Source organism: Psychroflexus gondwanensis ACAM 44, assembly GCF_000355905.1.
Lineage (GTDB): Bacteria > Bacteroidota > Bacteroidia > Flavobacteriales > Flavobacteriaceae > Psychroflexus > Psychroflexus gondwanensis.
Map to the genome: position 1 here is coordinate 1 of NZ_APLF01000018.1, position 115,343 is coordinate 115,343.

Annotated in this window: 95 protein-coding genes, 1 tRNA gene and 1 pseudogene (1 of these 97 running past the window's edge); 59 read left to right on the top strand and 38 right to left on the bottom strand. The window is 36.1% G+C overall.

Annotated features, from left to right (window positions below):
- Positions 1-174: 174 nt before the first annotated feature.
- Positions 175-247, bottom strand: a tRNA-Phe gene (locus tag PGOND44_RS12945).
- A 95-nt stretch (positions 248-342) separates the two neighbouring features.
- Between PGOND44_RS12945 and PGOND44_RS12950 the strand changes: the two genes are divergently transcribed.
- From PGOND44_RS12950 to PGOND44_RS12980, 7 genes are all read left to right on the top strand, one after another.
- On the top strand, positions 343-1,074 hold the full coding sequence (locus PGOND44_RS12950; RefSeq protein ID WP_003443469.1) for a type III pantothenate kinase: 732 nt from the start codon (positions 343-345) through the stop codon (positions 1,072-1,074).
- The gene (locus PGOND44_RS12955; protein WP_003443489.1) at positions 1,074-2,324 is read left to right on the top strand and encodes a hypothetical protein; all 1,251 of its coding nucleotides are present in this window, start codon (positions 1,074-1,076) and stop codon (positions 2,322-2,324) included. Before PGOND44_RS12950 ends, PGOND44_RS12955 begins: the two co-directional genes overlap by 1 nt.
- Positions 2,325-2,337: 13 nt before the next feature.
- The gene (locus tag PGOND44_RS12960; RefSeq protein WP_003443490.1) at positions 2,338-3,708 is read left to right on the top strand and encodes a tetratricopeptide repeat protein; all 1,371 of its coding nucleotides are present in this window, start codon (positions 2,338-2,340) and stop codon (positions 3,706-3,708) included.
- Position 3,709: 1 nt separating this feature from the next.
- Positions 3,710-4,270 carry an LPS export ABC transporter periplasmic protein LptC gene (lptC, locus tag PGOND44_RS12965; RefSeq protein WP_003443492.1) on the top strand — a complete coding sequence of 187 codons (561 nt, stop codon included), beginning with the start codon at positions 3,710-3,712 and terminating at the stop codon, positions 4,268-4,270.
- The gene (locus PGOND44_RS16095) at positions 4,267-4,458 is read left to right on the top strand and encodes a hypothetical protein (protein WP_003443494.1); all 192 of its coding nucleotides are present in this window, start codon (positions 4,267-4,269) and stop codon (positions 4,456-4,458) included. Before lptC ends, PGOND44_RS16095 begins: the two co-directional genes overlap by 4 nt.
- Positions 4,458-5,747 (top strand): hemolysin family protein, encoded by a 1,290-nt coding sequence (locus PGOND44_RS12975; protein WP_003443496.1) that lies wholly within the window; start codon positions 4,458-4,460, stop codon positions 5,745-5,747. Before PGOND44_RS16095 ends, PGOND44_RS12975 begins: the two co-directional genes overlap by 1 nt.
- 150 nt (positions 5,748-5,897) lie before the next feature.
- Positions 5,898-8,012 carry a peptidylprolyl isomerase gene (locus PGOND44_RS12980; protein WP_003443498.1) on the top strand — a complete coding sequence of 705 codons (2,115 nt, stop codon included), beginning with the start codon at positions 5,898-5,900 and terminating at the stop codon, positions 8,010-8,012.
- 62 nt (positions 8,013-8,074) lie between these two features.
- Here the strand turns inward: PGOND44_RS12980 and PGOND44_RS12985 are convergent, their stop codons facing one another.
- Both PGOND44_RS12985 and PGOND44_RS12990 read right to left on the bottom strand, forming a co-directional pair.
- A complete protein-coding gene (locus PGOND44_RS12985; protein ID WP_003443500.1) occupies positions 8,075-8,986 on the bottom strand; it encodes a GYDIA family GHMP kinase in 912 nt (303 codons plus the stop codon).
- Complete coding sequence (locus PGOND44_RS12990; protein ID WP_003443502.1) at positions 8,986-10,296, bottom strand: hydroxymethylglutaryl-CoA reductase, degradative; 1,311 nt, start codon at positions 10,294-10,296, stop codon at positions 8,986-8,988. The genes PGOND44_RS12985 and PGOND44_RS12990 overlap by 1 nt, the downstream gene beginning before the upstream one ends.
- 204 nt (positions 10,297-10,500) lie before the next feature.
- Between PGOND44_RS12990 and PGOND44_RS12995 the strand changes: the two genes are divergently transcribed.
- The 3 genes from PGOND44_RS12995 to PGOND44_RS13005 are packed head-to-tail and all read left to right on the top strand — an operon-like array spanning position 10,501 to position 15,149.
- Positions 10,501-12,690, top strand: a complete 2,190-nt coding sequence (locus PGOND44_RS12995) for a S9 family peptidase (protein ID WP_003443504.1) — start codon at positions 10,501-10,503, stop codon at positions 12,688-12,690.
- A 5-nt stretch (positions 12,691-12,695) separates the two neighbouring features.
- On the top strand, positions 12,696-14,603 hold the full coding sequence (locus tag PGOND44_RS13000; protein WP_003443506.1) for a peptide MFS transporter: 1,908 nt from the start codon (positions 12,696-12,698) through the stop codon (positions 14,601-14,603).
- Between the two features lie 6 nt (positions 14,604-14,609).
- Entirely contained in the window at positions 14,610-15,149 is a 540-nt protein-coding gene (locus tag PGOND44_RS13005; RefSeq protein ID WP_003443508.1) for a thioredoxin family protein, read from the top strand.
- Here PGOND44_RS13005 and PGOND44_RS13010 read toward each other — a convergent pair.
- Genes PGOND44_RS13010 through PGOND44_RS13025 form a run of 4 tightly spaced genes read right to left on the bottom strand, consistent with a single transcriptional unit; the run spans position 15,113 to position 20,892 of the window.
- The gene (locus PGOND44_RS13010; RefSeq protein WP_003443510.1) at positions 15,113-17,206 is read right to left on the bottom strand and encodes a ComEC/Rec2 family competence protein; all 2,094 of its coding nucleotides are present in this window, start codon (positions 17,204-17,206) and stop codon (positions 15,113-15,115) included. The two genes, PGOND44_RS13005 and PGOND44_RS13010, sit on opposite strands and share 37 nt — an antisense overlap.
- Before the next feature lie 17 nt (positions 17,207-17,223).
- Positions 17,224-17,802, bottom strand: a complete 579-nt coding sequence (locus tag PGOND44_RS13015; protein ID WP_223810259.1) for a C40 family peptidase — start codon at positions 17,800-17,802, stop codon at positions 17,224-17,226.
- Complete coding sequence (locus tag PGOND44_RS13020; RefSeq protein ID WP_003443519.1) at positions 17,729-20,119, bottom strand: GumC family protein; 2,391 nt, start codon at positions 20,117-20,119, stop codon at positions 17,729-17,731. Before PGOND44_RS13020 ends, PGOND44_RS13015 begins: the two co-directional genes overlap by 74 nt.
- 8 nt (positions 20,120-20,127) lie before the next feature.
- Positions 20,128-20,892 carry a polysaccharide biosynthesis/export family protein gene (locus tag PGOND44_RS13025; protein ID WP_003443521.1) on the bottom strand — a complete coding sequence of 255 codons (765 nt, stop codon included), beginning with the start codon at positions 20,890-20,892 and terminating at the stop codon, positions 20,128-20,130.
- A 180-nt stretch (positions 20,893-21,072) separates the two neighbouring features.
- Between PGOND44_RS13025 and PGOND44_RS13030 the strand changes: the two genes are divergently transcribed.
- On the top strand, positions 21,073-22,989 hold the full coding sequence (locus tag PGOND44_RS13030) for a polysaccharide biosynthesis protein (RefSeq protein WP_003443525.1): 1,917 nt from the start codon (positions 21,073-21,075) through the stop codon (positions 22,987-22,989).
- Here the strand turns inward: PGOND44_RS13030 and PGOND44_RS13035 are convergent, their stop codons facing one another.
- Positions 22,990-23,451 (bottom strand): GAF domain-containing protein, encoded by a 462-nt coding sequence (locus tag PGOND44_RS13035; protein ID WP_003443527.1) that lies wholly within the window; start codon positions 23,449-23,451, stop codon positions 22,990-22,992.
- A gap of 134 nt (positions 23,452-23,585) precedes the next feature.
- On the opposite strand from PGOND44_RS13035, the gene xrtF reads away from it, so the two are divergent.
- The 8 genes from xrtF (at position 23,586) to PGOND44_RS13075 (ending at position 33,887) form a co-directional block, all read left to right on the top strand.
- Positions 23,586-24,137, top strand: a complete 552-nt coding sequence (xrtF, locus tag PGOND44_RS13040) for an exosortase family protein XrtF (protein ID WP_003443530.1) — start codon at positions 23,586-23,588, stop codon at positions 24,135-24,137.
- Positions 24,130-24,570 (top strand): exosortase F system-associated membrane protein, encoded by a 441-nt coding sequence (locus tag PGOND44_RS13045; protein WP_003443533.1) that lies wholly within the window; start codon positions 24,130-24,132, stop codon positions 24,568-24,570. Before xrtF ends, PGOND44_RS13045 begins: the two co-directional genes overlap by 8 nt.
- A gap of 26 nt (positions 24,571-24,596) precedes the next feature.
- Entirely contained in the window at positions 24,597-24,995 is a 399-nt protein-coding gene (locus PGOND44_RS13050) for an HYC_CC_PP family protein (RefSeq protein WP_003443539.1), read from the top strand.
- An 87-nt stretch (positions 24,996-25,082) separates the two neighbouring features.
- Entirely contained in the window at positions 25,083-28,970 is a 3,888-nt protein-coding gene (locus PGOND44_RS13055; protein WP_003443542.1) for an efflux RND transporter permease subunit, read from the top strand.
- 4 nt (positions 28,971-28,974) lie between these two features.
- The gene (locus tag PGOND44_RS13060; RefSeq protein WP_236612000.1) at positions 28,975-30,255 is read left to right on the top strand and encodes a TolC family protein; all 1,281 of its coding nucleotides are present in this window, start codon (positions 28,975-28,977) and stop codon (positions 30,253-30,255) included.
- Positions 30,252-31,484: a permease gene (locus tag PGOND44_RS13065; RefSeq protein ID WP_003443548.1), complete on the top strand. Its 1,233-nt coding sequence runs from the start codon at positions 30,252-30,254 to the stop codon at positions 31,482-31,484. The genes PGOND44_RS13060 and PGOND44_RS13065 overlap by 4 nt, the downstream gene beginning before the upstream one ends.
- 16 nt (positions 31,485-31,500) lie before the next feature.
- Positions 31,501-33,141: an efflux RND transporter periplasmic adaptor subunit gene (locus PGOND44_RS13070; RefSeq protein WP_003443550.1), complete on the top strand. Its 1,641-nt coding sequence runs from the start codon at positions 31,501-31,503 to the stop codon at positions 33,139-33,141.
- A 32-nt stretch (positions 33,142-33,173) separates the two neighbouring features.
- Positions 33,174-33,887, top strand: coding sequence for a heavy metal translocating P-type ATPase (locus tag PGOND44_RS13075; protein ID WP_003443552.1), 714 nt, complete (start codon positions 33,174-33,176; stop codon positions 33,885-33,887).
- On the opposite strand, the gene dinB is transcribed toward PGOND44_RS13075, so the two are convergent.
- The 5 genes and pseudogenes from dinB to PGOND44_RS16100 form a co-directional block, all read right to left on the bottom strand.
- Entirely contained in the window at positions 33,884-34,981 is a 1,098-nt protein-coding gene (gene dinB / locus PGOND44_RS13080) for a DNA polymerase IV (protein ID WP_040556167.1), read from the bottom strand. The genes PGOND44_RS13075 and dinB overlap by 4 nt on opposite strands.
- 1,745 nt (positions 34,982-36,726) lie before the next feature.
- Complete coding sequence (locus PGOND44_RS13085; protein ID WP_003443556.1) at positions 36,727-38,385, bottom strand: ABC transporter ATP-binding protein; 1,659 nt, start codon at positions 38,383-38,385, stop codon at positions 36,727-36,729.
- Positions 38,385-39,098: a 3'-5' exonuclease gene (locus PGOND44_RS13090; protein WP_003443558.1), complete on the bottom strand. Its 714-nt coding sequence runs from the start codon at positions 39,096-39,098 to the stop codon at positions 38,385-38,387. The genes PGOND44_RS13085 and PGOND44_RS13090 overlap by 1 nt, the downstream gene beginning before the upstream one ends.
- Positions 39,099-39,409: 311 nt before the next feature.
- A complete protein-coding gene (locus tag PGOND44_RS13095) occupies positions 39,410-41,956 on the bottom strand; it encodes an adenosylcobalamin-dependent ribonucleoside-diphosphate reductase (protein WP_003443559.1) in 2,547 nt (848 codons plus the stop codon).
- A gap of 406 nt (positions 41,957-42,362) precedes the next feature.
- Positions 42,363-42,449 (bottom strand): annotated as a pseudogene (locus tag PGOND44_RS16100) (3'-5' exonuclease); the annotation flags it as partial.
- Between the two features lie 200 nt (positions 42,450-42,649).
- Here PGOND44_RS16100 and PGOND44_RS13100 point away from each other — a divergent pair.
- Entirely contained in the window at positions 42,650-43,225 is a 576-nt protein-coding gene (locus tag PGOND44_RS13100) for a 30S ribosomal protein S16 (RefSeq protein WP_003443568.1), read from the top strand.
- 11 nt (positions 43,226-43,236) lie between these two features.
- Complete coding sequence (rimM, locus tag PGOND44_RS13105; RefSeq protein ID WP_003443571.1) at positions 43,237-43,767, top strand: ribosome maturation factor RimM; 531 nt, start codon at positions 43,237-43,239, stop codon at positions 43,765-43,767.
- A 3-nt stretch (positions 43,768-43,770) separates the two neighbouring features.
- Here rimM and rodA read toward each other — a convergent pair whose 3' ends face one another.
- From rodA to cysQ, 10 genes are all read right to left on the bottom strand, one after another.
- Positions 43,771-45,021 (bottom strand): rod shape-determining protein RodA, encoded by a 1,251-nt coding sequence (gene rodA, locus PGOND44_RS13110; protein ID WP_003443574.1) that lies wholly within the window; start codon positions 45,019-45,021, stop codon positions 43,771-43,773.
- Between the two features lie 2 nt (positions 45,022-45,023).
- Positions 45,024-46,892, bottom strand: coding sequence for a penicillin-binding protein 2 (mrdA, locus tag PGOND44_RS13115; RefSeq protein WP_003443577.1), 1,869 nt, complete (start codon positions 46,890-46,892; stop codon positions 45,024-45,026).
- Positions 46,889-47,392 (bottom strand): rod shape-determining protein MreD, encoded by a 504-nt coding sequence (gene mreD / locus PGOND44_RS13120; RefSeq protein WP_003443585.1) that lies wholly within the window; start codon positions 47,390-47,392, stop codon positions 46,889-46,891. The genes mrdA and mreD overlap by 4 nt, the downstream gene beginning before the upstream one ends.
- Positions 47,393-48,217, bottom strand: coding sequence for a rod shape-determining protein MreC (gene mreC / locus PGOND44_RS13125; RefSeq protein WP_003443587.1), 825 nt, complete (start codon positions 48,215-48,217; stop codon positions 47,393-47,395).
- 9 nt (positions 48,218-48,226) lie between these two features.
- On the bottom strand, positions 48,227-49,255 hold the full coding sequence (locus PGOND44_RS13130) for a rod shape-determining protein (protein WP_003443588.1): 1,029 nt from the start codon (positions 49,253-49,255) through the stop codon (positions 48,227-48,229).
- Positions 49,256-49,292: 37 nt separating this feature from the next.
- Complete coding sequence (gene purH / locus PGOND44_RS13135) at positions 49,293-50,825, bottom strand: bifunctional phosphoribosylaminoimidazolecarboxamide formyltransferase/IMP cyclohydrolase (protein WP_003443591.1); 1,533 nt, start codon at positions 50,823-50,825, stop codon at positions 49,293-49,295.
- A 136-nt stretch (positions 50,826-50,961) separates the two neighbouring features.
- Positions 50,962-52,218, bottom strand: a complete 1,257-nt coding sequence (locus PGOND44_RS13140) for a sulfate adenylyltransferase subunit 1 (protein WP_003443592.1) — start codon at positions 52,216-52,218, stop codon at positions 50,962-50,964.
- A 54-nt stretch (positions 52,219-52,272) separates the two neighbouring features.
- Positions 52,273-53,178 carry a sulfate adenylyltransferase subunit CysD gene (cysD, locus tag PGOND44_RS13145; RefSeq protein ID WP_003443594.1) on the bottom strand — a complete coding sequence of 302 codons (906 nt, stop codon included), beginning with the start codon at positions 53,176-53,178 and terminating at the stop codon, positions 52,273-52,275.
- A gap of 4 nt (positions 53,179-53,182) precedes the next feature.
- A complete protein-coding gene (cysC, locus tag PGOND44_RS13150; RefSeq protein WP_003443597.1) occupies positions 53,183-53,776 on the bottom strand; it encodes an adenylyl-sulfate kinase in 594 nt (197 codons plus the stop codon).
- Complete coding sequence (gene cysQ, locus PGOND44_RS13155; RefSeq protein ID WP_003443599.1) at positions 53,773-54,573, bottom strand: 3'(2'),5'-bisphosphate nucleotidase CysQ; 801 nt, start codon at positions 54,571-54,573, stop codon at positions 53,773-53,775. The genes cysC and cysQ overlap by 4 nt, the downstream gene beginning before the upstream one ends.
- A 262-nt stretch (positions 54,574-54,835) precedes the next feature.
- Between cysQ and PGOND44_RS13160 the strand changes: the two genes are divergently transcribed.
- From PGOND44_RS13160 to PGOND44_RS13185, 6 genes are all read left to right on the top strand, one after another.
- The gene (locus PGOND44_RS13160) at positions 54,836-55,567 is read left to right on the top strand and encodes a DUF547 domain-containing protein (RefSeq protein ID WP_003443602.1); all 732 of its coding nucleotides are present in this window, start codon (positions 54,836-54,838) and stop codon (positions 55,565-55,567) included.
- A 5-nt stretch (positions 55,568-55,572) separates the two neighbouring features.
- A complete protein-coding gene (locus PGOND44_RS13165; RefSeq protein ID WP_003443606.1) occupies positions 55,573-56,265 on the top strand; it encodes a TIGR04283 family arsenosugar biosynthesis glycosyltransferase in 693 nt (230 codons plus the stop codon).
- Positions 56,266-56,341: 76 nt separating this feature from the next.
- Positions 56,342-57,652 carry an NAD(P)/FAD-dependent oxidoreductase gene (locus tag PGOND44_RS13170; RefSeq protein WP_003443609.1) on the top strand — a complete coding sequence of 437 codons (1,311 nt, stop codon included), beginning with the start codon at positions 56,342-56,344 and terminating at the stop codon, positions 57,650-57,652.
- Positions 57,649-59,235, top strand: a complete 1,587-nt coding sequence (locus tag PGOND44_RS13175; protein ID WP_003443611.1) for a 4Fe-4S binding protein — start codon at positions 57,649-57,651, stop codon at positions 59,233-59,235. Before PGOND44_RS13170 ends, PGOND44_RS13175 begins: the two co-directional genes overlap by 4 nt.
- 273 nt (positions 59,236-59,508) lie before the next feature.
- Positions 59,509-60,039 (top strand): hypothetical protein, encoded by a 531-nt coding sequence (locus PGOND44_RS13180; protein ID WP_003443613.1) that lies wholly within the window; start codon positions 59,509-59,511, stop codon positions 60,037-60,039.
- Positions 60,036-61,397: a DUF5723 family protein gene (locus PGOND44_RS13185; RefSeq protein WP_040556170.1), complete on the top strand. Its 1,362-nt coding sequence runs from the start codon at positions 60,036-60,038 to the stop codon at positions 61,395-61,397. The genes PGOND44_RS13180 and PGOND44_RS13185 overlap by 4 nt, the downstream gene beginning before the upstream one ends.
- Here the strand turns inward: PGOND44_RS13185 and PGOND44_RS13190 are convergent.
- From PGOND44_RS13190 to uvrC, 6 genes are all read right to left on the bottom strand, one after another.
- Positions 61,386-61,886 (bottom strand): UpxY family transcription antiterminator, encoded by a 501-nt coding sequence (locus PGOND44_RS13190; RefSeq protein WP_003443621.1) that lies wholly within the window; start codon positions 61,884-61,886, stop codon positions 61,386-61,388. The two genes, PGOND44_RS13185 and PGOND44_RS13190, sit on opposite strands and share 12 nt — an antisense overlap.
- Positions 61,887-61,926: 40 nt before the next feature.
- Complete coding sequence (locus PGOND44_RS13195; protein WP_003443624.1) at positions 61,927-62,694, bottom strand: DUF3108 domain-containing protein; 768 nt, start codon at positions 62,692-62,694, stop codon at positions 61,927-61,929.
- Between the two features lie 124 nt (positions 62,695-62,818).
- Complete coding sequence (gene hppD, locus PGOND44_RS13200; protein WP_003443627.1) at positions 62,819-63,958, bottom strand: 4-hydroxyphenylpyruvate dioxygenase; 1,140 nt, start codon at positions 63,956-63,958, stop codon at positions 62,819-62,821.
- 211 nt (positions 63,959-64,169) lie between these two features.
- Positions 64,170-65,336 (bottom strand): homogentisate 1,2-dioxygenase, encoded by a 1,167-nt coding sequence (locus PGOND44_RS13205; RefSeq protein WP_003443630.1) that lies wholly within the window; start codon positions 65,334-65,336, stop codon positions 64,170-64,172.
- Between the two features lie 130 nt (positions 65,337-65,466).
- Positions 65,467-67,713, bottom strand: a complete 2,247-nt coding sequence (locus PGOND44_RS13210) for a patatin-like phospholipase family protein (protein ID WP_003443634.1) — start codon at positions 67,711-67,713, stop codon at positions 65,467-65,469.
- Positions 67,703-69,505: an excinuclease ABC subunit UvrC gene (gene uvrC, locus PGOND44_RS13215; RefSeq protein WP_003443636.1), complete on the bottom strand. Its 1,803-nt coding sequence runs from the start codon at positions 69,503-69,505 to the stop codon at positions 67,703-67,705. The genes PGOND44_RS13210 and uvrC overlap by 11 nt, the downstream gene beginning before the upstream one ends.
- Positions 69,506-69,669: 164 nt before the next feature.
- Between uvrC and PGOND44_RS13220 the strand changes: the two genes are divergently transcribed.
- The 3 genes from PGOND44_RS13220 to PGOND44_RS13230 are packed head-to-tail and all read left to right on the top strand — an operon-like array spanning position 69,670 to position 71,105.
- Positions 69,670-70,542 (top strand): hypothetical protein, encoded by an 873-nt coding sequence (locus PGOND44_RS13220; protein WP_040556172.1) that lies wholly within the window; start codon positions 69,670-69,672, stop codon positions 70,540-70,542.
- A gap of 60 nt (positions 70,543-70,602) precedes the next feature.
- The gene (locus tag PGOND44_RS13225) at positions 70,603-70,851 is read left to right on the top strand and encodes a type II toxin-antitoxin system Phd/YefM family antitoxin (protein WP_040556174.1); all 249 of its coding nucleotides are present in this window, start codon (positions 70,603-70,605) and stop codon (positions 70,849-70,851) included.
- Positions 70,851-71,105, top strand: a complete 255-nt coding sequence (locus tag PGOND44_RS13230; RefSeq protein WP_003443644.1) for a Txe/YoeB family addiction module toxin — start codon at positions 70,851-70,853, stop codon at positions 71,103-71,105. Before PGOND44_RS13225 ends, PGOND44_RS13230 begins: the two co-directional genes overlap by 1 nt.
- Positions 71,106-71,113: 8 nt before the next feature.
- On the opposite strand, the gene alr is transcribed toward PGOND44_RS13230, so the two are convergent.
- Positions 71,114-72,217, bottom strand: a complete 1,104-nt coding sequence (alr, locus tag PGOND44_RS13235) for an alanine racemase (protein ID WP_003443646.1) — start codon at positions 72,215-72,217, stop codon at positions 71,114-71,116.
- Positions 72,217-72,855 (bottom strand): thymidine kinase, encoded by a 639-nt coding sequence (locus PGOND44_RS13240; protein WP_003443649.1) that lies wholly within the window; start codon positions 72,853-72,855, stop codon positions 72,217-72,219. Before PGOND44_RS13240 ends, alr begins: the two co-directional genes overlap by 1 nt.
- Before the next feature lie 101 nt (positions 72,856-72,956).
- Between PGOND44_RS13240 and PGOND44_RS13245 the strand changes: the two genes are divergently transcribed.
- Positions 72,957-73,904: a hypothetical protein gene (locus tag PGOND44_RS13245; protein WP_003443650.1), complete on the top strand. Its 948-nt coding sequence runs from the start codon at positions 72,957-72,959 to the stop codon at positions 73,902-73,904.
- A gap of 2 nt (positions 73,905-73,906) precedes the next feature.
- A complete protein-coding gene (gene rsmI / locus PGOND44_RS13250; RefSeq protein WP_003443651.1) occupies positions 73,907-74,587 on the top strand; it encodes a 16S rRNA (cytidine(1402)-2'-O)-methyltransferase in 681 nt (226 codons plus the stop codon).
- A gap of 855 nt (positions 74,588-75,442) precedes the next feature.
- Here rsmI and pyk read toward each other — a convergent pair.
- The 5 genes from pyk to PGOND44_RS13275 form a co-directional block, all read right to left on the bottom strand.
- On the bottom strand, positions 75,443-76,873 hold the full coding sequence (gene pyk / locus PGOND44_RS13255) for a pyruvate kinase (RefSeq protein WP_003443652.1): 1,431 nt from the start codon (positions 76,871-76,873) through the stop codon (positions 75,443-75,445).
- Positions 76,873-77,355: an IPExxxVDY family protein gene (locus PGOND44_RS13260; protein ID WP_003443653.1), complete on the bottom strand. Its 483-nt coding sequence runs from the start codon at positions 77,353-77,355 to the stop codon at positions 76,873-76,875. Before PGOND44_RS13260 ends, pyk begins: the two co-directional genes overlap by 1 nt.
- 147 nt (positions 77,356-77,502) lie before the next feature.
- Positions 77,503-78,240 carry a ribonuclease III gene (gene rnc, locus PGOND44_RS13265; protein WP_003443660.1) on the bottom strand — a complete coding sequence of 246 codons (738 nt, stop codon included), beginning with the start codon at positions 78,238-78,240 and terminating at the stop codon, positions 77,503-77,505.
- 14 nt (positions 78,241-78,254) lie between these two features.
- Positions 78,255-79,508, bottom strand: a complete 1,254-nt coding sequence (gene fabF, locus PGOND44_RS13270; RefSeq protein ID WP_003443661.1) for a beta-ketoacyl-ACP synthase II — start codon at positions 79,506-79,508, stop codon at positions 78,255-78,257.
- Positions 79,509-79,524: 16 nt separating this feature from the next.
- Positions 79,525-79,761 (bottom strand): acyl carrier protein, encoded by a 237-nt coding sequence (locus PGOND44_RS13275; protein ID WP_003443663.1) that lies wholly within the window; start codon positions 79,759-79,761, stop codon positions 79,525-79,527.
- A gap of 153 nt (positions 79,762-79,914) precedes the next feature.
- Here PGOND44_RS13275 and purN point away from each other — a divergent pair, with 153 nt between their 5' ends.
- From purN to PGOND44_RS13370, 19 genes are all read left to right on the top strand, one after another.
- The gene (gene purN / locus PGOND44_RS13280) at positions 79,915-80,502 is read left to right on the top strand and encodes a phosphoribosylglycinamide formyltransferase (RefSeq protein WP_003443666.1); all 588 of its coding nucleotides are present in this window, start codon (positions 79,915-79,917) and stop codon (positions 80,500-80,502) included.
- Between the two features lie 2 nt (positions 80,503-80,504).
- Positions 80,505-81,125 (top strand): ribonuclease H1 domain-containing protein, encoded by a 621-nt coding sequence (locus PGOND44_RS13285; RefSeq protein ID WP_003443668.1) that lies wholly within the window; start codon positions 80,505-80,507, stop codon positions 81,123-81,125.
- Positions 81,126-81,221: 96 nt separating this feature from the next.
- Positions 81,222-82,145: a PfkB family carbohydrate kinase gene (locus PGOND44_RS13290; protein ID WP_003443671.1), complete on the top strand. Its 924-nt coding sequence runs from the start codon at positions 81,222-81,224 to the stop codon at positions 82,143-82,145.
- Between the two features lie 45 nt (positions 82,146-82,190).
- Positions 82,191-84,092: an amidophosphoribosyltransferase gene (locus PGOND44_RS13295; RefSeq protein ID WP_003443675.1), complete on the top strand. Its 1,902-nt coding sequence runs from the start codon at positions 82,191-82,193 to the stop codon at positions 84,090-84,092.
- A 98-nt stretch (positions 84,093-84,190) separates the two neighbouring features.
- Positions 84,191-85,159 carry a hypothetical protein gene (locus PGOND44_RS13300; protein ID WP_003443676.1) on the top strand — a complete coding sequence of 323 codons (969 nt, stop codon included), beginning with the start codon at positions 84,191-84,193 and terminating at the stop codon, positions 85,157-85,159.
- A gap of 70 nt (positions 85,160-85,229) precedes the next feature.
- Positions 85,230-86,360: a non-hydrolyzing UDP-N-acetylglucosamine 2-epimerase gene (gene wecB, locus PGOND44_RS13305; protein ID WP_003443677.1), complete on the top strand. Its 1,131-nt coding sequence runs from the start codon at positions 85,230-85,232 to the stop codon at positions 86,358-86,360.
- Positions 86,361-86,368: 8 nt separating this feature from the next.
- Positions 86,369-87,574, top strand: a complete 1,206-nt coding sequence (gene wecC / locus PGOND44_RS13310; protein WP_040556181.1) for a UDP-N-acetyl-D-mannosamine dehydrogenase — start codon at positions 86,369-86,371, stop codon at positions 87,572-87,574.
- Positions 87,575-87,590: 16 nt separating this feature from the next.
- Positions 87,591-88,907 carry a flippase gene (locus PGOND44_RS13315; protein WP_003443679.1) on the top strand — a complete coding sequence of 439 codons (1,317 nt, stop codon included), beginning with the start codon at positions 87,591-87,593 and terminating at the stop codon, positions 88,905-88,907.
- Between the two features lie 72 nt (positions 88,908-88,979).
- On the top strand, positions 88,980-89,969 hold the full coding sequence (locus PGOND44_RS13320) for a heparin lyase I family protein (protein WP_003443680.1): 990 nt from the start codon (positions 88,980-88,982) through the stop codon (positions 89,967-89,969).
- A 155-nt stretch (positions 89,970-90,124) separates the two neighbouring features.
- Positions 90,125-91,063, top strand: coding sequence for a sulfotransferase family protein (locus PGOND44_RS13325; protein WP_003443681.1), 939 nt, complete (start codon positions 90,125-90,127; stop codon positions 91,061-91,063).
- 17 nt (positions 91,064-91,080) lie between these two features.
- Complete coding sequence (locus PGOND44_RS13330) at positions 91,081-91,569, top strand: hypothetical protein (protein WP_003443686.1); 489 nt, start codon at positions 91,081-91,083, stop codon at positions 91,567-91,569.
- On the top strand, positions 91,562-92,425 hold the full coding sequence (locus tag PGOND44_RS13335; protein ID WP_003443697.1) for a glycosyltransferase: 864 nt from the start codon (positions 91,562-91,564) through the stop codon (positions 92,423-92,425). Before PGOND44_RS13330 ends, PGOND44_RS13335 begins: the two co-directional genes overlap by 8 nt.
- Positions 92,425-93,570: an O-antigen ligase family protein gene (locus PGOND44_RS13340; RefSeq protein WP_003443700.1), complete on the top strand. Its 1,146-nt coding sequence runs from the start codon at positions 92,425-92,427 to the stop codon at positions 93,568-93,570. The genes PGOND44_RS13335 and PGOND44_RS13340 overlap by 1 nt, the downstream gene beginning before the upstream one ends.
- On the top strand, positions 93,536-94,735 hold the full coding sequence (locus PGOND44_RS13345; protein WP_003443701.1) for an O-antigen ligase family protein: 1,200 nt from the start codon (positions 93,536-93,538) through the stop codon (positions 94,733-94,735). Before PGOND44_RS13340 ends, PGOND44_RS13345 begins: the two co-directional genes overlap by 35 nt.
- Positions 94,736-94,808: 73 nt before the next feature.
- Positions 94,809-95,552, top strand: coding sequence for a WecB/TagA/CpsF family glycosyltransferase (locus PGOND44_RS13350; protein ID WP_003443704.1), 744 nt, complete (start codon positions 94,809-94,811; stop codon positions 95,550-95,552).
- Between the two features lie 44 nt (positions 95,553-95,596).
- On the top strand, positions 95,597-96,904 hold the full coding sequence (locus PGOND44_RS13355; RefSeq protein WP_003443707.1) for a UDP-glucose dehydrogenase family protein: 1,308 nt from the start codon (positions 95,597-95,599) through the stop codon (positions 96,902-96,904).
- Positions 96,905-97,037: 133 nt separating this feature from the next.
- Positions 97,038-98,195, top strand: a complete 1,158-nt coding sequence (locus tag PGOND44_RS13360) for an ATP-binding protein (protein WP_003443709.1) — start codon at positions 97,038-97,040, stop codon at positions 98,193-98,195.
- A 1-nt stretch (position 98,196) separates the two neighbouring features.
- Complete coding sequence (locus tag PGOND44_RS13365; protein ID WP_003443712.1) at positions 98,197-99,183, top strand: UDP-glucuronic acid decarboxylase family protein; 987 nt, start codon at positions 98,197-98,199, stop codon at positions 99,181-99,183.
- Entirely contained in the window at positions 99,184-100,536 is a 1,353-nt protein-coding gene (locus tag PGOND44_RS13370; protein ID WP_003443715.1) for an undecaprenyl-phosphate glucose phosphotransferase, read from the top strand.
- Here PGOND44_RS13370 and PGOND44_RS13375 read toward each other — a convergent pair.
- Positions 100,530-101,705: a glycosyltransferase family 4 protein gene (locus tag PGOND44_RS13375; RefSeq protein WP_003443718.1), complete on the bottom strand. Its 1,176-nt coding sequence runs from the start codon at positions 101,703-101,705 to the stop codon at positions 100,530-100,532. The genes PGOND44_RS13370 and PGOND44_RS13375 overlap by 7 nt on opposite strands.
- A gap of 175 nt (positions 101,706-101,880) precedes the next feature.
- Between PGOND44_RS13375 and PGOND44_RS13380 the strand changes: the two genes are divergently transcribed.
- The 3 genes from PGOND44_RS13380 (at position 101,881) to pncA (ending at position 106,357) form a co-directional block, all read left to right on the top strand.
- Positions 101,881-104,274, top strand: a complete 2,394-nt coding sequence (locus PGOND44_RS13380) for a tetratricopeptide repeat protein (protein WP_003443725.1) — start codon at positions 101,881-101,883, stop codon at positions 104,272-104,274.
- Positions 104,275-104,357: 83 nt separating this feature from the next.
- Positions 104,358-105,770, top strand: coding sequence for a nicotinate phosphoribosyltransferase (locus PGOND44_RS13385; RefSeq protein WP_003443729.1), 1,413 nt, complete (start codon positions 104,358-104,360; stop codon positions 105,768-105,770).
- Complete coding sequence (gene pncA / locus PGOND44_RS13390) at positions 105,767-106,357, top strand: bifunctional nicotinamidase/pyrazinamidase (protein ID WP_003443732.1); 591 nt, start codon at positions 105,767-105,769, stop codon at positions 106,355-106,357. Before PGOND44_RS13385 ends, pncA begins: the two co-directional genes overlap by 4 nt.
- Positions 106,358-107,360: 1,003 nt before the next feature.
- Here the strand turns inward: pncA and PGOND44_RS13395 are convergent.
- Complete coding sequence (locus PGOND44_RS13395) at positions 107,361-109,814, bottom strand: ligase-associated DNA damage response DEXH box helicase (RefSeq protein ID WP_003443738.1); 2,454 nt, start codon at positions 109,812-109,814, stop codon at positions 107,361-107,363.
- Positions 109,815-110,129: 315 nt separating this feature from the next.
- Here PGOND44_RS13395 and PGOND44_RS13400 point away from each other — a divergent pair, with 315 nt between their 5' ends.
- From PGOND44_RS13400 to PGOND44_RS13420, 5 genes are all read left to right on the top strand, one after another.
- Entirely contained in the window at positions 110,130-110,609 is a 480-nt protein-coding gene (locus PGOND44_RS13400) for a peroxiredoxin family protein (protein WP_003443744.1), read from the top strand.
- Positions 110,610-111,020: 411 nt separating this feature from the next.
- Positions 111,021-112,058, top strand: coding sequence for a ferrochelatase (gene hemH / locus PGOND44_RS13405; RefSeq protein WP_003443746.1), 1,038 nt, complete (start codon positions 111,021-111,023; stop codon positions 112,056-112,058).
- Positions 112,059-113,435 (top strand): MATE family efflux transporter, encoded by a 1,377-nt coding sequence (locus tag PGOND44_RS13410; protein WP_003443749.1) that lies wholly within the window; start codon positions 112,059-112,061, stop codon positions 113,433-113,435.
- A gap of 71 nt (positions 113,436-113,506) precedes the next feature.
- Positions 113,507-114,052 carry a CopD family protein gene (locus PGOND44_RS13415; protein WP_040556182.1) on the top strand — a complete coding sequence of 182 codons (546 nt, stop codon included), beginning with the start codon at positions 113,507-113,509 and terminating at the stop codon, positions 114,050-114,052.
- Positions 114,052-115,343, top strand: the 5' portion of a protein-coding gene (locus tag PGOND44_RS13420) for a sensor histidine kinase (protein WP_003443755.1). The gene runs 175 nt beyond the window's last position; only the first 1,292 of its 1,467 coding nucleotides appear in the window; it begins with the start codon at positions 114,052-114,054; the stop codon falls past the right edge of the window. The genes PGOND44_RS13415 and PGOND44_RS13420 overlap by 1 nt, the downstream gene beginning before the upstream one ends.

A 115,343-nucleotide genomic window follows, 5' to 3' on the forward strand; every position in this document is an offset into this window, starting at 1 on the left:
AACTAATTAAAGTTGAGGTTTAAAAGGTGGTGCTCCAGCCCCGAAGCCTCGGGGGGAACCAGGGTCTATTTCTTATTTAGAATTTCGTTGGATTGTTTGCTATAAATTATATAGAGGAAGTGTGTGGGTTAAATATAAAAAAACCCCAACTAATTAAAGTTGAGGTTTAAAAGGTGGTGCCTCCAGGAATCGAACCAGGGACACAAGGATTTTCAGTCCTTTGCTCTACCAACTGAGCTAAGGCACCAGTTTTAATGCGGGGGCAAATATAAAACCATTATTTAATTCTACAAAACAAAACTTGAAATATTCTTATCACTATCTTTGACCCTAAATTTTGACATGAATTTAGTTATTGATGTAGGGAATACATTGGTTAAACTCGCAATATTTGATCAAGATCAACTGCTGGAGAGCACGTCATCTTCTTCAGCAAATGCATTAAAACATGTAAAGACTCTTTTTGAAACCTATCCTAAGCTTACTAACGGCATCATATCTTCAACAGCTCAAGTTCCAGAAGACTTAAAAAAGGAATTGACTTTAGAGCTAAACCTTGTTGAATTCACTCATCAAAGTAAAGTCAATTTTAAAAATAATTATACAACCCCTGAAACCCTGGGTTTAGATAGAATAGCCCTTGTAGCAGCAGCTTCCGAGGTTTACCCTAATGCCAATGTTCTGGTTATAGATGCAGGGAGCTGTATCACTTACGATTTTTTGGACAAAACAAATACTTACCAAGGAGGTGCTATCTCTCCAGGTTTGCAGATGCGTTTTAAAGCCATGCATACGTTTACAGAAAAATTACCGTTGATAACAAAGCCTTGGCAAAACACATTTTTCATCGGTAAATCTACTCACGAAGCAATGCAAATTGGTGTTTTCAAGTCAGTTTGCTATGAAATCGACGGTTATGTTGAAGATTATCTTGCTGATTATGAAGATTTAACAGTTGTTTTAACAGGAGGTGATTACAATTTGTTGTCAGCATCTATAAAAAATAGCATATTTGCCACTTCGAATTTTTTATTAAAAGGCTTAAATAAAATTTTACAACTCAATTCAAATTAATGCTCACTAGATTTATTCTTTTTACATCGGTACTACTTTTAACGACTTCTTCAGCTTTAGCACAAGAAAACTCGTCCTCACCTTATTCTTTTCTAGGAATTGGGACTAAAGCCTTTAGAGGAACTGTAGAGAACAGATCTATGGGTGGATTAGGGATGTTGGGAGATAGTATTCATTTGAATTTAAAAAATCCAGCGGCCTACTCAGATTTGAAGTTAACAACGTTTACCGCTGGAGCTACAACCAATTCAGTCGAATTGGAGTCTGCTTCTGCTTCTGATAACTTAGATTATTTGACTTTAGATTATATTGCTATTGGACTTCCTTTCAATAAACTTGGTGTAGGTTTTGGAATAAAACCTAGAACTGCAGTGGGTTATGAATTAGTAGAAAGAACAAGCACTACCTTATCACAGTTAAATGGTCGAGGAGGCTTAAATACAGTTCACTTATCTGCTGGTTTTGAACCCTTTAAAAATTTTAGACTAGGGGGTACAGTCAATTACAATTTTGGAGACATTGAGAATAAGAATCTTATTTTTAGAGAACAGATTCAGTTTGCTTCTAGAGAACTAAATTTTATTGATATTAGTGGATTGTCTTACAATGTTGGTGCGCTCTATAAGTTTAATTTAAATGAAAAATTGACTATTAATACGTCTTTAAGGTATGAAACAGGTTCAAGTTTAAATGTAAGCAATAGAAGAGAACTTGCTACGATTCAAATAGGCCAAAACGACACTGAAATTGTTGTAGATGAGTTTGATGTGGAGCCTAGAGATTCTGAAATAAAATTACCAGAAATGTTAGCCTTTGGAGCTGGGATAGGTGAAGATAAAAAATGGTTTGTAGGCTTGGAGTACGAACACTACCAAGCGGGAGATTTTTCTTCACTTTCCTACAATTTTGGTCCCGAGGTAGCTCAAATAGATGCAAATGTTTTTCGTCTTGGAGGATATTATATTCCTAGGTACAATGACCCTGTAAGTTACTTTAAGCGAGTGGTTTATAGAGCAGGCCTTAGGATGGAGCAAACAGGTTTAGAATATCGAGGTGAAGATATTGATGAGTTTGGCATATCATTTGGTCTAGGTTTACCTGCAGGTCGGGTATTTACCAATGCCAACTTGGGAGTAGAGTATTTTGAAAGAGGAACAACTAGTAATAATTTAATTCAAGAAAACTTTATTAGTGTATTTTTGAGTTTTTCTTTCAACGATAAATGGTTCATTAAATCTAAATATAATTAAACACTTTAAAATTATGAAGTTTAAAATCGCTTTTACACTTTTTGGAGTTCTTTTCGCTTTAAGTACAGCAAATGCTCAAGATTGTAATGTCACGCTTAGTTTATTTAATGAGAGCGCAAAAGTTAAAAACTTTGACGATGCCTATCCTAAATATAAGGATCTCTTAGAAAATTGTGCTGATTTAAATATTCTTATCTATCAACGTGGAGGGAAAATGCTTGAAGACATGATAGATCTAGCAGAAACTGATGACAAGAAAATGCAGTTGGTCCAAGAATTTATTGCTAATCAAAGAATGCGATTAGAGAAATTCCCTAACGATACCAAAGAGGGAGATATGCTTGCTGATATAGCAATGATCCAGTATAAAAATGAAATAGGAACTCTAGAGGAAAGACTAGAAGCTTTTGAAGAGGTTGTTGAAACCGATAAGGACAACTTTTCTTCACCTGTAGCTATCTATGCCTACTTTAGAATCGCTAATGACCTAAATGATACTGGAGAAAGAGATATCCAATTTTTATTCGATAAGTATGATGAGGTAATTCTCTTGATCGAAACTCAAGAAAATGATAAAGCAGCTGAAGCAAAACCATTAATAGAAAAGCAAGAAGCTCAAGAAGAATTGACGTCTAGAGAATCCAGAATTCTAAAAAATTCTGAAATCTATTTAAGAAATTACACTAAAATTAAAGGAAGTGTAAATTCTTTACTTGGATCTAAAGCAGATTGCGATAACTTATTACCGCTTTACAAGAAAGATTTTGAAGAAAAGAAAAACGATTTAAATTGGTTAAGAAATGCTAATGAGAGGCTCTCTGCAAAAGATTGTACGGAAGATCCTTTATTTTTCAAAGTTTCAGAAGCGCTTCATCGACAAGAGCCATCAGCAAATTCTGCTTATTCATTAGGACAACTTGCAGAAGCTGAAGGTAACAGAGGAAAAGCTTTAGAATATTTCAACGAAGCTGCGGAGCTGGCACAAGACAAAGTTAGAAAAGCTAGAATTTATTATAGAATCGCTAACAATTATAAAGAAAGAGGAAGCCTTTCTCAAGCTAGGAGCTATTACAGAAAAGCTTTAGACAATAAGCCTTCTATGGGAATCGCTTACTTGAAGATTGCAGAAATGTATGCTAAAAGTGCCAATAACTGCGGTGAATCTGTTTTTGACAAAAGATCAGTTTACTGGTTGGCTGCAGATTACGCTACAAGAGCTGGCCGTGTAGATCCATCTTTAAGTTCTACAGCTACTGCCACTGCAGCAAGTTATAAAGGTAGAGCTCCGCAAAAATCGGACATCTTTCAAGAAGATGCAGCAGGTAAGAAAATTTCGTTTTCTAACTGTTGGATAGGTGAAAGTGTGGTTGTACCAAACCTCTAAAATGGCAAAAAAAAAATCACTCATTTACAAAAGCATTGCTGTATGTATTTTTACAGCAATGCTTTTTGCTTGTGAGGGAAATCTAAGGGATGTTAAGCAGATGGAAAAAGATTTTCTAGAACCTCAATCCAAGGTGTACGATCTTAATCTCTTTTATACAGATAGTGGCTTTGTAAAAGCAAACCTGAGAAGTCCCGAAATGCTAGATTTTTCCAACAGGAAATTCCCTTTCAGAGAATTTCCTCAAGGTATTGAACTTGATTTTTTTGAAAAAGACTCTAGTAAAAATACAGTGACTTCAGACTATGCTATTCAATATTTGGAAACTGGACTTATCGATTTAAGACAAAACGTAAGTATTGTGACTTCCGATAGTACAATTTTGAGAAGCCCTCAACTTTATTGGGATCAAAAACAGGAATGGCTTTTCACAGATTACAATTACGAATTACAACTTTCCAATGGCGCTAAAAACCAGGGAGAAGGTTTTGATTCCGATCAGAAATTTAATACCTTCAATTCAAGAACGAACACTGGTATCCAATATATCCAAGACAAATGAAATTTTTCAAATACTTTGAATTCGCCTATATCGCTTTTGCAATCTTCTTTATTATAGAGGCCATAAGGATTTGGGCAGAGAGTGAAGGTAGAGCTTATCTATACCTATTTTTTTCAGCCCTTGCGGTATCTATGTTTTTTTTCAAAAGACGTTTTAGAAAAAAAATTGAAAAAAAAAATAAACAATAATGAGCACAGAAGTCCTCATTATCGTTTTATGCTTATTACTTTCAGCATTTTTTTCTGGTATGGAAATCGCCTTCGTATCTGCAAATAAGGTGCATATTGAACTTCAAAAGAACCAAAGCAACCTTATTGCCAGCGTGCTTAAGACCTTGACGAAAAAACCTTCCAAGTTTATCGCTACAATGTTGGTAGGTAATAATATCGCTTTAGTAGTATATGGGTTTTTTATGGGGGATCTTATTATGAATTGGTTTGAGAGTCTGCGGCCTTTGCAAAGTGAATTTTTAAGTTACCTTATTGTTGAAGCTAGCTTGTTTACGCAAACCCTCATTTCTACAATCGTTATCCTCTTTACAGCTGAATTTTTGCCCAAGGTTTTTTTTCAGATTTATGCAAACGTATTGCTTAAAGTATTCAGCGTTCCAGCTTTTATTTTTTATTACTTATTTAGCTTTATTTCTAGTTTTGTGATCTGGGTATCTGATTTTATTCTAAAGAAAATTTTCAAAATTGAAGGGGATAAAGTACAGCTTAACTTTAGTAAAGTGGAGCTTGGTGATTACATCAACCAACAGATGGAAACCGTTGAGTACAATCAGGATGTAGACTCTGAAATACAAATCTTTCAGAATGCTCTGCAATTTTCTGAGGTTAAAGCTCGAGAAGTTATGATTCCCCGTAATGAGATTGTAGCTGTCGATATTTCGGATGGCACTCAAGACTTGGTTGACATTTTTACAAAAACTGGCTTATCTAAATTATTGGTTTATAAAGAAAGCAACGACGACATTGTAGGTTATATCCATTCTTTTGAAATGTTTAGGAATCCACAGGATATCAAAAGTATTTTGATGCCAGTTGTTTTTGTGCCTGAAACGATGTTGGTAAAAGAAATCCTCAATATCCTTATCAAAAAACGAAAGAGTATTGCTGTGGTTGTAGATGAATATGGTGGGACAAGCGGGATGATGACAGTAGAAGATATTGTAGAAGAATTGTTTGGTGAGATTGAAGACGAGCATGATTCCGTGGTTCTGGTAGAAGAGAGGATAAGAGATAATTTTTATAAATTCTCAGCACGATTGGATGTTGACTACATCAATGAAAAATATAAAGTAAATCTTCCAGAAAGTGAAAATTATGAAACTTTGGGTGGAATGATCGTAAATACGACTGAAGAAATCCCAGACGTTGGTGAAGAAGTAGAGATCGACCAATTTAAAATAAAAATTCTGGAAGCTTCTAGCAAAAAAATAGAATTGGTTTCTATTAAGCTAGACACATCAGAATAGGGCTATAACTGGGTTACACTCTGTAGTTTCATTTAAATGGTAATTCAAATTTTTCATTTAAAAGAGTTTCAAATATTTTAAACGACAAAATTTTATATATGGGCTAATTATCTTATTTTCGCCCCACTAGATTTCTTAAAATATCCTAAAATGGCAATACTCAGTAAAATTAGAGAACGAACAGTTTTTCTTATTGTAATTATAGCTTTAGCTTTATTTGCTTTTGTACTTACAGACTTATTCAGAAATGGAGGGTTTTCTTCAGACAAAGCAACTAGTAGTGTTGGTGTAATTGGTGATGAAGAAATAGGTAGAGAAGAATTTGCCGCAGAAGTAGAAAATATTGTACAACAAAGCCAAGGCCGCGTAAGTACACTACAAGCAGCCAACCAAGCCTGGGAAAATAACTTACGTAGAACGTTGTTAAAACAAGAGTTTGAAAGCTTAGGTCTAGAAGTAGGCGCAGACCAGATTACAGATGCTATGGCTCAACAATTAGCTGGTGATCCAAGGTTTTCAAACGAAGCTGGTTTTTTCGACGAGGCAAAATTGAAGCAGTTTATAGCTGAGTTGAAAGTAACGTCTCCACAACAATACCAACAATGGGTGAACTTTGAGCAGTCTATGGAAGTGAATGCTAAGTCTCAACTTTATTTTAATATGGTGAAGGCAGGAGTACAAGCTACACTATTGGAAGGTCGACAAATTTATCATCAAGAAAACGATAACCTTACTTTTGAATTTGTAAAAGTTCCTTTTGATAAGGTGGAAGAAGTTGAAGTTTCAAAATCTGATATTCAAAATTACATCAACGCTCACAAAGAAAGGTTTCAGCAAGAGGCTAAGCGTAATTTGGAGTACGTGTATTTTGAAGAAGCTCCTTCAGAAGAAGATAACGCTTCTGTTTTAGAAGAGATCAAAAAACTTACGACTGACGAGAAGGTAGAACAAGCGGAAGGCTTATCTAACTTCAATACTACAGATAATCTTCAGGAGTTTGTTGCTGTTCATTCAGAAACACCATACAATGATAATTATACCTTCGAGTATAACATGAAAGGTGAATTTGCCCAAGCTATCTTAGACTTGGATGTGAATGAAGTTTATGGTCCTTATTACGAAAATGAAAGCTATAAAATCTCAAAACTTGTAGAGCGAACGCAAAAAGCAGACTCTGTAAAAACGAGCCATATTTTAGTTACTTATGATGGTACTCGTGTGGATGCTTCAGTCACTAGAACAAAAGAGGAAGCCAAAGCTTTAGCAGATAGTTTAACGACTGTGGTGGGAAGAAACTCTGGCAAGTTTGCAGAGTTAGCGGATGAATTTTCTTCAGATCGCCAAAGTGCAGAAAATGGAGGTCAACTCAACTGGATTACTTATGGAGCTCTAGTTCCAGAATTCAATGATTATGTATTCGATGAAGCTAAAGTCAATAGTTATGGACTCGTAGAAACAGATTTTGGATTTCACGTTATTTATCTTGAAGATAGAACATCTCTTAAAGACGCCGTAAAAGTAGCTACAGTCACCAAAAGAGTCGAGCCTTCAGAAAAAACATTAAACGAACTATACCGATCGTCCAGTAAATTTGAATTAGCAACAAAAGATAATGACTTTAGAAAAGAGGCTGATAGTATTGAGCTTACTGTAAAACCTGTTAATGGAATTAATAAATTGGACGAAAGCATTCCTGGCGCAGGTCGTCAACGTTCTATCGTTAAGTGGGCTTTTGAAGGTGAAACTAAAACAGGAGACATCAAGAGTTTTGATACAGGAAGCGGATACATTGTGGCAAGAGTGACTAAAATCTCTAAGAAAGGCCTACAGTCAGCAGAAGAAGCCTCTGCAATTGTTACTCCAATTTTAAGAAAACAAAAACAAGCTGAACAAATTAAATCTCAAATAGAAGGGGAAGACTTGAATGCTGTTGCTTCATCATTTGGGGTAATTAAGCAAAAAGCATCTTCGGTTAACATCAGCAATCCATTTATTCCTGGAGGCGGAAGAGAGCCAAAAATAGTAGGTGCTGCTTTTGCTATGAGCGTTAATGATATTTCTAAACCTTTACAGGGAAATACTGGAGTGTATGTGATACAACTTCTGGAGAAGAACGAGGCACCTGCTTTACCCACTTATAGAGCTGTTGCTAAAGAAGAAACAGAAAAAAGAACACGCTCTTTATTAAATCCTAGAACAAGCCCAATTATCGAAGCTTTAAAGAACAGTAAAGAGATAGAAGACAATCGCCATTTGATGTATTAATCACTAGGTATTTATTACTTATAAACAAAACCCCTTTTAGTCTTTACTAAAAGGGGTTTTGTTTATAAAGCCATATCCGAATATTCCAAAACAGTAAAATAGCCTTTAGATTCAAAATAGGATTTTGGATTGCTTTTACTTACAGCCATAACGAAATCTCCTCCCCAAGCCCCAAGGCTCTTTATGTTACCCTCAAAATCAGGGAATAAGCGTTTTTGAACAGGCTCTATTTGAAGAATTTCAGAGAGTAGTGATTCGTGACTTTCTATTAAGCTTTGAAAATGCTCTAAAGATTCAACTGCTAGCATTTCTGAGGTGATCTCGTTAGTTTTTGAAATGTAATCGGCGAGTTGTAATGGTTTGTTTTTCCTATAATTAAGGATAGCACTTCGGCTATTTTGTTTCTGACCTAAATACACAAAATACACATGAGGTTTTATCACTTCTGGTATTTCTACAAGGTCTACTTTTGGTAGTTGGTTTTGGAGCTGGTATATTAAAGCTGAACCAGACTCTGCACAAGCAACATCATAACCGCTACCTCCAAAGGTTTTAGCTAATAATTCATAAGGATTTACATTTGCCCACTTAGCGATATTAGCTATTAAAGTAGACGATGTTCCCAAGCCCCAATCTCTGGGAAACTCAAGATGAGTTTCGAACCGATAGTTTTGAGTAAAAATTTCAGGATTTAATTGAAAAGCTTCATATAAAATCTGAAAAAGCCGAGTTTCAAGATCAGATTTAGATTCAGTTTTTTGTTTTGTTATGGATAAAAGATCAAATTCAATATCTAGCCAAACTTCCTTTTGATGAGTGTAGCTTATCCATCGTGAAGATTGGTTTGAAGAAGGAGTGACTTTTAAATGTTGCCCAAATCTGCAAGGCATTGCCAAGGCTTTAGCTCCGTCGAGTACTAAATATTCTCCTGTAATGAGAAGCTTGCCGTGGCTGTAAAACGTTTGTGTGTCCATTAGGCACGTAGTCTTTCTAGTAAGGAAATCACTTCAGAATGTGTTACTGTATGTGTTTTGAAATACTCCACAGCTTCCTCCCGTTCGCCCTTGTTGGCTTCAAATTGATTTAAAATATTCATCAAGTGCATTTTCATATGCCCTTTTTGAATACCAGTAGTCACCAATGAATTGACGGCAGCAAAGTTTTGAGCAAGACCTGCAACTGCTGTTATTCGCATCAGTTTTTCTGCAGTAGGATTTCCCAGCATGGCTAAGGATAGCTTAACCAATGGGTGTAAACTTGTAAGACCTCCAATGGTGCCTAAAGCAAGAGGAATTTCTATCCAAAATTTAAAAACACCATCCTTAGCTTCTACATGGGTTAAACTCGAATAACTCCCTTCTCTAGCTGCATATGCATGAACGCCTGCCTCCACCGCTCTAAAGTCGTTTCCCGTAGCTAAAACTAGGGCATCCACACCATTCATTATTCCTTTGTTGTGTGTGACTGCACGGTAAGGTTCTATTTTGGCGATTTTAATGGCCTGTGAGAATTTTTTCACAAATCGATTGGCCTCTTCTTGAGTTTTACCAAGGTTTGAAATCGGACAAGAGACTTCAGCCCTTACTAAACATTCTGGAACATAATTGGATAGAATGCACATAATCACTTCTGGAAACGTGTTTTCAGTTTTAAAAGCTTGGTGAGTTAAGGCTTCAGCTTCAAGCGTTTGTCCAAATTGCTCTAAACAAGAATTGATGAAGTTGGCCCCCATAGCATCCTTTGTCTCGAAAGTGCAATACAGCTGAAAGTAATTATCTAGCTCTTGAGTTTTGTCTATAAGTTGAATGTCTTTAATACCACCCCCACGTCTCACCATGTTTTTGGTAATGCTAGCCGTTGACGAGAAAAATAAAGGTTTTATTTGTGTGAAAAAATGCTTAAGCTCTTCTGTGTTTCCCTTGAAATCAAAATGAACATGGCCCACTTTAGTCGTGCCAAGAACTTCAGTTTTGAATCCCCCTTTGTCTTGCCAAAACTTTGCGGCCTTACTGGCAGCCGCAATTACAGAACTTTCTTCTATAGCCATTGGTAGAGCGTAAAGCTCGCCATCAATATCAAAATTAGGGGCAATGCCAAGTGGCAAATAGTAATTGGAGATGGTATTTTCAGTAAATTCGTCATGTAATCTCTGTAACATTTCATCAGAATTCCAATACTGTTGAATCACTTTTTTAGCCTTTGGGTAATTTGATAAGTAATGGTCTGTAACCCAATTTACTTTTTCTTCTTTAGTCAACTTGGAAAAGCCAGATATCTTAGACATTTTTATACTTTAGAATTGAATGACAAAGATACACTTCATAAAATATAAGCTGCTTTAAGCTAGCAAAATTGATTTCAAAAAGAGCTAAAGTCAACATTAGTTTAGTGGGGACTTTATAATAACCCATAGTATTTAGAGTTTTAATAGAAAAAGTAATCGATTTTTAATGTTTTTTTAGTAAAATTGACCTCCAAAATATAGCCCATGAAAAGTTCAAGTACTTTTATTTATTTTCTTTTTCTCTTTTTCACTTATTCTTCCACTCTTTTATACGCTCAAAATAAAGAAATAACCTTAGAGGAAATCTGGGGGGGCGAGTTTAGCCAAGAAAGAATGCAGTCTCTACAGTCTCTTAAGGATGGTAAATCGTATATAGTTCAAGATTACGATAGAGATAATCAAGATATGAAAGTCGACATATATAGTTATAAGACTGGTGAAAAAAAGGGAACTCTCGTGAGTAGTAAATCTATTCCAGGGTTGGATATGTTTCAGACCTTCCAACTAAGTGCCGATGAAAGTAAGCTTATCTTAGGAACTGAGGTAGAATCTATTTTCAGAAGATCCTCAAAAGGTATTTATTATGTTTACGATTTATCTTCTAAATCACTATCCAAAATTGATGAAGACAAAATACAATCTCCTACTTTTTCTCCAAAAGGAGCTAAAGTGGCTTATGTGAAAAATAATGATATTTTTTCTTACCTCATTTCTACTGGAGAAACCACTCAAATCACCTTCGATGGAAAGAAAAATGAAGTGATCAACGGGGTTACAGATTGGGTTTACGAAGAAGAATTCGCCTTTGTACGCGCTTTTGAGTGGAGTCCAAACGAAAATAAAATAGCTTTCCTAAGATTCGATGAGAGTGAAGTTCCAGAATTTTCCATGGATCTCTATGGAACTTATGGACAGAGTTTATATCCATCTCAAGACGTATTTAAATATCCTAAAGCAGGGGAAGACAACGCAAAAGTAAGTTTACACCTCTTTAATTTTGGAGATAACTCTACTTCTAAAATTGATTTAGGAGAGTATGAATACTTACCAAGATTGAAATGGACAGCCGACGAAAATCTTTTTAGTGTACAAAGTCTCAACAGATACCAAAATGAGTTGAAAGTTTACCTAGTTGACACCAAAACAAATGAAGCCAAGTTAACCCTCACCGAAAAAGATCCTGCTTATGTGGATGTTACCGATGATTTAACTTTTTTGAATAACAACAGCTTTATCTGGACGAGTGAAAAAGATGGATGGAAGCATATTTACCATTACGCACAGAATGGAAGTTTAATTAATCAAGTGACCAGCGGAGCTTGGGAAGTGACAAATTTTTATGGTTTCGATGATAGATCCGGTAGACTTTATTTTCAAAGTACCGAAAACGGTAGTGTAAATCGGGATGTCTACTCCGTACTGGCCAACGGTAAAAACAAATTGAGATTAACGACTAAAACAGGAACTAATAGAGCAGACTTTAGCGCTGACTTTACTTACTTCGTCAATACGTTTACAAACACTGCAACTCCCGCAGTTTATACTCTACATAAAGCTAGTAATGGAGAATTGGTAAGAGAGATAAAAGACAACCAAGCTTTATTGAATACACTTCAGCCTTATAATTTATCCGACAAAGAATTATCTACAATTGAAGTTAATGGAAATGAACTTAATATGTGGATGATTAAGCCCCCTAATTTCAATCCAGAAAATGAATATCCAATACTCATGTTTCAGTATTCTGGACCTGGCTCTCAATCTGTATCCAACAGCTTCTTTGGCACCAACGATTATTGGTATCAAATGCTTGCTCAGCAAGGCTACATAGTCGCTTGTGTTGATGGAAGAGGAACTGGTTATAAAGGGAGGGATTTCAAAAAAGTAACCCAAAAAGAACTCGGTAAATACGAGCTCGAAGACCAAATTTCTGCTGCAAAATTACTTGGTGAAAAACCATTTATAAATAAAGAAAGGATTGGTATTTGGGGCTGGAGTTATGGAGGGTTTATGTCTTCTAATGCCATCTTCCAAGCCAACGACGTTTTTAAAGCCGCTATTGCCGTGGCACCTGTAACTAGCTGGAGGTTTTATGACACGGTCTATACAGAACGCTATATGACAACTCCTCAGGAAAATGCTTCTGGATATGATGAGAATTCGCCAATTACTCATGTAGACGAATTCAATTCTGGAAATTATCTATTAATTCATGGTAGTGGGGATGACAATGTACATGTACAAAATACGATGCAACTTATTGAGGCCTTAGTACAAGCAAATAAACAGTTTGATTGGAGAATATACCCAGACAAGAATCATGGAATTTACGGAGGTAACACACGCCTTCACCTCTACACCTTAATGACAAACTTTATTAAAGAAAAGCTTTAACTTATATGGAAGCCACAATCAAACCAGCTTATCAAAAAGAATTATTTGGACATCCAGCAGGTCTATATATTTTATTTTTCACAGAACTGTGGGAGCGCTTTTCCTATTACGGGATGCGTGCCATACTTACTCTTTATATGCTAGCGAAAGTCAGTTCAGACAATCCGGGCTTAGGTTGGGAAGAAGGCAAAGCTCTAGCTACTTATGGGTGGTACACGATGCTCGTTTATGTAGTGTCTATTCCTGGGGGAATTATTGCCGATAAAATTTTAGGTCAAAAAATGTCGGTAATGATAGGTGGTTGGTTTCTGGTCGCAGGACACGGAGTCTTATCTATTGAACAGGATTGGGCGTTTTTTAGTGGTTTACTTCTTATCGTTCTTGGTGTGGGCTTGCTAAAACCCAATATTTCTACTATGGTGGGTGGTCTTTATAAAGAAGGAGATGCTAGAAGAGATAAAGGCTTTTCTATTTTCTATATCGGTATAAACGTTGGTGCTGCAATTGCAGCTATTTTGGTAGGTTATATCGCTGCAGAATATGGTTGGCACTATGGCTTCGGCTTAGCCGCTATAGGAATGGTGTTAGGACAGTTGGTTTACATTTATGGTCAAAAATACCTGACCCATGTTGGAAATAAACCAGATCCAGATTCTACCGAAGAAGCCTCTGTCTCTATTAAAGAGATTTTCCAAAGAATGCTGTCTACCAAAAAATCTTTAGCTGTTTTAGTTTTGCTACTGGCTATTTCTTTTGTGATCCCTGTCCAATTTATGGAAAGCGAAGTAACGGCTTACATTGTTTTCTTCATCTTTTTATCGGTTGTTGTCGGTTTTATGATGACCGTTTATGAAGATCTTAATGGTAAGGTAGAAAAAGATAGGTTTATTGTCTTACTTCTATCTTTCTTGATCGTCATTGTTTTCTGGGGAGCTTTTGAACAGGCAGGGGGCTTATTAAACATTTATGCTCAACAAAAAACAGATAGATTTTTACCTGTTTTTGACTACACTGTTCCAGCTGCGTTTTTTCAATCTTTAAATCCTACTTATATCATTTTATTTGGTATTCCAGTCGCTGGATTCTGGGCTTGGATGAAGCGGCGTGGAAAAGAAGCCTCTTCTATATTTAAGATGGCTATTGGTGTTATTATTATGGGACTTGGCTTTTTCTTTATGGTATTTGCTACTTTAGATTATGAAGCTAACGGTGAAGCGGCAATCTATTGGCTTATTTTTGCGTATTTACTTCACACTATTGGAGAGCTTTCTGCATCTCCAGTTGCGCTGTCCTTTATCACCAAGCTGGCTCCATTGCGCTATGGTGCACTTATGATGGGGTTATACTTTGCTGCAACTGGTTTGGGAAACAAAGTTGCTGGAATTATAGGTGAATCCTCTCAAGCTGAAAGCATAACTGTTGTCCTTAAAGCAGATCAAGATCAGCTGATGCGTTTTGTTCCGAATCATGAAACAGATAGCATTTTTCAAAAAAATAAAGCTTTTACACTAGAAACTCAACTTTATAAAAATGCCTCTGGTGAAGTTATTTTTGAAGAAGTAAATACAGATGAAAAAATCAATTCGTTATTTGCTTTTAAAGAAGAGGGTTCAAAATTGGAGTTAATGGATAGGATAGAGCCTTATGAAGTTTCTGTTGATGATAAGTTATTGACCTACTTAAAATTTGACTATAAAGACGGTCGTTATGTAGGCAGAGTAGATGTGGATCAATTTCAAACAGATCTTGAGTTTAAAACCTTTATGGGAATTATAATCTTTACAGTAGCCTTTGGGGTTTTAGTTATTTTACTATTAAAACCATTAAAGCGTTTAACCCATGGTGCTGAAGAAAAAGAAGTGGAAGGCCTAGAGGCGGAAGGCTTTGAAATAGCAGATGACGAAATTAAATAAAAAGTTATGAAGTACTGGTCTACAGCTATAATGCTCTTATTTATTACCTCGCTCTCCGCGCAAGTGGAGTGGATGAGTATGAATGAGGCTTTACGAGCCCAAAAGGATGAGCCTAAGAAAATATTTGCAGACTTTTATACCGACTGGTGTGGGCCTTGTAAAGCCATGGATAAAAACACCTTTGCTCATCCAGATGTAGCAGAGTATATCAATACGCATTATTATCCTGTAAAATTTAATGCTGAAGGCACCGAGAAAGTCTTTTATAAAGATTTCGAATACACCAATCCTAACTTTAAACCTAATCGCAAAGGAAAGCGAAACGCCCAGCATTTTTTTGCTAATGCGCTAAAGGTGTCTGCTTATCCAACGGTTGTCTTTTTTGACGAGGAGGCCAATGTCATCTCACCAGTTGTTGGCTACAAAACCCCTCAGCAATTAGAGCTTTATCTGAAAATGATAGCAACTGGCGCTTACAAAGAGTTAACGACTCAGGGAGCTTGGGAAGACTACCAATCTAAATTTGAAAGTACCTTTAAAGAATAATTTTCAGGAAATACATAAGCTCCATCTTCCCAAGTGGAATGAAAGTGAATATCCAATAGTTGCGCAGAATTTCTCCAACGCTCAATATCAGTTTTATAATTACTTCCATCTGCGATCACTTGTTTAGGCTTCAAATCGTGCAGTAATCTATCAAAATTGAGATTTGGAGAATTTTTCAAAAGGATATAGGTGGGACGAAAGTTTTCCTTGGGATAGACAGGAATACTGTCTAAAACGACTAAAATTTCAGAAGGATTTATTTCATAACTAGATTTTAATTCCAAAAAATCAATGCGTTCGATACCCTTTAAGGTTTTGTAATTTTTGAGATGATAAGTCAATTCGGGGGACTCTATGTTTTGAGACTGATCGGTAAACAAAGTCAAATGTGATCCTTTTAAAACCCCTAGTTGAGACTCTCTATAGGTTTGAAAAATAACGATTTCTTCCTGCTGAATTTGATCTCGGTTTTCGATATAAATATAGAGAAGTAAAGCCACCAGCGATAAATTCAGAATAAAATAGCTTCTAAACTTTTGCTTTGAATCCCATAGAATTAGGCTAAAAAATAGCACTAAGCTAGATATTAAGATAGTCTTTGTAAAGTAGATGTCATTAATAATTAAGCTTTCTTGGGAGGCGATCCAGTCGACCACCCAAAGGAGTGCATCTAGTGAACTAGCGTATATTGATACCAAAGTTTCCGGTAGTAAGTCGAGAAGGCTTAAAGCGATAATAATGATACCTCCGCCTAAGAGTAGGCCTAAACCTGGAAGGATAATAAGATTACTCACCAAAAATAACCCAGGAAACTGATGGAAATAATATAAACTGAGGGGAAGTACGCCGAGTTGAGCAGTTATAGTCACACAGGAGATATCCCAAACTTTTTTGTCCAGATAATAACGAGGGCTGTAAAGTTTAGATAGTCTTGGCTGAAGAATAACAATGCTGATAACAGCCATGTAACTTAATTGAAAACCAACCTGAAAGATGAGATAAGGATTAATCATAATCAAAAAAACAGCCGACAAAGCCAAGGTATTTATGGCGCTTGTTTTCCGTCTATAGTTGAGGGCTATGCTCAAAAAAGAAAACATGACTGCTGCCCTCAACACTGATGGTGTATAACCAGCAAGTGTAGCAAAACCCCAAATACCAATAAGAACGAGAATATTTCTTAATACTCTACCGTAGCGAAAACTTAAAAGACCTTTGGTGACAAATTGTAAAATGAGAAGGATAATACCCACATGTAATCCCGAAACCGCTAAAATATGAACCACCCCAGCTTTAGAAAATTGATTATAGGTTTCTGGATCTATATCTTGTTTTTGGCCAAGCAAAAGGGCCTGGATGATATCTAACTGTGCCTTGCTAAAATCATGTTTTTGAAGCGAATTTTGAATGGTGGATCTTATTTTTTCACCAAAAGCTAAAAAGCTAAAGCCTGCTTCTTTTTCGATGAGTAAATGATTGTATTCGGTATTTATAAAGTGACTCATCTGCTGAGTAGCCATGTAGTCTTTATAATTAAATTGTTGAGGATTTTGCGGATCTTTAAAGGCTTGCATTTGTCCAAACCCTAAAACCATGGAGTTCGCGGATACATCTGAATCAAGACGTTTTGAAATTTGTAATAAGACCTTCCCCTCGTAAGGCTTAGAATTTATGGACTGTATCTGGAACTCAAACTTGTCCTTAAAAGCACTGGATTTTAAAGCTTTAATTATATGACCTTGGAATACAACAGCATTTTGTAAAGTAGAGTCAATCCTTATGAGCTTGCTGTAGTGAGAGTCCTGATGCTTTGGAAGGTGGATTTTGGTATTCAGAAACCCTATTGACATTAAAAATAAAAGAGAAACAGCAGTGAACAACAGTTTTGTTGCAGGGAATCGTCTTGCCACAAAAAAGCTCATCAAAAAGAGAAGAAATATGACTAAGGAGAGAGTTATATAAAGAGAAAAATCCAGTCCAATTTCAAAAAATCCAATCCAACTTCCCAACAAGAAAACCGTGCATATTTGCAACACCGGAAGATTGGAGTACTTCATCTTTTAAAATTTTGAACTTAATTCACCACTCGCCTGCTTTTTACATAATTTTTTTTCCAGAACGGATTGTTAATAGAGGAAATCATAACTCCTCTGGAGCTAGAGGAATGAATAAAATCAATCGTTTCTGGTGTTTTTTTGACTACCAATCCTACATGGTTAATTCTCCTCCTGTTTTTGGAAATTTTAAAAAAGACAAGGTCACCAACGTCTACCTGTTTTAGTTTCAATTTCTTTCCCGTCTTGGACATGTCCCTAGAGGTTCTTGGTAACTCTACTCCATATTGCATAAATGAGAGTTGTATTAACCCAGAGCAATCCATTCCGGCAGAAGTGGTTCCTCCATATTTATAAGGAGTGCCTATGTATCTTTTAGAATAATCGACAACATTTTGGATCGTATTGGACCTTTTAAGTTCAACTTGTTGAGCTCGTTTTGAGCTACCACAAGAGATAAGGCTTAAAATTCCAATACAAAAGATAAGTTTTAAACTGATAGAATGAAAAGCTCCTTGTTTCATATTACCAAAATTTCCAAGATTTTTTCTTCTGCTGATTTTCTCCGTATCCATATCCATACCCATAATTATAAGCATTTATTCCATTTTCGTCCAATCCGTTGATGACAATTCCCACATTGATCAATTTTTTTTGCTTGTAGATATCGCGAATATGTGGTAAAAGTCTTGTGTCTGTATATTCAGATCGGGTGAGGTACAACGTAATGTCGGCATATTTGGAAATTAAAATAGTGTCGGTGACTAAAATGGTTGGTGCCGTATCAATAATCACGTAATCGTAAAGAGCTTTAGCTTCATCTAATAGAGTAGAAAACTTTGAACTCATCAACATCTCCGCCGGATTAGGAGGTATATCTCCAGATAATATCACATCTAGATCCAAACCTTCTACGGACTCCTTGATGATTAATTGTTTAAACGAGACAGAATCGTCATATAAATAATTAGAAACTCCTACATGATCTTTCTTTAGACCCAAATAATTGTGTATTTGTGGGTTTCTTAAATCACAACCTAAAAGTAGAACTTTCTTTTTGGCAGCAACTAATGAAGAGGCTAGATTGACAGCAACAAAGGTTTTTCCTTCACCTTTGGTTGAGGAAGTGACAAAGACAACTTCTGAGGGATGTGTTGTGGTTTCCTTCTTCAGATTCATGAAATTGAGATTGGTTCTCATAATTCTAAAGGATTCTGCGAGGGAAGACCTATCGTTTGGAAGAATCACTTGATTTCCCTTATTCTGGTGTTGAGGAACTTCTGCCACAATGGGGATGTTTGGTAAAAAGGCTTTTATCTGATCTTTAGTCTTAATCTTTGTATCAAACAAAAACATAAGGTAAAGCACTCCAAAAGGAATAACCAATCCCACAATTAAACTCCCTAATAGAACGATTCTAGATTTAGGGCTTATAGGAGTAGGTTGGGTATATGCATAGTCTACAACTTTAAGAATAGGAGCTGTAATGGCATAAGACAAAGCCGCTTCTTCTCTTTTTTGAAGTAAAAACAGATAGAGCTTTTCCTTTACGGCTTGTTGCCTTTTTATATTACGGATTTCTTTTTCTTGACCAGGTAATTGGGCAATTGTAAAATCGAACTGTTGCTCTCTTTTCTTTAATTCCTTTAAGGATATCGTTAAGCTTTTGATGTAGCCATCTATAGTGTTAAGAATATTTTTTCTTAGCTGGGAGATGAGCTTACTCATTTCTTTTACAGCAGGATTCTCTGGCGTAGAGGAGATCAGTAGACGTTCTCTTTCTAAAACCCTATCATTATAGGCTTCGGTAAAGCTATTGATGTTATCGTTGCTGATTCCAATTCTAGCTGGGAGTAATTCATAATCGTCTTGGTTTAGAAGCTCTTCTTTAAAGCTTTCTGTCAAGGATAATTGATTGCTTATTTCAAATTTTCGAAGTTCAGCTTGAGAACTTCTTCCAAATAATGTTTCCGCATTATTTTCAATTTCAACTAGGTCATTTTCACTTTTAAATTCTGCCAATCCACTTTCTACAGTATCCAATTCGCTCACTAGATACTCCAAACGCTCTATCACAAATTCTTCGGTACGTTTTGAGACTAAACGGTTATCGTCTATACCGTCATTGTTAAATTGATCGATTAGCGCATTGAGAATGTCTTCATTTTTGCTGCTATTCTGACCTTTTATAGCCAAATCCAGAATTTCACTTCTCTCCCCTAATGGCTCAACGCTCACCTGAGTTGTAAGATAGCTAATGGCTTGTGAAATAGAACGAAACTTGAAGTTGAAGGTTATTCCATTAAGTTCAGTAATATCACCATTGTAGTCTGGGTTAAAGTTGAGTACCAAAGGAAAGCCTTCCACGATCATGTTTTCACCAACTGTAAATTGTTCTGAAAAATTTGTTTCAGGATTTATGACTTTAAACTGGTTGAGTGAGCTGAATTCAACAGTGTAAAAAGGAGTAGAAGCATCTTGTAAAGTGTCGTTTTCTACCCAAGATATCGTAAAAGGGCGCTCGTCTTTCCAAATCTCAGAAGACTTTATACTTCCAGACTTATAGTAGCTAGATTCTAAACTTAAATTCTCTACCACTTTCTTTGCAATTCGTCTCGATTTCAAGATCTCTCTTTCGTTTTCGAGGTTAACCTTACTCATATCTATAAGCGGAGAACCTCCTTGTAAACCAGAAAGGTCTAAACCTCCTTCATCTTTTAGAATTTTTACTTGGGCATTGGTTTGGTATATATTTGTAGAATACCTGAGGTAAATAAACGCTAAAGAAACAGAGATAGCGACACAAATAATAAACCATGGCCAATATCTAAGATATTGAAGCACTGTTTTTTTTAGATCTTCACTGCTATCCTCTGGCGTTGAGACAGTATCGAGTGGTGTATTAGAATTTTCCATAGATGAGTTTATCTAGCAATAATAACAACTGCTGATAGTATAATAGATAAAACGGAAAGCAAGGTTCCAACATTACTTACAAATCCTGCAGATTTCACTTTAGGATTATTAGGTTCAACATAAATGAAGTCATTGGGCTTCACGAAAAAATACTCCGTATTCATCCAATCGGTCTGTGTGAGGTCAATACGTTTTACTTCACGGCTTCCCCCTTCCTGTCTGTAAATTAATACATTATCTCTTCTTCCATTTATAGTAAGGTCTCCAGCAAGACCAAGAGCTTGGGGGAGAGTCATATTTTCTTCAATAATTTCAAAGGTTCCAGGTTGTCTAACCTCACCTTGAACGGTAAATTTATAATTTATAATCCTTACGATGACAGTCGGGCTTTTAATAAATTTAGACAATTTTTCTTCCAAAATATCTTGGATATCTTGAGTTGTCTCTCCTTCTACTTTAATTTTTCCAAGTTGAGGAAAATTAATTTCACCCTCACTGTTAACGAGGTAGCCAGATAATTTCAACAGCTCTACTTGGTTGGTTTGAACGGAGGAACCCTCTCCAGTATTAAAATTATATGGGATTACGCTTTCAGGGTTTAACGCTGAGGTAGAGATTTTTAATATATCGTTGATCTGAATTTTTGGATGTGTATTTATGGACTCAATAGAAACAAATTCTCTGCTATCAATATCTTGGTAATACACAACCTCTTTTCTAGTAGAACAACTTAATAAAACAAATGAGAAAAGGAGAAGGATGGATTTTTTCATTTAAAATTTTGTTAATCAAATTTAATACAAATAAGGGTATTTTTTCTCCAAAACAAAAGTCTTTTTGATCTAAAAGCAACTAGTTTTTGCAAAAACTATAGACTAGAGCAACAATAATAAAGATAAGTGCAAAATTTATTCTTAAATTTGTTAACTTTTCTAGTATTTAACCAATAGAAAATGAACATCATCCAATCTGCAAAGCGTATAAGCTTCAAAATTATTAAGCGCATGGTTCGTAACTATGTGCCTAGAAGTCTCATTTTCTTTATAGACGTGAGCATATCTATACTTTCAGCTCAATTCACATTTTTTTTAATCTCATCGGTAGGCTCTGGGCAACTTAAATTTATTCACCTTAATTGGGAGTTTTTATCCCTTGTAAGCATACAAATTTTATTTTTTCTCATTTTCAAATCTTACTCAGGAATAGTCAGGTATACCGGCTTTAAAGATTCAATTAAGCAATTGCAGACCACAATTTCTACAGTGGCTGCTCTTATTCTCATCAACGAGTTGATATATAGCATTTATCAAGTTAAAATCTTAGTCAATGGCGGGGCTATAATCTATGGATTCATAGCTTTTTCTATGTTATTTCTTTTTCGAGTTATTGTAAAGAGAGTTTATCAACTTATTCACTCAGACTCTTCTTCTACTAAAGCATACCTTCTTGGGACAAGCCTTACCGATGTAGCAATAGCAGAAAGCATCATGTCCGATGCAAGAACCAACTTCGATATCGTAGGTTTTATAAGTGAAGTCACAAAACTTAAAAGAACCCGAATACTAACCCTTCCTATTTTAACACTGGAGCAATTGGAGCATCAAAAAATACGTGGGGGGTCCTCGGTTATTGTCTCCAGCCAAAAGTTAAGAGAACTAGCCATAGCAGATTCTAATATTTTAAATCAGTTACTGGAACTTAACCTTAAAATATTTAAACTCCCAGAGCTGCAAGACTGGAACGGAGAATCTATTTCTTCTGAAATTAGAAAAGTTAATTTAGAAGACCTGCTTCAAAGAACCCCTATAAAGCTTCAACGCGAAAAACTAAGGGCTATTTACAAAGACAAGGTGATTCTAGTTACCGGAGCTGCTGGTTCAATTGGCAGTGATATCGTGCGCCAACTAATTCGATTTGAGCCTAAAAAAATACTGATGTTAGATCAGGCCGAGACACCTCTTCATGAAATGAGTCTTGAGTTGGAATCAAAATATCCCAACCTTCATTTTGAAAAAATCATAGCCAATGTTCGCAATCTAAAGCGACTTGAAAGTATTTTCGAAGATCATCAACCAGAAATTGTCTTTCATGGGGCCGCCTATAAACATGTTCCGATGATGGAAGCTAACTCTATTGAGGCTTTGGATGTTAATTTTATAGGGACCAAAAATTTAACCGATTTAGCTATTAAACATAAAATTTCAAGATTTCTGTTTGTATCTACAGATAAGGCCGTAAACCCAACCAATATTATGGGAGCCTCCAAGCGGAGTGCTGAAATTTACTTACAATCTGTCGCTAGGGATAAATCTATCACTACTCGGTTTATCACCACACGCTTTGGAAATGTTTTAGGGTCCAATGGCTCAGTGATTCCCCATTTCAAAAGGCAAATTGAAAACTTTGGCCCAGTAACAGTTACTCATCCAGATATTACCAGATATTTTATGACTATAGATGAAGCTTGTCAACTTGTTTTGGAAGCGGGTGCTATGGGAAATGGAGGAGAAATTTACGTGTTTGATATGGGCAAGCCCGTCAAAATCTTTGATCTTGCTAAACAAATGATACGGCTTTCAGGATTTATTCCAGGAAAAGACATAGAAATCGTGTTTACAGGATTAAGGCCTGGGGAGAAGCTTTATGAAGAATTGCTGGCCGATAAGGAAAATACGCTACCTACTCATCATCAAAAAATTCTTATTGCCAAAGCAAGCTATGATTTTGATGCTGAAAAACTAATTTTAATTGAAAACCTTCACTATCAAATTGCCAATAATAACGAAGTCAAGTCTATTGAAGTTCTCAAAAAATTGGTTCCAGAATTTATACCCTTAACGGAGGAAGAGCGTCAAAAAAATGCTATCTAATTAAGCTTCTAAAATACGGCTCACCTCAGCATTTACCCAAGTTAAAAAATCTTCATCTTCTTTTGAAAATGCATTTTTGGTATGAGAATCGATATCGATTTGACCAATATTTTGTCCGTCAACAAAAAGAGGGATCACCACTTCAGACTTTACATATATACTACAAGCAATGTAATTATCTTGAGCAGCAACATCGTCTACCACAAAGTTCTGGTTGGATTCTGCGACTTGGCCACAAATTCCTTTTCCGAAAGGAATTATTGTATGGTCCGTAGGTTCACCAGCATAAGCTTTTAAAATAAGCTCTCTTTTATCCCCATTTTTGAAATAAAATCCAACCCAATCGTAAGTTGTAACATCTTTTTGGAGAATACTGCAAACCTCCGCCAATCGCTGATCGATGCCCAGGTTGTCTTGTTTTAAAATATCTATTATACGGGGTTTTAAGCTTTCTAGGGTCATGATCTATATTTTAAGCAAAAGTATTTAATATTAGAGCAACACAGAAGAACGCTTTTCTATAAATTTGTTAAATATTAGCGAAGGATTTCTTCTCAATTAAGTTTCAATTAGGAGGTTGCTATAAAGACAATAATTTGGAAATTTTTAAAAAAAATAAAGCGGTTATTAAGTTCCTTGGCGTTTTCTTTGGCACTTATATTCTGCTAACCATAGCCTATCAGTTGTATCTAGATTACGCTCCAGAGCAACCTTATTTTCCGGAGATTATTACTCATATGGTCGCTTTACAGACAGAAAGTTTAATTAGCTTTTTTGGATATGAAACCAATAGTATTCCCAGTCATTACGATCCTTCTATGCGAATTGGTATAAACGGGGATTACTTGGTTAGAGTTATAGAAGGCTGTAATGCTGTAAGTGTCATCATCCTCTTTTTATCTTTCATTTTAGCATTTAAAAAGGACTTCAGGTCTACAGTTCTATTCATTTTTGCGGGGAGCGTTATCATTTATTCGCTGAATGTCCTTCGTATAGCCTTGCTTACAATTGGAATTTATGAGATACCAGACTACCAAGAATTTATGCACGGGACTTTATTTCCAGCCTTTATCTATGGATTGGTATTTTTGCTTTGGATTGTATGGATCAAAAATTATAAACCTAAAGTAAAATCTGTTGATGAATAAAGTCTTAAAAATTGGCTTAATCGGGATTTTGCTTTTAGGGCTTGTGTTAATTCGGTTCTATGAGCATGAACTCTTTTCCGACCCCTTATTGGAATTTTACAGCTCAGAGTTTAGTTATGCTCAAGCGCCAGATTTTGATGTTATGCAAGTACTTGGCTCAACAAGTTGGAGATTCTTACTCAATTCCATAATCTCTATAGCAATTATTGGGATTGTTTTTCCTTATAGAAAAACCGTACTGTTTGCAGCGGTATTTTATGCTTTGGCCTATTTGATTTTGACGCTCTTGTTTTGGTTCTTTATAAATGATATGGAAAGAGAAAACTTTCTAACTATTTTTTATATCAGGCGTTTTTTAATCCAACCTATATTTGTATTGGTATTATTACCAGCCTTTTACTATCAAAAGTATAGTGTTAAAGAAAAAGATTAATTCATAAAAATAACTACTTTTGTAATGTGAAATCATTAATTTCTAAAATAGGATCAATTGTTATAGCCCTTCTGGTGCTAGTCTCCACGATGTCATTTACCATCGATGCTCACTACTGTGGTAATATTTTAGTAGATAAAGCTATTTTATCTAAAGCACAAACTTGTGAAATGCATCAACATATGCCTTCGGAAGAAGAGTCTAGTTGTTGTGATAATGAGGTTGAAACCATAGAGGGGCAAGATATCCTTCAATTTTCTAAAGCTGAATTTGATTTGGATATTCCTTTAGAATTTACTGTTTTCAGTTTAATTTACTTCTGCGATTTAGATGTTTTTGAAAAGCAAATTGATGAATTTCAATTTTACAATCCCCCCCAATATTCGTTAGACCTTCAGCTGCTTAACCAGGTTTTCCTTATTTGATTATTAAAACTTACCACATTTACTTTAACTGAATCAACTTCAGAATAAAAGTAAAACATGTTGTAACTGTTTTAATATCATATTCTTATGCTGAATACCATTATAAAGTTTTTTTTGAATCAACGGCTATTGTCGTTTATTCTACTTTCCACGATTGTCCTAGGAGGATTAATAGTTTCTCCCTTTCAATGGAATCTTTCTTTTTTACCGAAAAATCCTATTCCTGTAGATGCGATTCCCAACACGGGAGCAAATCAACAGATTGTCTTTACAGAATGGCCAGGGCGATCTCCACAAGATATTGAAGATCAAATTGGCTATCCGCTTACCACATACCTACTTGGTTTGCCAGGCGTAGAGACGGTGAGAAGCTCTTCTATGTTTGGATTTTCTAGTATCTATATCATCTTCGAAGAGGATACTGAATTCTATTGGTCTAGATCTAGAATTGTAGAAAAACTGAGTGCCGTTCCAAAAGATTTATTGCCTCCAGATGTAAAACCCACCTTAGGTCCAGACGCCACTGCTTTGGGCCAAGTGTATTGGTATACTATTGAGGGGCGAGATAAAAATAACGATCCAACAGGAGGGTGGAGTTTACAAGAGCTAAGAAGTATTCAAGATTATTTTGTCAAGTACAGCTTGAGTAGTGCCAAAGGAATTTCTGAAGTTGCTTCCATCGGCGGGTATGTGAAAGAGTACCAAATAAATGTGAATCCGGAGGCTTTACGATCTTACGGTATTTCACTCATGCAGGTTGCTAATGCTGTAAAGTCTAGCAATCAAGATGTGGGAGCCAAAACTTTAGAGATCAATCAGGTTGAATATATTATCCGAAGCTTGGGAGATCTCGAAAGCTTAAAGGATATTGAAAATACGATGGTGGATGAGGTAAATAATGTTCCTGTCTACATCAAAGATATTGCGAAAGTTAACCTTGGGCCAGCCCAGCGAAGAGGAATTCTGGACAAAGCAGGAGCAGAGGTTGTTGGAGGCGTGGTGGTTGCTCGAGATGGGTACAACCCCATGGAAGCCATTCAAAACATCAAAGATAAAATAGAAGAAGTCTCCCCTGGTTTGCCAACTAAAATCTTGGAAGACGGTACAGAAAGTAAACTCAAAATCATTCCCTTTTACGACCGTTCAGAATTAATCAACGAAACCATTGGCACTTTAGAAGAAGCCATCACTTTACAGTTGATTATCGCCATATTGGTGGTTATTATTATCATCTTCAATCTGAGGACGTCTTTAGTGATCTCATCCGTCTTACCCATATCGGTTTTGCTGGTTTTTATAGCGATGAAGATTTTCAATATACAAGCCAATATCGTTGCCCTTTCGGGAATTGCTATTGCCATAGGAACCATGATCGATCTTGCGGTGATCCTAACAGAAAACGTGGTCAAAAAATTTGAAGACCATCCGAATCGCGATCTACTTAAAAACATCTTCGATGGTTCTTCAGAAGTGAGTTCTGCCATTTTAACTGCTGTGCTAACTACCATTGTAAGTTTTGTTCCTGTGTTTAGTTTAGAAGCTGCAGAAGGAAAACTCTTTATCCCTTTAGCTTACACTAAAACTTTTGCTCTTGCTTCAGCTTTTTTGGTGACTGTATTGATTTTACCGAGTTTGATGTATTTTATTTTTAAAATAAAATTGAACAGATCAAAATTGTCTTGGTCTTTAAACGCCCTTCTTGTTTTATTGGGAGTATGGGCTGTTTTTTATTCATTTTGGTTAGGGATTTTTATTATTGTCTATGCCCTGAGTTTTTGGGTATCCAAAAATGCCCATCGCGATTTGAAAGCCCTCAAATACCTGCATTATTTTGTCATTATCCTAGGGTTTTTGATAGGCTTAGCTAAGCTTTGGTCTCCACTAGGTCCAGCAAATTCTATAATTAGTAATTTTCTTTTTGTAGGGGTTTTACTAGGTGTCATTTTAGGCTTTTATCTCATTTTACAAAAATACTACCTAGATATTTTGAATTTCTTTATGGCCAGAATGAAAGGCTTTCTAGCCTTAGTAGCTCTATTCCTGCTGGTAGCTGTTTTAATGTGGCAAGGATTTTCAAGTGTATTTGGATGGTCTCAACCCCTTTCCAATTCCATAGGGTTTTCTGTTGAAAAAACCCAAGTTTGGAAAGGCTTAGAGAGAACTTTTCCTGGCATTGGAAAAGAGTTTATGCCCAGTCTCGACGAAGGAAGTTTTATCCTGATGCCCACCAGCATGGCACACTCTGGAATTTCTTTTAACAAAGAAAAACTTCAACAAATGGATGTGTTGGTAAGTCAGATTCCAGAAGTGAAAACCGTTGTTGGTAAATTAGGACGAGTCGAGTCTGCTATAGATCCTGCGCCAATTTCTATGTTCGAAAATCTCATCACCTATAAGTCAGAGTTTGCCTTGGATGAGAATGGTAAACGCGTTGCTTATCGTGTGAATGAAAATGGGAACTACAAAATTTCTGAAACACTTTATACATCCAAGTTTTCAGACTTAACCTCATTGTATTTTGATAACGAAACCTTCAGGTTTGTAGATGCAGATGGCGAAGTTTTCCCAGACAAGGTCAACGATGAGCTATTCTACGAGATCGATAATCATTTTCAACGTTACTTAATTCAAGATGAAGAGGGACGTTATTTCAGAAACTGGAGAAAGCACATTCAATCTAAAGATGATATTTGGGATGAAATTTCGAAAGTGACTAAAATCCCCGGAGTAACTTCTGCACCTCAACTTCAGCCTATAGAAACGAGGCAAATTATGTTACAAACGGGGATGCGGGCTCCAATGGGAATAAAGGTGTCTGGACCAGATTTGAAAACGATTGAAGCTTTCGGACTTCGACTAGAAGAGATCTTAAAACAGGTTGAAACCGTCAAAACCGAAGCCGTTTTTGCCGATAGAATTGTTGGTAAACCTTATTTGAACATCGTCTTAAAGCGTCAAAACCTGGCAAAATATGGGCTGAGTGTAGATGAGGTCCAAAACTTTATTTCCGTAGCTGTTGGAGGGATGCCACTTACAGAGTTGATTGATGGCAGAGAACGCTATGGGGTGAGGGTAAGATATCCACGGGAATTGAGAAATTCACCAGAGACTCTCAAAACAATGTTGATTTCTACATCCAATGGGACTCAAATCCCGATTGGGGAGATTGTAGATATCGAGTATGCTAGAGGTCCACAAAACATCAAAAGTGAAAATACATTTTTAACGGGCTATGTGCTTTTTGATAAAGCTGAGGGAATTGCTGAAGTCACTGCAGTTGAGGACTCTAAAGCTCTTATCACTTCTGAAATAGAAAATGGAAACTTAATTGTTCCTTCTGGAATCAGTTATCGCTTTGCAGGAAATTTTGAAAATCAAGTGCGATCAGAAAAACGCTTATCCATTATTCTACCACTAGTGTTGCTGGTCATTTTCTTAATCCTTTATTTCCAGTTCAAATCTGTGAGTATAAGTGCTATGATATTTTCTTCCATAGCGCTAGCCTTCAGTGGAGGTTTTATTTTAATCTGGTGCTATGGGCAAGGCTGGTTTTTAAATTTCAGTGTTTTTGGAGAAAACTTAAGGGATGTTTTTCAGTTGAAGACTATCAACTCTAGCGTTGCTGTATGGGTGGGATTCATTGCTCTCTTCGGTATTGCCACAGACGATGCCGTATTGATGGCCACGTATTTAAAACAGTCACTAAAAGATAATCCAACGAAAACAATTTCAGAATTGAAAACCGCTGTTATGGAAGGTGGGCAAAAGCGAATTCGTCCAGCTGTGATGACTTCCATAACAACTATAATCGCTCTGCTTCCTGTGTTGTCTTCCACTGGAAAAGGATCGGATATCATGATACCTATGGCGATTCCTGCTTTTGGTGGAATGTTGATGGCAAGTTTAACCTACTTTTTGTTGCCTATTTTATTCTATCTTTTTTATAAGAAAACGATGAACACCACTCAATCTTAAACTCATGAAATCTATTTTACACCCCTTAAATCACAATTTCAAGAGCACTCATAGGATGACTTTAGTCTGTTGTTTTATAAGTATTTTGATGTTCAGCTGGTCCTCTTTTAGCCAAAGTCTCGAAGACTTACAACACCTAGCTGCTGAAAACAATTTGGAATTGAAAGCACAATTCAAACGTTTTGAAGCACAACTTGAAGATATCACGCAAGCCAAATCTTGGCAAGATCCCAACTTGAGTTTTGGATATTTTATAAGTCCAATAGAAACCAGAGTTGGTCCTCAGATTGCAAGATTTTCGTTGACTCAAAAGTTGCCATGGTTCGGAACCTATAAAGCTAAAGGTGACATTGCTGCGTTTAGAGCTGAAGCTGAATTTGAAAAATTTCAAGATCAAAAATTGAAGTTATTTCTAAATGTTGCTCAGAAGTATTACGACCTTTTGGCTTTAAGGTATATCACAGAACTTGAAACGAAACAACTTGATATTTTAGAAAATCTGAAAGTTATAGTAGAATCTAACTACAAAAATAATAAAGCCAGGTTGGTTGATATTTTGAGAGTAGATCTGGAAATGGATAAACAGTTGAGTACAATTCAAGTTTTAAAAGACCAAGGCCAAGTTTTTGTCACTCAACTCAATCAATTGATGGACAGGCAGTTGAACACTCCTGTCCAAATTTTAAATCCAAAGCAGATTCTAGAACAAAATGAATCGATTGAAATAGATTCTATGGTTAGAAATCACCCTCGACTTGAAGCGATTCGCAAATTGAAAGCCTCCAATGAGGCAGAAAGCGTGTTAGCTAAAAAAGAAGCGATGCCACAGTTTGGTTTAGGATTGGATTATGCTATTATCCAAGACCGAAATGTTCAAAATGCAGAGGCTGGTCAAGATGCGATTATGCCTATGTTATCGGTGAGCTTACCTATTTTTGGGAAGAAGAATAAATCTAGAAAAAAGGCGGCTTCACTTAAAGGCGAATCTATTGAATTCCAATTGGAAAACGAAGAGTCGCGTTTGGAAACCGAAATTCAAGTTGCTCTTTATAAACAAGATGAACTTTTTAGTCTACTTAGCTTATACGATAAGCAGCTATTGAGTTTAAAAGATATCCTTCAACTTTCTGAAACCGCATTAGCCAATGCTAGCATGGGAATAGAAGAAGTGTTGCGCTTGCAAGAAGAGCGTTTACTCTATGAGAAACAACGGGCCAAAACGTTGGCCGATCTTCAAAAAACCGATGAAACTTTAATCTACTTAACTTCAAACTCAGACTTATGAGCAGCGATATCTTTTTAGAAAATTGGGGGAATGCAGCCAACACTGCTTTGGGATTTTTCTGGATGGCACTTTGGGCGTTTATTCTTGGGTATGCGCTTAGCAGTCTCATTCAAGTATTGGTTACCAAGCAAAACATGCAAAAAACCATGGGTAAAGCTGATGCTAAATCTGTACTTTTTGGTACTTTTTTTGGCTTCATCAGCAGTTCTTGTAGTTTTTCCGCTCTGGCAACCACAAAATCACTTTTCAAAAAGGGAGCTAGTTTTGTATCCTCAATGGCGTTTTTACTGGCCTCTACAAACTTGGTCATAGAACTCGGAATTGTCATTTCTATATTTTTAGGCTGGCAATTTGTTGTGGGTGAATATGTTGGCGGAATTTTGCTTATACTTATCGTTTGGGCACTAATTGGCCTATTCAATCCCAGTTCCATCATCTCTAAAGCTAGAAAAAAACTCGGTGATTCTGAAAAAACTAAGACTGACTCGAAGCCTATTTCAGAAAAAATTCAGAATAAAACCAATTGGGTGAAAATCGGGAAGCAATACGGCATGGAGTGGAAAATGGTATGGAAAGATGTGACGATAGGTTTCACTATTGCAGGGATTATTTCAGCATTTGTTCCCGATTCATTTTTTCAAACCTTGTTTATCAACACGGGGGACGGTCAAACTTCTTTTGGGTTTTTCACACTTCTGGAACATGTGGTGGTAGGTCCTTTTGCTGCGTTTATCACGTTTATAGGATCTATGGGAAACATTCCGCTGGCAGCCTTATTATTTGGTAAAGGGGTGAGCTTTGCTGGTGTTATGGCTTTTATTTTTAGTGATTTAGTAGTGTTTCCAGTCTTAAGAATCAATGCTAAATATTACGGCTGGAAAATGTCACTTCTTATACTTTCTATGTTGTTTACGGCTTTAATCCTGACCTCACTTCTTCTGCATTATAGTTTCGATTTGTTGGATATGATACCTGATTTTTCATCCAGTACGATTTCACAACAAGATCATTTTCAAATTGATTATACATTTTTTCTGAACATTGGATTCTTGATTATTTCGGGAATTCTGGTTTATCTCGGCTTTTTCTCCAAACAAAAAGATTTGTCTTACATGAAAGAAATGGCGCCTAAAAGTCCGCTCTTAGAAAAAGTTTTAAAATACGTCGCCTTTATAAGCTATATATGGCTGTTGGGTGGAATTCTAGTCAAATACATATTTAATTATTAACGAACATATTTCAATAATGAACACTAAATTTAAAACGTACTTAATCGCCGGACTGGTTTTAGTTCTTGGTATTTTCATTGGAGCTAGCCTATTTTCTTCTGAAGAGAATGCGGAGGATCATAATCATTCCGCAGAAACAGAATCTTCGGTTTGGACTTGCTCTATGCACCCACAAATCCGTAACAGCAAACCAGGCGATTGTCCTATCTGTGGGATGGACTTGATTCCTGCCAACACCCTAGAGGAAACGGTAGATCCAGATGCTATCCGAATGACTAAGTCTGCAAGGGCTCTGGCTAAAATAGAAACAACGCTGGTTGGCGATGGGAAAAGGACCACTTCAAACTTAGAACTTTCTGGTCAACTAGACATTAATGAAAAAAGTAAAACGAGTTTAACCACAAATTTTGATGGTAGAATTGAGCAGCTAAACATAAATTTTGAAGGGGAAACCGTTCAAAACAATCAAGTAGTTGCTGAATTGTATTCTTCCACTATTCAAGTTTTGAAAGATGAATACGCTTTAGCGAAACGCACGGATAACGAAAGCATAATGCAAAGTGTGGTTCAAAAAATTGAGAATCTAGAACTGAGTTTACAAGACATTCAAAACAAGTCTAAGTCTTCAACAATATCATTGAGAGCTCAGCAAACAGGGAATGTTACACAACTAATGGTAGCTCAGGGCGACCAAGTGAAAGCTGGACAAGCACTTATGGAAATTACAGATTTGTCCACGCTTTGGGCGATGTTTGATGTTTATGAGCAAGACCTAAACCTCATCAAAGTTGGTGATGAAATGAGCATGAATATAGGAGGAGCAGCGGTGACAGGTAAAGTGGATTTTATTTCACCTATTTTCAATACAGAAGAGCGATCTGCCAAAGTAAGGGTTGTGGTCCAAAATCCTAATTTGAGATGGAAGCCTGGCGTTTTTGTCACAGGAGTAGTTAGTACTAACGTTACAAACACAAAAAACGAAACTCCTTTATATGTCCCCAAATCTTCAGTGCTTTGGACAGGTAAACGCTCTATAGTTTACAAGCAATTGGAAAACGAAAACGGTGTTTATTTCAAACTAACGACAGTTGAAATAGGACAAACCTCAGGAGACAATATTGAAATTTTATCAGGATTGCAAGTAGGAGATGAGGTGGTTACTCAAGGGGCTTTTAGTATTGATTCTGAAGCACAACTTGCCGACAAGACTAGCATGATGGACCCGAAAACAGAAAAGTCACAACCAAAGTCGTTTGTTGAAGAAGAGATAAACCTAAATCCGAAAGCGATTGCGCCGCTTCTATCCGATTATAGGCAGCTTAAAACTGCTTTATCTTCAGATAATTTCGAAGATGCCAAAATCAATTATAAAAAATTGACGACTTCTTTTTCTAAGCTGAAGCTGAGAAAGCTTCAGAATGCAGATAAAATTAAATCCATAGACGAACTAAGAGAAGAGTTTCTAGTCCTTTCAGAAGATATCATTGCGATAGCAAAATCTTCAAACCCAACTGATCAGTTACTTTATGTACAGCGTTGCCCTATGGCTAATAATAGTGAAGGAGCGTCTTGGCTAAGCTTTACCAAAAAGATTGAAAATCCCTATTATGGAGCCTCTATGTTGACCTGTGGAAGCACCATAGACTCGATTCAATGATTAACTTTATATCATAATTTAAAGATAGCATAATGACACACACCTATAAAGTGACTGGCATGACCTGCCAATATTGTAAAGCAAGCGTAAAAGAAGGGCTAGAACATCTAGAACACGTTAAGTCCGCTTCTGTTAATCTAGAAGCTGAGGAAGCTGAAATTGACATGGAACAGCATATAGAAGTATCTACCCTCCAAGAAGCTATTTCAAAGAAATATCAGATCTCTAAAAAATCTGATTTTAAAGATACTTCGAGTGCAAATCTTCAAGAACAGTCTAAGTTTCAACAACTTTTCCCCTTGTTTCTAATCTTTGGATATATCACAGCGGCTTCAGTGCTATTGAATTCCACTTCTTGGGAATTGGATTCGTTTATGTTTGATTTTATGGGCCTGTTTTATATTGTTTTTAGTTTCTTCAAATTTTTGGATTATACAGGCTTTCCTGCTTCTTTTCAGATGTACGATCCTTTGGCCAAAGTTCTTCCAGCCTATGGTTGGATATATCCGTTTTTAGAAACTGCCTTAGGCTTGATGTTCTTGTTAAGATTCGAGATTGATATAGCTTTAGTAACAACAATTATCATTTTAGGAATAACAACCATAGGGGTAACCAAATCTCTGTTTTCTAAGAAAACTATTAAATGTGCGTGTTTGGGAACAGCACTCAACTTGCCAATGACAGAAGCCACCTTTATAGAAAACACTATAATGCTCGTAATGGCAGTATGGATGTTGGCGATTTAAAACGGTAGTTTCAATTGTTCTTCTTTCAATTTTGGGGTGACCTTTGGTGTTTTATCAGTGTTGAGGTTAGAAAGAGAAATACCCAGTAAGCGTATGGAGTCTTTAATAGGCTCTTGAAAAAGTAAAGCCTTGGTTTCTTCCATGATCAAGGCTTTGGAGGAAATGAAGAATTTTAAGGTTTTACTTCGTGTTTGAATATTGAAATCGCTAGTTTTTAGTTTTAGGGTAATGGTTTTCCCAGCAACTCTACTTCCCTTTAATCGTCTTTCAACTTCTTCTGCTATATCTTCGAGCTTTTCTAGCATATAAATTTCAGAAGAAATATTTTCTGAAAATGTTCTTTCGGCCCCTAGAGATTTTCGGATTCGACTAGGTTTTACTTCACTTAAATGAATCCCGCGGACTACATTAAAATAATGTAGACCACTTTTTCCAAAGTGGTCTTGTAAGTACTCCAAGGTTTTGAGCTTCAAATCGACTCCAGTAAAAATGCCTAAGCCATACATTTTTTCTTGAGTCACTTTGCCCACACCGTGAAACTTCCGAATGTCTAGCGTCTCTAGGAAACTGATAACATCTTCTGGCGGAATAGTTTTTTGGCCATTTGGTTTGTTGATGTCACTGGCGATTTTTGCGATAAATTTATTGATAGAAATACCCGCCGAAGCGTTAAGCCCAGTCCTATCTTTTATCTTCTTTCGTATTTCCCTTGCTAAAATAGTGGCGCTGGGATAGTCAAATTTATTGACGGTTACATCCAAATAAGCTTCATCGAGAGACAGGGGTTCCACCAAATCGGTATATTCAAAAAAGACTTTGCGGATGATTTGTGAAATTTCTTTGTAGCGCTCAAACCGTGGTTTTACAAAAATAAGATGGGGACATAATCTAGCCGCTAGCCGGCCACTCATCGCGCTTTTTACACCAAACTTTCTAGCTTCATAACTAGCCGCGGCTACAACACCGCGTTTGGAACTTCCCCCAACGGCCAGAGCTTTCCCAGATAAAGAGGGATCATCTAGCTGCTCTACAGAGGCATAGAAAGCATCCATGTCTACGTGTATAATCTTGCGAAGATGTTCCATAAAATCCATGATCAAAAATACATAAAGCGAGGGAAAAGGGTTCTTAATAGGTCATTATAAAATTTTATTGATCTTTGAGTTTTCTTGGTAACTAAACTCTATAGATGTCAGGGCTCTGCCCCTCAAACCTTATAATTATTTATGCTATTGAGATTACAGGGCTAACGCCCCTTTTTAATTTTGATCGTTTTCAAGGGATAGTAAAATAGGTGAGCAACATCCCTCAACACCATATAATCATTTATATTAAAGGAATTGCTGGCTCGCTAAACTCTATAGATATCAGGGCTCTGCCCCTCAAATTTTATAATCATTTATGCTATTGAGATTACAGGGCTAACGCCCCGTTTTTTAATCTTAAACATTTATTATAGATTGTAAAATAGGGGAGCAACATCCCTCAACACCATATAATCATTTATATTAAAGGAATTGCTGGCTCGCTAAACTTTATAGATATCAGGGCTCTGCCCCTCAAACCTTATAATTATTTATGCTATTGAGATTACAGGGCTAACGCCCCTTTTTTAATCTTAAACATTTATTATAGATTTTAAAATAGGGGAGCAACATCCCTCAACACTTTGCAATTATTATATTAAGGGGACCGTAGGCTAAACGTCTTTTTTAATTTTAATTATTTCTCTATTGTTTATAATATTAGGGGGCAGCGCCCACACATCTCAATAACATATAACAGAAAGACCTTATAGAGGGGCTTTAGCTCTGAAATCTGTCCTCGTAAATATTATTGAATTTTCAGAACTAACGCCCCTTTTTAATTTTGATCGTTTTCAAGGGATAGTAAAATAGGGGAGCAACATCCCTCAACACCATATAATCATTTATTAAAGGAATTGCTGGCTCGCTAAACTCTATAGATATCAGGGCGCTGCCCCTCAAATTTTATAATTATCTATGCTATTGAGATTACAGGGCTAACGCCCCTTTTCTAATTTCTTAATTATTTTCTAGAGATTGTAAAATAGGGGAGCAACATCCCTCAACACCATATAATCATTTATATTAAAGGAATTGCTGGCTCGCTAAACTTTATAGATATCAGGGCTTTTATAGAGGGGCTTTAGCTCTGAAATCTGCCAATTTAAATATTAAGGAGATCACAGTCCTGACGCCCTTTTTTTAATTCTAATCATTTTTCAGAGGTTGTAAAATAGGGGAGCAACATCCCTCAACATTTTACAATTATTATATTAAGGAGACCGTAGGCTAAACGCTCTTTTTAATTCTGATTATTTTTTCTATCGTTAATAATGTTATGGGGCATCGCCCACACGTCTTAATAACATATAACAGAAAGACTTTATAGAGGGGTGTTAGCCCTGAAATCTGTCCCCGTAAATATTATTGAATTATCAGAACTAACGCCGCCTTTTCAATTCTAATTTTTTCTGTTGTTTATAACAATAGGGGGCATCGCTCACACATCTCACTAACCCATAACAGAAAGAGCTTATAGAGGGGCTTTAGCTCTGAAATCTGTCCTCGTAAATATTATTGAATTATCAGAACTAACGCCCCTTTTCAATTCTAATTTTTTCTATTGTTTATAATATCGGGGGCATCGCCCACACATCTCAATAACATATAACAGAAAGAGTCTGTAGAGGGGTGTTAGCCCTGAAATCTACCAATGTAAATTGAAGCAGTCATAATAAAGACTAACTATAGTTTTGCCGACAAAATGAATAGATTTTAAATAAACCTGCATAGTAGCTAATTGTCAAGCTGAATTAAATTCCTTTAGGAATGGCATCAATGAGATGTTTGGTGTAGTCTTTTTTAGGGTTTGCATAGACGATATCAGCGTCGCCTTGCTCCACAATTTTGCCTTGGTGCATGACCAAAAGTTGATCTGCCATGTACTTGACCACCGCCAAATCATGGGAAATGAAAATATAGGTAAATCCAAAATCGGTTTTCAATTCATTGAGGAGGTTCAATACCTGCGCTTGGACAGAAATGTCTAAAGCCGAGACCGACTCATCGCAAATGATGAGTTTAGGTTGCACAGCAATGGTTCTTGCAATCCCAATACGTTGTCGCTGCCCGCCGCTAAATTCATGCGGATACCTGTTAAAGTGAGCTTCAGACAAGCCTACGCGTTCCAGAAGTTCAATTGTTTTTTGTTTTCTAGATGTAGCATTGCCATATAATCCGTGGACTTTCATAGGTTCCATGATGGCTTTGCCAACCGAAAGTCTTGGGTTTAAACTAGAAAATGGATCTTGAAAAATAAGTTGGATATCTTTTCTCAGTTGCCTTAAGGCCTCTCCTTTAAGGTGAGTAATAGGGTGACCTTGGTATAAGATTTCACCTTCTGTAGGATCATTGAGCCTAAGAATGGCATTGCCTAAAGTGGATTTTCCACAGCCAGATTCACCAACAAGTCCAAGGGTTTCCCCCTGATAAATTTTAAAACTTACTCTGTCGACAGCCTGTATTTTTTCGGTTTTTGAAAACCAACCCGAGTTGGAAAAAAAGGTTTTACTTACATTCTTAATTTCTAGTAATGGTGGTTTCGAATAGATCCTTTCATGCCTTTTTTGTCTCTCTTCTGAAGTTTCTATTTTAGAATTTGGAATATCCTGCATAAAGTCCTTAACTGTTGGTAAAGACTTAAGTCGTTCACTGGTAGAGGGTTTTGAGGCTAAAAGCGCCTTGGTATATAGATGCTGTGGAGTTTTGAAAATAGAAACCACATCGTTCTGCTCTACGATTTCTCCTTGATACATGACTGCAACCCGATCTGCTAGTTCTGAAACTAAAGCTAGATCGTGAGAAATAAAGAGAATACCCATTTGAGTTTCCTGCTGGAGAGATTTCAACAAGGTTAAAATCTCCTTTTGGACAGTAACGTCTAGAGCAGTTGTAGGCTCGTCTGCTATTAAGAGTTTTGGTTTGCAGGCAATGGCCATAGCAATCATTACTCTTTGCTTTTGACCTCCACTTATTTGGTGAGGATAGCTTTCAAAAATGTCATGGATTCGGGGTAGCTTTACCTTTTCAAAAAGGCTTAAGACCTCTTGTTTTGCTTTGGATTTAGACAGCTTTTTATGCCGAATTAAAACTTCCGCAACTTGTTTCCCACACGTCATAGAAGGATTTAAAGAACTCATAGGTTCTTGGAAAATCATTGAAATATCGTTCCCTCGAATGCTCTGGAATTGCTGCTCGGTACATTTTGTGAGGTCTCGATCTTGAAATAGAATCTCTCCCTCAACCTGAGCTTTGGGTCCTAATAAACCTAAAATAGACAAGGTAGAAACTGATTTCCCGGAGCCAGACTCGCCTACAATACCTAAAATCTCGTTGGGTTGTAACTGAAAGTCGATGTTTTTGATCACTCTTTCGTCACCAAAACTGACTTGAAGGTTTTTTACATTTAGCATTACACAGAAATCAGTTCATGATCTTCCAAGAGCTCTTCCTGGCGAAGCTTCAAAATTAATTGTGCTACGGCAATAACGTCTTTTTCGCAATAGGTTACAATCCTATCCAAGTCTTTTTCTTTATAAAACACATCTCTAACTTGGCTGCCATCAATATCATCTTTTGGAGAAGGGATATTGAAAAGCTCGGTGAGTAATTTTAAGGAGGTGTAGTGTTTATAATCTCCAAATTTCCATAATTCTAAAGTATCTAAATGAGGAATTTCCCAAGGTTTTTTACCAAAAAGCTGAAGTTGACTTGGTAGAGCAATGCCGCAGATAAGCATTCTTCTAGCGATATACGGAAAATCAAATTCCTTAGCATTATGCCCACACATCAGGTGATGAGGAAGGCTGAAATAGTCTTCAACAAGTAGTTTGAAACGCTTTAATAAATCGGCCTCTTCACCATAAAAACTCGTGGTTCTAAATTTACGCTCATTACCTTTAAAATTAAAATAGCCTACAGAAATACAGACGATCTTACCAAACTCAGCCCAGATGCCAGCTCGCTCGTAATACTCTTTGGGAGAATGGTCCTCCTTTCTTTGATACTCTGTTTTGTCTGCAAAAAGCTTTTGCTTAGTCGGAGATAAGTCTTCGAAATCTGCGTGTTCTGGAACCGTTTCAATATCTAAAAACAAAATATGTTCTAAGTTGAGTTTGTCTAACATAATAAGGATTTGTTTTCTCTGTTAATTGAACTAATTTACTGAAAATTTAAAAGAAAAGAAAGGATGGAGGGTTTCTCGAAAATATCAATTAATCCAAACTCAACTCTGCACGACTTGTATAACGCGTGTAATCCATTGTCTAGTTACAAAATAGATATCATCATTTATCCACTAAGCGTATTGATTATAAGCATTGAAGGCTTAATCAAAAATTACAAAAGAACCTTTTTCTAAGTTTAAATCGTTTAAAGAGGGATGCTCGTGCGTTTCTACTTCAAAAAAGTAACGTTAAATGAAGGCGCAGGAATTTATCACCCACACTTAGAATCGCCGCAACTTTTACATTTTAAGCAGCCTTCTTCAAAAATTAAGCCGTCTGGATCGTTACAGTTCGGACATTTTTTATCCAAAGCTTCTGTTCCTTCTGGTACAAAACGTTTTAATGCTCTGGCAACTCCATTTTTCCAGGTGTTGATGTGATCGTCGTATAAGTTCAAATTCTGAACTAAATCTACAACATAAGGGATTGGCATTCCGTGGCGCAATACTCCAGAAATTAATTTAGCATAGTTCCAAAATTCCTTATCAAAGGATCTCGATAAGCCTTCAATGGTTATTTTGTAGCCTTCACTATCTATATATTGAAAATCGTACCTCGACGAACCGTCATCATTTCTATTTTTTGTAACCCAACCTTTTTCTACCCATTGTGGCAAATTGAAAGCATCTTTCATTTGACCTGTAAAAATTTCATAAGGCCGTCCATCCACCAAACCAATAACGGCTAACCATTTTTCAGAGTCATTATGAAAACGCACAATCTCTGCTTCAATTCTATCTGGTCGTTTGGCGGTTAGCGTTTCAGTTGAAGTAATCGTCTGTTCTTTAGTTTTTTGGTCTGTTGACACTAAAATTCCACTTCTTGACCCATCTCTATAAACGGTTATTCCTTTTAAACCTTTTTGCCATGAATCCACATAAATATCGCCGACCGAATCTACTGTTACATCAGAAGCCAAATTAATGGTTGAGCTAATAGAATGGGTTGTGTATTTTTGAACCAAAGCTTGCATTTCTACCCGTTTTTTCCAATCAATTTCTGGTGCAGTTGCTCCAGCATAAGGACTTTCGGCTACATCTGATTTACCAGTGGTATTCATCCACGTTTCATATTTTTTATGATACACGGTAAATTCTTCAAATCCATCACCTAATTCATCTACAAAATCGACTTTAGAATTTTCGTCATTGGTATTTACTTTTCTTCGTCTTACGTAAGATAATAGAAATACAGGCTCAATACCCGAAGAGACTTGTGCCAACATACTTAATGAACCTGTTGGTGCAACGGTACTTATAGAGATATTTCTTCGGCCATGCTCAATCATTCTTTCGTACATCTCAGGAAATTCTTTTGCCATCATTTGTACAAATTCTGAGGTGTCTTCAATATTTCTATTGAACACTTCAAACTGACCTCTTGTGATGGCCATATCGATACTACTATCAAATTCGGCAGTCATTTTTGTTTTCATAATGTCATTAACAACTGCTAAAGCATCGTCGGTATCAAACTTAATTCCTAAGGCTGCAATAGCATCAGCTAAAGCTGTAAACCCTAAACCTGTACGTCTTCCTTTTTTACCTGTTTCAGCCAATAAATTCCAGAGATCTTTCTCTGTTCTTTTGATGGCCTCTGGTTCTGGATCTGCATTGATTTTAGCTAAAATACGCTCAACGGCTTCCAATTCTAAATCCACCAAATCGTCCATAAGCCGCTGTGTTTCGTAAACCACTTCGTAAAACTTCTTAAAGTTGAATTTTGCGTTTTTAGTGAATGGGGCTTCAACAAAACCGAATAAATTAACCGCAATCAGTCGGCAACTATCACCACCTTGCATCGCAATTTCTGAACATGGATTGGTAGAACTATTTTTAAATTCTGGATATACAGAAGAGGTTGAATAATGATGCTGTCTGTCCCAGAAAATTAATCCTGGTTCTGCAGTATTGTGAGCACAAGTGATGATTTTATCCCAAAGATCTTTTGCGTCAATCTCCTTAGTATATTCTGGGTCCTTACTTTCAATTGGCCATTGTAAGGTGAACTTAGTATCGTTAACAACAGCTTGCATAAATTCATCTGACAAGCGAATAGAAATATTAGCTCCGGTTATTTTGGTTAAATCTTGTTTTATCGTAATAAAATCCTCAATGTCTGGATGTTTAACGTCCATAGTAAGCATTAAAGCACCACGTCTTCCGTTTTGAGCGACTTCTCTTGTCGTGTTTGAAAACCGATTCATAAATGAAACTGCTCCTGTTGTAGAACCAGCAGCATTAGACACCAAAGCATCTTTTGGACGCAATTCTGACAAGTCCACTCCCACTCCACAACGTCTCTTAAATAGTTGCGCTAATTGCTCATCTGTATGGCAAACACCTCCATAAGAATCTAAAACCGAAGGCACCACAATACAATTTGATAATGACGCAATGACTTGATCGTTACCTAAACCGAACATCACACTTCCCTGTGGAATAACGTATTTAAAATCTTTAAAAAGTTGATATATTTTAGTCTCGTCTAACGGTTTTCTGTTTTTACCGTAATCTGATAAATGTTCTGAAACGGTTTCGGTAGATGCATATTTATTTTCAACACGACCAAATTCTTTGGCCATTCGCAAATGCATTTCGTCGGGAGATTTTTCCAAATAATTACCATGTTTATCTTTTAGACAATACTTGTTAATCCAAGTGGTTGCGGCAAGTTCATCGTTATTGAAATACTCTAAAGATTGCTCTAAGACATCTTTATAAGTGTATGATATTGAGGGGGATACGGTTTGACTCATATTGAAATTTATTTTTGAAATATTAGTACGATAGCCACAAATTTACCGAACAATAAATGGATAAACATGATAAATATCATGCTTGTTGATAAGTCGGGGGGGGGCTGTTAATTAATTAAAAATTATCTAAAATTTCTGTCTCAATTAGTGCGATTCCGATGATGGCCTTTAAGGGTATTAATTTGTCATACAACTTATGCTAAGAAGATTCTAAGACTGGAACCTTAGTAAAAGTCACCAGAACTATTTGCTTTAGCTAAAAGTAATTCAACCATTTTATTGTTGTGGTTTAATTATTCGATTAAGAATTTATAGAGGACAGTAATCAGTTACATATAGCTTGATTGTGATGAACTTTTTCTTTATAAAACACATCTCTAACTTGGCTGCCATCAATATCATCTCTTGGAGATAAGTCTTCTAAGTCGGCGTGTTCTGGAACCGTTTCAATATCCAAAAACAAAATATGTTCTAAGTTGAGTTTGTGTAACATAATAAGGATTTGTTTTCTTTTATAATCGAACTAATTTACTGAAATTAAATTGATCCATTTTCAGGATAAAATTAAGTGGAAAAGATTTCCAAAGACATTGTAATTATCTTAAAGTCAAAGTTATGTAATTCAAAAAATAAACTTACTTTTGCACCTCATTATTAATAACGGGAGTCGAGAACTCCAAAATTTAATTTTTTATGCCAGTTAAAATAAGATTACAAAGACACGGTAAAAAAGGGAAACCTTTTTTCTGGATCGTCGCTGCAGATGCTCGTGCTAAAAGAGATGGTAAATACCTTGAGAAATTAGGGATTTACAATCCTGTTACTCAGCCCGCTACTATTGAGCTTAATGTAGATTCAACTGTAAAATGGTTACGAAATGGTGCACAACCAACCGATACTGCAAAACGTATTTTATCTTACAAAGGCGCTTTGATGAAAAAACACCTGTTAGCAGGTGTTGATAAAGGAGCGTTAACAGAGGAAGAAGCAGAGAAGAAATTCGAAGCTTGGATGTCTGAGAAAGGAGATAAAATTTCTACTGCTGAAGAAAAAGCAGCAAAAGTTAAAGAAGCAGATAGAGAAAAAGCATTGGAAGCAGAAAGAGAAGTAAATGCTAAGCGTGAAGCTGAAGCAAAAGCTGCTCAAGACGAGGAAGAAGCTAAAGTAAAAGAAGAAGCTGATGCTAAGGCTGCAGCAGAATCTGAAAAAGAATCTAAAGAAGAAGCTCCTGCTGAAGAAGAGTCATCTGAAGATACTAAAAAAGCTTAACATTTTCTACGATGACCAAAGATGATTGTTTTTATTTAGGTCAAATCGTAAGTAAATTTAGTTTTAAAGGGGAGTTGCAAATCAAGTTAGATACCGACGAACCTGAACTCTATGAACATTTGGAATCAATTTTTGTGGATTACCGCAATAAATTGATTCCTTTTTTTGTGGAAAAATCTAACCTCCAAAAAAGTAATTTATTACGCGTAAAACTAGAGGAAGTCAACGAAGAAGGAGATGCGGACGACTTGCTAAAAAGAGACGTTTACCTGCCGTTATCTAAGTTACCCAAACTTGACGGTAATAAATTTTACTATCACGATGTTATAGGTTATAAAGCGGTAGATGTCACTCATGGTGAGATTGGGACCATCCAGTTTGTCAATGACCAAACTATGCAAGCCCTTTTCTTTATTGATTTTAACGGTAAAGAAATAATTATACCTGTGAATGACAGATTTATACAAAAGGTGGATAAGGATGAACATATCATTTACTTCCAAACCCCAGAGGGTTTAATAGATATGTATTTGGAAGACTAGTTTTTAATCCAAACTCTTTCGTTTAGCATCCAATTTTAAGAATACCAGTACCAAGATCAAAAAACCCCATAATCCAGACCCTCCATAACTAAAAAATGGAAGCGGGATGCCAACTGTTGGAAATAAACCTATTACCATCGCAATGTTCACAAAGAAGTGAACAAAAATAACGGATAGTACAGAATAGCCGTACACTCTGCTGAATTGGCTTTTTTGACGTTCCGCTAAGTGAAATAGCCTAAGAATGAGTATAGCAAATAATAAAACCACAGCACTTGTTCCCAAAAATCCCCACTCTTCACCTACCGTGCTGAAAATGTAATCTGTATGTTGCTCTGGTACAAAGCGTCCTTGAGTTTGTGATCCTTTTAGCCAGCCTTTCCCTAGCCAGCCTCCACTGCCTATGGCAACTTCGCTTTGGTAAAGATTAAAAGCTGAGCCTCGAATATCATTAGTCTCTCCTAAGATCACATCGAACCTCTCTTTTTGATGGGGAAGCAATACAGAATTCAATATAAAATTGACAGAATATGAAAATCCCAAACTAAATAGAAGTGTCAAGGCATAAATCCAAAACCTTGGTTTCCGTTTTCTATTGAATAGATAAATAATAATAAGTACTGCTACAAAAAAGGGAGCAAAAATTCCAAACCCAAACTTGAGAGTGATCACAAAAATGGCTACAGATAGAAATCCCACGCTCAAGTAAGCTTGTGGAAGTCCTTCTCTATACAAAGGGATGACAAATGCCAAATAAATGAGGGCACTACCAGCATCTGGTTGAAGCATGATAAGCGCTAGTGGGATTCCAATAATGGCGAAAGCTTTGAGTTGTGAAACAAACGTAGAAAGGTCGTTATTGATTTCACTTATGTATTTTGCCAAGGCAAGTGCCACAGCCGTTTTCATAAACTCGGCAGGTTGTATACTAAATGAACCAAAGGAATACCAAGCCGTTTGGCCAGCAATAGTCTTACCGAAAATGAAGAGTCCTATGAGAGACAATATGGCTGCAATGTAAATAATGCTTGCAAACCTTTCGAAAAACTTGCTTTCTAGGGCTAGGACAATTATAGCTATCACCACGCCCAAAATAATCCATAGCAGCTGCTTTCCATAAATTTTAGAAAGATCAAAAATACTTTCATCTGGATTTACAAAGGTAGTTGAGTATATATTTACCCACCCAAAGCCCATTAGTATAATTACAATTAAAATGGTGAGCCAATCAATCTGCAATAGAGTTTTAGGCATACTTACTGGTTAATTTTAAAAGGTTCACCAGAATAAGGTTTAGCGTACTCGTCTTCCAAAGTATGGCTGAGAATCCAGTTCTCAAGGTCTTTTCGTTCAATATTATCTTTCAGATATTTCTCTATCATCAAAGTAGAAATTCTACCAGCATACCTAGATCCCCAGTACCCATTTTCTACGAAAACAGCCAAGGCTATCTTAGGGTTATCTTTTGGAGCAAAGGCAATAAAAATAGAATGGTCTGTCAGTTGCATCCTTTCTCCGTCGATTTTTACGTAATTCTCTGATGTCCCTGTTTTGCCACAAACTTCTATGCCAGGGACTCTAAGAAATGTAGCTGTCCCGTAATTATAGACATCATGCATCCCTTGAATAATCGGCTCAAAATGCTCTTTATCAATCGTGGTGACTTGTTTTGTCGTGTACTTTTCATTGTCAACTGGCTTGTCGTCTATTGATTTTATAATATGGGGTCTATAGAACCAACCTTTATTAGCGATAGCTGCAGTTGCATTAGCAAGTTGAATAGGAGTAGTAAGCACTTCCCCCTGACCAATGGCGTTGGACAAAGTAGCGCTTGCATACCAATTGTAAGTTGGATAGCTATAAGCTTTGTTATAATAATCAGAGTTTGGTAGTAATCCTGCTCTCCCTACAGGTAAATCATAACCTAAATAATCGCCAAGACCAAAACTAGCCATATGCCCTCGCCAGACGTCGATCCCTTTTTGAGGAGTATCATATTTTTCAATAGTCCTTCTGTAGATTTGAGCGAAGTAGGAATTACAAGAATGTGCAATTCCAGTAACCATTTGTACTGGACTCGGGTGGTTGTGACAACCCATTCTTACACCTCTTGCATAGGTGTACCCGCCATTGCACCTAAAACTTTCTTCTAGTCCAACGACTTCTTCCTGTAGGGCTACGAGTCCTGTTAACGCTTTAAATGGTGAGCCTGGCGCATAAATAGCCTGTAAAGCCCTGTTATACAAAGGTTTATGTATGGTATCGTAATAAAGTTCCGTGAAATTTTTTGACCGCTTTCTTCCTACTAAAATATCGGGATCATAAGAAGGTGCTGTAATTAAACTTAAAATTTCTCCACTACTTGGCTCTATGGCTACAATACCTCCTCGTTTGCCTTTCATCAATTTTTCTCCATAGGCTTGCAGTTCTGCATCTATAGTAAGGTGGAGATCGCTTCCCTTTTTGGGTAAGGTGTCAAACTTACCTTCCTTAAAGGGTTTGATGTTTTTATTGTGAATATCTCTTAGATAATGTTTAACGCCACGCTCACCTCTTAAGGCCTCCTCATACTGTTCTTCAACTCCCTGTTTTCCCTTTAGATCCCCCGATTGATAATAGGAATTTTGTGAAATCTCTCTATCTCCAACCTCTGCGATATATCCTAAAATATTAGCACTATGGTTAATTGTATAATCTCTTAGCGACCTTTTCTGAATGTAAAACCCTTGGTATTTATGCATGCGTTCTTGAAGAACAGCATATTCTTTTTTGGTAAGCTGAGGAGTAATCACAGAAGACAATCTTGGGGAGTATCGCCACGCTTTTTCCAGCTGAATTTTGAGTCGCTCTGGAGTTAATTTTAATAAACTGGCAAGCTCTAAAGTGTCAAAGTCCTTAACTTCCTGAGGAACAGCCATGACATCGTAAGCAGGTTGGTTACCTACCATCAGTTTTCCATTTCGGTCATAAATATATCCTCGTTGAGGATAATCGTAGACTTTACGTACAGAAATATTGGTCGAAACCTCGTCAAAACTCTCGTCTAAAACTTGCAAGTAAAATAAACGAATTAAAAAAAGGAATGCGGCAAAACTAACTAGAATAATAGGGAGTAACTTTCTCATTTACTGTTCTTTCGAATTAAATTTAAGGTGATTATAATTAATAGTATACTAAAAATAGAAGAATAAATTGTTTTCTCTATAAAATACAATAAATGATCGACACTAAAGATTTCTAAGCTAAAAAGTACAGTATGATGGACCAAAACCATAAGACTTACATAAATGAACCTTTCTCTAAAGGGGGCATTATAAAATTTAAGGGTTTGGTAATCGTAACTCAATCCGAAAGCATTCCTTAAAAATAACGGTCTTAAGTAAGCAATTGTGAGTGTTGCAGCTGCATGAATTCCGCCGCTATCTTCAAAAATATCTAAACTAATCCCTAAAATAAATGCAAGAATAAGCTTCTGTACAGAATTGATATCGAAGGGAAGTAAGATGATAAGTAAGGGATAGATAATGGGATTGATGTAACCAAAGACATTAAACTGATTCAAGATTAAAACTTGAATTAATATAAGAAGGACAAACCTGATACTATTTATAAAATAGGTTTTCATCTATCGTAAATCTGGATTTAGTAATTCTAAGGCTTCTGCTTTTCGACTGTTTTCTATAATGTAGATATGCTTTAAATTAGTCATATCATTAAAAAGTTTGACATCAATAGAAAAATATCCTATGTTTTCGTCCAATTGAAAATCGCTTATGATACCGATGGGAACATTTTCAGGAAATACCAAAGAACGCCCACCAGTGGTAATAGTATCTCCAAGCTTTACAGGGGCAGACCTTGGCACATCAATAAGGCTTAAAATATTTGGATCTTTTCCATCCCAAGTAAGTGTCCCGAAATGATAGGTTTTTTTAAGCTTGGCATTAATTGAGGTATTGGTATTCAGAATAGAAATAACCCTTGAGTATTTTGGACTTACGTCTTGAATAATACCGACGATGCCTTGACTGGAAATAACACCTAAGTCTTTAGATATACTATCCTTGGTACCACCTTCAATCAACAAAAAGTTATCGATTTTATCGTAATGGTTGGAGATCACCCTAGATCTGGTTATCTTATATAAACTATCCTCTATAAATTCAAGTTCAACCGGTAAGCTATCTTTTGCTGAGGGGATGTTCAATAATTTTCGTCTCAAGTTTTCATTCTCCTTTTGAAGAATTTCGTTTTGAGTTTTCAAATCAAAATATTGATGAACATTTTCTGAAGAGCCCAAGACTGTTCCCGATATAAAATTAGCCGATGAAACAAGCTTGCTGTTATGGTAGGTATGGGATTTAAACGTTAGCCCTAGAGCTATCGTCATAAGAATGATAAACACCAAACCCGTCTTATTTTTAATAAGAAAAATAATGATTTGCTGCATAACACGTTTCTATTTTAGAAGTACAGCTTTATAGCGTTCTAAATCTTTTAAAGTAATGCCTGTTCCTCTCACAATAGCTCTTAGGGGGTCTTCTGCTATATAAACCGGTAAGTCTGTTTTCTGAGATAAACGTTTATCCAAGCCTCTCAACATAGACCCTCCACCAGCAAGGTATATACCAGTGTTATAAATATCTGCAGCTAATTCTGGAGGAGTTTGAGATAAGGTTTCCATTACAGCATCTTCTATCCTAAGTATAGATTTATCTAAGGCTTTTGCAATCTCTCTAAAAGAAATTTCCACTTGTTTTGGTTTACCAGTTAGTAGGTCCCGGCCTTGGACGCTCATATCTTCAGGGGCGGTTTCGAGATCTTCGGTAGCAGAACCAATTTGGATTTTGATTTTTTCAGCAGTACGTTCTCCAATAAACAAGTTATGCTGTGTTCTCATGAAGTAAATGATATCATTTGTAAATACATCACCAGCAATCTTTACAGATTTATCACAAACAATACCACCAAGCGCAATAACTGCGATCTCGGTAGTACCTCCACCTATATCAACAATCATATTTCCTTTGGGCTGCATAATGTCTACACCTATACCAATAGCTGCTGCCATAGGCTCGTGGATAAGATAAACCTCTTTGCCGTTTACTCGTTCTGCAGAATCTTTAACCGCTCTCATTTCTACTTCTGTAATTCCACTAGGAATACAAATCACCATACGAAGAGAGGGAGTGAATAAGCGTTTTTTGAGAGCAGGAATTTCTTTTATGAACATACTGATCATTTGCTCACTTGCATCAAAATCTGCAATAACCCCATCTTTAAGAGGACGAATGGTTTTGATGTTTTCGTGAGTTTTTCCCTGCATCATGGCGGCCTCTTTTCCAACCGCTATAATCTTTCCAGTAATTCGATTTCGAGCAACGATAGAAGGGCTGTCGACAACGACCTTATCATTGTGAATTATTAATGTATTAGCAGTACCTAAGTCGATAGCGATATCTTCAGTTAGAAAGTCAAAAAATCCCATGGTATAATAAAGTTAGAAAGAGGATAAAGTTAGTGAATTAATGCTTAAAATGACGTATTCCTGTCATTACCATAGAAATATTATTTTCGTCACAATAAGTGATGCTCAGCTTGTCTTTGATAGATCCGCCAGGTTGGATTACAGACGTAATACCAGCCTTACCTGCAATCTCTACACAATCTGGAAATGGAAAGAAAGCATCACTAGCCATAACAGAATTTTTTAAGTCAAATTTAAAATTTAAAGCCTTTTCAATAGCGTGGTTGAGGGCATCTACGCGAGAGGTTTGGCCAGTCCCACTTGCTAGCAATTGCTTGTCTTTTGCCAAAACAATAGTGTTGGACTTGGTATGCTTACAAATTTTTGAAGCAAACAACAGATCGTCAACTTGAGAGTCTGTTGGGGATGTTTTTGTAACCGTTTTTATTTCTTCTTTGTTATCTGTTTTGAGATCCCTGTCTTGAACCAGAACACCATTAAGACAAGTTCTCACAATCTTATCTTCAAATAGAAATACTTTTTGGACGAGTATGATTCTGTTTTTCTTCTTGGTAAGTATTTCCAAAGCTTCATCACTATAACTTGGAGCAATGACCACTTCACAAAATAGGTTGTGAATTTCTTCTGAAGTTGCTTTGTCAATTTCTGTATTTGAAATTAAAACTCCTCCAAAAGCAGACACAGGATCTCCAGCTAATGCGTCTACATAAGCTTTATGAACACTATCGCGTTGAGCAAGGCCACAAGCATTATTGTGTTTTAAAATGGCGAAGGTTGGCGCATCATCAGTAAACTCTGCCATCAAATTTACGGCGGCGTCTACATCCAATAAGTTGTTGTAAGATAATTCCTTGCCGTGGAGCTTATTAAATACCTTATCAAAATCGCCAAAGAAAAATCCTTGTTGGTGAGGGTTTTCTCCATATCGTAATTCTACTCCTTTCTCGAAACTTTGTTTATGAGAAGGAAGTTGTTCTGTCGTGTTGAAGTAATTAAAAATGGCGGTATCATAATGAGAAGAAACTTGGAAGGCTTTTGCAGCAAAATTCTTTCGCTCTTTAAGGCTTACTTTTCCTTGCGAGTTTTTAAGAACTCCCAGAAGGCTTTCGTAATCCGATCTTGAAGAGACACAAAGCACATCTTTAAAATTTTTGGCAGCAGCTCGTATTAAAGAGATGCCTCCTATATCAATTTTTTCAATACTATCTTGTTCGTTAGCCCCAGAAGCTACGGTGTCTTCAAAAGGATATAAATCAACAATAACCAAGTCAATTTGTGGAATATCATAAGATTTCAATTCCTCTTGGTCTTGCGCATTATCACTTCGATTTAAGATCCCCCCAAAAACTTTTGGGTGTAGGGTTTTAACACGACCTCCCAAGATAGAAGGGTAGGACGTGATCTCTTCTACGGGAGTAACTTCTATGCCCAAGTCTTTGATGAATTTTTCTGTCCCTCCAGTGGAGTAAATTTGAACTCCTAGATCATTTAAGGTTTGCACAATTGGCTCTAAACCTTCTTTATGATACACTGAGATTAAAGCGGATTTTATTTCTTTTTCTTGGGCCATCGGAGATACATTTTGTTAATGCTGCAAAAGTAGAACATTGCCAATGAATATTTAAACGATAAACACCAAATAATCAGGAAATATAAAGCCCAGCTTTTGCCGGGCTTTATATTCTAATGTTTTGGACACTAATATTTTAAATGATCATCCCCGCGGCGACAGTTTCCTTTGTAGACTCATCTACTAATATGATACTTCCTGTGCTTCGGTTATCTCTATAACTATCCAGCATCAACCGATGAGAGGTTTTAAGTCTTACTCTGGCAATATCGTTCATTGTTAAATCCTTATCTTCTTCATTTCGTTTGAATGTATCAACATCCATTTTGTAAACCACCTCTTTAATGACAGCTTTTTGCTCATTGGAGGTATGCATGATGGTATATTTGGTTCTAGATTTTACAGGAGCATTATTAAGCCAGCATAACATCACATCAAATTCTTGTGAAAGTTCTGGTTGATTGTTCTTTTTTACAATCATATCTCCTCTACTTATATCGATATCATCCTCCAAGGTCATTGCTATAGACATAGGAGCAAAAGCTTCCTCAACTTCAGTTTCTCCTACGTTTATGGTTTTAATTTTAGAGGTAAAACCAGAAGGCAATACAGCTACTTCGTCGTTCACTCTATAAATTCCACTAGCGATTCTTCCTGCATACCCTCTGTAATCTTCGAAGCCTTCGCGCTGAGGTCTGAGAACGGTTTGTACTGGGAATCTAGCATCAATTTTGTTGATATCACTACTAATGTGAAGGGTTTCTAGCTCGTGCAACATCGGCGAACCTTGAAACCATGTCATATTTTCTGAACGATTGACCACATTATCTCCGTTTAAAGCACTTATGGGGATGTAACGCACGTCTTTGATAAGTAGTTTTGAAGAAAACTCTTCAAATTGCTCTACAATGGAGTTGAAGGTCTCTTCAGAATAAGATACCAAGTCCATTTTATTCACACACACTATAATGTGAGGAATATTCAATAAAGAGGCTATAAAGGTGTGCCTTTTGGTTTGTTCTATTACACCATGCCTAGCATCAATAAGAACAACAGCAGCATTGGCTGTAGATGCACCAGTCACCATATTTCTTGTATACTGAATGTGACCGGGAGTATCTGCGATAATAAATTTACGCTTTGGTGTTGTAAAATATCTATAAGCAACATCAATAGTAATACCCTGTTCCCGTTCGTCTTTAAGGCCGTCCGTGAACATAGCTAGGTCTACGCCTTCTATTCCTTTTTGCTTACTGGAATTTTTTACAGCAGCGAGTTGGTCTTCAAAAATGGATTTGGAATCGTAAAGCAATCTTCCAATAAGTGTGCTTTTACCATCATCTACACTTCCAGCAGTTGTAAATCTTAGTAATTGGTTTTTATCTATTTTCATGATATGCGTCAGTTTAAGTCATCAGAATTTTGAGTGTGTTAGAGAAATTATAGTCTAGAAATAGCCGTCTTTTTTTCGATCTTCCATGGCGGTTTCAGATCGTTTATCATCACTTCTATTTCCTCTTTCGGTTTCTCTCATCGTAGAAACTTCTTCGACGATTTTTTCCATAGTGTCTGCTTCAGACTCAATTCCTCCTGTAATGGTGATGTCTCCCAAGGTTCTAAATCTTATTCTTTTAGAGACGATTTCTTCGTTAGGCTCTAGTTTTAAAAATTCAGAATTAGGAATCCAAGACCCATTTCTTTTCACTACATCCCTTTGGTGAGCTAAATACAAAGAAGGAATTTCTATTTTTTCTTTGGTGAGATAGTTCCAAACATCCATTTCGGTCCAGTTACTAATAGGAAAGGCTCTGAAATGTTCTCCTTCAAAGTATTTCCCATTGAGTAAATTCCACAGTTCAGGACGTTGATTTTTAGGATCCCATTGCCCAAACTCATCTCTATGTGAGAAAAAACGCTCCTTAGCCCTTGCTTTCTCCTCATCTCTTCGGCCACCACCAATAGCACAATCTACTTTATGCTCCTCTAGACTATCCAACAGAGTTGTGATTTGCAAAGCATTTCTAGTCGCATTTTTACCTTTTTCTTCGGCAACACGTCCTTTATTTATGGATTCTTGGACAGAACCTACAATAAGATTGACCCCTAGTTTTTTGGCAAGATCATCTCTAAATTGAATAGCTTCTGGGAAATTATGCCCTGTGTCTACATGCATTAGAGCAAAAGGAATCTTTGCTGGATGAAAGGCTTTTTTGGCCAAATGCGTAACAAGAATGGAGTCCTTTCCTCCAGAAAATAAAATAACTGGATTTTGAAATTGAGCCCAAACCTCTCTCAAAATAAAGATGGCTTCTGATTCCAATTCTTCCAAATAATTCAAATAATAGGTGCTCATGGTATTATATTCTATGTGTTTCTTCTAAATAATCTATAATTTGCTTCACCGCCATTTCTACACTAATCTCTTCTGTAGAAATCTTAAGATCTGGGTTTTCAGGAGCTTCGTAAGGGGCGTCTATCCCGGTGAAGTTTTTTATTTCTCCAGCTCTTGCTTTTTTGTACAAGCCTTTCACGTCTCTGTTCTCACATTCTTCTAAAGAGGTGTCTACAAATATTTCTATAAGATCTTCCTTACCTACAATTTCTTTAACCTGTTCCCTGTCTGAAATTAATGGAGACACAAATGCAGCGATAGTCACCACTCCAGAGTCAACGAAGAGTTTTGCAACTTCAGCGATTCGCCTTAAATTTTCGTAGCGATCCTCTTTAGTAAACCCAAGCCCTTTATTAATTCCACTTCTTATGTTATCCCCATCCAAAGCATAGGTGTGGATCCCTTTATAAAATAATTCTTCTTCAACTTTATTCGCGATAGTCGATTTTCCAGAACCCGACAGCCCCGTGAACCAAAGCACGAAAGAGTCGTGGCCATTGACTTTATTTCTATGTGATCTAGTTATATCATAGTCATGTATGACGATGTTTTTACTCATAATGTTGTTTTGACATGAAAATAACCATTCAAAAGATTTTCTCTATTGTAAAGCATTTCTTCATTTGTATCTAGGCTTATAACCTGGAGGCCAACAGCTTTACAAATAGCTTGTCCTGCAGCGGTATCCCATTCCATCGTAGGGGCATATCGAGGATATACATCTGCCTCTCCTTCTGCGACTAAGCAAAATTTAAGAGAGCTTCCTTTGGAAACAATCTCTACTGGTTTGTGATGTGTGTCTTTCAGTTTCTCTACATAGTCCAATGTGTCTTGATTCATGTGAGATCGGCTTCCAACCACCCTAATGGGGTTAGAGCCCTTGCTCGGCTTCAAGGGAGTTGCTTTTTTTAGTAAAGCATCCACATTAAAATCTCCTTGCGGAACTTCTACTTTATAGGAGGTTTGAGTTTCAACATCTCCTACATATAAAATGCGCTGCGCAGGAACATAAATAACTCCGAATATTGATTTTTGGTCATCAATTAAAGCAATATTGACAGTAAATTCACCATTCTTTTTTACAAATTCCTTAGTACCGTCCAGGGGGTCCACAATCCAACAGGTTTTCCAGGACTTCCGTTCACTATAGTCTATAGCTTTGTTTTCTTCGCTAATAATGGGGATAGGAGTAGTCTCCAAATAAGACATGATCACTTTATTGGCCTCTTTATCGGCTAAAGTTAGTGGAGAATTATCCTCTTTATATTCCACTTCAAAATCTTGCTTGTAGATGTTCATAATGGCTTCTCCGGCTTTTATAGAAGCTTCAATTGCCTTTAATTTATTTTGATGCATAAAAATGATTATTCTAATTTAGGGCTTGATATTCAGTTGATTATGTTCGTTGCCAAAACACAAATTTCAAACTTTTATTTTTAGTTTTTATAATAATTGACAAAAGTATATAATTTCTACCAATCTAGTAGACTATTCAAATTTGAATACAGAATTCTCTTCTGTTAAATTTTATTCTGAAGTAAAATTGTAATTATTAATCCTTTCGACAGTTAAACTTGAAACTCTGATTCTTACATTTACGTAAATAAATTAAAAAGTTATGAAAACCCTTAACACCTTTTTTTTTGGTCTTTTTTTCTCTGTTTTAGGAATGGGAACTGCCTTGAGCCAAAACATTCATCAGCATCAGCAATGGCAGGATTTACTTCAAACTTATGTGAATACTAATGGAGATGTTGATTATAAGAATTTGAAAAAAAATGAAAGGAAGCTCGACACTTACTTAGATCTTATTTCTAAAAACCCTCCTCAAGACTCCTGGACCAAAAATCAAAAGAAAGCTTACCTCATCAATGCGTATAACGCCTTTACCGTAAAGTTGATCTTAGATCACTATCCCGTAGAGAGTATTAAAGATATTGGAGGGTTTTTTAGCAGTCCTTTTACTACAGAATTTGCGAAAATTGACGGTAAATTATATTCCCTAGATGATATTGAGAAAGGAATGCTCTTGAAAATGGGAGATCCCCGCGTTCATTTTGCGGTGAACTGCGCTTCAGAGTCTTGTCCCAAATTGCTGAACGAAGCCTATGTAGCTTCAAAACTCGACAAGCAACTTGACGCTTCCTCGAAAACCTTCGTAAATTCCAATAAAAACAAATTATCCAAAACTAAAGTAGAGCTCTCCAAAATTTTCAAATGGTATGCTTCAGATTTTGAATCCGAATATGGTACAGTCATAAGATTCATAAATATGTATGCAAATGAAACCATAAATGAAGAAGCATATATAGATTATTTGTCCTATTCTTGGGAACTGAATGAAATGTAGCTGGCATGATTAGTATCATTATTCCAGTTTATAATGAAGCTGAAGAGGTTGAAAGCAACCTTAAACAAATTCAGAATAGAATAAGTTCTTTTGGGTATGTTACGGAAATTCTTGTTGTGGACGGCGGAAGTAACGATGGAACTTTAGCTTTAATTAATCAGGTTGACGGTATCAAATGCTTGGAAAGTACAAGAGGAAGACCAAGGCAAATGAATTATGGTGCCAAACAAGCCACTGCAGAAATCCTATATTTCCTTCATATTGATTCTTTTCCACCTCAAGATTTTGATAGGCTAATTATAGAATCCGTTCAAAACCGACACCAAGCGGGATGTTTCAAAATGAAATTTAGGAGTCGACATCCCTGGCTTCAATTTATAAGCTGGTTCACTAAATTTAATACCAGATCTTGTAGAGGTGGTGACCAGAGCTTGTTCGTGACAAAATCTCTTTTTGAAAAGGTAGGAGGCTACAATGAAGAGTTTCTAATTTATGAAGATCATGAAATTTTAAAACTGATTTATGACACTTCCGATTTTAAGGTGATTCAACATTCGATTTCAACATCTGCAAGACGTTTTGAACATAAAGGCATTCTGAAATTACAGGTTCTTTTTTGTATAATTTATTTTAAAAAATGGAGCGGGGCTTCATCAGATGAGCTCTATAGCTTTTATATGAAGCACATTAACAACTGAATTTGTATATTTTAAGACTCTTTAGCTACTGAACTTCTATGAGATAAACTAATTTTACATTTAAAACCATAATAGTTTGGGACAAGAACACATCGTTATTATAGGGAATGGGATTTCTGGAGTAACTGCAGCAAGGCATATTCGGAAACAATCTCAGAAACGCATTACCTTAATTTCTTCTGAAAGTGAACATTTCTTTTCTAGAACTGCTTTGATGTACGTTTATATGGGCCATATGAAATGGAATCATCTTAAGCCTTATGAAGATGGATTTTGGAAGAAAAATAGAATAGACATAAAGCAGGCTCATGTTTCGGCCGTTGATCATAAAAACAAAGAGCTACAACTAGAATCAGGAGAAGCATTTCCCTATGATAAGCTTGTCATTGCCTGTGGCTCTAAATCAAACAAATTCGGTTGGCCTGGTCAAGATTCGAAAGGTGTTTTGGGCCTTTATAGCAAGCAAGATTTAGAGTCTCTAGAAGACCATGCGCCAAATAAGGAGGTATGCAAGAGAGCCGTTATTGTTGGTGGTGGTTTAATAGGAATTGAATTAGCAGAAATGCTTGCGACCAGAAATATACCGGTTACTCTATTGGTAAGGGAGAGCCATTTTTGGAACAATGTGCTACCCAGCGAAGAAGCTAAGCTAATAGATAGACACATTCGAGAGCACCACATCGACTTAAGATTGGAAACTAATCTGGAAGAAATTATTGCGGATGATACAGGTAGAGTTAAGGCTATAAAAATTAAAGAAACAGGGGAGGTTTTGGAATGTAATTTTGTAGGATTAACGCCTGGCGTTTCACCAAATATTGATTTCCTTAAATCCAGTGATATCGAATTGAATCGTGGAGTTTTAGTGAACCGAAAGCTGGAAACCAGCGTAGAGGATATTTATGCTATTGGAGACTGTGCCGAGCAAAGGCAGCCTATTGGAAATCGTCCTTCAATTGAAGCGGTGTGGTATACCGGTAGAATGATGGGGGAGACTTTGGCACAAACACTCTGTGGAAATCCTAGAGAATACAAGCCAGGACAGTGGTTCAATTCGGCTAAGTTTTTTGATATAGAATATCAAACATACGGTTGGGTATTTAGCCAAGCAAAGGAGGGACATACCGACTTTTACTGGGAACATACCGATGGAAAAAAATGCATACATATCCAGTATGAAATTGAATCGAGGATTTTTAAAGGCATAAACACCTTTGGAATTCGATTGCGCCATGAGGTTTTTGACCGATGGTTAACAGAGAACGCTACAGTAGATGAGGTTATTAAAAACCTGAAGTCGGCTAACTTTGATCCCGAATTTTTTAAGTCTTATGAGAAAGAAATTCAAAATAAATTTCAACATACACTAAAAACAACTTCATTATGAGTGTAGATATAAACATGTCTGTTACAGGCAATTCGCCAGAAGCTTTAAACGTCCAGCAAAAACTATCTTCTGCGCTAGGATTGTTGGGTATTTTTATAATGACCTTATCGGGGTTCAATATTCATTTTCAGCCCAAAATCGTTTGGGTGAGTTTATCCCTTATCATGGTTCTCGCAGGGATTTTTTGGTATTCCAAAGTGAGTTACGCGCACAAGACTGAAGGTATCAAAAACGATCGGATTTATTTTAAATCTCTAACCAACCGAGGATTTTGGGCCTATATTTTAGGCTTAGCTTTAACAGGGTTTTATATTGTACTTTATTTTTATCCCAACTGGATAGGATTGAGTAGCGAAGGAGAAAACACAGGGGTTGTAGCTTTATTTGATCCGTTAAGCAAAGCTATAAGTGGGAATGCAGCAAGCCAATGGTTTGTTTATGGAACCTTATACACCTTAGCTATTGTTGGTTTTGGTGTGAAATTCTTATGGAAATATCGTCATAATCGCTATCAACGCTTACGTACATTTTCAGTTATGTTTTTCCAATTGGGATTTGCATTTTTAATTCCAGAGCTGATGTCAAGACTCAATGGAGATAATTTTTCATTACCCTACTATAACTTCATCAACATATGGCCTTTAAATCATTACAATTTTGAACAATATAGAGTCGACCAGTTTGTAAATGCGGGGACTGTTGGTATTGGACTACTTATTTTTGGAGTTCTTTCTATCCTAATTATCACTCCTATTTTAACCTACAAATACGGTAAGCGCTGGTATTGTTCTTGGGTGTGTGGTTGTGGAGGATTAGCAGAAACTGCTGGGGATCCTTTTCGTCATTTGAGCGACAAATCCCAGTCTTCTTGGAAATTGGAGCGCTGGTTGGTCCATACAGTTCTTGTTTTTGTAGTTATAATGACGACGGCGGTTGTTTATTCTTACCTAAATACTGATAAGTACTGGTTGTCTGGCACTGCTTTTCTGATAAGTGTAGCTAGTTTATTGACGATTGTCTTTACTTGGACGATGGTCTATAAGCGTCAAGAACTACAAAACGATGCTAAATATGCAGCGATTGGTTTTTTTGTCGTCATACTTTCCTTGCTGGGACTTCACTTTTCTGGACTTATAGATAAGATCTTTTTATTTGAAGCTGAAACCTTAAGAGCAACTTATGGTTTTGCAATTGGAGCTATCTTTTCTGGAGTTGTAGGGGTTGGGTTTTATCCTATTTTTGGGAATAGAGTTTGGTGTAGATTTGGATGTCCTATGGCAGCTATTTTAGGATTTCAACAGCGCTTATTTTCAAAATTCAGAATTACGACCAATGGTGGTCAATGTATTTCTTGCGGAAACTGTACCACGTATTGTGAGATGGGAATAGATGTGAGAGCCTACGCACAAAAAGGAGAAAACATAGTGAGATCGTCTTGTGTGGGTTGTGGAATTTGTGCTTCCGTTTGTCCAAGAGGAGTTTTAAAATTGGAGAATGATACACCAGCTGGCAGAATCAATTCAAATGAAATCCTTCTTGGAAATGATGTGGATTTGATGGACTTGGTGAATCAAAACAAGTAAAATAAATTCATAGTATAATTTAACTCCTTCTCACTTTTTTGAGAAGGAGTTTTTGATTTCATTCAAAAAAATAGTAATTATTTAAGAACCTATTCATTAATTTTTTAAATTTAAGAGATGTTTAATGATTTTTTTAAAGTAGACTTTTATACGATTACATTTAAAATTCAATCATTAATACAATTTTTATAGAAATCTTAGCAATTTTTATTTAAAATCAAACGTTTACAAAAAGCTTACTAGGGGGAATTCAATTTGATTTGTTTTAAAAATATGAAATACTTACTTATTATATGTGTCATTTTCTTCAGTTGTACTGACGATAGATCTCTGGACTCTGATGAGTTTGAAGTGATTCCAAGATTTGAAGCCAATGTGTTTCAAACTGTGTATACCGCAGAACTGATCAATGCAGGAAATGATTCTATCCCTATTCCCAATACTATTCGTGATTTTGTGGATATTGATTTTTTAAATGAACAGTATAATGCTGATTATTTAGAATCTTTAGAATTCAAGTTCTTAGCAGAGAACAGTATCAATAGACCTCAAACTTTAGATTTTATTTTCTTTGATATCGATGATTTTGAAACTTTTAGAGTCACGGAGACTATTCCATCAGGAAGTTTGACAGGCCCTAGTATTAAAACTTTTTCGGTTGAACTCAATCCTCAACAAATTGATATAATTACTTCGAGTATACGAGCAGAAGTTTTTGTAAATCAGCCCAGAGCGGCAACAAATATCGGTGAGATGCAAATTGAATGTATTGTGGAAGCAGGTTATCTTTATCCAGGAGAATGAAGTACATCCCTATTCTTTTTTTTGTTCTAGTATCCAATATTCTGTGGAGTCAAGACAATCATTTGCTCTACAATCAAACGCATAACCCGCAATCTTTGATGTTGAATCCTGGAGCTGCTTATGAAAAAACAAACTTCCATATCGGAGTTCCTATACTTTCTAATGTTTATGCCTCGGTTGGAAACACAGTGCTCAATGTTGATAATTTATTCAACACTAGAGATTTCAACGTCAATGTAGCAGAATCTCTAGACCGGATATCAGCTAAAGATTTTGTGGCTTTCAATCAAAAGATTGATCTTATCAATTTCGGTTGGAAACGCAAGTCTATTTATTACACCGCTGGGGTTTATCAAGAAAGTGATGCTGTATTTAATTTTCCAAAAGACTTACTAGAACTGGCCTATTTTGGAAATGCTGGTCAAAATAGAAGTTATGATATTGGACAGATCAACTTCAGAGGAAACCTACAGACCGTTTTTCATATTGGAATTAATCAACAAGTGAACGACGATTTACATATCGGAGTACGAGGAAAACTCTACACTTCCAGTGTTAATATAAAATCAGTTGGAAATACTGGGCATTTCGTCTCCAAAGAGAATGAGGAAGGGCTTTTGCTCAACCAAAGCATAAGCAATTTGGACTTAAGATTCCAAAGTACAGGTTTTGAAAGTTTTGATGAACTGACTCCTGGGAATATACTCATAGGTTCTAACTATGGTTTAGGCTTAGATTTTGGACTGTCTTATTATTTCAACGATAGGCTAGAGTTCACAGGAAGTATTTTGGACCTTGGTTTTATTCACTTTAGTAAAGATACCAGACAGGATGTTTATCAAGGCTTTTTTGAATATGATGGGCTTAGTCTTCAATTTCCTGATTTCCAAAATGGGGACGATTTGATTACTTACTATCAAAATTTGGGGGATGATATTGAAACGAATTTACCAGAGGAGATTACTTCTGGCTCCTATATGTATATGCAACCAACTAAGATAAATTTGGGATTAAGTTATAATTTTGGAGGAGAAGCCGGTCCATGCAATTGCAGGCTAAAATCTTCAGGAAAGCGCTCTGGCAACCAAACTCTTAGTCTGCATGCTTTTAGTATGGTAAGTGCTGGGAATCTGTTTTACAGCCTCAATGGAATGTACGAGCGAAGCTTTTGGAAAGTCTTGTATGCAAAAGTGAGTTTAGGAATAGATCAATTTAATAGACCAAACTATGGAGGAGGTTTGGCCCTAGATGTTTGGAAATTAAACTTATCTCTAAATGTGGATCGCTTAAATCATTTTAATAACATTTATAATGCCGAGGCGCTAACTTATCAGTTTGGTTTAAACCTAAAACTTTAAAGTCTTTTTTTTAAATTTCACCACATACCCCAAGCCTTCAAGGACTACCCAACATTCCGTAGTACTCGTATAAGTCACAGTTCCTTGAATATGTTCAAAACCTAAAGAAGTCATATCTAGTTTTACGCCTGCTTGCATTTTTTGCAATCCATGGTTTTCAAATTGACTATCGTCCAGAAGTGATTTTAAACTTTCAACTTCTTCAGAAGTGACCTTGGCGGGTTGCCCAAGCCAATACAAATATCTTATAGCATTTTTCCTGTTAAAAACTAGCTCTCTTTTTTCGTTTTCAATATATACTAAAATCATAGAAGGGAGAAGGGGTGTTTCTACCTTCTTTTTTCGATCGCTCCACACTTTAAGTTCAACTTGAGTAGGGCAGTAAGCTTCAATTCCATCCTCTTGTAGTTGCTGAGCAAGCTTTTTCTCTGCTCGAGGCTTGGTGTAGAGAACATACCAGAAAGAGTCTGATTTTGAAGATGAATTCATAGAGATTAAAATAACAACAAGCTCAGATCTAAATATACATTTAATCCATTATAACCTCAAACGAATGGGAAAGACCTTTAAACTCATCTAGTTCCGCGGTTAAAGAACCCACAGCAAGTTCTGCTTCAATTTTTAAGGGGATTTTGTTTTGGTCTGCGCTTATCCAAAATGTTAAGCTTTCTTGAGCTTCAAAAACACGTTCTGCTTTCACGTATGGTCTAAATTTTAAGCAGGCCACTTTTCCGAATTTAGTATCCAAGACTTCATAACCAAGGAATTTAGTCTTAAAATCATAGTTTTCATTATCAAAAAACATGTTCAAGTTAAACTCTTGACCAATCCGCAAGGTTTCAATATTAATACTGTTCCTAAGTTTATAGAAGGCGGAAAGCATATCTTGAGTATTGAGCTCAAAATCAAAAGATTCTGTTGTTTTGTGCTTATAATCTACGACTTTGACCCGTTGTGAATTGTGATTAAAGTAGAGTTCTTTATGCTTTTTGTACCCTCCTTCATTAATGTCTCTTATAAACTTTACGGGCAGTCCATCTTGGTTAACGAAGGTTTCGTATCGATCTCTCACTCTAAAGAACACATCTAACAAACCAACACTTTTTCCATTGCCGATAATGTGATGAACATCCTCATTGTTTAGTTTGGTTTTTCTGACTTCAAGAGTGGCTTTGCTCGTATTAAACCACCCGTATTTTATTTTAAAACTCAACCACTCTCCATCTTCATATGCAGATTGGCTGTAACTGCAAAAAACACTTGAAATGGCAATAACTAGGCTAAGGATAAATTTCATAAAGATAGAATGTCTATTCAAATTTCAATATAATCAATTAGTATGCCTTTATTTTATGATAACTTTAAAAGCGAAAGCCTCGCACTTTAGAAGAGGCTTTCAATTTCTGTACTGTAATACCAATTTAAAGTGTTCCTCTTAAGGTCTGTTCCCTTTCAATAGCTTCAAACAAAGCTTTAAAGTTTCCTTTTCCAAAAGATTGCGCTCCTTTACGTTGAATAATTTCAAAAAACATGGTAGGTCTATCCAAAATAGGTTTGGTAAAAATTTGAAGCAAATAGCCTTCATCATCACTATCAATTAAGATCCCAAGTTCTTTCAGCGGTGCCAAATCTTCGTCTATTTCTCCTACGCGGTCCAAAACAGTGTCGTAATAAGTTTCAGGAATGTTTAAGAATTCAACACCTCTTTTTTGGAGTTCGCTTACGGTTTCAATGATGTTATCTGTGGCTACAGCAATATGTTGAACCCCAGAACCATTATAAAAATCAATATACTCTTCAATTTGTGACTTCTTTTTCCCTTTGGCAGGTTCGTTAATCGGGAACTTTATTCTTCCATTTCCGTTGCTCATCACTTTACTCATCAGGGCGGTATATTCTGTAGAGATATCTTTATCATCAAAAGATAGCAATTGAGCAAAACCCATCACTTCAGCATAAAAATTTACCCATTTATTCATCTCGTTCCAGCCTACATTTCCAACGATGTGGTCAATATATTTTAGACCTACACCTTCGGTTTTGTAAGATTTTGTCCAGGAGTGGTATCCCGGTAAAAATGGACCTTCATAGTCTTTTCGTTCTATAAACAAGTGAATAGTCTCACCATAGGTATGTATACCAGAAATAACAGCTTTACCATTGTCGTCCTCAATGGTGTAAGGCTCTACATAAGGTTTTGCCCCACGCTTTACGGTTTCTTCAAAACTCTTAGCAGCATCATCTACCCATAGCGACACAAATTTTACTCCATCACCATGTTCATTGATATGTCGATTAATATCACCGCCATCGCTCATTGGGCTGGTTAGTACTAGCCTTATTTTTCCTTGTTGTAAAACATAGGAAGTAGAATCTTTTTTTCCCGTTTCCAAGCCCGCATAGGCTACTGGCTGAAACCCCCATGCTGTCTGGTAATAGTAGGCTGCTTGTTTGGCATTTCCTACGTAAAGCTCTACAAAATCGGTTCCTAGAATAGGAAGGAAATCTTCCGCCTCAAGATTTACTTTGGTTAATTTCTGACTAGTGGTATCTGTGCTCATGAGTTTAGGTTTTTAATTCTTAATTTATATATTTTGGGCGTTCCCCTCTCCAACGAGTTGGAAAGGGTCGGGCTTTTGTTTCAAGTTTCTTCACTAGGCTTAGCAAGTCTAAAGTTGTCCTTTTGTCTTCTTTTAGTCGCCAAGTCCAACAAGACTTCTAGCGCCACATTCAGAAAGCTTTTCACGACAATCCCTAACGCAAGGCTAAGCCTTAATGATTGTCTTCTAGCCAAGATTTATGATAGCTATCATCGGCAATAGCCATGCCTTCTTTAGTTATCTTTAAAGGTTTGAAGGTATCTACCATCACGGCTAATTCTTCTGTTTTAGTTTGGCCAATACTTCGCTCTACAGCCCCAGGATGCGGTCCGTGAGGAATCCCCGCGGGATGTAACGAGATATGACCGGCTTCTATATCATTTCTACTCATAAAATCTCCATCGACATAATACAACACCTCATCGCTATCAATATTACTATGGTTGTAAGGTGCCGGTATACTTTCTGGATGGTAATCAAATAATCTAGGACAAAATGAGCACACCACAAAAGCATCGGTTTCAAAGGTTTGATGAACAGGCGGTGGTTGGTGAATCCTTCCTGTAATGGGCTCAAAATCATGGATAGAAAATGCATATGGGTAATTATAGCCATCATAGCCTACCACATCAAAAGGGTGAGAGGCGTATACCATATCGAACAATTGATTTTCCTTTTTAACCTTTATTAAAAAGTCCCCTTTTTCATTGTTGGTCTCCAATTCGTAAGGCTGCCTTAAGTCCCTTTCACAAAAAGGGGCATGCTCTAGCAATTGTCCAAAGTGATTGCGATAGCGTTTTGGGGTGTAAATAGGTCTTCTGGACTCGACAATGAACAAGCGATTATCCTCCGTTTCAAAATCAATTTTATAAATTATACCTCTAGGGATGAGAAGGTAGTCGCCATATCCAAAATCCAGATTCCCCAAGTGAGTTCTTAGTTTACCTTTCCCTTTATGGATAAAAAGCAATTCGTCTGCATCTGCATTTTTGTAGAAATAGTCTTTGGAAGATTCGGTTGGGGCTGCCAGAATTATATTGACATCCGCATTGTGTAAAACGGTGATTCTACTGTCTAGATAATCTGGCTGTGGTATGGTTTTAAATCCATGAAACTTATAAGATTTTAGATTGGTATCCACAGCAATTTTGGGAGTCACATCCTTACTTCCCAATATTTTTTTGACTTGCGTAGGATGTTGCTCGTGATAGCTATTGGTGGACATGCCGTCAAAACCTATGGTTCCAAAAAGTTGCTCTCGGTATAAAGAGCCATCAGGTTTTTTAAAGATGGTATGTCTTTTATGTGGAATTTTACCAAGTTTATGATAGAAAGGCATGATAATTACGATTTATTCAAATATCGTGAAAATAGATGTAATTTAAAATAGGATAGGGTTATAAATATAAATTTGCTTTAAAAAGCAACTTTTTTCAACGAGGGAATCTTTCTCAGGACTTGAGTATCGATTAAAACCAGTATCCAATACTTACAAACCATTGACTTTCATTTGTTTCTGGAGAATAGGTATATTTTAAATCGACAGGTCCTAAAATGGTTTGCGATCCAAATCCAATTCCATACCCAGAAAAATCTGGAGCACTTAACCAGTTTCCAGAGGATAACAGATCATCTTCTACGTTGGCATAGTTTGCGGTAAAGAGGAGGTGATTTCTTTTGTAAAAATTATAATCAATCTGCAAAATTCCTTTGATATATGAGTTGGCAGATAGCGTAAAAAAGTCGTAGCCTAAAAAGTGTTTGAAATTATTGATGGGCTCATTTCCAAAACCACCAAGGAAAAAATTTAAGCCAGCTAAGTCTTCATTTCCGGTTCTAAACCCAAGCTCGGAGCCTATATAGCCCGAGACTCTGTTGAAGAGGGGCTGGGCATAACCCGCTTCACCTTTGGCGATGGCAAACTCAGAATAATTATCGAAAACAGGGAAATATACATTCACTTGACCAGTTAACAAATGCCCAGAACTAGGGTAAAATTTATCGTTCATAGTATCAAATTTCACGTAGCCATAAGTGCTAAACAAGTTGTTTTTTTCTATAATAGTTAATGCCTCGCTTATTTCTGGATCTTGTATAAAGGTTTCTGTAGTGGCCTCGAGAAACTTATACTCTGCTCCAACACCAAATTTAAAATCTTGGGTTAAGAATGTTTCCGCAAAAATACGATTGGTAAAATCCTTGTTTTTTAAACGAACTTGGTTCAAATTCAAAGGATTTTCTGTTCCTACATTCTGCTGTATAAATTCAAAGTTAACATCATCATCAAATTGATTATATCGTGAAGAAACACCGATGCTCCAATACCGCCCTTTATCGATATAATAATCAAAATTATAACGAAGATTATCACCGATAATGAGGTCTAGAGAAATAATATCGTTGGTGAGAAAGAAACTCTTTTTGGTAAGATTAGCTAGAAAACTGGTTTTATAAAGTTGGTCGTAATGAATTCCAAACCTTAACTGAGTGTTTTGTTCACTTTCATAAATTTTCAATCTCAAGTCTTTAAACTCTCCATTTTGAATAAGCTCGTAGTTAATTTTATTAAAACTCCCCGTAGCGGTTAAATTATTGAGACCTGCATTTAGCTTTTTAAAACTTGTTTTTTCGAAAGTATTTACTTTCAATTTACCTCTGATGTAGTTTCTTGGAAACTTATTATTGCCAACAATATCTATGTTTCCAATAGCAAGGCTATCATTAAGCTGGATGGGCTGTCGCGGGGTATTACCTTTATTCTGAGCCTGTGCTATTAATTTGAGAGGGCTTATTTTTTTTCTAGCAGCCAGCTCCCCATTGTTTATAATTTTTTCTCCTTGATCAAACGATAGGACCGAAAAATTATCGATGTTGGGATGTATATAAAGATCAGTTTTAAGGCTTTTTTCTTCGGCATCTCTTATGGTTCTAAAGTTATTGACCTGAGTAAGAATTTCAAAACCGCTTTTTAGGTTTTCCTTAGTGCGCAAGTTATCTTGCACATCTACTCCTATAATAATATCCATTCCCTTAGCACGAACTTCTTCAACAGGAAAATTATTTATCACTCCGCCATCGGTCAACATTATACCATCTATAAAAACAGGACTAAATAGTGTAGGAATTGCTCCACTTGCAGAGAGTGACGTCGCAAGGTCTCCCTCTTCAATAAGCACCTGCTCTCCAGTTTCTACATTGGTAGCTATACAAAAGAAAGGAATTGGAAGCTCACTAAAATCGGTCTCCTCCACATGAGATAAAAGCTGTGCGTAGAGGTTGTAGATATTTTGGCCTTTGGATAAGCCTGAAGGTAAATTAACTTGAAAATCATCGAAAGGAAGTTTAAGCACATAACGCTCGGCCTCTTTCCTTTCATAAAAACTTCTAGCTTGCCTAGGTAAGTTATCTTGAATTAAAGCTCCAAAATCTGTAATTTTAAAAATAGAATCCAATTGTCTAGTGGTATAGCCAGAAGCATACAAACCACCAATTATGGCTCCCATGCTCGAGCCTCCTATATAATCTATACGAATACCCGCTTCTTCAATCACTTTTAGAACACCAATATGTGCTAAGCCCTTTGCTCCACCACCACTCAGCACTAAGCCTACCTTCAAGTCTTTATGGAGCTGCTTAAGACTATCCAGCCTGGATAAGTCTATATCTTGCCCAAAAACAAAGACAGGGAATAGGAAAAAAAGAAGTTTAAGTTTCATTTTGAGTATGGTAATGTGAGTAAATAATATTTGCTTTAGAGCTTCCTATGACATCTTCAAGCTCTTTCAGGCTTGCTTTTTTTACCTTAGTAATGGATCTAAAATTTTGCAAAAGCTCTATGGATGTTTTTTCTCCAATTCCTGTGATTTCTTCCAATTCTGTGCCAATGGCACTTTTACTTCGTTTATTTCTATGAAAGGTGATACCAAACCGGTGGGCCTCATTTCTCAACTGCTGGATAATCTTTAAAGTTTCCGTCTTTTTGTCTAGGTATAATGGGTATTGATCTCCAGGGTAAAATAACTCTTCTAGACGTTTTGCAATCCCTATAATTGGGATTTTACCTCGTAATCCCAATCGTTCCAAAGCAGTTACCCCAGAGGAGAGTTGGCCTTTTCCTCCGTCTACAATAACCAGCTGAGGTAAAGGTTCATCTTCTTCTAGCAATCGTCTATAGCGTCTGTAAACGACTTCCTCCATGGAAGCAAAATCGTCTGGCCCCACCACAGTTTTTATATTGAATTTTCTATAGTCTTTTTTACTGGGTTTTCCGTTTTTGAAGACTACACAGGCCGCAACAGGATTGGAGCCTTGTATGTTTGAGTTATCAAAACACTCAATATGCCTTGGTTCTTCATGTAACCTTAAATCTTCTTTCATTTGAGCCATCAATCGGTTGGTATGCCGATCTGGATCTACAATCTTCATTTGTTTAAAACGCTCCATGCGGAAATATTTGGCATTTCGTGTAGAAAGTTCTACAATTGCCTTTTTATCTCCCAATTTTGGAACCGTGACTCTTACATATTCTCCTGCTGTGACTTCAAAAGGCACGTATATCTCTGGAGATTTAGAATCAAAGCGTTGTCTGATTTCTGTGATCCCTAACTCTAGAAGCTCAGCATCACTTTCATCTAACTTCTTTTTCATCTCGATGGTATGCGACCTTACAATGGCTCCATGCGATAATTGCATAAAATTGACATATCCATAACCTTCATCACTTACTACAGAAAAGACATCTACATTATTGATTTTTGGGTTAACCACTGTAGATTTAGACTGGTATTTTTCTAGGGTGCTTATTTTCCGCTTTACTTTTTCAGCTTCTTCAAATCGCATCTCCTCTGCGAGATGACTCATTTGCTCTCTAAAATCTTTGAGAGAATCTTTAAGATTACCTTTTACGATGTTTCGGATTGCTTCAATCTGTTTCATGTATTCGCCTTCGTCCTGAAGGTCTTCACAAGGCCCTTTACAATTTCCAAGGTGGTATTCTAAACAGACTTTATACTTGCCGTTATCGATTTTTGCTTTAGATAAATCATAGTTACAGGTCCTGAGTTGGTAGAGACCCTTAATCAATCCTAAAAGTGTTTTTACAGTTCTTAAACTCGGGTAAGGTCCGTAATATTCACTTCCATCTTTTATGACTTGCCGCGTTAGAAAAACTCTCGGGAAGCGTTCATTTTTAATACACAGCCAAGGATAGGTTTTATCGTCTCTCAACATAATGTTGAAACGCGGCTGGAGTTTTTTAATCAGGTTATTTTCAAGCAGCAGAGCATCCATTTCAGAATCGACAACGATGTGCTTGATGTTTTTTATTTTCTTAACCATCACCCCAATGCGATGGCTGTCATGTTGTTTGTTGAAGTAAGAAGAGACTCTTTTTTTAAGGTTTTTGGCTTTCCCTACGTATAAAATCCTATCGTCTTTGTCGTAATATTGATAAACCCCAGGACTTTCTGGAAGCGTTTTTACCTGTATGTCGAGATCTGTAGATTCCATAATTTGTGTTGACTGCAAAGTTAAGTTTTATCCATGAGGTTGGATAAGAGTTTATAAAAATGAAAAGTTATTTTGATGTAGTAACTAATCATGGATTATTTATAAATTCGATGAAGCTTAATGAATAATACCAAACTAGATGATTATACTTTACTCAAGCAAAAATGAAATTCAGTTGTTTAAATTATAGGTTAATTTTAGTTGTGGTATTATTCTTTTGTAGTGCGACTCACTATGGTCAATCCAACGATAGGGAAATGGCCTTATATAACGTTGGTTTTGCATCTGTCTTTAGTGGAGTAGGAGCACTTATTAATAAGAAACCAGATGAAAAGTGGCATAAGGTGTTATTAAAAGGTATCGCTCAAGGAGCGGCTGGAGGTTATTTAATTTTTGAAAGCAAACGACTTATAGGAAAAATTGAATCTAAGCGTGCCTGGGAATACAGCTGGTACGCAAAGTTTGTTAATTCAGCGGGGACTTCTATTGTTGAAAATGCCGCTTCCAACCGTAACTTTTATGATTTATGGCACTTCAATATTGGCTTTAATCGCTTGGAGCTAGATACTCGAGACCAACTAAAATTGAAGTATAAGCTTATGCCACTATCATTTATTGCTACAACGTACTCTTTGGTTAACCATGATTTTGAATTTGAACGAACCTTACAATCAGGTGAACTTGTCTTTTCTGGTAATACCATTAAAGATTATAATGCTAGTGGAACTGCTATAGCAAATGTTGTTGTTCTCGATAAAACAGAAATGGATAATTATGCTTTTCTATCTCATGAGTTTATACATGTTTACCAATATTATGATTTTAATGTATTTAATACCTACTTGAATAAACCACTTCAAAACTTAAAGGTGAATTCTAATATTTTTGATAGAGTATCCAATCACTTATATTATGATTTGCAAGGATTAATTTTTTATCCATTATATTTCTCACAAATTCAAAACATTGATTGTCATTACGATAATTTCTTTGAGAATGAGGCGGGCTATTATTCCAATACGATTTTTTGTAATTAGACAATTACAATCATTAATAAAAAAAGTACGAATATGAGTACTTTTGTTTATCTTTGTGATATGGAGATAGTTAACTACACAAACTTTCGTTCTAATCTTAAGCATTGGTTTGACAAGGTCATTGATGATGTGAGTGATGTTGTTATTAAGCGTAAAAACGGTAAAGATTTAGTTCTAATATCTTTAGACGAGTACAACTCACTTAAGGAGACGACCTATTTATTAAGTGGCAAGAACAGAGATGTCTTACTTGACTCAGTAAAGGAATTAGAAGAGGGTAGAGGCAAAATCAAAGACCTTATTGAGTAATGAATATAGTTTGGTCGGCCAAATCATGGGATGATTATTTGTATTGGCAAAAAGTCGACAAGAAACTATTAAAGAGAGTCAATGTGCTTATCAAAAGTTGTATTAGAACTCCTTTTGAGGGTATTGGAAAACCTGAAGCTCTTAAAGGAGATTTGCAAGGTTATTGGTCGAGGAGAATCACTTCAGAACACCGACTGGTCTACAAATATGAAAATGATCAATTATGGATTGCTGCCTGCCGTTACCATTACTAAAATAAGATCTATACCAAAACTCTAGTCACTCGTTGCGAAATTCTGGTGATAACTTCGTAAGGAATCGTTTGTTGTTCTATATCGAAGTCTAGAACCGTGTGATTTTTTCCGAAGATCTCTACTTCGTCACCTTCTTCACAGTCTATTCCTGTGACATCTAGCATTAAAGTGTCCATACAAATGTTACCAATGATAGGCGCTTTTTGGTGATTTACTAAGACTTGTGCTTTTCCATTCCCAAAATTTCTGGAAATACCATCGGCATAGCCTAGAGGTAGTGTTGCGATTTTAGTCTCGCGCTCAGCTTTAAACTTACGTTCATAACCCACGCTATCTCCTTTTTGGATTGTTCTTAATTGAGCAATGACAGTTTTGAGACTTGCGACTGCTTTCAGCATCTTATGCTCTTTGGGATTGTTGCCATAGCCATAAAGAGCAATGCCGGCTCTTACCATGTCGTATTCTGCCTCAGGATAATTTAAAATGCCACTAGAGTTGCAAATATGACTTTCGAAAGTGTAGGGCAAGTGGTTTTCAAAAAATTGTCTGGCCTGTTTAAATTTTGAAATTTGTCCTTTGGTAAATTCAACTTCATCCTTATTTCCCGAGGCTGCTAGGTGAGAAAATAAGCCTATTATTTTAATTTTTTTATTGGCTTTAAGATGTTGAAGAATTAAATTTAAGTCATCAATTTCAAAACCAAGCCGGTTAAGCCCTGTATTGATTTTAAGGTGAATGCCAAAAGAATCTATTTCGTGCAGAGCTAGCTCTGCATTAAGTGCTTCTAAAAAACGATGGTTATAAACACTTGGGGTAAGTTGGAAGTCAATTAGTTTTTGAATTTCTTCCAATTGTGGATAAAACACAAGAATAGGAACTTCAATCCCCGCTTCTCTTAATCGAACACCTTCTTCGATATAGGCCACAGCAAGATGCTGTACTCCAATTTTAACAAGGTGCTGACCGATAATAATGGAATCTGTTCCGTAAGCAAAAGCTTTGACCACTCCCATAATTTTGGTTTTTTGGCTCAAGTAACTTTTAAGGAGTTTATAGTTGTCTTCCAAAGCCTGGAGATCAATCTCAAGTCGAGTTTCTAATACTTTGGACATTATTTAGGTTTTTTTGAGGACAGTTCTTCAGAATCTTTGACTTCGATGCGCTTTACTTTTTCTTTGAGCATTGCTTTAAAATAGGCTGCCCTGCTCAACGGCTCATATTCATCGGTCTCTCCTAGAAGAACTAGGTCTTCTTTGGACGATTTTCTAAAGCTATACTGAGCCAAATTTCCAGTTCTTGTGCAGACCGCATGGACTTTGGTTACATATTCTGCTGTGGCCATCAGATTAGGCATTGGGCCAAAGGGGTTGCCTTTAAAATCCATATCCAATCCAGCGACAATCACCCGCACGCCTCTGTTGGCTAAATCGTTGCACACCGAAATGATCTCGTCGTCAAAAAATTGAGCTTCGTCGATACCTACCACATCACAGCCGTCTGCAAGCAATCGAATATTAGCTGCAGCAGGAACAGGGGTAGAGCGAATAGAATTTTCGTCGTGGGAGACCACTTCAGTATCATCATATCGCCTATCTATTTGAGGTTTAAAGATTTCTACTTTTTGCTTGGCAAATTTAGCGCGTTTAAGACGTCTTATTAATTCTTCCGTTTTACCAGAAAACATACTCCCACAGATCACCTCGATCCATCCAAATTGCTCTTTGTGATTAACGGTATTTTCGAGAAACATTTTGTAATTTAGAGCGTTAATAATTAAATTCTAGCTTTAGAATATCAAGGCTAAAATTAGCAAAAATTATAGGGTCTTTAAAAAAGAAAATAAAAAATATTATGAAGAGAGTCTTGGAAGACGAATTGATAAGTTTGGCGGAACGGATATTAAAGCTTAAAAACCGAGCAGACATTCATCAGTTGAAGAGGGAAACGGCCATTCTGTATGAGAAACTTAGCATTCTAGCATTTGCTGAATTACACTTTGGAGGCCTCAAATCTGATGTCTCTAAAACAGAATTTAAGGAAGTTTTTTCTCAACAATTTAGTGATATCGATGAAGATAGTGGGCATTACAAAACGCCTGATGGAATGGATTATAACCCCGATCCTATTTCTGAACCTAATACCGAGAAAATTAAAGATATCGTTTCACAAATGCCTCCCGAGTCAGAACAAGTGGACTTACTCTTAGCTGAATTTGAAAAATTAAGACAACAGCACCAATCCAAAACTAAAACAGCTTCAGAAGAAAAAGAGAAACCCACTGAAGAAGAAACTTCAACTAAAGATTTCGGAAAACCTAAAGAAAATAACCCAACTGAAGATGATTTCAAAAGTTTTGGAGTTCATTTTGACGATCTCCCAGATTTTGAGCCTAAGCCAAATGATCCAGAAGAGCCAGCACCAACAGCTACTGAACATAACGAGTTAGAGGACACCTCGCAAACTCATCCCCAAGAGTCATCCCCAAAACCGGAAGCTACTCCACCAGAGGGGGTTCATTCCAATTTGAACTTTAGTCATAAAGAAAAACGCTCTTTAAACGATAAGTTGAAAAAAGGCATTAAGATAGGTCTTAACGATAGGATAGCCTTTACCAAACATCTTTTCGGAGGAAGTACCGATGATTATAACCGGGTTCTTTCTCAATTGAACACCATGCAGTCTTTTGAGGAGGTGAGAAATTTCATTCAACATCAAATCAAGCCAGATTATAACCACTGGGAAGGTAAGGATGTTTTTGAAGCGAGGTTTATTGAAATTGTGGAACGAAAATTCGAATAAGAATGGCAAAATTATACCTAGTCCCAACTCCCATTGGAAATCTTGGAGATATAACCTTTAGAGCTGTAGAAGTGCTGAAGTCTGTGGATGTTATTCTTGCAGAAGATACCCGAGTTAGCGGGATTCTGCTGAAGCATTATGAGATAGACACTCCAATGCAAAGTTACCACCAACATAATGAACACGGTATGACGGAGTCTGTCGTAAAACAGATCAAAAGAGGAAGAGAAACGGCTATTATTACCGATGCGGGTACCCCCGGAATTTCAGATCCTGGATTTTTACTGTCTCGAGCTTGTGTTGCAGAAGGGGTAGAAATCCAATGCCTACCTGGAGCAACTGCTTTTGTCCCGGCACTCGTTAACAGCGGATTGCCCAACGATAAATTTGTTTTTGAAGGCTTTTTACCCGCCAAAAAAGGAAGACAAAAGCGCTTGAAAGCCTTAGCAAGTGAAGATAGAACGATGATTTTTTACGAATCCCCTTATAAGATTTTGAAAACCCTCCAGCAATTTACCGAGCATTTTGGATCGGACCGTGAAGTGTCTATTTCAAGAGAGATTTCCAAAATATATGAAGAGACTCTACACGGTACTTTAGAAGAAATGATTGCCCATTTCGATACAAAAAAACCAAAGGGAGAATTCGTAATTGTTTTAGCAGGCTCTGGAGTTAAAGCATAAAAAAGGCGAATTGTCATTCCGACAGAGAAGCCTTTCGCTTCGACGAGGAATCTTTTTTGTTTCGACAGGGATGGATTCTTCAGTCGCTAAACAGCTCCTTCAGAATGACATCTGGTCGAATTGTGACGATAGGAGAAATCTATTTGTTATTCCGTACAAGCGATAGCGCGTTACGGAATCTGTTTAGGTGGTATACTAAGGTTGAAAATGTGATATTCTTCATAAGATTTAGAAGGAATTAATGCTTTCATTACTTTTTACCATCGCCCAATCCCGAAGGGTCGGGAGAAACAAAAAAGACTAGGCTAAAGAATTTCAATCTAAAATTTCACTAGGGCTTTCTCTTCAATTTTCAGGGTTGAATTTAGTAGGCCGTTTTCTAATTATCGAGCAACTTGTCACCTCGAGTTCGCGTCATAAGCGGGTGTATCGAGAGGTAATTTTTCATTAAAATTTGAATTGTCAACTTTGAAATTTTAAATATGAAATCTGGTCATTGAGTGTTCTGTTGACAAACAGAATGTATCGAAATGACGTTTATAAACGTGGCTTCGATACACCCCGCTACAAAAGCGGGTCACTCAGCCACCAATTCACAATTGTCATTCCGACAAAGAAGTTTTTTGCTTCGACGAGGAATCTTTTTTGTTTCGACAGGGATGGATTCTTCAGTCGCTAAACAGCTCCTTCAGAATGACATCTGGTCGAATTGTCATTCCGACAGAGAAGTTTTTTGCTCCGACGAGGAATCTTATTGTTTTCGACATGGAGAGATTCTTCAGTCGCTAAACAGCTCCTTCAGAATGACAGGGAATCACCCAAAATAGTTCCTTCAGAATAACAAAATTTTAAGTTTTAACTAATTTCTGAAATTCTCAACGTATTTACCATACCCTTAGCTTCAATTGGCATAGCTGCAAGATTGATGGTAAAGTCTCCTTTTTCCACATAGCCTTTCTGCTTAGCTATATTATTGATATCGTCTATAGTTACGTCGGTACTATCAAACTTATCATAGAAAAACGCTTTCACTCCCCATAATAGACTCAGTTGTGTTAGTATGCGTTTGTTGGAGGTAAAGGCCAAAACATGAGAAGTGGGTCTCCAAGCCGAGATTTGGAAAGCTGTATAACCGGAGTTGGTTAAGGTACAAATGGCACTTGCATCAATCTCGTTGGCCATCAAAGCAGCGTGGTAACAGACAGATTTTGTCATGTATCTTTTCGTTTTGATTTGTGGAGCTTCTCGTGGAACATTAATCAGCGGCGAATTTTCTACGCTTTTTAAGATTTGAGACATCTTCTGTATAACTTGGACAGGATACTTTCCTACCGAAGTTTCTCCAGATAACATCACGGCATCGGCACCATCCATCACAGAGTTAGCGACATCATTTACTTCAGCTCGTGTTGGAGTAAGGCTATCAATCATCGTCTCCATCATTTGAGTGGCAATAATAACGGGGATTCTGGCTTGCTTAGCTTTAAGAACGAGTTGTTTTTGGATAAGAGGTACTTCGTGAGCAGGAACTTCCACCCCAAGATCACCACGAGCGACCATCAATCCATCGCAGTAGGCAATAATTTTATCTATATTCTTTACCCCTTCAGGCTTTTCTATTTTAGAAATAATAGGAATTTTGTGCTCACTATGTTTTTTGATCAACTTCTGAAGTTGTTTGAGATCACTGGCAAATCTTACAAAAGACAAAGCCATCCAGTCCACTTGAAGCTCACAGGCAAAAATAGCATCTTCAACGTCTTTTTCGGTAAGTGCTGGAAGTGAAATACTCGTGTTTGGTAGGTTTACTCCTTTGCGAGAACGAAGTGGGCCTCCTTGAATTACTTTGGTTTTGACTTCACTCTTCTTATCGGTGGTAAGTACTTCAAAAATCAACTTCCCGTCATCCAATAGAATTCGCTCTCCAGGATTCACATCTTGAGGGAAGGTGTCATAATTCATAAACACTCGACTTTTGGTTCCTTCAAACTCTTTGCCAGTCGCAAATATAATTTCATCGCCAGGTTCAACCACCACTTCATCCTTCATAATCCCAACGCGAAGTTTAGGACCTTGTAAATCGCCAAGAATTCCAGCATTATAACCGTACTCCTCGTTGAGATCTCTAATCATTTTTACACGCTCCCTTACATCTTCGTGATCTGCATGTGAAAAATTGATTCTGAAGATATTAACACCAGCATCTAGCATGTCCTTAAGAACTTCTTTTTTGCTAGTGGCAGGGCCTAGTGTGGATACTATTTTTGTTTTCTTTGATGTTTTCATTACTCTAAAATTAAGTGTTCTGGGTATTTTATTTTTTTAGAATCAATAGCATAAACCATTGAAATTTGAGTTATGCTTGACAGTTTGTTGATGATAATTTGAGGGTCAAAAATACCGAGCTCATCATCTATTTTCATCAAGTAGTCAACTCGTTTATGGTCCTTCAATAGATACTCTACTTGGACTAAATCTTCTTCAGTAAACAAGTTGCTCGATGGAACATCCATGTATTGATCGTTTACTTTATTACATATCAAAAAAGACTTTGTATCCCATTCTTGATTAAAATATTCAAATATGGGGAAGCTAACTATTTTGTCAGTTAACTTCAAATCCAAGTCCTTTTCCATTCTATTAAAACTGATATCTAGTTTAGAATTGATAAGATATGCAAGCTTATGTGGTTCCAGCTGTGAGTGAATACCAATCAATTTAAAATCGCAAATATCGAAGTCAGATAAACAGAATTTTTTCTTTTTCATGACTTTAAATATATTCAATTAAACTCATTCCAAGATAATTTCTGTGTTGGACTACTTGTAAATATATGAAACAAAACAAGATGCATCAATCCTATTTGGATTTATTCCAAAAAGTGCACTTAAGAAAACGTTTTCGTGGAAAGAATTTTAAGACCTAATATCATTTTGGAAAGAAAAGTAAGCCCGTTGTGAAGCCTTTTCTTCTGCCCTTTTCTTAGAAGTTTCCCTAGCTTTTCCAGAGATTTCGTTATTGATAAGCAGTTTAACGGCAAAATGCTTTTCTTCATCTTTACCAAAGTCATCTTCAATTATAAATTCAAAGGGGAATTTGTTTTTTTGACACCATTCGATCATCAGGCTTTTATAGCTCATCACTCGTCTTTCAAGTTTTGCTAAATCTACATCCTCTCGAATTACTTTTTTATAGATAAAAGCTTCGCAGGCTTTGAAACCTTTGTCTACATAAATAGCACCAATTAGAGCTTCAAATAAGTTCCCATTAATGTTTTTACCCATTTTTTCAACAGGAATTTGGGATAAAGTAAGATCGGCTAGGTCGAAGCTTTCCCCTAGTAAATTGAGATTTTTGCGGCTCACAATCTTAGACCGCATCTTGGTGAGGTAGCCTTCATCGCCATGTGGAGCATTTTCAAACAGGTAGGTAGAGATGACAGCACCGAGAATAGAGTCTCCTAAAAATTCTAAACGCTCGTAACTGATGAATTTTCCTTCATCGTCTTTGATTTTGAGAGAAGAGTGTGTAAAAGCTTGCTTATAAATGGATAAACTTTTGGGTTTAACTTTTACAATGCGTTGTATTTTTTGAAAAAAAATCCCGTCTCTATGAGAACGGGATTCGTTTAATATTTGTTTAAAAAATTTCATTCAAAACGAATAACTTAATCATCCATACTTTTAAAGGCGACACAAGCATTGTGTCCTCCAAACCCAAATGTATTGCTCATAGCGACTTTAATTTTTCGTTCCTGAGGTTTATTCAACGTCAAGTTCAATTCAGAGTCGATATTTTCATCTGCTGTTTCATGATTGATCGTTGGTGGAACAAGGCTGTTTTGCATTGCTAAAATAGATGCAATCGCTTCAACAGCACCGGCTGCTCCAAGTAAATGACCAGTCATAGATTTTGTAGAGTTAATGTTGATGTTTTTGGCATGATCTCCAAAAACATGCTTAATAGCTTTCAATTCTGCAACATCCCCCAAAGGTGTAGAGGTACCATGAGTATTTATGGTATCTACATCTTCTGGCTTGAGTCCAGAATTCTCTAAGCAATTTTTCATCACGGCAATAACACCAATTCCTTCCGGATGAGGGGCTGTCATGTGATAAGCATCAGAAGACATTCCTCCTCCAACAACTTCAGCATAAATCTTTGCTCCTCTAGCTTTGGCGTGTTCATACTCCTCAAGAATAAGAGCGCCAGCGCCTTCTCCAAGAACAAATCCATCTCGGTTCGCATCGAAAGGTCGTGACGCTTTTTGAGGATCATCATTCCTAGTGGAAAGGGCATGCATAGAATTAAATCCACCCATACCAGCTTGAGTAACAGCTGCTTCACTCCCTCCAGTCACCATGATATCGCTGTATCCCAAACGGATATAATTTAAAGCATCTATCATAGCATTAGCCGAAGATGCACAAGCTGAAACGGTCGCGTAATTGGGACCCATAAATCCATGCTTGATGGAAATATTTCCAGGAGCGATATCCGCAATCATTTTTGGAATAAAGAATGGGTTGAAACGCGGAGTACCATCACCATTTGCAAAATCGATAACTTCGTTTTGAAACGTTTCCAGCCCACCAATTCCAGCACCCCAGATGACACCAATTCGATATTTATCTACGATATTAAGATCTACTCCAGAGTCTAAAATAGCTTCATCTGAAGCTACTAAAGCATACTGAGCAAATCTATCCAATCGTCTTACTTCTTTCCTATCGAAGTAATCTTTGGCATCGAAATTTTTTATTTCACAAGCGAATTTTGTTTTGAAAAGGCTAGTGTCAAAGTAAGTGATAGGCGCAGCACCGCTCTTGCCGTGCTTCAAACCTTCCCAGTACTCTGATATATTATTCCCAATAGGCGTTAGAGCGCCTAAACCAGTAACTACAACTCGCTTTAATTCCATGAAATAAGACTATTTTTTATTTTTTAGCTTCTTCAATATATGAAGTCGCTTGACCAACGGTTGAAATATTCTCAGCTTGATCATCAGGTATTTGGATGTCAAATTCTTTTTCAAACTCCATGATAAGCTCTACAGTATCCAAGGAATCTGCTCCCAAATCGTTTGTGAAGCTAGCTTCCGTAACCACTTCGTTTTCGTCAACGCCTAATTTATCAACGATAATGGCTTTTACTCTTGATGCAATGTCTGACATGATTGTATTTTTTTATATTTAATTTCAGTGGGCAAAAATAAAAAACTTTAGTTTAAAACAAGTTTTAAAGATGAAAATGTGTTTAAATTTACGTAATAATATTTTATTATATAGATTTGGAATGTTTAAGTTTTCAAATTCAATCGTTTAAAAATGGAAAATTCAAAATCAATATCTGCCAAAAGAATCATAGTCTTTGCCTCTGGAAATGGAACTAATGCCATAAATATATATCATTATTTTAGAGAGAATCCCAATGTAGAGGTGTCTCATATCTTATCCAATAATAAGAAATCCAGAGTTTTAAGAAGAGCTCACGATTTGGGAATAAAGTGTATTCATTTTGAAAAGGAAGATTTATACGACTCTGAAAGTTTATTGGACGTCGTCAAAGACATACAGCCAAGTTTAATTGTGCTCGCAGGTTTTTTATTGAAAATACCCTCTCCATTCTTGTTTCATTTTCCAGATAAGATCATTAACATCCACCCTTCTTTATTGCCAAAATACGGAGGAGAAGGCATGTATGGTAATCGAGTTTTTAAAAAAATACTCAAAAACAGAGAACAAGAAAGTGGCATTACCATTCATTATGTAAATGCACACTATGATGAGGGGGAAATCATTGCGCAGTTTAAAACAGCAATTGAGCATAATGAGGATATAAACAGCTTAGAAGAAAAAATTCATGAACTTGAGTATACTCACTATCCTAAAGTTATTGAAGATTTACTTAAATAGCTATGGGCAAATCGTCTAAGTTTTATGTCGTTTGGGAAGGTTACGAGCCAGGAATCTATTCGTCTTGGCAGGACTGCAAACTAAAAATCCAAAACTATCCAAACGCAAAGTATAAGTCTTTTACTTCATTGCCTGAGGCCAAAGACGCTTATAATATGGGGTTTTTCACCTACAAGAAGCAACAAAAACAAGCGCCTAAGTCGCTAAGTACTGAAGGCATTGAATGGAATTCTATAGCGGTAGATGCAGCCTCCAGCGGTAATCCCGGTAAAATGGAATACCGCGGCGTGGTGACCAAAACCAAGCAGGTGCTTTTTCACATGGGTCCTTTTCCAAATGGAACCAATAATATAGGGGAGTTTTTAGCCTTGGTCCATGGTTTGGCATTTTTAAAATCGAAAAAAAGCGACTTACCCATCTATACAGATTCCAAAATTGCGATGTCTTGGATTCGGCAAAAAAAGTGCAAGACTAAACTTAAGCCTAATTCTAAGAATGCAGAGTTGTTTGAACTGGTAAAACGGGCAGAAGTGTGGTTAACCAAAAACACAATCAATCGACCTGTCTTAAAATGGGAAACTAAATCTTGGGGAGAAATACCTGCTGATTTTGGGAGAAAGTAAGGCTCTATTGAGATATTGATAGCTTAAATCCATTCCCTTAAAATCATGAGAGGATTCTATAAGAAACCCTATATTTGCAAAAAAAATAAAATCAGGATGAGTAAATTATTGATAGTGGGAACTGTAGCTTTTGATGCGATAGAGACTCCATTTGGAAAAACCGATAAAATACTAGGCGGTGCCGGGACTTACATAGCCCTTAGTGCCTCACAATTTGATGTTGAATGTGGTGTGGTATCCGTGGTTGGAGATGACTTTCCGCAAGATTACCTTAATTTACTCACAGACCGAAACGTCAATATCGATGGCTTAAACATCGTAAAAGGAGGTAAAACCTTTTTCTGGAGCGGCCGATACCATAATGATATGAACACCAGAGACACCTTGGATACACAACTAAATGTCTTGGCCGATTTTAGCCCAGTTGTTCCAGACCATTTTAAAGATGCAGATATCGTCATGCTAGGGAATTTACATCCTGCAGTACAGATGAGCGTCATCGAACAGGTGGAGTCAACAAAATTAATTGTTTTGGATACGATGAATTTCTGGATGGACTCAGAGCTTAGTCTTCTTAAAGAGGTGATTTCAAAAGTAGACGTCATCACTATTAATGATGAAGAAGCCAGGCAATTGTCCGGAGAATATTCACTAGTGAAAGCCGCCAGAAAAATAAGAGATATGGGTCCAGATTATGTGGTCATCAAGAAGGGAGAACACGGCGCTTTGTTATTTCACAAGGAAGAAATGTTTTTTGCACCAGCTTTGCCTCTGGAAGAGGTTTTTGACCCTACCGGAGCTGGAGACACCTTTGCGGGAGGTTTTGTAGGCTACTTAGCCAATTCTAAAGATATCTCTTTTGAAAACATGAAAAATGCAGTCATTTATGGTTCCAACTTAGCTTCCTTTTGTGTGGAGAAATTTGGAACCGAAAGAATGCTGGAACTCGATAAAGATGAGGTGGATAGACGCTTAAAGAGCTTTCAAGCCCTCACTCAATTTGAAATTAATTTAGCATAACACCTTGCCCTGATTATTCAGGGCTTTTTTATTGGAAATAACATCATGAGTGAACTTATTAAACACGAATGTGGTATAGCCACATTAAGACTATTGAAGCCACTTTCTTTTTACCAAAAGAAATATGGTAGCGCTTTTTATGGCATCAACAAAATGTATTTGATGTTGGAAAAGCAGCACAATAGGGGTCAAGATGGTGCAGGGTTTGCGAGTGTGAAGCTAGATATGGAACCTGGTAATCGTTACATCAGTAGAGTGCGTTCTAATGAGGCACAACCTATCCAAGATATTTTTAAGAAAATCAACGAAAGAATTAATGAGGAGCTAGAGTTACATCCTGAGATTCTTGAGGATATCGATTCACAAAAGAAAAATCTTCCTTATTTAGGAGAGGTGCACTTAGGACACGTTCGCTATGGTACGTTCGGTAAAAACAGTATAGAGAGTGTTCATCCTTTTTTGAGACAAAATAACTGGATGCACCGTAACTTAATTGTTGCTGGCAACTTCAATATGACTAACGTCAACGAGTTATTTGAAAACTTAGTCGAGTTAGGACAGCATCCCAAGGAAAAAGCCGATACAGTAACGGTGATGGAAAAAATAGGCCATTTTCTAGACTCCGAGGTAGGAAAATTATACAAAAAGCTAAAAGAAAAAGGCTATAATAAAAAAGAGGCCTCTCCTCATATTGTGGAACAACTGAAAGTGCACAAAATTCTCAGAAAGTCTTCTAAAGACTGGGATGGCGGTTATGTGATTGCAGGTATGCTTGGACATGGCGATTCTTTTGTGTTGAGAGATCCTAACGGTATTCGTCCGGCGTATTATTATAAAGATGACGAAGTGGTGGTGGTAGCTTCAGAGCGACCAGTGATACAGACCGCTTTTAATGTTGATTATGAAGACGTCCATGAGCTAGAGCCTGGGCAAGCGATTATCACCAAAAAAGACGGTTCAGTTCATTTTAAAACCATTTTGGAGCCAAGAGAGCGTAAGGCCTGTTCTTTCGAACGGATTTATTTCTCCAGAGGGAGCGACGCTGAAATTTATAAAGAACGAAAAAATCTAGGTCGCTTATTGATGCCAGAAGTCCTTAGGGCGATCGATTATGATACGATGAACTCGGTGTTTTCATATATTCCCAATACCGCAGAAACTTCATTCTATGGGATGGTAGAAGCCGCTCAAGACGAATTGAATCGTCAAAAAAATGAAGCGATTTTAAAAGAAAAAGAAAATTTGACAGATGAACGGCTTTCAGATATTCTTAGCTTACGATTACGAACTGAAAAGATAGCCGTTAAGGATGTCAAGCTCCGCACTTTTATAACAGAAGATAGTAGTCGGGATGATTTGATAGCCCACGTTTACGATGTGACTTACGGAGTAGTAAAACCTACAGACAATCTGGTGGTGATAGATGATAGTATAGTTAGAGGGACCACTTTAAAGAAGAGTATCTTGAAGATGCTAGACCGTTTGTCACCAAAGAAAATCATTATCGTGTCTTCGGCTCCACAGATTAGATATCCGGACTGTTATGGTATTGACATGGCTAAGCTGGAAGATTTTGTTGCTTTTCAAGCAGCAGTCTCCTTACTGAAGGAGCACGGAATATATCAAGACACTATGGATGCTGTATATCTGAAATGCAAACAGCAGATAGAACAGGCCACCAAGGCCGAGGAAAATTTCGTTAAAGCAGTTTATGACCCTTTCACTTACGAGGAAGTTTCAGAAAGAATCGCCCAAATTTTAAGTCATGAGAGCATCACCTCAGAAGTTAAAGTAATTTACCAAACCGTAGAAAAACTCCATGAAGCCTGTCCCAAAAACTTAGGCGATTGGTATTTTACTGGAGATTATCCAACAAAAGGAGGTAATAAGGTAGTGAACAAAGCGTTTATGAATTTTTACGAGGGGAAAAACGATAGAGCTTACTAAAATAGTACTATTATACACGCAACCTTTTTGTAAGGTAACGCATCTTTATACTGTGAAAGATTTACTAAATTTGCATAACTAAATTCATCCATATTTAAATGTCAGAACAAACTTCACAAAACGCCTCAGACGAAATTGACTTAGGCGTTGTTTTTGAAAAAATAAAGTCTTTTTTTAAGTCTATTTTAATAGGAATTATCCAAATATTTCAGTTTTTCTGGAATCATAAAATCAGACTGATTATTCTCTTAGTAATAGGCTTAGGTTTGCAGTATTTTTCCTCTACACAAATTGATAAACTATATGTGAACGAGTATCTTGTGAAAACTAATTATAATAGTACAGAGTACCTTTACAGTAAAGTCAAGTCCATCAATGCAAAATTAAAATCTGATGATAGCCTATATTTAAAAAAAGTATTTGGTAGCGAGTATGAGAGAGTTGATGAGCTTGAAGCAGAACCAGTGGTAGATGTATATACCTTAGTCAATAGGTCTGAAGAAAACCGAGAAATTTTTGAACTCTTACTTGACGAGTATGGGGACATGTCCTTTTTGAAAGAAGAAATCAATATCAATGAATACCCGACTCACAAGATTAAGATTTATATAAAAGGACTAGAAGACAATGAGTCGATATCAACTCAGGCCTTCAACTTTTTATCTAATAATTCTTATTTTAACGAATTAAAGGAAACGGCTTTAAAAAGTTATAAAGTTCGATTAGCTGAAAATAAAGTTATACGGGCTCAAATCGATAGTATTATCAGAGAGCAAAAAGATAACGCTGTTCCTAAATTGGATAATAATGCTATAAGTTTTACTGGCAGTCAAGATCTACAAGAATTGTTAAGTCAGAAAAAAGATTTACTTGATGATGACTTGACGCTTAGAAATCAATTGTCTACTAATAGCGAAATACTCAAAACGATTGACTCAACTTTTGGTGTGTTAAGCAAAGACCGAAATCTTTCACCTATCACTATTCCGCTTTCAATTGTTGGGATTTATATTTTATTTTTCTTTTTTAAGTATTCAAAAAAGAGAGTTTCAAGGATTATAAATTAAGATTTACCAACCGGAAATAAGTTATAAGAGTTTATATTTTTTATAACAGATTAGATTTTAAAATGAATTTATGATAAAAATAAAAAATCTTATCATTTTTGGAACTCGTCCAGAAGCTATTAAAATGGCTCCTTTGGTTAAAGCTTTTGAAGTTAAACAGAATTCTTTTGAAACGAAGGTTTGCATCACTGCTCAGCATAGAGAAATGCTAGACCAGGTGCTTGACTTTTTTGAAATCAAACCAGACTTTGACCTAGATCTAATGAAAGCTAATCAAAATCTTTTTAGCTTAACTTCAGATATTATTAATACACTTAAACCTGTCTTAGAAGAATTTCAGCCTGACTACGTCTATGTCCACGGAGATACTACGACGACGATGGCGGCTAGTATTGCTGCTTTTTATTCCGGAGCTAAGGTATGCCATATAGAAGCAGGGTTGAGAACATTTGATAAACGTTCTCCATTTCCTGAAGAAATGAATAGAAGTGTTGCAGGAAGAATAGCAGACTATCATTTTTGTCCAACTGAAACGTCTAAGAATAATTTGTTGAATGAGAATATTGATTCTAAAAATATTTTAGTTACAGGTAATACGGTTATCGATGCTTTAAAATATAGTAATGAGAAAGTAAATTCTAAAAATTTTAATGATAGAGAAATAGATTCATTAAAAGCTATTTTAGATGCTAAAAAGCAACTTGTTTTAGTAACCGGTCATAGGCGTGAAAACCATGGACAAGGATTTATTAATATCTGCAACGCCTTGAAGCAAATAGCTGAAGAGAATGAGGATGTTCAAATTATTTATCCTGTACATCTAAATCCAAAAGTACAAAAGCCTGTCTATAATATTCTTAAAGATGTCCCTAATATAAGTTTAATTGATCCATTGTCATATCCCTCTTTTATCTGGTTGATGAGTCAATCTTATATTATCATTACAGATAGTGGTGGTGTGCAGGAAGAAGCTCCGAGTTTGGGCAAACCTGTTTTGGTGATGAGAGACACTACGGAACGTCCCGAAGCTGTAGAGGCTGGAACTGTTTTGTTGGTTGGAACTAATACAGATAAAATAGTTTTTGAAGCTAATAGATTGCTTGAGGACAATCAATTTTATACTAAAATGTGTATGCTGCACAACCCTTATGGAGATGGTATGGCTTGCAAGAGAATAGTGGAATTTATAAAAAAACTTTAATTATGAAGATGAATCCTGAAGTTGTTATGATTGGATTGGGCTATATTGGTCTTCCAACTGCAGCTTTAATCGCCCAAAGTAAAACTTTTGTTCATGGAGTTGATATCAATCAAAATGTAGTCAACACCATAAACGAAGGAAAAATCCATATTATAGAACCAGATCTTGGATCTGCAGTTTCTCAAGCTGTAAAAGGGGGCTATTTAAAAGCCGACACTAAACCTGTTGCAGCAAATACCTATTTAATAGTTGTGCCGACTCCTTTTAAAGCTAAAAATGAACCTGATATCTCTTTTGTTGAGGCAGCAACTAAATCGATTATTCCTTTGTTAAAAGAGGAGGATCTGTATATCATCGAATCGACTTCGCCAATCGGTACAACCGAAAAGATGGTCGATCTAATATATCAGGAGCGACCAGAATTGGAAGGAAAACTAAATGCAGCCTATTGCCCTGAACGTGTTTTGCCTGGTAATGTGATGCATGAGTTAGTTCATAACGATAGAGTAATTGGAGGGGTTGATGAAAAATCTACAGACAAGGCTATAGACTTTTATAAAGAATTTATTAAAGGTGATTTACACCGTACGAATGCACGTACTGCAGAAATGTGCAAGTTGGTAGAGAACTCCTCTCGCGATGTTCAGATTGCCTTTGCTAATGAGTTATCCCTAATTTGTGACAAAGCAGATATTGATGTATGGGAACTCATCAAGCTGGCCAATAAGCACCCTAGAGTAAACATATTACAACCAGGCTGTGGAGTAGGTGGCCATTGTATAGCAGTGGATCCTTATTTTATTGTAGCAGATTACCCGATGGAATCAAAAATTATAGGAGCGGCCAGAGAAATCAATAATTATAAGTCATTTTGGTGCGCAGAGAAAATTCAAACCGCTAAGTTGGAATTTGAATTAAAACATGGTCGTAAACCTAGTATTGCTATCATGGGGCTCGCGTTTAAGCCAAACATTGATGACTTAAGAGAATCTCCTGCAAAATACATAGCACAGAAAGTACTTCAAAATGCTAATAACGAAGATTACTACATAGCAGAGCCTAATATCGATTCTCACAAAATCTTCAAATTGACAAACTATAAGGATGCAGCTAGAAAATCAGATATCGTTGTTTTTCTGGTTGCTCACGATGAATTTAAAGAGTTAGATCTAGTAAATAAGGTAATCCTAGATTTCTGCGGAGTAACCAAATAGATAAGTTTATATTGAATTGAAAAGAAAAATCAAAAATATTTTTAATAACTCTGATTTCAATGAACTTTTGTCTAAAGGGCTATCGTTTTTACTGATTCGTATAGTGGGTACTCTTTTAAGTTTTGTATTTACAATCTACGTAACAAATAAGTTCGGAGGAAACTCATGGGGGTTAATAGCCTTGGGTTTTTCAATTTTTACAATCTTAAGTATTTTTGGAAGGCTAGGCTTAGATTCTAACTTAGTTAAGTTTTACTCCCAAGATAAAAATTTAAACGATACGGGCGTTTTTTATAGGTCTTGGGTTAAGGCTTTTTTATTTTCTTCTCTGTTAAGTTTCATAATACATATTTATGACGAAACCTTAGTGAATAAAGTTTTTCTAGAACCCAAACCTGAATTGTTACCTTACTTAGATTGGCTCTTACCTTCTATTCCATTTTGGTCAACTGTATTTATATCTGCAGCTATTATGCGAGCTAGGAAAATGAATAGAGCATTTGCTTTTTATACTCTTGTGGGTAGGTTTGGAATTTTACTGCTAATTTTATTAGTGTTAGCACAAGAGAGTTCTGTATTTGTAATTAAAGTACACTTTTTTGGCCTTGTTTGCTTATCTCTGATTAGCTTGATTCATAGCTCAATTGTTCTGAATAAACCTAGCTTCAAAACAAATCAAAATAGCTGGCTATTTGTTAAAGAATCATTTCCAATGATGCTTAGCAGTTCTATTTTAGTGTTGATGAGTTGGATGGATACTTTTGTAATGGGAGTATTTCAAGATGAAAGTGAAGTTGGTATTTACAGCGTAGCTGTGAAAGTCACAACATTGGCAACATTTAGTCTACAGGCAATCAATTCTATTCTAGCTCCGAAAATTGCAAAAAGTTATGCCGAAGGTGAAGTTGATAGTTATTCTAAATTAATCAAATTATCAACAAAATTAAATTTTTTGATTACCATCATAGTTGTTGGACTTATTGTCACCTTCAGTCCTCTTTTACTTGGATTATTTGGTAATGGATTTTTAGCTGGAACCTCTGTATTGATTATATTATGTGTGGGGCAGCTAATTAATTCTATGTCTGGGTCTGTAGGGACTGTTATGCAAATGACAGGCAAGCAAAACACTTTTCAAAATTTGATGGTATTAGCGCTCTTTATAAATCTAGTATTGACATTATGCCTTACCCCCATATACGGTGGTAACGGTGCAGCAATATCTACGGTGGTCAGCATGATTTTTTGGAATATAACAGGTGCAGCATATCTTAAAAACAAAGGAATACAAACCTATTTCAATCCATTTAAAGATTTTAAATTTAACTTTTAATAATAATAATAAATTGATATCAGTAAGATATCTAAACTCATAAAAGTATTTACTAACACCTAAACATTAATTATGATTAAAAACACCTTCCTATTTTGTTTAATACTTGTTGCAACTTCATGTTCGAAGCCTGATCCCAATGAAAAACTAAAAATAAAATCAAAAGATAAAATCGAAAATGATTTCAAAGATATAGATGAAGACAGTGTTTATGATAGTGGAGTAAGTGATAGGTTTAAAAAATCGTTCATAAATAGTAATGGTCTATTTTTTGATGATTTTGAAACCTTACCAAAGCATACAAGTCCAAAAAGTCACGAGGGAAGAGAAAACCTGATAAGGTATTCATATCATTCTGTTGTAGAAAAAGAGAATTGGGGGCCTAAAAATAATTCTGTAGAAATTCATAAAGAAGACGATAGTAATTATCTGAAATTAAAGTTATCGCCAGGTCAAGAACACAAAAAAATAAAGGGCTACAGAACAGAACTCACAATACAACATGGCAACCCAAATCAAGAAGAAGAGTGGTACGAGTGGCGATTCATGATTCCTAAAGATTATAAACTTGACGAAGAAAATATTGGGAGAGAAGTTACCATCGTCCAATATCACTATGTGAAGCCAAAAGGCCAAAGTAGAGTTTTAGTAGGTCCAACTATCAATTTTACTTATTTAGAACAATACGGTAAGAATATTTTAATATTAAGGCATGGCATAAAGGGTCAGGATAATGCAAAATATGAAGGATTCGACTGGAGTATTGTTGCGCTAAATGATAACATTAAAAAAGGAAAATGGTACACTGTAAGGGCTAATATCAAATGGAGCCTTAATAATCAAGGCTATATTGCAGTATGGTTAAATGGCGAACCTTTTACGCCTTTTAATGGTGTGAATAATAAAGTGTTTGGTACCAACATATACAATACAATAGAGAATACATTTAAATTCGGCTATTATAGATACTGGGATAATTCCACCCCAACATCAATTTACTTTGATTACATAGTCAAAACTAGAAGCTTTGAAGATTTAACAGGTAGAAAACCAACCTCTTAAGAACTATATGGTGTTAAACATGATTATAGGTATCTTAACAAAAAAGATAAGATCTTAAAAGAAATTGAAAAGAGATAAACTAGGCAAAATTTTGTTTTTTCAATAAGTTACTAAACGAGTTTGATAGGTAAACTATCAAAACGATAATTAATCCAATGAAACACATATTTATTACTGGATGTCCAAGAAGTGGAACAACGATGCTTGGAAGTATACTTGCAAGTAGCGATTCTGTTATTGTAACACCAGAATCTCATTTTTTTAATGACTTTATTTTCAGTCATCTATCAGAGCTATCCTCATCAGCCAAAAAAATGAAGATGGTCGATTATTATAACAATCATTACAGGTTTAAGCAATGGGGAATAAATGCAAGTCATATTCGTAATTTGCCAGAACAAGTTACATTGTCTTCTTATCCAAAAGTCATCGAGGAGACGGTCAAACATTACGCAAAAAACCATTCAAGTCATAAGATTACTGATACTTATATTAGAATTGATCATACTCCAAGTAATATTAAAGATTACAAATTGTTAGGTTCACTTTTTCCAGATTCTAAATTTGTTTACATTGTAAGAGATCCTCGAGCAATATATGCTTCTATTAAAGATTTAGACTGGGGACCTAATTCTGCTATGAAACTCAGTCAACTTTGGATCGAATATGTTGCTGCATACTTTGCTTTAAAGAAGATAGACTCAAGTCGAGTTTTTTTAATTAAATATGAAGACTTGCTTGATAAGCCGGATATTGCTTTAAAAGATTTATGTGAATTCTTAAAACTTCAATATAGTGAAAGCATGTTTTCAAATAATAGCTCTTTTAAGCTTCCTAAGTCAACCTTTTCTCAACATTCACTTGTAGGAAAAGCACTAGATAAAACTAGAATAGATAAGTGGAAAAAAGAACTTAACTCAAAAGACATAAAGATCATAGAAGCGTATTGTGGATCTTCACTAGATTCTTTTGGATATATCAATTTTATCGGAGGTTATTATCGATTAACCAAGGAAGATAAACTCATGAGTTATGCCAAAGAACTGTATCGTTACATACCTAATAAGTTTAGAAAAAAAAATAGAGAAAAATAGAAGCTAGCCTAGTGATTATGTCAACAAAATATTCCTATACTATCACCTTATTAGCGCTCTTGATTTTTCATGGATGCAAACCTAAAACTGAATTGTATCTGGAAAGAGGCTTAGATATTTTGAGTAATGTTAAGGAAGTGGAATTTAATATATACCGAGATGTTGTTATAGAGGAAATTGGAGTTATTAGGGATCAAAAAGAAGAGACTAAAACATTAGTATTCAAATTAAACGATAATATTGATAAAGAGGATTTTGGTAACAATAAAGTCATTGGAGTGACTGTTTGGATTGTTGATAAAAACAATAATGAAAGAAAAGAAAACTGGGATTTCAAACCTGAGCTTGTTGAGGCAAAAAAACATAAATATATTTTAAAAGAAATTAAGGTTAAAGAAGATAGAATAAAAAAAATGAAAATATATGCTTATCAGCTAATCGATGGTGAAAAACAATTAATAGGCTCAACGATTTCTCTTGACAAAATTTACACATATAATGACTAAAATAAATTCTAAAATAGCACTTGTTACTCCCTTAAAAGACGAGATAGATAATATTGATAACTTTTTGTCTTCTCTTAAAAAACAGAGTATTAGCATTCATACATTGGTTATTGTAGAGAATGATAGTACAGATGGTAGCAAAGAGTATTTAGATAAAATAAAATCTGTTGAAAATATTGATCATTTTCATGTTGTCAGCATGAAGTTTGAAGACAAAACTTACAGGGTGGGAAAGAAATATGCTACAATTATTGATAAAGGCTTTCAATTTTTGAAAAATAGATCATCGTATAACGAGTTAGATTTTATTGGTATTTTAGATTGTGATGTTTTTCCTAAACAAAATTATTATGAGAAATTAGTTAGTTTTTTAAAAAATAATCCTGATGTAGGTATTACTAGTGGATTAATTTATACCCAAAATGGGAGGCAGCATATTGCTAGTCAGAACTGGGTTAGAGGTGGTTGTAGAATTTGGAGAAAAAAATGTTTTGATGAAGCGGGGTACCAAATTGCATTTACGGCAGACACAGTTTCAGTCGCTTTGGCACATCTTAAAGGATGGAAAACTAAAACCTTAAAGTCTGCTAAAGTGATTTCAAGAGAGGTGGATGTTCGCTTTTCAAACTCATCTGAAAAGGGATACCATGCCTATTACAGAGGGCACACTTTATTTTACATGATTTTACGATCTATTTATATAATTTTAATAAAAAGAAAATTCAAGACTGGATTTACTTTATTGAAGGGTTACGTCCTTAGTTTTATGAATAAGCGTCCTAGAATTGAAGATAAAACGTTAAGAACATATTTTAGAAACTATATGCTTAATAAGATAACTAAAAAATATACATAGTGAATATCAATGTTCTTATTACATTTATCTGTTTTATTTTATCCGGCTTTTTTCATCAAGGGCTTTATATATTTTTCCCTGCTCTAACCTTTTTATATGTTATTTATCAAAAAGAATCTAAAATCTACATTAATCCCATAAGTAAAATATATCTATATTTTGTTATTGTTGCTGTTGTTTTTTTTGCTTTACAATCTATTTTTTATCAAGATATTAAAATCTTCTCAATAAAAGGGTGCTTAAGGTATACTGCTTATTTTTCCTTTGCAGTATTTGCGTCATATTTAAGTCAGAATAATATCAAGTACTTATTTGTAATGTTCTTGGTTTATTTCATTCTTACACTTCCTATGAGTTATTTTCAGATAGTTAATTTTGAGCGTTATAAAAATATAATTGGCCACTCTAATCACTTAGCCTATGTGCTTTCAATGCTTATTTATTTTTTAGTATTTCATAGGCCATTTAAAAATAAAATTATTAATATATCGTGCATAATATTACTTTTTATCTCACTGATCCTGACAAAGTCTTCTGGAGGCCTTTTAGTTATTCTTGCATTATTAGCATACAATGGACTAATGTCAAAAAGGATATCTTTGATTAATAAAGTGTTATTTCTTAGTCTTCCAATTGTTGTTTTTTTTCTTGCGATCAATCTTTCCGAAAAAATTGCATTTCAGTTTGAGTCTTTAAATTTTTTAAATTGGAATTTTATCCAAGATAGAGCAACCCAGTTTTCAGTAGACGGTGTTGTTAGGGCAGGGGGACATGGGTCTTTTATTTGGCGGATTATTTATTGGTCCGCTATAGTGTATGAGTTTTTAACTGAGTCTATATTAAAAATTATGTTTGGATTAGGAGTAGATCATTTAACTCAAGGAAATATGCCATATAAATTCATGAGTCAAGATCCACATAATGATTTTGTAAAAGCCCTTTTGGAATTTGGAGTTTTAGGATTCTTATTATTTACAAGCTATTTTTGGAGAATTTATAAAGTTTTGAGGAAAAATTTTAATGTCATAATATTGATGATTATACCTGCTTTCTTTGGCAACCCAGTTGTAAATTTTTCAGTTAGTATTGTCTATATTTTAATTTTGATGTATGAATATAAAAAAGTTGATTTCAAAGTTAGCTAATCTTTTACTGATCTTATTTGTCTTATTTACTGTTCTTCCAATCAAATTGAACTACAGCAGTTTAGCCATTATTCTATTAATACTTTTAGGTATTGTAAATTTATTTTTGAAAAATGGAAAATCTCCTCATTCCAAAGACTTCTTTATATTCATAATATCTATTCCTCTTGTGGTTTATATTTTTGGCGTGTTAAATACTTCAAATACAAATTATGCTTTGGGATTTCTTGGAAAAAACCTAAGCTTTATCGCTTTTCCAATTATATTTTTTAGCTTAGGCAGATACGTCAACAAATCTTTAATACTCAAGCTTTATTTGTTAGGATTATTTTTCACTAACCTCTATTTATTGTATTTGTTTTTCTACTATTTTAATTTTGGATTGCGTTTTTATAAAATTGTTACATTAGATATATACCACTCAACCTATTTAGGCATGTATAATCTACTAGCCTATTGGATTTGTATTACTCTATTTATGAAAAAGCTTAATAAGTTATATTTTATTTTAGCTGCATTTTTTTTAATATCTGCTATTGTTACTTCAGCAAGAATTATTTTTTTAATAGCGATTGTATCTCTTTTAGTTACCCTTTTTTATTTTATTAGGTCAAAATGGAAAAGGATTGGTGCAATGCTTTTGATAGGGGTTTTTTGCATCATAGCATTGCTTAGTATTCCCTCTTATACACAGAAATTTAACCAATTTTTAGAGTTAGATAAAATTAGTTTTGATAAAAGTAATTATAGAAGCTTGTCTTCAAGGTTTGGAAAATTAGAAGCTTCAATAGCAGTTTTAAAAGATAATCTTTGGTTTGGAACTGGGACAGGAGACGCCAAAGATGTTTTGGTTGAGGAATATAAAAAAATGAATTTTACGATGGGATATAAGAATAAATATAATCCACATAACCAGTATTTAGACAATTTAACAAGAAATGGAATAATTGGCGGGTTATTATGTTTGCTCATTATTTATGGTTTGCCTTTTTATATTGGAATAAAGCAAAATAATTTATTATTTCTTGCCTTTGTAGTAATTGTCTCAATAGTAAGCTTAACTGAATCAATTCTAGATACACATAAAGGAATTACTTTTTATACATTTTTTGCATCATTGTTATTATATTTTCAACTAAAAAAAATAAATCATCGTATCAAGTAGTTGACTAAATTATCATTACTAAAAAAGATTAAATTAATTTCAATATTTAATTTGCTGATTTCAAATATACCCTATGGGAAGAATACAAATGCTTAATTCATATATAGATAATTTAACGATGTTGCAAAGCTTGAACCTAATAGATCAGGCAGTATCTGATGGGAAGCATATCCATCATTCTGTAGTCAATGCTGGAAAAATTGTTTTAATGCAAAAGGATGTTCAGCTTAGAGAAAGTGTAAATAGTGCAGATATCATTAATCCAGATGGACAAGCAGTGATTTGGGCTTCCAAGTTACTAGGAAGGCCTTTAAAAGAGCGCGTGGCCGGTATAGACCTGATGGAAAATCTTGTGGAATTAGCCCATCAAAAAGGTTATAAAATATACTGTCTGGGAGCGAAAGAACAAGTTGTATCAAAAGTCATTGAAAAATATAAACAGAACTATTCTAAAGATATTATTGCAGGCTATAGAAATGGGTATTTCTCTAAAGAGGAAGAGCCTGGAATAGCAAAAGATATTGCAGAAAGTGGTGCTCAGATTCTTTTTGTAGCCATCAGTTCCCCTAAAAAAGAAAATTTTTTATATGATAATAGGCAAGCCCTCAAGAGTGTTAACTTTATTATGGGTGTTGGTGGAAGTTTTGATGTAGTGTCTGGCTTAGTAAAGCGTGCTCCAGAATGGATGCAAAATATTGGCTTGGAGTGGTTCTATAGATTTATTCAAGAACCTAGAAGGATGTGGAAAAGATACCTCATTGGGAACTCTAAATTCATCTTTCTAACTTTCAAAGAAAAATTCAAGAATAAACCTTGAAAGCTTTAAATTTGCAATTATATTAAAATCAGTAAACCCACTTTATGAAAATAGCTGTAATAGGCACAGGCTATGTAGGTCTGGTTACCGGAACCTGTTTAGCCGAAAATGGAAACGATGTTCTTTGTGTCGATATCGATAAAAACAAAGTCAACCAAATGAAAGCGGGAGTGGTTCCTATCTACGAACCTCACTTAGATGTTTTATTCGAAAGGAATATTGAAGCTGGCCGGTTGAACTTTACAACTGACTTAAAAGAAGGTTTAGATTTTGGCGAGGTGATCTTTCTAGCTTTACCGACCCCAGAAGATGAAGATGGCTCAGCAGATTTAAAGTATGTTTTGGGCGTAGCCAAAGAAATTGGAGAATATATTACCTCTTATAAAGTGATTGTAGATAAAAGCACGGTTCCTGTTGGAACAGCAGATTTGGTAAGAACGACCATCGAGCAAGACTGCAAAACTGAATTTGATGTGGTGTCCAATCCGGAATTTTTAAGAGAAGGTTTTGCCGTCGATGATTTTATGAAGCCGGAGCGAATAGTCATTGGTTCGAGTAGTGAACGCGCTACCGAGGTGATGCAACGTTTGTATCAGCCGTTTGTAAGGTCTGGAAACCCAGTGATTATCATGGATGAAAAGTCGGCAGAATTAACTAAATATGCTTCGAATTCCTTTTTAGCGACCAAAATTACTTTTATGAACGAAATCGCCAACTATTGTCAAAAGGTAGGAGCAGATGTTGATAAGGTAAGAATAGGCATGGGAACCGACTCCAGAATTGGAAAACGATTTCTCTTTCCAGGTATTGGGTACGGCGGGTCTTGTTTTCCAAAGGATGTAAAGGCACTTCACAAATCGGGAAAGGATATCAACTACGATTTTAAAATTTTGGAGGCTGTGGTAGAAGTCAATGAACATCAAAAAACAATTCTTTTCCCAGAAGTTTCTTCTTATTTTGATGATAATTTGGAAGGAAAGACCATCGCGATTTGGGGCTTAGCGTTTAAGCCTGAAACTGATGATATTCGCGAAGCTCCCGCTTTATATATGATCGATAAGCTTTTGGAAGCCGGTGCTAACGTAAAGGCTTTTGATCCTGAAGCCATAGAAAATGTAAAAGAAAAATATGGGGATAAGTTACAGTATGGAAAGGATATGTATGAGGTTACAGAGGGGGCGGATGCCTTGCTGATTTGTACCGAGTGGAGTATCTTCAGAACTCCAAATTATGACTTATTAAAGTCCAATCTAAACAACCCAGTTATCTTCGATGGGAGAAACTTATATCCAACGGTGGAGTTGGCTAAACAAGGGATTCATTACATTTCTATAGGGAGACAAAAAGTATAATTGATGAAAAAAGTTTTAAACACGAGCGATGATCTTGCTTAAAGTCGACTCTGCCAAAAATTCTATTGATAAGATAAACTGCACAATTTAGGAATCCAATTCCTAAATTGTGCAGTTTATCTTATATTTGTGTATGATTTCAAGAATAGCAGAAGCAGAACTTATTAATTTGTCTCAACAATATAAGGCCATAGCAGTTATTGGCCCTAGGGAGTCCGGTAAAACAACTTTAGTAAAATTAGTATTTCCAGACAAACCCTATGTGAATTTAGAAAACCCAGACATGAGGAATTTTGCTTCTGAAGATCCTAAAGCCTTTCTCGATCAATTTTCTAAAGGAGCTATTTTAGATGAAGTACAACGCACACCAGAGCTATTTTCTTATTTACAGCAGGTACTAGATGAAAATGACCAAACCGCTCAATTTATACTTACAGGCTCCAATAATTTTTTACTACAGCAAAGTATTACTCAAAGTTTGGCAGGCAGAGTTGGGTATTTAAATTTGTTACCTTTTTCTTTATCAGAGGTTGAGAATTTGGCCCCAACGAAAATTCATGAATTGCTTTTTAAAGGATTTTATCCTCCGTTATACGATAAACCATTTGAAATTCAAAAATGGTTATCAAATTATATTAGTACTTACATAGAGAGAGATGTAAGGCAATTGCGAAGTATTGAAAATCTTGTTGTTTTTGAAAAATTTTTGAAATTATGTGCAGGCAGAGTGGGGCAACTGTTAAATAAAAATACTTTGGCAATGGAAACAGGAGTCGATAGTAAAACAATTGAATCCTGGATAGGAGTATTAGAAGCAAGTTTTATTATATTCAGGTTACAACCTCATCATAAAAATTTCAATAAACGAGTGGTTAAAATGCCGAAATTATACTTTTATGATGTAGGTCTAGCGAGTGCGTTATTGGGCGTGCAAAAAGCAGAACAACTAGAGTTTCACCCTTTCAAAGGAAGTTTATTTGAAAATATGGTGATCGTCGAACTATTAAAACAAAGATTGAATAAAGGAAAGTTAAATAACTTGTACTTTTGGAGAAATAGTAAGGGCAATGAAATTGATATTATAATAGATAATTTTGATGAGTTGATCCCTATTGAAATAAAATCGGGCGAAACAATTACCAAAGATTATTTTAAAGGCTTAGACTATTGGAATAATTTAACTGGCTTAACTGGGGGCAGGGTTATATACGGAGGAAGCCAGTACCAAAAAAGAAGTCATGGTGTAGAAGTCATTCCTTTTGCATCATTAGCAGAAATTAATAATAGATAACATGAAAAAAGTTTTAATAACAGGGGCTGCAGGATTCTTAGGATCACACCTCTGCGATAAGTTTATAAAGGAAGGTTTTAAGGTTATTGGCATGGACAATCTTATCACTGGTGATCTAAAGAACATAGAACACCTTTTTAAACTTGACACCTTCGAATTTTATCATCATGATGTAAGTAAATTTGTCCATGTTCCTGGAGATTTGGATTATATTCTTCATTTTGCCTCTCCAGCGAGTCCTATCGATTATTTAAAAATCCCTATCCAAACCCTTAAAGTGGGTTCACTAGGAACCCATAATTTGTTAGGTTTAGCTAAAGCTAAAGGAGCTAGACTTTTGATTGCTTCCACTAGTGAAGTGTATGGTGATCCTCTTGTCCACCCTCAAACTGAGGAGTATTATGGAAATGTAAATACCATAGGACCTAGAGGCGTTTATGATGAAGCGAAACGGTTTCAAGAATCTATGACCATGGCCTATCACAGGTTCCATGGTTTGGAAACTAGAATTGTTCGTATATTCAATACTTACGGTCCTCGTATGCGTTTAAATGATGGTAGAGTTATTCCTGCCTTTATTGGTCAAGCTCTACGGGGAGAAGATCTTACTGTCTTTGGAGATGGCTCTCAGACCCGTTCTTTCTGTTATGTAGATGACCAAATAGAAGGAATTTATAGTTTATTGATGAGCGATTATGCAGAGCCTGTAAATATTGGAAATCCTTATGAAATTTCAATTCTAGACTTTGTTCAAGAAATTATTAAACTAACAGGAACTCAACAGAAAATAATCTTTAAACCTTTGCCAAAAGACGATCCAATGCAGCGTCAACCTGATATTACTAAAGCTAAAGCCATTTTGGGCTGGGAGCCAAAAGTAGATAGGAAAGAAGGGATGCGTCTTACATATGATTACTTCAAATCTTTAAGTGAGGACGAGTTGAAAAAGAATGAACATAAAGATTTCACCTCTCATAACAGGAAATAAATGGCAAGTAAATCAGGACGATATTCAAATTATATAAGACCTGCATCTTACTTTATAGATATAGTAGTGCTTCTTTTTTTCGCAGCTCAGTTTGATTTAGATCCGATTGTTAACGCTACATTTTTTTCTTATATCATAATCACTTGGATTTTGCTTTCTATTAAATCCAATTTCTACGAGATCTATAGGTATACTAAAGTCACTAAATTGGTTTCGCTTACTTTTTTACAAGGGATTATTTTTGCTTTAATCGTTTTTGCTTTTTTCGGCTATTATTTTGAATATGGGCGAGAGTCAAATAGGATTTTTCTTTATTTGGCAAAATCATTTGGTCTTATTTTTTTTATTAAGCTTTCGCTTCACTACTTCTTAAAATATTACCGAAAAGACTTAGGAGGTAATTATAGAATTACTGTTATTATTGGAGATTCACCTAAAACAAAGCAACTTAAGGAATTCTTTGAAAAAACTCCAGAATACGGTTACAAATGCTTAAAAGTGTTTAATTTGACCGACTCAAATATGCAGCTGACCGATATTTATGACTATATCCTAAAAAATAAAGTTGATGAAATCTATTGTTCGATGGCCGAAGTTGACAATATTCAACTCAATCAAATTGTAAATTTTGCAGACAATAACCTTAAAGTCCTCAAGTTTTTACCAGACAATAAAGACATCTATTCCAGAAAGCTCAACTATGAGTATTATGGATTTTTACCTATCTTATCTTTAAGACAAATTCCTTTTGACGATCCGCTCAACAAATTTTTGAAGCGTTTTATTGACATTATCATCAGCTTATTGGTTCTTGTTTTTATTCTATCTTGGCTAACTCCTTTGTTAGCTATCATCATAAAAATGGAAAGTAAAGGAGCTGTATTTTTTAAACAGAAGAGAAACGGACTAGACTATAAAGAATTTTATTGCTTTAAATTTAGGTCCATGAAGCCTAATCCTGAAGCTGATTTGCACCAGGTAAGTAAAAACGACAAGCGCATTACCAATGTAGGTCGCTTATTACGTAAGACCAGTTTTGACGAATTGCCCCAATTTTACAACGTTCTGCTGGGAGACATGAGTGTGGTGGGCCCACGTCCCCACATGGTAAGTCATACGCATATGTATGCTGAAAATGTAGACAAATTTATGGTTAGACACTTTATTAAGCCTGGGATCACAGGCTTAGCTCAGGTGAGCGGTTATAGAGGTGAGGTTGAAACCGACCAAGATATCATCAATAGAGTGAAATACGATATTTTTTATCTAGAAAACTGGTCTTTATTGCTAGATATAAAAATCGTGATCCAAACGGTTTTGAATGCTATTAAAGGTGAAAAAAAAGCTTACTGATGAGATAATACTTGATTTTCAAAATTTTCAAATTGTTTTTCTAAATCAAATTCCCTAAAACTAATATTTAAAACTTTTTGTTTTGAAGGCAGCTTTACATCACCATTATTTATTTGTTCTATAACTCTTTGAAGTTCTTTATAATTCGCTTTTCGAATTGAAATCCCCAAGTTTAAATTAGAAACTAATTCAGCACCTTCACCATCAGAAAAATATATTATTGGCAGTCCTAACTTAGAATATTCAAATATTTTAGAGGGCACAGATCCATATATTCTGTTTTTTAATGGGATAAGGGTAGCATCATAGTCTTGAAGTACACTGTGTAGTTTTTCTCTTTTTAAGCTACCATGATAAAAAATTTGACTTTTACTCTTACAAATTTTATCAATCTCAGACTCCTTCGGTCCGTTACCATAAATGTGAAACTCGGTGTCTTTAGGGAAATCTATTTCATTGCAAATAGACTCAATACCTTGGGCGAGTCCTAAAAGACCTGCATAAACTATTTTATAATTTTTATTATTCTTTTTCTTTACGGAAAGAGCTTCAAAATCGGGAAAGTTTCTATAAAGAAAAAGGATTTTGTTCTTAATTGAAATCGTATTGCTTACATGGTTAAGAATTTCATTTGATTGTCCTACAATTATATCTGAATTTTTATAGATATAAGTCTCTAGGGTTAATAAGATATTATAGTAAAATCCTTTATTTAAAATTCCCATTTCCAAACCTGCCAGTGGCCACAAGTCTGATACATTAAGTATAATCTTTCTACTTTTGATTCTGCAGCTCAAAACAGCGATGAAACCTACAATTAAAGGTGAACCTTGGATGATTACTTTTTTTGGAACGTTATTGAAGAGGATATATTGAAATAGTACAATAGCAAAACTTAATGAAGATAAAAGCCTTAAAAATTTATTAGAAGAATTACTAGCATAAATAAATAGTCTTTTAATCACTATATTTCCAATAAATTCTTTTTTACTAAATAGCCCTCTATAGTCGTCATAAACTCTTCCCTCAGGATAGTTTGGAAGAGGACAAATGACACTAACATCATAACTATTATCTGACAATTTTTTTGCTAAAGAATAGATTCTATTAGAGGCTGCACCCGATTCGGGTGGGAAATAATTACTTATGATGAGGATTTCTTTTTTCATTGAATTGGTTTAGCATGCAAATTTAAAATTATGTCTGATGTATAAGCTACTTTGACAATAGGCTTACACGCTTTTGAATCATAAATTTTATTTGTCGATAATACAAAAAATAAAAGCCTGTTAATTGAATACTAATTTTTATAAAAAAACTATATTGCCTCAACCAATATAGTCAATGAAATTCATAATTCCAGCCCTTTTTTATCTGTTTTTCAGCCTACAGTCTTTAGCTAGCAATCCAAAGATCGATAGCTTAAAAACAACATTATCCTACACTAAAGTGGACACTATTAGAGTCTCTATTTTAAATCAAATAGCTACAGAATTCATATACATAAGCTATGATAGTATTCTTCCATATTCTCAAAAAGCCCTTAATTTATCCGCTGAAATCAACTTCCCTAAAGGAAAAGGCTTAGCTCTAAAAAATCAATCTATTTATTATTTCTACGCGGGGAATCAAGTTGAAAGCATAAATAAAATTGAGAAAGCTGTTCAATTGTTTAAAGAAATAAAAGACGATTTAGAACTAGCAAAAGCCTACCAAAGCTATGGAGTGCTCTTAAAAAATCAAGGAGACAGCAAAAAAGCTTTAGAAAAGTTTAGTTTATCGATAAACTTTCATCAAAAAGCAGATAACCAACAAGGCGTTATAGATAATTTAATAAACAACGGTAATATTTATCAAAATCAGGGCGATTTTGATAAAGCTCTGGAAACCTTTCAGAAAGCTAAAAAATTCAATAGTAAATTAAATGACCTGAATTCTAAAGCAAGTATTCTTAGTGGAGAAGGACTAATTGCAGAGAAAAAAGGAGATTTTGATGAGGCTATCCAAAAGCTAACGGAAAGTCTTGAGCTCTTTAAACAGCTGGATAATGAAAGGCTTATCTGTGGAATGTACAACAATCTTGCAAACATTTCTAGAAAGCAAGGAAACTACCTAGAGTCTATAACTAATTTTGAGAATGCTTTAGTTTCTGCCGAGAGAATGAATAATCCTCGTCTACAAGGCATTATTCTCAACAATCTTGCTAATGCTTATCTCGACATCAACGATGATGACAAAGCCGGCACTTTATATAAACGAGCTATATCAATAATTAAGGATTTAGACGAATCTACTTACGCCAGTTTATTAATTAATCTATCGATAATTCAGACCAATCAAAAAGAATATGAGTTTGCACTCAAATCCTTAGACTCCTCTTTAACTATATTTAGAGAGCAAGGAAGCAAAGTTTATATTGTGAATAATTTATTCAACATTGCATACAATCACCTTAAGCTTAATAATTTACCAAAAGCAAAGGCCTATTATGAAGAGGCTAGATCTATTGCTGAAGAAATAGAAGATCAATATTCTAGTTTGTTTATTTACAACGGGCTTGGGGAAGTTTACTTAAAGGAAAATAAACTTGACTCTGCTTATTATTATGCTTCGAAAGCTTTTTCAATATCCAAAGAAATTAAAGCATTACCAGAAGAATCTTCGGCTGCAGAACTTCTCTACAACATTTCCAAATCAGGCGGCAAACCTGAAGATGCTCTAAAGTATCTTGAAGTATTTAATAAGCTAAAAGATAGCTTGTTCGATGATGAAAAAAGTAAGGCTCTTGGTATACTTGAAGCAGAGTTAGGATTCAAAAGCCTCAAAGAGCAACTTGAACTAGAAAAGCAAAATCAACAATTAGAAAATGAAGCAAAAGTTAACCGAAGAGAAACCTTAATTTTAGTCTTGGCTTTTGCTTTTTTAGCTCTAATTATAGTTATAATATTACTACTTAAAATTAGAAAAAATAAGACTAAAGCCAATGTTCTTCTCAATCAAAAGAATAATGAGATTGAACTTAAAAACCTGAAATTGAAGGAGTCCAATCTTCAGAAAAATAAACTGTTTTCGATTATCTCTCACGACCTCAGAAGCCCCGTTAATAGTCTGAGTCAAATATTTGATATGTATGCAGCACAACAAATTTCTGACGAAGAATTTAAAGACTGGCTTCCGGAGGTAAATAAAAATATAAGTTCCACTCGATTGCTTATTGATAACCTACTCAATTGGGCAAGTGAAACCTTAAATGAGGCACAGGTTGAAAAATCCACATTTCTTTTAAATCCAGAAGTCAACAGTCTCTACGATTTGTTTTATTCTCCCTTGAGAGAGAAAAATATCCAATTTGAAAATAAGGTAACCGAGGATTTCAAAATTTATGTAGACGTCAATACCTTAAAATTAGTGGTAAGAAACTTAATTTCCAATGCTATAAAATTTTGTAATGCTGAAGATAAGATTTCAATTTCAGCAACACATTTCGAAAAATTTGATAGAATTTGTATCCAAGATACAGGAGTAGGGATGACAAGTGAAGTGGCTAAGCATTTGTTCAGTAATAGTTCTATTACTTCTTCTTTAGGCACCAATAAAGAAGAAGGGAAAGGAGTCGGCTCAGTATTGTGCAAAACATTTATTGAAGAAAATGGAGGGAGGATTTGGGTAGATTTCTCTGAAGTAGGAAAAGGAACACGTATTTGTTTTGAAGTCCCCACCCAACCCAAAGAGCAATAACCCCATCTGTTTTAGCAATTATTTATAACCACTCTTGAGTTTGCGACGTCTTCAATCCTTAAATTTGAAGAAACTTAAGTGCCATGCAGAATTTCACAGCGACCTATACAGATTTGTACCAAATAAGTATGGCACAAGTTTACTTCCAAAAAGGCAAACACAAACACAAAGCCATTTTCGACTATTTTTTTAGAAAACTTCCTTTTGAGGGCGGCTATGCCATCTTTGCGGGTTTAGAGACGGTGTTAGAAATTCTAGAAGATTTTCAGTTTTCAACGTCAGACTTAGATTATTTAAAAGCTCAAGGTTTAGATCCTGAATTTATTAAGTACCTCAAAGACTTTAAATTTAAAGGAACTCTCACCAGCACCAGCGAAGGTGATATTGTGTTTCCAACCCGACCAGTCCTTCAAGTGGAAGGAAATATGGTCGAGGCCCAGCTTGTAGAAACCCTTTTACTCAATATACTCAACTTTCAAACGCTTATTGCTACCAAGGCAAGTCGAATAAGAAAGTCTGCTGGAGAAGCCACACTTATAGATTTTGGAATGCGGAGAGCCCAAGGTACAGGTTCCTATTATGCGTCACGAGCGGCATTTATAGGAGGCTTTGAGGCCACAAGTAATGTGGTTGCAGGTAAGGATTTTAATATCCCTATTTCTGGGACCATGGCCCATTCCTTTGTCCAAAGTTACGATGATGAATTAACCGCCTTTCGGGATTTTGCCCAAAGCCATCCCAACACCACCGTATTACTCATCGACACTTACGATACGCTAAAAAGTGGGCTACCCAACGCTATCACAGTTGGTGAGGAAATGGAATCCAGGGGCGAAAGCCTTAAAGGTATTCGTCTAGACAGTGGAGACTTGTCCTATCTCGCCAAAAAATGCAGAAAAGCTTTAGATGAGGCTGGACTTCATGAGGTAAAGATTGCCGTATCCAACCAACTAGATGAGTACGTGATCAAAAGTTTAAAAGAACAAAAAGGACCGATCGATGTTTTTGGCGTGGGGACCAATCTCGTTATAGGAGATCCCGATGCTGCTTTAGATGGAGTTTACAAGCTTGCCTTCGCTAATGGCAAACCCAGGATAAAGCTTTCGGAGAACTTGGCAAAATTGACGATGCCGCACAAAAAGCAAGTTTATAGAATAAGAAATTCTAAAGGAGAACTTGAAGGAGCAGATGCTGTCACCTTAAGAGAAGAGACAGAGGCACATCACATGAATCATCCTTTCGATCATTCCAAATCTATCACCTTCAACAATTGCAGTTCAGAAGCTTTGTTGCATCCTGTCATGGAGAATGGAAAGCGCCTACATGCACCTAAAACTCTTACAGAAATTAAGACCTATTCCAGAAAGCGACTTGCTGAATTTACTGAGGAATTCCAAAGATTCCAAAATCCACACATCTACAAAATCGGAATATCCGATCAACTTTTGGAAGAGCGAGATCAATTGAGAAATCACTATAAAAATAAAAACTCATGAAAACCTTACTTATCGTCGATGCTCAGCTCGATTTTATGCCAAGTGGAGGCTTGGCGGTCGAAAACGGAGATCAAATCGTATCTCATATCAATTTGGTTCAGCCCCAATACGACTTGGTTGTAGCAACTCAAGATTGGCACCCACAACACCATATAAGTTTTGCCTCCAATCACGACAATTATAAGCCGTTTCAAAAAAAAGATATCGATGCCTATCGGCAAACCTTATGGCCAGACCATTGTGTACAAGGGGATAAAGGTGCAGAATTTCATCCCAATATGAGAACCAACTGCATCGAAGCAATTTTTCGGAAAGGGACCGATCCCAAAATTGATAGCTACAGCGCTTTTTACGATAACCATCATACAAAATCCACTGGTCTTACAGGATATCTCAAAGACAAAGGCTGTAAAACCATAGATATCTGTGGATTGGCTGGCGATATTTGCGTGTATTTCACGATCAAAGATGCCCTCACCGAAGGCTTTCAAGTAAGAGTTTTAGAAAAAGCAACGAAGGCCTTGGACCAAGACAAATTCAATCAGCAGAAGGAAGAATTGGAAGCAGAAAGGGTTGTATTTTTATAATTTATGCTGAATTTACTGCTGCTAGTTTAGCTGTTTAGCGATATTCAGTTTCGGTGTTAACGTTCACTTTATCCAGCGCCTTGGTTGTAGAGTTTCGAGTAAAGTCGGCGTAGAAGATTGATAAAACTTACTTTTAATTTACACCCGAGAATAAAGAAAAATGATATGCAAAAAGTCATAAGCTCTGTTTTGTAAGCTGTGTCTATAGATCGAGGACTGTAGGCTAGTCAATAGATAAAGATCTTGTCTAATAGAGGAGTTAAATAATGCTATAATTGTCAGTTCGAGTGATTTTATGGAGTATTACGCAGTAAAATTGTATCGAGAACCGGTTTTTTTATCACTTTTAAACACTTCTCGCTACATCCCGATGAGTCATCGAGACACTCGAAGTGACAGGCGTCTTGTGGTCTCACTTTATTCAGGGCCTCGGTTGTAAAGTTCTAATACTAAATTAAATTTATAATGCTATACTTGTCAGTTCGAGTGATTTTATGGAGTGTTACGCAGTAAAATTGTATCGAGAACCGGTTGATATTTCTCACTTTTAAACACTTCTCGATTAATTTATAATGCTATACTTGTCAGTTCGAGTGGTTTTATGGAGTATTACGCAGTAAAATTGTATCGAGAACCGGTTGATATTTCTCACTTTTAAACACTTCTCGCTACATCCCGATGAGTCATCGAGACACTCGAAGTGACAGGCGTCTTGTGGTCTCACTTTATCCTACGTTAAACGGAAAACAGTCAACGATAAACAGAAAACGACTATACGATTACTTATTTAACTCACCACTCACCACTCACCACTCACCACTCATCTCACCACTCACCACTCACCACTCACCTCACCTCTCACCTCTCACCACTCACCACTCACCACTCACCACTCACCTCTCACCTCACCTCTCCCCACTCCCCACTCACCTCTCACCTCTCACCACTCACCTCTCACCACTCACCTCTCACCTCTCACCACTCACCTCTCATCTCTCACCTTCTACTTTTGAAGCTTCTTTATCATTTTTTGAATTCTATCGTTTAATTTTTCAGAAGACAATTTTTCCCTTAAGCGGTCTGTAATAATAGGGAAGGAAAAGGGTGTAGGTTTCTGGCAGGATTTCCAGACGATATCTTGTGTGGCAATACGTTCCAGCGCTTTTTGTAAACGTCCTTGTTCCAGGGAGTGCTCAAAGGTTTCTGTAAACGCCTGTTGGTAAAGTGGGTTATCAGCATCATAGTCTTTAAAGACATCAAAAATTAATTGAGAGCTGGATTGTAAGTGCTTGTTTTTTATCAGTTTGTTAGGATAACCTGTAAATACCAAACCAGAAATAACGGCGATATCTCTAAATTTTCTCCTGGCCATTTCAGTGGCATTTAGACTTTTGGACAAATCCTCTAGAAGATAATCTGCAGTAAACAAATTATTATCCAATACCTCTTGCATGTCGACAGGCTGATCGGATAAAAGCTCAAACCCATAATCGTTAAAGGCCAACGAAAATGAAATAGGGGATAATAAACTGATGCGATATGCCAACAAACTCCCCATAGCTTCATGAACAAAGCGACCTTCGAAGGGATAAAAAATATGATGAAAGCCGTCTCGGGTTTTAAAAGTTTCAATCAAAAATTCGTTGGGTCTAGGGACGATAGATTCTAAGCGTTGACGTTCAAAAATAGGTTCCAAAGCCACCAGTTCAGGGCTTTTATCTTCAGCATCTTGATTATAAAGTTCTTCTCTCAACAATTCACTCATTTGTGAAGTAAGTGTGAGTCTACCTCCCATCCAGCTGGGCACTTTAGAGGTTTTAGATTTGGATTTCCTTACCAGGACTTGCATTTGTTTAATACGGACCAGCTCTAGGTTTCTGCCAGCAAAAGTAAAAACATCACCAGGTTTTAATTTGGAGATAAACCACTCTTCAATAGAGCCAATAAAGCCACCAGTTATATATTTTACCGTGAGAACAGCGTCACTTACGATGGTTCCAATTTGAAGTCGATGTCGCATGGCAATTCCTTTGCGATTTACTTTAAACAAGCCATCCTCTTCAATTTCTACTTTTCGATATTCGTCATAAGTTTTTAAAGCTTCACCTCCTTTAGTAATGAAATTGAGTGCCCAAGACCATTGGTCTCCAGTGAGGGTTTGGAAACAAAATGTCGATTGTATTTCAGGCAAAATAGCTTCAGGATAAAATCCATCCGACACTGCTAGAGTGGTTAAGTACTGGACCAACACATCAAAACTGTTGAGGTAAGGCAAGCGATCTTCTACGGTTTTGGATTCTACAGCTTTTTTAAGGGCAGAGGCTTCTATCAATTCGATGGCATGTGTTGGTAAAAAATAAATCACACTCGTCTTGCCGGGTTGGTGACCACTCCTTCCTGCGCGTTGTAGAAATCTGGCAACACCCTTTGGTCCGCCAATTTGTATAATGGTTTCTACTGGCGCAAAGTCAACGCCAAGATCGAGGCTAGAAGTGCAGACCACCGCTTTCAGACTTTCATTTCGTATGGCTTGTTCTACCCAAAGGCGAGTGTCTTTATTGATACTCCCGTGATGCATGGCCAACTCGCCGGCAAATTCTGGATGCTTTTCCAGGATTTTTTGAAACCAAATTTCACACTGTGAGCGGGTATTGGTAAAAAGAAGAGTTGTTTTGGAAGCTTTAATAATGGGAATGATCTCTTCTAGAAGATGGAGTCCCAAGTGTCCTCGCCAGGGAAACTTATCCATAGTCTCGGGGATAATACTCTTGACTTCTATATTCTTTTGAAGATCGGCTTTGATGAGTGTTGAATTTTTTAAGACTTTTGGATCCACACCCAGTAACACTTCTCGGGCTTGCTCTAGGTTACCTATGGTAGCGGAAATTCCCCATACCCTTAATTTGGAATTGATAGTTTTAAGTCGAGAAAGTGCCAATTCCATTTGCACTCCGCGTTTGGTTCCCAAGAGCTCATGCCATTCATCAACAACTACCGCCTGGCAATCTTGAAACGTCTTGGGGTAGTTTTTGGAAGCGAGAAGCAGTTGTAAGCTTTCTGGCGTGGTCACCAGAAGATCTGGCATTTTTCGCTTTTGTTTTGCGCGTTCACTTTGAGTTGTATCTCCAGTTCTTATTCCAATAGTAATGTCGAGGTCAAGATCTGAGATTAATTGTTCTGCAGCTTGCTTTATCTCTACCGATAAGGCTCGCAATGGTGTGATCCATACGGCTTTTAAACTGGAAGATTTTCGAGTTTTATTCTGATTTAGCTTTAAGATTTCGACCAAGATAGGCACCCATAATGCATAGGTTTTACCACTACCTGTAGGCGCATTTAATAAACCATGCTTACCTTCAGCATAAGCTTGCCAAGTATCTGTTTGGAAGTCAAAAGGTATCCAGCTTTTGGAAGCAAACCAATTGGTGAATAGCGAAATGTCTTGTGATTTTGACATGTCTACAAACATAAGTATAATTGATAATGAAGTTGGTAGTGGACACCAATCAAAACCAAATTTAAAAAGAAACTTTAAGTGGCAACCTTTTAGAAACGGTACATAACTTAGAGTCGAGATGCTAAGCGGGAGATAAAAGCAGAAATAAGTTTTTTTGAAATCTAAAAGATCCTAACTAAAAAATATATAAGTTTGAGGAAAATTCGAGGAGAAGGAATGCAAACCCGACTTATGCAAAAGCAAATAAAAAAGCTGCACTAGGAACGGCGTAGATCTAGCTACATAATTCATATTTAGAACTTTAATTTATATACCATGAAACCTATAATTCTTTTTTTAAGTTTAATTATCACTCAAGTTAGTTTTGCACAAGATTATCCAGAATCATTACCTGAGTTTGAAATATTCACTCTAGATGGGAATACATTCAACCAAAATGATATCAAAAAAGAAACCTATAGCTATTTTGTCTATTTCAACCCTACCTGCGGGCACTGTAAAACAGCCTTCAAATTATTGAATCTTAAATCTGAGCAAATCAAAAATGCGAAGGTTAAATTATACCCTGTTTCTGCTAATACGGAAGAAGAAACTAATAAGTTTTTCGAACAATACGCTCCAAATATTCAAAGCCTAACCAACACTCAAATCTTAAGAGACGATGATTATAAGTTTGCCGATGCTTTTTTTGTTGGCCCATTCCCCACTTCTTATTTATACGATAAAGACAATAAGTTGGTAAAAGTTTTTGAAGGGAGTGATGAGGTTGTACTCTTTTTAAATGAATTAAACTAAAAGGTCTTAAATCTAGCCGCTAATTAGTTGAGTTGTTCCAAGTTGAATTTTGATCACTGATTTAGCGAAACTTGAGTCAGAAATTATAAAACACAACAATTGTCATGCTGTTCCGAAGTCTCGGGATTGTTTCATCTTCTAAAAAGCTCAATAAATTTTGTAAATTAGATTCCAAAATGAATTTGAAATGACAAATTGAGGCACAACATAGGTATGTAAAGATAGTGACACTGATAAGTGGTTAAAAAACTGTAAATATATATTCCATTTTGAACCTCTTCTTATTATTTTTTAAACGGCTATCATACTTTCTTCTACACCTATCACAACATTCTATCAAAATTAGCTTTTGTTAAAATCATTCCGCTTAATTTTGAAGCTTTAGGATTATAATGAGTTCAAATTGAAATTATGAAAGGAGTATTAATGGTTAATCTCGGGTCTCCCAAGTCTACAGACCCCAAAGATGTAAAAACATATTTAGGTGAGTTTTTGATGGATGAACGCGTCATTGACGTGCCAAAGTTCTTTAGAACTATCCTTGTAAAGGGGATTGTTCTCAACACAAGACCCAAAAAATCAGCGGAGGCTTATTCCAAAATTTGGTGGGATGAGGGGTCTCCTCTTATTGTCTTATCCAAGCGCCTACGAAGTGGTGTAGACGAGCAAACTAGTATCCCCATTGCGCTATCCATGCGTTATGGTCAACCTAACATTCAATCGGGTTTACAAGAGTTGCATGATAAAGGCGTAGACGAAGTTTTGCTGATGCCACTTTATCCTCAGTTTGCGATGGCGACTACAGAAACGATTATCGTGTTGGCGGAGGAATTGCGACAGGAACATTTTCCTAATATGAGTTTTACAACTTTGCCTCCATTTTATAATCATCCAGATTATACAACGGTGCTGTCAAGAAGTATTGGAGAAAAACTAGACGACTTTGATTACGATCACTTGCTTTTTAGTTACCACGGTATTCCAGAACGCCACATCCGAAAAAGCGATATTACCAATTCTCATTGCAAGGTAGATGGCTCATGCTGTCAAACACCTTCCAAAGCACACCAGTTTTGCTATAGACATCAATGTTTTGAAACCACAAGATTGGTTGCTAAAATGTTGAACTTGAAAGAAGGCACTTATAGTACTTCGTTTCAATCTCGATTAGGATTCGACCCATGGTTGAAGCCTTATACCGATAGAACTGTAGAAAAACTCGGACTTGAAGGCACCAAAAAATTGGCAGTAGTATCGCCCGCTTTTGTGTCAGATTGTTTAGAGACTTTAGAGGAAATCAATATGGAAGCCCGTGAGATTTTTGAAGAATCTGGTGGCGACGACTTTATGTTTATCCCCTGTCTGAACGACCGAGAAGATTGGGTAAAAACCCTTAGCCGATGGATAGACGAATGGGCTCATCAAAATAAAGAGGCTAAAGTATCGTAAATGTCTAAAGTCAACTCCGAAGAATTTGGAACTAAACCTATTGGTTCGCTGCTTATTAAACAAGCAGTACCAGCTTCTATAGGAATTTTGGTGATGTCTCTTAATATTTTGGTTGACACCATTTTTGTAGGAAACTGGATTGGTTCTATTGGGATTGCGGCTATTAATGTGGTCCTCCCAGTGTCTTTCTTCATTGCGGCTTTGGGTATGGCTATTGGTATTGGTGGCTCGTCTATTATCTCCCGAGCCTTAGGTGCCAATAACGATAAGAAGGCGCTGAAGACCTTTGGAAATCAAATCACGATCACCTTACTGGTCACCATTACCATGGTGGTGGTTGGTTTAACCTTTATCGATCAATTGATTCCTGCTTTTGGGGGGAAAGGCGATATTTTTGATCCTGCAAAAATCTACTACAGAGTTGTGCTTTACGGGGTTCCAGTATTGGCACTTGCCATGATGGGGAATTCGGTTATTAGAGCAGAAGGTAAGCCTAAGTTTGCCATGGTGGCGATGATTATTCCATCGGTGGGTAATCTTATTATGGACTATGTTTTCATCAATATTTTAGATTATGGAATGCTTGGTGCCGCTTGGGCAACTACTGGATCGTATATCCTATGTTTGTCTTATATCTTATGGTTTTTTCTTTCCAAACATTCAGAATTAAAGATTCGTTTTTCCGACTTTGGCTTTGATTTTAAAATTTTGAAAGAAATTGGTGCTTTAGGCTTTGTGACCCTTTCTAGACAGGCGGTTGTGAGTGTGACTTACCTTCTTTTAAATAATATTTTATTCGATTTGGGTGGAGAATCTTCAGTGGCTACTTATGCGATTATCTCAAGAATGCTCATGTTTGCACTGTTCCCTGTTCTAGGGGTTACCCAGGGTTTTCTACCTATTGCAAGTTATAACTACGGCGCTGAAGAATATAGTAGATTGAGAGAAACTATAAATAAAGCTATTGGCTATGCTTCGGCTGTGGCTTTAATCGTTTTTGCTCTGATTATGATTTTTCCGGAAACCATTGTATCGGTATTTACTCAAGATCCTCAAGTGATTAGGGATACCCCAAGTGCTATGCGTTGGGTTTTTGCTGCTGTTCCTATTATTGCTTTGCAATTGATAGGTTCTGCCTATTTTCAAGCTATAGGGAAAGCCGTTCCTGCTTTGTTACTCACGCTGTCCAGGCAGGGATTTATTTTTATTCCTTTGATTTTGATTCTACCTCAATTTTACGGTGAGTTTGGGGTTTGGATTTCCTTCCCCTTAGCCGATATTCTTTCCACCATCATCACTGGTTACTTTTTGAGAAAAGAGGTAAAAACGACTTTGATGGTCGATGAAAAGTCAACTCAAGACATAAAGGCGACTTAACACACCAACGGAATGTTAAGTGTTCAAGTTGCATTGTTTATCTTTGAAGTCTAAACTAATTGATTAGCGCTGTGGAATATAATTACATCAAATCTCTTCATCTCATTTTCGTAATCACTTGGTTTGCGGGATTGTTTTATGTCCCCCGTTTGTTTATATATCACATCGAAGCCCGGCAAAAGCCTCAGCCAGATAGAGATATCTTAAGTGACCAGCTCAAGATCATGGCAAAACGCTTATGGTATATCATTACTTGGCCTTCGGCTGTATTGTCCACTATCTTTGCCGTTTGGCTTTTAATTCTTGTGCCAGGATGGCTAGAACAAGGATGGATGCACGTGAAGCTTGCCTTTGTTTTTCTATTGTTTGCTTACCACATCAAAAACCATTTTATCTTTAAACAGTTTCAAAACGATGATATCCGCTGGACTTCTAATGGAATGCGACTGTGGAATGAAGGACCCACTCTTATCTTGTTTGCTATTGTTTTTCTAGTGATCTTAAAAAACTCCATCAGTTGGATATGGGGATTGGCAGGTCTTATTGGTCTAGGCGTTATAATTATGTTAGGGGTTAAACTCTATAAGCGAATTAGAAACCGAAAACCCTCAGCCTGATGTTCAACTATAAAAAATCTTTACGGACTCGGATTTTTATTTCTATGATTGCTCTGGTCGTCGCGGCTTCCATACTTATTGCAGGGGTAACCGTCTATCAGTTTACACAAGAGGCTAAAGAGTTACATCGCGAAAAACTCAACCGTAAAGAAAACGCGATTCGGGCCAATATCAACTACGTCCTAAGAACAACAACTTATCCAGTAGATACTGAAAATCTATCCCTTATTTTCAAAGAAAAAATCTACGAGATTCAAGATATTCACAATACTGAAATCAATATCTACGACCTCGATGGGTACCTTTTGAAATCTTCGTTTGCGACGTTTTATATGGATTCTGTACAAACGAGAATGGAGCCCGAAAAAGTAGAATCTCTCGAAAATTCTGCTGAAAAAAAATACGTTGATAATTTCAAAATCAATGATCAAAATTATCAATCGTCCTACACTTATATTTTAGATAACTACTTCAAGCCAATAGGGATTTTGAATCTACCTTATATTGAAGATGACGGCTTTTTAGAACAAGAACTTCGTGGATTTTTGATTCTTCTTTCTCAAGTGTATCTGATTATGCTTATATCTGCCATAGTCCTAGCCTACTTCTTATCCAAATACATCACCAGGTCTTTGCAAAGTGTAAGTCGAAAAATTACAAAAACACGTCTAGACCAACCGAACCCCAAAATTTCTATAGAAGAAATCAGTTATGAAATTAGACCTTTAATCAAGGCTTATAACGAAATGATAGATGAACTTGAGGTAAGCGCTTTAAAGTTGGCTAAAACAGAAAGGGAAGAAGCCTGGAGGCAAATGGCTAGGCAAGTGGCTCACGAGATTAAAAACCCGTTGACGCCGATGCGCTTGAGCATGCAGAGTTTTAAAAGAAACTTCAATCCAGAGGATCCTGAAATTGAAGACCGTGTTAAAGAATTTTCAAAAACCATTATTCAACAAATCGATAATCTGAGTGCGATTGCTAATGCCTTTTCAGACTTTGCAAAAATGCCTGCTCAACAAAATGAAACTCTCAATGCTGTAGAAATTATAAGATTGGCCTTGGATATTTTTAATGAAAATCACATCCATTTTGAACCTGAGGAAGAGAACATTCAAATTAAGTTCGACAGAAATCAATTGATAAGAATCATTACCAACTTAGTGAAAAATGCTATCCAAGCTACCGAACATCTTGAAAATCCTAACATATTAGTGAAGATTTCCACAGAAGATGATGTCGTGATGATAAGTGTTGAAGATAACGGGAGTGGAATTCCACTAGACATGCA

Excerpts from the sequence above, each read along its gene's own strand:
- PGOND44_RS12950 (WP_003443469.1), top strand. The coding sequence starts at position 343 with ATGAATTTAGTTATTGATGTAGGGAATACATTGGTTAAACTCGCAATA.
- PGOND44_RS12955 (WP_003443489.1), top strand. The coding sequence starts at position 1,074 with ATGCTCACTAGATTTATTCTTTTTACATCGGTACTACTTTTAACGACT.
- PGOND44_RS12960 (WP_003443490.1), top strand. The coding sequence starts at position 2,338 with ATGAAGTTTAAAATCGCTTTTACACTTTTTGGAGTTCTTTTCGCTTTA.
- lptC (WP_003443492.1), top strand. The coding sequence starts at position 3,710 with ATGGCAAAAAAAAAATCACTCATTTACAAAAGCATTGCTGTATGTATT.
- PGOND44_RS16095 (WP_003443494.1), top strand. The coding sequence starts at position 4,267 with ATGAAATTTTTCAAATACTTTGAATTCGCCTATATCGCTTTTGCAATC.
- PGOND44_RS12975 (WP_003443496.1), top strand. The coding sequence starts at position 4,458 with ATGAGCACAGAAGTCCTCATTATCGTTTTATGCTTATTACTTTCAGCA.
- PGOND44_RS12980 (WP_003443498.1), top strand. The coding sequence starts at position 5,898 with ATGGCAATACTCAGTAAAATTAGAGAACGAACAGTTTTTCTTATTGTA.
- PGOND44_RS12985 (WP_003443500.1), bottom strand. The coding sequence starts at position 8,986 with ATGGACACACAAACGTTTTACAGCCACGGCAAGCTTCTCATTACAGGA.
- PGOND44_RS12990 (WP_003443502.1), bottom strand. The coding sequence starts at position 10,296 with ATGTCTAAGATATCTGGCTTTTCCAAGTTGACTAAAGAAGAAAAAGTA.
- PGOND44_RS12995 (WP_003443504.1), top strand. The coding sequence starts at position 10,501 with ATGAAAAGTTCAAGTACTTTTATTTATTTTCTTTTTCTCTTTTTCACT.
- PGOND44_RS13000 (WP_003443506.1), top strand. The coding sequence starts at position 12,696 with ATGGAAGCCACAATCAAACCAGCTTATCAAAAAGAATTATTTGGACAT.
- PGOND44_RS13005 (WP_003443508.1), top strand. The coding sequence starts at position 14,610 with ATGAAGTACTGGTCTACAGCTATAATGCTCTTATTTATTACCTCGCTC.
- PGOND44_RS13010 (WP_003443510.1), bottom strand. The coding sequence starts at position 17,206 with ATGAAGTACTCCAATCTTCCGGTGTTGCAAATATGCACGGTTTTCTTG.
- PGOND44_RS13015 (WP_223810259.1), bottom strand. The coding sequence starts at position 17,802 with ATGCTTATAATTATGGGTATGGATATGGATACGGAGAAAATCAGCAGA.
- PGOND44_RS13020 (WP_003443519.1), bottom strand. The coding sequence starts at position 20,119 with ATGGAAAATTCTAATACACCACTCGATACTGTCTCAACGCCAGAGGAT.
- PGOND44_RS13025 (WP_003443521.1), bottom strand. The coding sequence starts at position 20,892 with ATGAAAAAATCCATCCTTCTCCTTTTCTCATTTGTTTTATTAAGTTGT.
- PGOND44_RS13030 (WP_003443525.1), top strand. The coding sequence starts at position 21,073 with ATGAACATCATCCAATCTGCAAAGCGTATAAGCTTCAAAATTATTAAG.
- PGOND44_RS13035 (WP_003443527.1), bottom strand. The coding sequence starts at position 23,451 with ATGACCCTAGAAAGCTTAAAACCCCGTATAATAGATATTTTAAAACAA.
- PGOND44_RS13045 (WP_003443533.1), top strand. The coding sequence starts at position 24,130 with ATGAATAAAGTCTTAAAAATTGGCTTAATCGGGATTTTGCTTTTAGGG.
- PGOND44_RS13055 (WP_003443542.1), top strand. The coding sequence starts at position 25,083 with ATGCTGAATACCATTATAAAGTTTTTTTTGAATCAACGGCTATTGTCG.
- PGOND44_RS13060 (WP_236612000.1), top strand. The coding sequence starts at position 28,975 with ATGAAATCTATTTTACACCCCTTAAATCACAATTTCAAGAGCACTCAT.
- PGOND44_RS13065 (WP_003443548.1), top strand. The coding sequence starts at position 30,252 with ATGAGCAGCGATATCTTTTTAGAAAATTGGGGGAATGCAGCCAACACT.
- PGOND44_RS13070 (WP_003443550.1), top strand. The coding sequence starts at position 31,501 with ATGAACACTAAATTTAAAACGTACTTAATCGCCGGACTGGTTTTAGTT.
- PGOND44_RS13075 (WP_003443552.1), top strand. The coding sequence starts at position 33,174 with ATGACACACACCTATAAAGTGACTGGCATGACCTGCCAATATTGTAAA.
- dinB (WP_040556167.1), bottom strand. The coding sequence starts at position 34,981 with ATGGATTTTATGGAACATCTTCGCAAGATTATACACGTAGACATGGAT.
- PGOND44_RS13085 (WP_003443556.1), bottom strand. The coding sequence starts at position 38,385 with ATGCTAAATGTAAAAAACCTTCAAGTCAGTTTTGGTGACGAAAGAGTG.
- PGOND44_RS13090 (WP_003443558.1), bottom strand. The coding sequence starts at position 39,098 with ATGTTAGACAAACTCAACTTAGAACATATTTTGTTTTTAGATATTGAA.
- PGOND44_RS13095 (WP_003443559.1), bottom strand. The coding sequence starts at position 41,956 with ATGAGTCAAACCGTATCCCCCTCAATATCATACACTTATAAAGATGTC.
- PGOND44_RS13100 (WP_003443568.1), top strand. The coding sequence starts at position 42,650 with ATGCCAGTTAAAATAAGATTACAAAGACACGGTAAAAAAGGGAAACCT.
- rimM (WP_003443571.1), top strand. The coding sequence starts at position 43,237 with ATGACCAAAGATGATTGTTTTTATTTAGGTCAAATCGTAAGTAAATTT.
- rodA (WP_003443574.1), bottom strand. The coding sequence starts at position 45,021 with ATGCCTAAAACTCTATTGCAGATTGATTGGCTCACCATTTTAATTGTA.
- mrdA (WP_003443577.1), bottom strand. The coding sequence starts at position 46,892 with ATGAGAAAGTTACTCCCTATTATTCTAGTTAGTTTTGCCGCATTCCTT.
- mreD (WP_003443585.1), bottom strand. The coding sequence starts at position 47,392 with ATGAAAACCTATTTTATAAATAGTATCAGGTTTGTCCTTCTTATATTA.
- mreC (WP_003443587.1), bottom strand. The coding sequence starts at position 48,217 with ATGCAGCAAATCATTATTTTTCTTATTAAAAATAAGACGGGTTTGGTG.
- PGOND44_RS13130 (WP_003443588.1), bottom strand. The coding sequence starts at position 49,255 with ATGGGATTTTTTGACTTTCTAACTGAAGATATCGCTATCGACTTAGGT.
- purH (WP_003443591.1), bottom strand. The coding sequence starts at position 50,825 with ATGGCCCAAGAAAAAGAAATAAAATCCGCTTTAATCTCAGTGTATCAT.
- PGOND44_RS13140 (WP_003443592.1), bottom strand. The coding sequence starts at position 52,218 with ATGAAAATAGATAAAAACCAATTACTAAGATTTACAACTGCTGGAAGT.
- cysD (WP_003443594.1), bottom strand. The coding sequence starts at position 53,178 with ATGAGCACCTATTATTTGAATTATTTGGAAGAATTGGAATCAGAAGCC.
- cysC (WP_003443597.1), bottom strand. The coding sequence starts at position 53,776 with ATGAGTAAAAACATCGTCATACATGACTATGATATAACTAGATCACAT.
- cysQ (WP_003443599.1), bottom strand. The coding sequence starts at position 54,573 with ATGCATCAAAATAAATTAAAGGCAATTGAAGCTTCTATAAAAGCCGGA.
- PGOND44_RS13160 (WP_003443602.1), top strand. The coding sequence starts at position 54,836 with ATGAAAACCCTTAACACCTTTTTTTTTGGTCTTTTTTTCTCTGTTTTA.
- PGOND44_RS13165 (WP_003443606.1), top strand. The coding sequence starts at position 55,573 with ATGATTAGTATCATTATTCCAGTTTATAATGAAGCTGAAGAGGTTGAA.
- PGOND44_RS13175 (WP_003443611.1), top strand. The coding sequence starts at position 57,649 with ATGAGTGTAGATATAAACATGTCTGTTACAGGCAATTCGCCAGAAGCT.
- PGOND44_RS13180 (WP_003443613.1), top strand. The coding sequence starts at position 59,509 with ATGAAATACTTACTTATTATATGTGTCATTTTCTTCAGTTGTACTGAC.
- PGOND44_RS13185 (WP_040556170.1), top strand. The coding sequence starts at position 60,036 with ATGAAGTACATCCCTATTCTTTTTTTTGTTCTAGTATCCAATATTCTG.
- PGOND44_RS13190 (WP_003443621.1), bottom strand. The coding sequence starts at position 61,886 with ATGAATTCATCTTCAAAATCAGACTCTTTCTGGTATGTTCTCTACACC.
- PGOND44_RS13195 (WP_003443624.1), bottom strand. The coding sequence starts at position 62,694 with ATGAAATTTATCCTTAGCCTAGTTATTGCCATTTCAAGTGTTTTTTGC.
- hppD (WP_003443627.1), bottom strand. The coding sequence starts at position 63,958 with ATGAGCACAGATACCACTAGTCAGAAATTAACCAAAGTAAATCTTGAG.
- PGOND44_RS13205 (WP_003443630.1), bottom strand. The coding sequence starts at position 65,336 with ATGCCTTTCTATCATAAACTTGGTAAAATTCCACATAAAAGACATACC.
- PGOND44_RS13210 (WP_003443634.1), bottom strand. The coding sequence starts at position 67,713 with ATGAAACTTAAACTTCTTTTTTTCCTATTCCCTGTCTTTGTTTTTGGG.
- uvrC (WP_003443636.1), bottom strand. The coding sequence starts at position 69,505 with ATGGAATCTACAGATCTCGACATACAGGTAAAAACGCTTCCAGAAAGT.
- PGOND44_RS13220 (WP_040556172.1), top strand. The coding sequence starts at position 69,670 with ATGAAATTCAGTTGTTTAAATTATAGGTTAATTTTAGTTGTGGTATTA.
- PGOND44_RS13225 (WP_040556174.1), top strand. The coding sequence starts at position 70,603 with ATGGAGATAGTTAACTACACAAACTTTCGTTCTAATCTTAAGCATTGG.
- PGOND44_RS13230 (WP_003443644.1), top strand. The coding sequence starts at position 70,851 with ATGAATATAGTTTGGTCGGCCAAATCATGGGATGATTATTTGTATTGG.
- alr (WP_003443646.1), bottom strand. The coding sequence starts at position 72,217 with ATGTCCAAAGTATTAGAAACTCGACTTGAGATTGATCTCCAGGCTTTG.
- PGOND44_RS13240 (WP_003443649.1), bottom strand. The coding sequence starts at position 72,855 with ATGTTTCTCGAAAATACCGTTAATCACAAAGAGCAATTTGGATGGATC.
- PGOND44_RS13245 (WP_003443650.1), top strand. The coding sequence starts at position 72,957 with ATGAAGAGAGTCTTGGAAGACGAATTGATAAGTTTGGCGGAACGGATA.
- rsmI (WP_003443651.1), top strand. The coding sequence starts at position 73,907 with ATGGCAAAATTATACCTAGTCCCAACTCCCATTGGAAATCTTGGAGAT.
- pyk (WP_003443652.1), bottom strand. The coding sequence starts at position 76,873 with ATGAAAACATCAAAGAAAACAAAAATAGTATCCACACTAGGCCCTGCC.
- PGOND44_RS13260 (WP_003443653.1), bottom strand. The coding sequence starts at position 77,355 with ATGAAAAAGAAAAAATTCTGTTTATCTGACTTCGATATTTGCGATTTT.
- rnc (WP_003443660.1), bottom strand. The coding sequence starts at position 78,240 with ATGAAATTTTTTAAACAAATATTAAACGAATCCCGTTCTCATAGAGAC.
- fabF (WP_003443661.1), bottom strand. The coding sequence starts at position 79,508 with ATGGAATTAAAGCGAGTTGTAGTTACTGGTTTAGGCGCTCTAACGCCT.
- PGOND44_RS13275 (WP_003443663.1), bottom strand. The coding sequence starts at position 79,761 with ATGTCAGACATTGCATCAAGAGTAAAAGCCATTATCGTTGATAAATTA.
- purN (WP_003443666.1), top strand. The coding sequence starts at position 79,915 with ATGGAAAATTCAAAATCAATATCTGCCAAAAGAATCATAGTCTTTGCC.
- PGOND44_RS13285 (WP_003443668.1), top strand. The coding sequence starts at position 80,505 with ATGGGCAAATCGTCTAAGTTTTATGTCGTTTGGGAAGGTTACGAGCCA.
- PGOND44_RS13290 (WP_003443671.1), top strand. The coding sequence starts at position 81,222 with ATGAGTAAATTATTGATAGTGGGAACTGTAGCTTTTGATGCGATAGAG.
- PGOND44_RS13295 (WP_003443675.1), top strand. The coding sequence starts at position 82,191 with ATGAGTGAACTTATTAAACACGAATGTGGTATAGCCACATTAAGACTA.
- PGOND44_RS13300 (WP_003443676.1), top strand. The coding sequence starts at position 84,191 with ATGTCAGAACAAACTTCACAAAACGCCTCAGACGAAATTGACTTAGGC.
- wecB (WP_003443677.1), top strand. The coding sequence starts at position 85,230 with ATGATAAAAATAAAAAATCTTATCATTTTTGGAACTCGTCCAGAAGCT.
- wecC (WP_040556181.1), top strand. The coding sequence starts at position 86,369 with ATGAATCCTGAAGTTGTTATGATTGGATTGGGCTATATTGGTCTTCCA.
- PGOND44_RS13320 (WP_003443680.1), top strand. The coding sequence starts at position 88,980 with ATGATTAAAAACACCTTCCTATTTTGTTTAATACTTGTTGCAACTTCA.
- PGOND44_RS13325 (WP_003443681.1), top strand. The coding sequence starts at position 90,125 with ATGAAACACATATTTATTACTGGATGTCCAAGAAGTGGAACAACGATG.
- PGOND44_RS13330 (WP_003443686.1), top strand. The coding sequence starts at position 91,081 with ATGTCAACAAAATATTCCTATACTATCACCTTATTAGCGCTCTTGATT.
- PGOND44_RS13335 (WP_003443697.1), top strand. The coding sequence starts at position 91,562 with ATGACTAAAATAAATTCTAAAATAGCACTTGTTACTCCCTTAAAAGAC.
- PGOND44_RS13345 (WP_003443701.1), top strand. The coding sequence starts at position 93,536 with ATGAATATAAAAAAGTTGATTTCAAAGTTAGCTAATCTTTTACTGATC.
- PGOND44_RS13350 (WP_003443704.1), top strand. The coding sequence starts at position 94,809 with ATGGGAAGAATACAAATGCTTAATTCATATATAGATAATTTAACGATG.
- PGOND44_RS13355 (WP_003443707.1), top strand. The coding sequence starts at position 95,597 with ATGAAAATAGCTGTAATAGGCACAGGCTATGTAGGTCTGGTTACCGGA.
- PGOND44_RS13360 (WP_003443709.1), top strand. The coding sequence starts at position 97,038 with ATGATTTCAAGAATAGCAGAAGCAGAACTTATTAATTTGTCTCAACAA.
- PGOND44_RS13365 (WP_003443712.1), top strand. The coding sequence starts at position 98,197 with ATGAAAAAAGTTTTAATAACAGGGGCTGCAGGATTCTTAGGATCACAC.
- PGOND44_RS13370 (WP_003443715.1), top strand. The coding sequence starts at position 99,184 with ATGGCAAGTAAATCAGGACGATATTCAAATTATATAAGACCTGCATCT.
- PGOND44_RS13375 (WP_003443718.1), bottom strand. The coding sequence starts at position 101,705 with ATGAAAAAAGAAATCCTCATCATAAGTAATTATTTCCCACCCGAATCG.
- PGOND44_RS13380 (WP_003443725.1), top strand. The coding sequence starts at position 101,881 with ATGAAATTCATAATTCCAGCCCTTTTTTATCTGTTTTTCAGCCTACAG.
- PGOND44_RS13385 (WP_003443729.1), top strand. The coding sequence starts at position 104,358 with ATGCAGAATTTCACAGCGACCTATACAGATTTGTACCAAATAAGTATG.
- pncA (WP_003443732.1), top strand. The coding sequence starts at position 105,767 with ATGAAAACCTTACTTATCGTCGATGCTCAGCTCGATTTTATGCCAAGT.
- PGOND44_RS13395 (WP_003443738.1), bottom strand. The coding sequence starts at position 109,814 with ATGTCAAAATCACAAGACATTTCGCTATTCACCAATTGGTTTGCTTCC.
- PGOND44_RS13400 (WP_003443744.1), top strand. The coding sequence starts at position 110,130 with ATGAAACCTATAATTCTTTTTTTAAGTTTAATTATCACTCAAGTTAGT.
- hemH (WP_003443746.1), top strand. The coding sequence starts at position 111,021 with ATGAAAGGAGTATTAATGGTTAATCTCGGGTCTCCCAAGTCTACAGAC.
- PGOND44_RS13410 (WP_003443749.1), top strand. The coding sequence starts at position 112,059 with ATGTCTAAAGTCAACTCCGAAGAATTTGGAACTAAACCTATTGGTTCG.